This window comes from Sphingobacterium sp. MAE (assembly GCF_056711605.1).
This window is the reverse complement of record NZ_CM160044.1, coordinates 1,211,101-1,326,443: the sequence shown is the minus strand read 5'-3', so window position 1 is coordinate 1,326,443 and position 115,343 is coordinate 1,211,101. Positions and strand designations below refer to the sequence as shown.

Sequence of the window (115,343 nt, the reverse complement as noted above, 5' to 3'; positions counted from 1 at the left end):
AGGGTGAGCTATCCAACTTAATCTTATATATGGAAGCTGTGCAAGCTATTATAACTGCCTACGGCATGCCTGCCATAACGATTGGTCATTCTCTTGGAGCTATGGCCAATGTTGCGGCTTTAGCCAATATCAAACATAAGCCGAACTGGATCATTAGCCTTACTCCATTAGTAAACTTAAAAGCGAATTTTGCGGCCAGCATGGATTATGTAGGTATTCCCATACATGTTCAAGAGCACTTCTTCCAGAATTTTGAGGAAAAGTTCAATATGAAAATTGCTTACTTTCACTTAAATAGTCTATATACATTCGATAACACCCAACAACATTTGGTCCTGTATGACAAGGAAGATAAAATTGCTCCCTATGATTATCTGCATTCGTATTTGGATGATCATCCTCAAATAGAAGCTATCAACCTGAACGCTGTTGGTCATGAAAAAATATTAAGATCTCCTGAAGCTATAGCGCTAATCCTTGGAAAAGTGAACTCGTTACAATCAGAAAAATAAGATGGTGATGAATATTTAGAAATCATCTATCCTATTTCTTACAATCTTCGATTCCTCAATTTATAAAAAATTGAGATATAAAATGAACACGGGCTATTGACACTAATCTTCATTATGACATCCCTAGGGCAAAAAACATTTTTCTAATCATTAACTTTGTACTACAAACATTTACATAGTAGCATGATTAAAGCAGTTTTTTTTGATATCGACGGTACCCTTCTTAGTTTTGATACACACAAAGTACCAACTTCAACCGAAAAAGCCATTCAAAAGTTAAAATCAAAAGGTATAAAAGTCATTGTTTCCACGGGTAGATCTATTAATAGTTTAGATCACATCAAATACTTGGACTTTGATGGGTTTATTACTTTTAACGGTGGTTATTGTATTACGAAAGAAGGTGATGTACTATTTAGAAAGGGAATACATGCGACAGATATTAAATCTTTGATCGACCACGCTGAGCAACATGAAGTCAGCTTCTCACTGATGTCGGAGCACGAAATATCTATTTTTAAAGTTACGCCAGAGATCGCTTCCATGTATGAACTTCTAAACTTACCTGTCCCTCAACAAAGATCTTATGCTGACTTTGATATGGCATCGGTGCTGCAAACCAATATCTTTATTCAACCGGAAGAACAGGAAACATTTATGAACACTGTGATGCCTAATTCTGTGGCAAGCCGTTGGACACCGTTATTTGCTGATGTGAATCCTTTAGGACAAAGTAAACAGGTAGGAATCGATGTATTTATCGATCATTTTGATATCGACATAAAACAAACCATGTCATTTGGGGATGGTGGAAACGATATTACCATGCTAAAACATACGGCTTATGGAATTGCAATGGGGAATGCTAATCCTGAGGTGAAGGCTATCGCAGACTATATTACTGACGATGTCGACAATGATGGTATCTTTAATGCTTTAGCACATTTTGAGGTTATCTAAAATCTCAAAATAAGATTTGAACGAAATGTATGTGCATTACTATTCATGATCAACGTATGTTGATCATCAAATTCATACTGTAATCGTGCTTGGTAGTTTTCCATGATAGCATGATCTTTTTGATCGACAATATGGTGATTGACATGATTGATTACATCCAATGAAATGATTTTTTCAAATACTGAAACCTTGATTTTCATTGGATACTTTTTTGCGGCATGATATCCTTGCCACAAGGCATTCTGAACTAATGGGAGTAGGATAAACCGCGGTACTGATAAAGTAGGATATTCGATCTTTTTAGTCCACACAATGGAAAGGTCTACATCAGAAATCTGACTAAATAAAGAAACATACTGTTCCATAAACTCGATTTCTGCAATAACAGCATGTGTTTTATACGGTTGCAAAGCAATATCTTGATAATCTAAAAGTGCTCGTAAAATGGAAGGATCTGTGGGTTCACTCTTAATTCTGTCTAGGCAAATGCGTATAAGGTCGACATCCATCTGGCTATTTATAAAAGATAAGTCGGCCTTATCTTTCCATTGCCAGTGTACATTTTCGGGAACCTTACTACTCCACAAACGTTTCCATAATCGATCCATCAACTCCTATTTTAAAATTCTAATGACCTATTTAAGCTTTTTTAAGATCTCCGCAACTCTGTACTCCACCATCTTTACGATCAGTTCATAAGGAATCTGTTGCTTTAAAGGAAACTGTACAGAACCTTTACCTTGTTTATAAGGAGCAAGTTGGTCCTCAAATTGCTCATGACCAGTAGGTGTAGCATAAAATCCAATATGCTTCTGATAACCGCCAAAATAAACGAGTGGTTTTCCTTTTAACTTATACGCTGGCATACCGTAGGCAATACCCTCTGTTGCATCTGGAGCATGTGCCAAAATGGTTTTCCGTACTTGCGACAAAATCTGTTGCACGTCGTTTGGAAAAGAAGTGATATATTCGTCTACCGTTTTAAACTCAATCTTCATCGTTAATTATGATGTTAAAATACAAAATAAATGTAAACAAAAGGGAACCATTTTACCAATGATTCCCTTTTGTTTTTTATAAAAATTGTTTCTGTACCTTATTCCAAACCACTGACACCACCTGAAACAACAAGCTTCATCGCATCTGTAGCGGACATATCTAATTTTGTTACTAAGGAAGATTTCACGACAACAACTTGTCCAGCGAATGAGTAAGAATATGGAAAATAAACCACCACTTCGTCCGTCAAATTAATTTTTGATAGATCTGATTGTGTCAAGAAACCGATCTTACTCACGCCAATTTCATTCACTTTTACTAAAACAGGAACATTGAATTTTTTGGCATCGCCAACAAATGCTTCTGTAAAATCCTTAATCGATGAGTACAAAGTATTCAACAATGGAATACGATTAATCTGATTATTCAACCAGTGCTTAATAGGATCCGTGACAAAATTGGTAAAAACAATTCCTGCTATAACCAAGATTAAAATAACCGTTAAAATACCGATACCTGGAATATACAAAGGATGTCCAGTCTCATCCTCTAAAAACATGCCCGTAAGATTCAATGCCGAATCAACAGAAGCTACAATCCAGACAATCAAGAAAATAGCACCAGCTAAAGGAACGACAACTAAGGTTCCTTTTATAAGATAATTTAAAAAAGCTCTAATTAATTTTGATAACATACTACTTGTACCTATTGACGTTACAAAGATGCGAAATAAGCCTTGAATTACTCGTAAAAATAAACTCTTTTAACCCGTTGTGAGATATTCACCAACAATTCATAGGGAATGGTCCCAATTGCTAATGCGGCCTCTTTCAGATCTGGATAAACAATAACTTCATCTTCTTCATTGACATCAATATCGGTAACATCTAACATACACATATCCATACAGATATTACCAATTGTGCGGACTACTTGTCCATTGATAGACATCTTACCCACACCGTTTCCAAAACGGCGGTCGTAGCCATCGGCATAACCAATCTTAATGGTCGCAATACGGCTAGCGCGATTTAATACGCCTGCACGATTGTATCCGACTGTCTCGGTAGCAGCAAGGGATTTGATCTGCGTCACATTCGTTTTCAAAACACTGACTTCTCTAACGGGAAGATCATCACGATCCATATCAATTCCATAGAGACCGATCCCCAATCTGACCATGTCAAAATAAGCACTTGGCCATAGATCTATTCCCGATGTAGCAGCGATGTGCCGTATAAAGGAATAACCTAACTCCTGCTTAAGTTTGGTCGTAAATATATCCAAAAGATGAATTTGATTTTCTGTAAAGGCATGATCCATCTTATTTCCTGCTGATGCTAAGTGCGAAAAAACAGATTGTACTTTCATTGCCTCTTGATTTTTCAGGACAGCAAGCAGATCATCGATTTCATCAGGCATAAATCCCAATCGATGCATACCCGTATCAACTTTGATATGGACGGGAAAGTTTTTTAACTGATGCAGCTCCAAATAACGGAGAAATGAACCTAAAATTCTAAAACTATAGATTTCGGGTTCCAATTTATGCTGTACAATGGCATCAAAAGCATTTTCATCAGGACTCATGACCACTATTGGAAGTGTGATGCCTCCGTTTCGAAGATCAACACCTTCATCGGCAAAAGCTACTGTCAAATAATCTACATGGTTAAATTGCAGCAAATTAGCAATTTCAAAACTTCCACTACCATAAGAGAAGGCTTTGACCATAGCCATTAATTTTACTCCTGCAGGCAATAAGCCTCGGTATATATTAAGATTATGTTCCAGGGCGTTCAAATTGATTTCTAAAATGGTATCATGGGACTTCGCAACCAGTCGTTTACTGATCTGCTCAAAGTGGTAATCACGCGCTCCTTTGATCAAGATCGTGGCGTTACTATATTCAATATGCTTAAAATTTTCTATAAACGATGCTGTATCTGGATAACTGGTAACTGGTAATGAAAATTGAGCTGGCAACTGACTCAGTATCGGTCCAATAAAAATCAGATCGGTCAGATCACTAGCGTCAATCAATCGTTTCAATTTACTGATGCTTTTCTCATCATGCAACTCAACACCAGGAATATCGGAAAGAATCAATACTTTACGCGTATTTTGCTTCTGCTGTTTTAGAAAATCCAGCGCAATCTGCAATGCAACTAAATCATTACTATAGGAATCATCAATGATGGAACTATTATGCTTTCCTTTTTTCAGTTCAAGACGCATTTCCATCGGTTGCAATGTTGCAATTCTTTCTGCTATGGTTTTGAAATCATATCCAAATGTGATCATGACAGCAATACATGAAATGGCATTTTCAATAGATGCTTGATCGACAAAAGGAATTTTTACCGTGAAAAACTGTCTGGAGAAACATAAGCTGAGCAAAGTTGCTTGATCGTTCTCTTTTTTAACAGAATAGACCTCCAGTTGGCAGCTCTCATCTTCGCCCCATGCAAATTTATAGAGCTGAGAAGGCATATAAATATGTTCCAAATATTTTTTTGGATAGATCAATACTTCAGCATCTGTAAAGAGTTTCAGTTTTTCAGCAATTTTTTCCTCTTTAGAATCAAATCCTGCTTTGTGTGCCACACCAATATTGGTCAGTATTCCATGTGTAGGTCTGATCATATGTTGAAGTTTTGCCATCTCTCCTACTTCGCTGATCCCAGCTTCTATAATGGCAAAATTGTACTGATCATTTAACTCCCATAAGGATAAAGCAACTCCAAGCTGCGAGTTATAACTTTTAGGGCTGCGGTATATTTTATATTCAGGAGATAGTAATTGAAAAAGCCATTCTTTAACAATAGTCTTACCGTTGCTCCCTGTAATCCCTAAGACCGGGGATTTAAACTGCATCCGTTGATGACCAGCAATGGCCTGTAAGGCTAAGAAAGTATCGGCTACCCATAAAATATTAGCATCTTGCAATACCATTTCTTGTTGAAAATCATCTTGTAGCACAAAATTTCTAATTCCTTTGCTATAGGCATCCATAATAAACTCATGCCCATCCCGACGGTTGACTAAAGCAAAAAATAACCCTGTTTCTGCATTGACGATTTTGCGTGTATCGTATATCAAATTTTGAATGATACATTGACCATTAACTATAATTGATCTCTTAGGGCCTATAATCTCCGAAATATCCGCAATGCTGTACATGATTAAAAATTTTATTCAATCAAAGCTCCACATTTTTTCAGTAAGTTCAATATATTTTTGAAATTTGTAAAGATGTTTGACGAAGAGAAAAAAAGAAAAAAAATATACACACCTAAGCAGGCGTTGCTCAAAGCGGAGAGTTATTGTGCGTATCAAGAACGGGCGCAACAAGAAGTACGGGATAAATTATATGATTGGGGACTATACGAAGAAGATGTTGAACAAATCATCTCGCAATTGATATCAGAGAATTTCTTAAATGAAGAACGCTTTGCGATCGCTTATACCTTAGGTAAGCTCCGGATGAAGAGTTGGGGGAAAATAAAGATCAAACAGTCGTTAAAATTTAAACGAGTTTCAGAACCTTTAATTAAAATTGCATTTTCTAAAATTGATATGGATGAATATGAGGATAAGCTCAACGAGCTGATCGATAAAAAAAAGCTTTTAATAAAAGATAAAGATCCTTATATAATCAAGAATAAGCTATTTCAATATGCTTTATCCCGCGGTTTTGAAAGTGATATTATTTCTTCTGTCCTGAAAGAAAAGGGATTATAAAAAAAACAAAATAAAGCTGGTATGAAAATTTGTTTTTTTAATTATTAGCTCTATATTTGCATCACCAAAACAGAAAACAACTTGTTAGCTGTTAGTAATGCGAAAATAGCTCAGCTGGTAGAGCACAACCTTGCCAAGGTTGGGGTCGCGAGTTCGAATCTCGTTTTTCGCTCCACATTAAGATCACCTGCCTAGGTGGTGGAACTGGTAGACACGCAGGACTTAAAATCCTGTTTCCGTTAAGGAAGTGCGGGTTCGATTCCCGCCCTAGGTACAAGAAAGCTCATCCAAAAGATGAGCTTTTCTTGTTTTTAAACAATTGTTCTAAAGCTAATGTAATACACACCTCTGTATTCAGCATCGTTGACCAAAATCCGATTTCTTTTTGCATGTACTGAACTCCATCTGCTAAAAATTAAACTCCTGTTTTTCGTTAAGAATTTATAGATCCGATTCCCATTAATATATCTACAAAGGACAACTTTTTAGTGATTTTTCATTCTATTTTATTAAGCCAGCATACTGCATTCACACTTCGTAATTAATGAACAGCACCTTGTTAATTAGTAACTATATCATGGATATAATAAAGAGCTATTATAGAGGGTTTCTATAGGGTTCATATAGATAAATCTCTATAATACCTGTAGAAAATCACTATAAATTTTGTTGTATATCTGAAGTAATATAGAATCTAACCATCACCCCGTCTGAATCATTATACGCTCTTGCAAACATGATTGACGCTACCTAGAAAAAAATCCTTTAACTTTATTTACACTTCCTTAAGAAATACGGATGCGAGTTTATAAATTTATATACCTTTAGCATCTGATCCCTTATTCAAAAGTTGCACAAATACTAAGAGAAAAAAGAATTAAAAAAACCTTGCCTATGATAGCTAACATCAAGATCACAGAAAGCAAAATTTTATCCGATAATTGGTACATCCTAAGAAAAATAACCTACGAATATTTAAAAAAGGATGGTACAACGATGACCCAAAGTAGAGAGGCTTATGACAGAGGAAACGGCGCAACTATTTTATTGTACAACACAGAGCAGAAAACAGTGATTCTTACCCGACAATTTCGGCTTCCAACATTTATTAATGGAAATGAAACAGGCCTGATGATTGAAGCTTGCGCAGGTTTACTGGATAAAGATAATGCAGAAGATTGTATTAGAAGAGAGACGGAGGAAGAAACAGGCTATAAAATTACAGATGTAAGAAAGATTTTTGAAGCTTATATGTCTCCTGGATCCGTTACAGAAATTCTGCATTTTTTTATAGCCGAATATGCAAAAGAAATGAAAGTCAGTGAAGGTGGAGGACTGGACCATGAAGAAGAAAATATTGAGGTATTAGAATTGGATATCTCCGAAGCTATGCGGATGGTAGCGAGCGGTGAGGTCAAAGATGCTAAAACAATTATGTTGCTGCAATATATTAAATTACACGGTATTTTATAATTGCAAATAGCAATTTGTATTCCTTCTCCTTACTATAGCTGATTATATATGCCAATAACAAGAGCGGGTATATTGTTGTGTCACAAAACAATGGATAGACAAAAATAAATCTACCTCTTTTCTTTTATTCATATTTTTTTTCTAGTTTAGTGGAAACTTTAGGGGTGTCTGCAAGATTTGCAGGCTGAGATTTTACCCTTAGAACCTGATCCGGGTCATACTGGCGTAGGGAAAAGTAAGATGTCTTCATTGTGCATATACCTGCATAACTGTGGCCATTCCTAAAGTTTTTTATTTAAAAATTTTTAAAGGAATGGAACTTACGATCAATCACCAATCACGTTTTTTTGAACAGCCTCCCTCCTCTTTGGAAGGTTTGATGCTTTTGGAATTTCCAGAAAAAAGTAAAGGCATTGCTGTTGCCATTAATAACCAAGTCATACCCAAAACGGCTTGGGCAACAACCCCATTACGCCATCAAGATTCAATTCTCGTCATTTCTGCTACGCAAGGCGGATAATTCATTTACACCTATAATACACCATTATGTTAGAACAAACCATTACCCAAACCCCTTTCCCAAATTCGAAAAAAGTCTACATCCCTGGAAAACTCTTTCCAATTCAGGTAGCTATGCGTGAAATTACACTCAGTGCAACTAAATTGAGCAAAGGTGGTGTAGAAATCAATCCTCCTGTTACCATTTATGATACATCAGGTCCATATACCGATGATGATGCAAAGATCGATATCCGTAAGGGGCTACCTCGCACTCGAGAAAGTTGGATATTGGATAGACAAGATGTTGAAATTTTACCCCAGATCAGTTCGGATTATGGTCAAGAACGATTGGCAGATACGGATCTGGATGAACTTCGTTTTGAATACAGCCATAAACCTAAAAAAGCTTTAGCAGGTCATAACGTTAGTCAATTACATTATGCTAGAAAAGGGATCATCACTCCAGAAATGGAGTATGTGGCTATTCGTGAAAACCAACGTATCGAGCAAATAGAAGCGGCGACAATGGGTATGGAACATCAACATGCGGGACATAGTTTTGGTGCTCGAACACCCAAGAAACTGATCACAGCGGAATTTGTACGTGAAGAAATCGCAGCAGGTAGAGCCATCATCCCGAATAATATCAATCACCCAGAAAGTGAACCGATGATTATCGGACGTAATTTTTTAGTGAAAATAAATGCCAATATTGGCAATAGTGCAGTGACGTCCAGTATTGAAGAAGAGGTAGACAAAGCGGTATGGGCATGTCGCTGGGGTGCAGATACGATAATGGATCTTTCAACGGGTAAAAATATCCATGAAACACGTGAATGGATCATCCGTAATTCGCCCGTTCCAATCGGCACAGTACCGATATATCAAGCTTTGGAAAAAGTAAAAGGTGTAGCAGAAGATCTGACTTGGGAGATATTTAGAGACACCTTAATTGAACAAGCGGAACAAGGTGTTTCCTATTTCACGATTCATGCAGGAGTATTGTTGAGATATATTCATCTGACAGCAAAACGCGTAACGGGAATTGTATCTCGTGGTGGATCGATCATGGCAAAATGGTGTTTATTTCATCATAAGGAAAACTTTTTATATACGCACTTTGAAGATATCTGTCAGATCATGAAGCAATACGATGTGGCCTTTTCGCTAGGTGATGGTCTACGCCCTGGCTCTATTGCCGATGCGAACGATGCTGCACAGTTTGCTGAATTAGAGACTTTAGGTGAATTAACTAAAATTGCATGGAAGCATGATGTACAGGTTATGATTGAAGGGCCTGGTCATGTACCGATGCACATGATCAAGGAAAACATGGACAAACAGCTTGAAGTCTGTGATGAAGCACCTTTTTATACGTTGGGTCCATTGACAACAGATATTGCTCCGGGTTATGATCACATTACATCTGCAATTGGCGCGGCTATGATCGGATGGTTTGGATGTGCCATGCTTTGCTACGTTACTCCTAAAGAACATCTTGGATTGCCTAACCGAAAAGATGTGAAAGACGGGGTCATTACCTATAAATTGGCAGCACATGCTGCGGATCTAGCCAAAGGGCATCCTGGTGCACAATATCGCGATAATGCTTTGAGCAAGGCTAGGTTTGAGTTCCGTTGGGAAGATCAGTTTAATCTTTCATTGGATCCCGATACAGCGCGAGAATTTCACGATGAAACACTACCTGCTGATGGTGCAAAAGTGGCACACTTCTGTTCGATGTGCGGTCCCAAATTTTGTTCGATGAAGATTACCCAAGAGATACGCGATTCTGCAGAACAGGGAATGATGGATATGTCTAAAGAATTTATCGAGCAAGGTAAAGAGCTATATCTATGATCCTAGTTGTGACTGCTGAACAGGCTGTACCTCGTGAACTACAAGTGATCAATGATATACTAGATGCGGGATTGGAACTGTTACACATTCGGAAGTATAGCTTTTCTGATGATGAAATGTCTCAATTTATTAACGGAATAGCAACTCGTTATCGAAATCGCCTTGTCATGCATAGTCATCATCATCTGGCGGAATCGTTGAACATCGAGAGATTGCATTTTAATGAGCATGATCGAAAATTGGGGATACAAAATAAGTTCAGTCAACAGATCATCCGATCAACATCAGTACATAGCATCCACGATTTTAACAGCTTGGATCACAGATGGTCCTACGCTTTGCTTAGTCCAATGTTTTTAAGCATTTCAAAACTTAATCATGGGTCTAAACACACCGTAAAAAAAGAACTCATATACCGTGACAACCAGCAGGTTCATTTAATAGGACTTGCTGGCATCCACGCCGAAAACATCATCTCTTTATATCAGGATGGCGTTGATGGAGTAGCATTACTGGGAGCCATCTGGAAAAGCGAACAACCTTTGATCAGTTTTAATGAATGTCTACAGATAGACCTTTCTTACTCATCATAGTAGACCTTGATCCTAATGGTGGTACGGGTAGCAGTAAGCTTATAGGATATAACCATATTGAACTATGTCAATTATGAAAATCTATATCAGACAATTTTTAAACAGTTAAAACAATCTTATCGGCCAACATCATGTTTAGTAAAATTCAATATATATCACAGGGAAATACTGCTCTGGAACAGGAAACGAATATTAGAAACGCACTACAAGCTGGTGCAGATTGGATTCAATTACGTTGGAAAGAAGGCAATGAAGATCAGTTATTAACATTAGCCGACTGTATTAAACAACTGTGCTTTCAATATGGTGCAAAACTGATCATCAATGATCATGTTCACATTGCTAAAGCTGTTGATGCTACTGGTGTTCATCTGGGATTGACGGATAGCAGCATACGGGACGCACGATTATTACTGGGCTCAAAGAAGATTATTGGAGGTACAGCAAATAGTCTATCTGATGTACAGCAACGAATAGCAGAAAACTGCGATTACATTGGTCTAGGACCGCTACGTTTTACGTCTACTAAAGAAAAGCTAAGTCCTATATTAGGATTCACAGGATATCAGGAGATCATTCAAAATTTAAGAACAAAAGGAACTGACTATCCTCCTATTTTTGCTATCGGAGGAATCTTACTCGAAGATATTACCCTTCTTCAAGAAATGGGTATATATGGCGTAGCACTCTCAGGCCTGATCACAAAAAAACCTCAACTTATTCAAGAACTTAAAAATAAACTGCAATGGACACTTTAAAAATAGCAGATCGCATATTTCATTCTCGACTTTTCTTAGGAACAGGAAAGTTTGGTCACCTCAATCAAATGCAAGAATCCTTGGTTGCGTCGGGTTCTGAAATGGTTACCATGGCTTTAAAACGCTTGGATCATCAGTCTTCCTCAGATACATTTTTAGAAGCTTTGCAGATTCCATCAGTACATTTGTTGCCAAATACTTCGGGAGCGCGCAATGCTAAGGAAGCTATATTGGCGGCACAACTCGCTCGGGAGGCTTTGGAAACCGATTGGGTAAAATTGGAGATCCACCCTGATTCTCGTTATCTCATGCCTGATCCTATTGAAACGCTATTAGCTACTGAACAGTTGGCAAAACTAGGTTTTATTGTGCTACCCTATATACATGCCGACCCCGTGCTCTGTAAGCGTCTGGAGGACGTTGGAACGGCAGCGGTCATGCCATTAGCAGCGCCTATAGGGAGTAATAAGGGATTGCGTACCATAGATTTTTTAGAAATGATTATTGCGCAAAGCCAAGTGCCTGTGATCGTAGATGCTGGTATCGGCGCACCATCTGATGCTGCAAAAGCAATGGAAATTGGTGCCGATGCCGTACTGGTCAACACTGCAATCGCAACAGCAACTTATCCGGTACAAATGGCTGAAGCATTTAAAGAAGCCGTGATCGCAGGAAGAAAAGCCTATCATGCGGGCTTAGGCGGAGTGGAAAATCGAGCCATGGCATCTAGTCCTCTAACCTCATTTTTAATCGATTAAACTATCATGATGCATACGTTTCAACACTTATTTAGACAATACGACTGGCATGATATTAAGGGAAAAATATACCATAAAACAAGTGAGGATGTCAAAAAAAGTCTTCGGAAGCAAAAAAGAAATTTGGACGATTTTCTGGCCTTGATATCTCCTGCGGCAACTTCCGAATTGGAGGAAATGGCAAGACTGGCACAACAGGTCACACAGCGCAGATTTGGTAAAACAATCCAATTATATGCACCGTTATATCTGAGTAATGAATGTCAAAATATCTGTACGTATTGTGGATTTAGTATGGACAATAAAATCAAACGAAAAACGCTTTCCAATGGCGAATTAATGTTAGAAGCGATGGCACTAAAGTCGATGGGGGTTAATCATGTATTACTCGTGAGCGGAGAAGCAAATAAAACTGTCGAGATCAGCTATTTCAGGAATGCAATTCAGTTATTGAAGCCTTATTTTGCACAGATATCCATTGAAGTACAGCCTTTATTATTAGAGGAATATCGGATTTTACAGAAAGAAGGTGTCCATTCTGTACTTGTCTATCAAGAAACCTATCATCAAGAGGTCTATAAAACCTATCATCCAAAAGGTAAGAAATCCAACTTTGAATATCGTTTGGATACCCCAGATCGTATCGGTCAAGCAGATATTCATAAAATCGGTTTGGGCGTACTTTTGGGTCTTGAGGATTGGCGCGTGGATAGTTTTTTTAATGCCTTACATATTGACTATCTAGAGAAGGAATATTGGCGTACAAAATATTCGGTTTCATTTCCACGACTACGTCCTGCTGAAGGGGTATCAACGCCTAACTTTATCATGGAAGATCGGGATTTGCTTCAATTAATATGCGCATATCGTCTATGGAATGAAAATCTTGAAATTTCCATATCAACACGTGAGCGTGAAAAATTTAGGGATCATATCATTCCTATCGGTGTGACGAGCATGAGTGCGGCTTCCAAAACAAATCCTGGGGGCTATGTTGTCGATCCGCAATCGCTAGAACAATTTGAAATCAGCGATGAGCGAAGCATGGAAACGATCCAAAGTATCATTAGGAAAGCCGGTTATGATCCTGTTATGAAAGATTGGGACATAAGCTACTCGGGATAACAATTTAAATTCTCTATTATATGAAACAGCATAGTCCTTTTGATCGATACTCCCGCCAAATTTTTATTAATGAGATCGGTATCGAGGGGCAACAAAAAATCATGGCGGCAAAAGTATTGGTCATTGGTGCAGGTGGATTGGGTTCACCCGTACTTCAATATCTTGCGGCGGCTGGTATTGGAAATATAGGGATTGTTGATTTTGATCATGTCGAAATCCATAATCTCAATAGACAAGTTATTCACACCGAAAAAAGCATACATGTCGACAAAGTAAAAAGTGCATCTGCTTATATTGAAGAACTAAATTCTTCCATCAAGGTGACCAGCTTAATGACTAAAATTAGTACTGACAATGTAGATGGTATCATTGCGGCATATGATGTTGTTGTCGATGGTTCAGATAATTTTAACACTAGATATCTTGTCAATGATGCTTGCTCACGTGCTCAAAAGGCATTAGTTTATGGAAGTATCTTTGCTTTTGAAGGTCAGATGGCGGTTTTTAATTACAAAGGAAGTAAGCAACTGCGAGATCTATTTCCTGAGCCTCCCCATCCAGAAGATATACCTACCTGTGACCAATATGGTGTATTAGGTCCCCTTCCAGGTATTATTGGTAGTATGATGGCTATGCAGGTACTGAAAATCGTAACGGATCTTCCTGTCGATTTCAACAAGTTGACACTTGTCGATACGTACCATTGGCGATTCACAACAATCGAATTTTAAATTTTTGCACATTAGAAAAATAAGATGGCTATCATAGATTATAGACCGCAATGGGTATTTGATATTAAATTTGAGTCCAAAGGTCTCCTATTTTAAAAACGACTAAAATTTATCTCGCTTCATTTGAGGGAATTACGTTTTAGCTCTAAAAAAACATTTTGTAGTTTCTATAATCTGCCTATATTTGCATTATCAAAAGCGAAAATAGCTCAGCTGGTAGAGCACAACCTTGCCAAGGTTGGGGTCGCGAGTTCGAATCTCGTTTTTCGCTCCACTTAATACACCTTGCCTAGGTGGTGGAACTGGTAGACACGCAGGACTTAAAATCCTGTTTCCGTTAAGGAAGTGCGGGTTCGATTCCCGCCCTAGGTACAAGAAAAGCTCATCTTTTGGATGAGCTTTTCTTGTATATGACTCTTTTTTAGGATGGATCATTGGTAGTACTCCTGCTAATCATTGATTTTACTTAAAATGAGAGATGCTTGTCATGATATCTAAATCTATAGATCAAAATTTCCAAAATTAAGTAAAATCGACTATCTAATCTTGCGAACCTTTTCTTAAGATGTGCTCCTAAATGTCTACCATAATTATCCGTTGGGAGATTATATCCTCGAAAATCACGTTTATAGCTTGATACTTTACCTAATTTAATTTGACATTAAAAAATAATCTGCAATATTTGAGGCGATTACATATAATTATTAAAAAATGATGGTTTCAAATTTTGATATTAGGAAAATCGCCGTATATTTGCATCACCAAAACAGAAAACAACTTGTTGACTGTTAGCAATGCGAAAATAGCTCAGCTGGTAGAGCACAACCTTGCCAAGGTTGGGGTCGCGAGTTCGAATCTCGTTTTTCGCTCCACATTAATATCACCTGCCTAGGTGGTGGAACTGGTAGACACGCAGGACTTAAAATCCTGTTTCCGTTAAGGAAGTGCGGGTTCGATTCCCGCCCTAGGTACAAGAAAGCTCATCCAAAAGATGAGCTTTTCTTGTTTTAAAAACGATCCAATTGGCGACTTCAATTTTCAACTGAAATCCAGAAAATCCAATGTCTTTTTAGAAAATTGCTATATTCGAAGTAAAATAAAGTTAGTATGCTCAATTTTTATTATAGTTTATTATTTCTTGCATTCTTAGTTCTTTTGCTATTGACTGTATTTTTATATTGGAAAATCCGCATTTTGAAACGGCAAAATGAATTACTTACTAAACAGAATCGTGATGTAAATAATATCACTCTTCCAGATGAAACAACTATTTATAAGTTAGATCCACATTTACTAAAAAATGCATTAAACGCAATTCAATCGCATGCTTATCAAAGTTATCATGCCCTCGATAAGTTATCCAATGTACTGGATTATATTCTTTATGAGACAGATGGCACATTTGTTAAATTAAAGGATGAAATTGCTTTTGCTCAAAATCTGATTGAGATCAACAAACTTAAAATCAGTCCTTTATTTGATTTGCATATTCGTAAAAAAATTAGCCCCGAAGCTGGAGATATGCTGATCGCACCTTTTATGACCATCAATCCAATCGAAAATGCGTTTAAACATGCCGATGTCCAAAATGAAAATAGTTATATCTCTGTTGTTTTTGAAGTTGTTGAAGATTATTTTTATCTGACCGTATCTAATCGCATCCAGTCAAAACAACGTACAACGAATACTTTAGGTGGTTTAGGAAACAAAACATTTATACAACGATTAAAAAGTATTTATGGTGAAGATTATAGTTTAAACACAGAGCAAAAAGAAGATATTTACACCGTAACAGTAAAAATAAAACTGTATAAGAATGATTAAATGTATATTGTTGGATGATGAACTTCCTTCACTAAGCTATCTTCAGGCTTTATGTGGAAATTTTAAGGATGTAGAAATTATCAAAAGTTTTAATAATCCACAAAAATTTTTAGATCAGGTCGACAAGCTTGATTTTAACACATGTGTCATGGATATCCTCATGCCTAATCTTAATGGTCTCGATATTGCAAAACTCTTACCCAATAAGGCTATTATATTTTCGACCGCATATAAAGAGTTTGCGGCGGATGCATTTGATTTGCATGCTGTAGATTATTTACGTAAACCTTATCAAGCTGATCGCTTGCAAATTGCTTTTGATAAAGCGATGAAATGGATTATAGCAAATGCGGTATCCAGTGAAGATATCATTGAATTGAATAGTAATCAAGGGAAAACTCGAATTATTACTTCACAAATTGCGTACATCGAAGTTGCAGATCATGATAGAAGGGACAAGTATATAAAGATGACTGACGGACCTGATATTCTTGCAAAAAACATAAGTCTAGACGAAATCTTGATGTTCTTACCTACTGGAAAATTCTGTCGAATCAATAGGCGAAATGTGATTGCATTAGCGACGGTATCTTCGTATACTGCACAGTATGTGATTTGTAAAATAAAGGAGCCATCTGCGATGATAAAACTTACATTATCTGCACCCTACAGGGATCATTTTATTAACAGTCTGATTGTTTAGTACATTTTTTTTATTGTTCGGTACAAAAAATACGATTTAAGTTTGTTAAGAAACTTACAGCTATTATCTTGTTGTCTACAATAGGAAAATATATGTTAAATAGTAAATACCGATCTACGTTTTTTTACCTCATTATTTTAATAATTGGGATATCACTTGGCTATTTTATTATCCATCAAGGGACGCGATTTGAACATGAAACACATGGAAATATAAACGTTCCTGTACATTCTGCCTGGTCACATTTTTTAGATCACTTGCATGAAAATCTTTCCTACCCACTAGCAGTCCTTATACTACAGATCATAACCATTATTTTTGTAGCTCGAATTTTTGGTTTATTATTTAAAAAAATAGGTCAACCTTCTGTTATTGGAGAGATTGTAGCGGGTATAGCACTTGGTCCTTCTCTTTTAGGAAATTATTTTCCTGAGATATCTTCATTTCTTTTTCCAGTTAGTTCTTTAGGTAATTTGGGTGTACTTAGCCAAATCGGTCTCGTCCTTTTTATGTTTGTAGTGGGTATGGAACTTGACCTAAAAATCCTAAAAAATAAAGCTCATGATGCTATTGTGATTAGTCATGTCAGTATTATTTTTCCATTCTTGCTTGGAATGGGCTTGGCTTATGTGATCTTTCAATCGACAGCTCCCGATAACGTTTCTTTTTTGTCATATGCTTTATTTATTGGTATATCGATGAGTATTACAGCATTTCCGGTACTGGCCAGAATTGTTCAAGAAAGGGGTATGAACAAGACAAGATTGGGTTCCATGGCTATTACCTGTGCGGCGGCAGATGATATTACTGCATGGTGCCTTTTGGCAGCGGTCATAGCAGTCGTAAAAGCAGGATCTGTTATCAGTGCTGTTTACACCATTGCTTTTGCCATTGGCTACGTTTTCTTAATGGTACGATTTGTGAAACCTTTTCTGCAACGTATTGGAGATCTGCACACGACGAAGGAGCGTCTGGGAAAATCTATTGTAGGCATATTTTTCCTGACGTTACTCATTTCTTCCTGGACGACTGAAGTTATTGGTATCCACGCATTATTTGGGGCTTTTATGGCAGGTGTGATCATGCCCAATAACACGAGCTTTAGAAGTATATTTATTGAAAAAGTAGAGGATGTAGCACAAGTACTTCTTTTACCCTTATTTTTTGTATTTACGGGATTACGCACACAGATTGGATTGCTCAATGAAGCTGAACATTGGCACACATGTTTTTGGGTAGTCCTGATTGCTGTAGTGGGCAAATTTATTGGAAGTGCGCTTTCTGCAAGGTTTGTAGGACAAAATTGGCACAGTAGCCTCACCATTGGAGCTTTAATGAATACCAGAGGGTTGATGGAGTTAGTTGCGCTCAATATAGGTTATGATCTTGGCGTACTGACGGATGAAATGTTCGCCATATTGGTACTGATGGCCTTGATCACCACGTTTATGACTGGACCAGCATTAGATTTGATTAATAAATTTTTCAAACCCGAAATAGAAGATAATGCTACGCTGATATCGAAGAAAAATAAATACAACATTTTAATTTCATTTAGCAATCCAAATTCAGGTAAAATCCTACTTCGAATTGCCAATATGCTCACGAAAAAATCTAAAGAAAATAGTACCGTAACAGCGTTACACCTTTCTCTAGGGAATGAATTAAATACGTTTAATTCGATAGAATATGAAAGAGATAATTTTTCATTGTTAAACGATGAAAGTCAAAAATTAGATCAACCCTATACGCCTATTTTTAGAGGTACAGACAACATCAATGAAGATATTGCTAAAATGGCTAATGAAGAAGACTTTGACTTATTATTAACGGGAATTGGTCAATCCGTCTATGAAGGGTCTGTCCTTGGAAGTATCATTGGATTTACGAGTAAAGTGGTTAATCCTGAACGATTGTTAGGATCATTGACAGGAAAAGAAAGTCTGTTTAATCACAGTGGATTTGAAGATAAAACGACAGCACTTCTCAAATCTATTCATATTCCTTGTGGGATATTGGTCGATCGAGGTATTCCTGATGCGGTAAAAAATATACTGGTACCTATCAAAACTCTCAGTGATAGTTTCTTATTGATCTATATCCATAAACTAATCCAAAATAATGATGTAAAAGTAAGTTTCTTAGATGAAGATCAAGTGATTAAAACTTCTGTAGAACTTAAGGAAGCGATTCGATCGCTAGACTACGCAGCTCCTAATCATATCAATATCATAGATGAAGCAGATCGTAAAGATGTGGTATATTCTTCTTTTGATATTATACTGATTAGCTTCTTAGCATGGAAACAGATCTCCTTTGAAAAAGAACAATGGACAAAACAGCTACCAAGTACATTAATTTTAAAACCCTAATATTTATTGTTATGGAAAAATATATTTTTGAAACTATGCTTATCAATGATGATAAAATTCATCAATTAGAGGCGACTTTAAAGAATATCCCAAATATTGTTACCATTAATATTAAGCGACTCAGTAATGGGCTTATACTAAAATTAGAAGCTCTCAATATTCAAGCTTTTGAGATTGCATTTCAGCTCAAGCAAAATGGGTTTGCTGTTGAACGCTTGTATGAAGAATAAGAGTAGATCATCTGTTTTTACACCATAAAGGAAATTTTATGTTCTAGACTTTCCTTTATGGTTTGAGTCAATTATTTGATTAGCAATTAATGGATCCTATGATCACCTTAATAACATACCTCTGAATTGCTATTTTATTGTGTACCGGTCAGCTTTTCTCGATTATTTTTATATTTTTATCGAACAATAGATGACATATGCACACAGCTCTTTATATTTTTTCTTCCATTCTGATCATTATAAGTTTTGTTCCATTAATCAGGAACGATTATTGGACATTTCGTGTTTTTGAATATCCTAGACTACAAAAGCTGGTGCTCACGATTGTATCATTAGTTCTATTAGTGATTTTCTGCGAAAAAACAACTATTTTCTACATCTATATTACGCTGCTTTCTGGTACTATTATCTATTTAACAAAGCAGATTCTCCCCTTTACTCCAATTGGAAAAAAGCAAATTTTAAGAGCTAAAAAGGATATACCTGATCAATCGATCAGTATAATGATATCCAATGTATTTGAGGATAACACCAATTATCAGGGTTGTATTGCGGAGATTAAAAAGACGGGTGCAGATGTTGTTCTTTTGCTCGAAACCAGTCATAAGTGGATGGAAGAATTAAGAGAGGCTACGGATGCATATCCCTTTCGTATCGAAAAGCCAATCGACAATACCTATGGTATGCTTTTGTATTCTAAATTGGAACTAAAAGATAGTGAAGTCAAATTTTTAGTTGAAGATGATATTCCCTCAATCCACACAAAGGTAATTTTACCGAGTGGTGAGCTTGTCCAATTGTATGCAGTACACCCTACTCCACCTGTTCCAAACGAAAACCCGCGATCAACGGAAAGAGATAAAGAACTTTTAATGATTGCAGATGAAGCTGAAAAATCTGAACTACCGGTTATTGTTTGTGGGGATTTAAATGACGTTGCATGGAGCTATACGACTGAGCTATTCTTAAAAACAAGTCAATTGCTAGATCCTAGAAGGGGACGTTTCTTTCTCAACACCTTCCATGCGCATCATTTTTTTATGCGTTTTCCATTGGATCATATCTTTTGCAGCACGGATTTTAAATTGAAGCGGATGAAAAGGTTGTATAACTTCAATTCGGACCACTTCCCGATTTTAACAGAATTGCAATATGAGAGATCTGCTGATATCGAACAAGAAGAAAATACACTGGATGTAGATCAAGAAGATATAGCACTGGCTAAAGAGAAAAAAGAAAAGTGCTGATCGTACAGCACTTTTTCTTCTTTATTGCAAATTATAATATTTAATACTCTATTGCTAAAATTGATCTCAGTGGGATCAACACACCACTTTTAATTTGAAGATACTTATCTGTTAAAGACCAAACTGTTGTTTCCACTCTCTTGGGACCAGCCTCTGTTTGAAAAGCGATCGTTGTCTTGGACTTGAATTCATTACCTAATCGTAAAGCCCCTTTTAGTGTTTCTAAGAACGTCTGAGTTCTATCTTCATTCGCTGCAACAATTTTGAATGAAGAGATTTGTTCTTTTTCTATCAATTCTCCGATCATACTCCTAATAATTTATAATTGACAATTTGATTAAATAAGCCATTTCATTTATAACGTTCCTAATTGTTATAACATATACTTAACCTTACTTAAATGTAAGAATTCCTAAATAAAATACCAATAGTATTTTGTTTTTAACATTTATTTTACAAATCCAGATCATCACTCGTATAATTATCCCTAAATTTGTTGAAATTTATCAAAAATGGACAATTCAACATTTGAAAAAAACTGGGAGATCAATTTTACACAATGCTATTCAAATGCTAGAATTCGCTATTCTGATCTTTCTAACTTATTGCAATTGACAGCTGGTGAGCATGCTACTATCTCTGGCTTTGGTTTTAAAGAAATGGCGAAGAATAATCAAACCTGGGTTCTAAGCCGTATCCGATTTGAAATAAGTCGTTTGCCAAAGTGGATGGATAAAGTGACTATTAAAACTTGGATTCAACGACTAGAGGGGGCTAAATCTACCCGTAATTTTGAAGTTTATGTCAATAATCAACTGTATGTGGCAGCAAGCAGTTATTGGGCTGTAATCAATACGGTGAAAAGAGGACCTGAAGAATTGGCAATCGCTCTCGGAAATTTTAAAACTTTTCCTGATCGCTTTAGTACGCAAAAACCTTTTTCAAAATTGAATTTAGCTCAGGCAGTCAAATCAATAGAAAACTATACGGTTAAAATATCGGATCTAGATATTGTCAATCACGCAAACAATGTTAAATACTTGGATTGGTGCATGGACCGACTACCCATGGAACTGGTATTAACCAATCAAATAGCTGCTATAGAAATGAATTATTTGAGAGAACTTCGCTATAATGATACGGTGGAAATTAGTGGCAATTCAACTGAATTGGGCTATTTCATGACCGTTGCTAAGCAGGAACATATATCTTTTGCTCTAGAAATTGAAACAAAATAAAAGGGGCTGTATCAAATTTGATGATACAGCCCCTTTTTATATGATGATAAAGCAAATTAACCTGCAAAAGCTTTATCGCCTTTTTTATACGGATAATTTCCATCAAACTTTCCTGGGATCTTAACATAGCGTAATGCTTTTGTTAATCCAAGTTCTGAATTAAAGTAGCCCGTTAAGGTCAATTGTTTAAACATCGTGAACCAATGTGGTGGCTTACCAGCGACCTCTCGATATAATTCATTCTGCTTAACTGCATTCTTTTCACGTTCTTCTTTTGTTTCCTCATCCTGTTTTTTATTAAACTCATTTGCTTCTTTGTCTAATAAATTCACAAAACTTGTACGTTCTTCAGCAGAAAGATCCAAAAAGTTTTTCTTCATTAACTCTTGTGCTTTTTTATCTAGGTTGTTAATTCCATCCATAAAAACAGCTTGCTGTTCGTCAGTATAACAATCTCTAACCATTACAGGAATAAAACTTCCTACCCCAGCTTCTTTTGCTCCTGGAGTTGAGGTTTTTGGTAAAATAGCTTCTGCTAAGTCTCCCAATAGATCAGTAGTCTTAGGTTCAAATAAAACTTCTACTTGTTTAGTAGCAGAGCGTGAACAACCTTCAAGAAAAAGGCTCGAGCCGATGACCACGCCTCCCATCAACATGGCTACACGCTGAATTGCTTCTCTTCTATTCATAATCAATCTCTTTTTTAATACTTAAAATGTATAATTTACTTCCCAGCCTGGACGATAATTACGTTTTACGAACTGGTTTACTTCATCAAAATTAGTCACACGCATATTATTATTATCCCATAATAGGCGTAAATTTCTTCCTGGATACTTATTATCCACTTTCAAATCAGATCCACGAATGGCTAAATTAGCCATTAGCAAGGCTTCTGTTAATGGTCCAGCGATTTCAAAAGGTGAAGACATCTGCATATTACCGTAACCAGCAATACATCCTTCTACCCATTGCGCCCAGTGACCATCAGCACCACCTTTAACACGTGCATACTTTTGTTTTGGATTGGTATAAGAAGCAGATGTTGGCAGCAATCTTGGATTTGCGGCATAGGTATCAGCTAATATTTTACCTTTGGTACCGATAAATAAAATACCATTACCGCCGTCTCCAAAAGCTTCGTTTGGTCCTAATTCTTCTGGTCTTGGTGGTTGAATTCCGCCATCCATCCAGTGCAGTTTAACATCACCTGTTGTCTTGTCGGTCTTTGGAAAAGTCATAACCGCATAACTGGACGGTGGACAACTTTCTGGGAAATATCCTCGTTTGAATTCATCAACATATACCGAGCCTACAGTTGCCTGTACATCTTTTACATATTGTAGACCATAGATACTAAATGGTGCTTCCATGTTATGGCAGCCCATATCACCTAATGCACCAGTTCCATAATCCCACCAACCTCTCCAGTTAAAAGGAATTAATTTTTCAACGTAATCTTTATTTGGCGCAGTACCTAACCAAAGGTTCCAGTCCAGTTCTTTTGGCACTTCTGCTTTTTGAGTTGGCCATTGGATTCCTTGTGGCCATACTGGACGATCAGTCCAGCAATAAATTTCTTTCAGATCGCCGATCATACCTGCATCAACCCACTCTCTCATCTGTCTCACTCCATCACCTGATGCTCCTTGATTGCCCATTTGGGTTACAACTTTATACTTTTTGGCAGCATGTGTCAATGCACGGGCTTCCCACACATCATGTGCTAATGGTTTTTGCACGTACACGTGCTTGCCCAACTGCATCGCAGCCAAAGCTACGATTGCATGCTGATGGTCTGGTGTTGACACTGAAACAGCATCGATATGTTTATGCTCTTTATCGAGCATTTCACGATAATCTTTATAAAATTTTGCTTTTGGAAATTTCTTTACTGAGTCTGCGGCACGACGTGTATCTACATCACATAAATAAGCAATATTTGCTTTTCCGCTAGCGGCAAATCGTGAAACGTCTGATCCACCCATACCACCAACCCCTACAGATGCAACATTCAACATATCGCTTGGTGCTGTAAAACCAGTACCTCCTAAAACATGACGAGGTAAAATTGTTACTCCAGCTCCAAACAAGGCTGCTTTTTTTAGAAAGTCTCTTCTTGATGAATTATTTTTTTCCATAATTTAGATTTATTGATGATTATAGATTGCCTTTTTTCAGTTCACTTACAGCAAAATCAACCGCTCGGGCTGTTAATGCCATATACGTTAATGAAGGATTGACACAGCCTGCTGATGTCATCGCTGCACCATCTGTTACAAAAACATTTAACGCGTCCCAAACCTGATTGTTACCATTTAAAACAGATGTTTTAGGATCTCTACCCATACGAGCTGTTCCCATTTCGTGGATACCTTGACCAAAACCATACACATTATCGTAGGTATATGTGTCTTTAACACCAATTTTCTCCAACATCTCTTTCATCTCGTTTTGCATGTCACCGCGCATTTTCAACTCATTATCCTTGATTTCAACATCCATTGATAATACAGGAAGACCCCATTTATCTTTTTTAGTCTTGTCTAAGCTAATTTTGTTTTCATGGTATGGTAAAATCTCCCCGAAAGCAGTAAAACCTACGCTCCAATCACCAGCTTCAGTAATCGCATCTTTCCATGCGCCACCTACACTCATCTCTGCGACCTCTCCAGACCAGCGACCACGACCTGCAGCTCCTTGATAACCAAAACCACGTACATAATCACGTTTCTTTTCGTCACCGGCAACGTTCACAAAACGTGGCACATATAATCCTGTTGGTCTTCTACCAAAAACATAACTGTCTAAATATCCTTCAACTGTACCACCGGCACCACAACGGAAATGGTGATCCATTACGTTATGACCCAATTCGCCACTGCTACTTCCAAGTCCGCCTTCCCAAACATCAGTAGCCGAATTCATCAAGACCCAAGTTGAGTTAAATGCAGATGCATTTACAAAGATTACTTTAGCGAAAAATTCATAGGTTTGATTTGTTTCTGCATCAATAATCTCCACTCCTTTAGCTTTCTTTGTATTCTTATCATATATGATCTTCGTGACAATAGAAAAAGGACGTAATGTCAAATTACCTGTCTCTACCGCAGCTGGTAAAGTTGCCGACTGTGTACTGAAATAAGCGCCAAAGTTACAACCTAACCAACATTGATTTTGATATTGACAGTTGATACGATTGTGATGAGGAACAGTAATATTAGCTGTTCTTCCCATAATAAAATGGCGATTACCATTATATTCTTTCTTCAAACGAGCTGCTAAATCTTTTTCCACGATATTCATCGCCATTGCTGGCATGAAATCACCGTCAGGTAAAACATCTAGACCATCACGATTACCGCTGATACCTGCAAATTTCTCTGCATAGCTATACCAAGGTGCAATGTCTTTATAACGAATAGGCCAATCGACTCCGTGACCGTCTTTTAAATTTGCTTCGAAATCCAAATCACCAAGACGATAAGATTGTCTTCCCCACATCAATGAACGACCACCTACGTGATATCCTCTATACCAATCAAAACGTTTTGTCTCGGTATAAGGACTTTCTTGCTCATTCACCCAATAGTCTAAGTTTTTTTCATTTAAAGGATAATCTCTACTCAAAACAGGACGATCTTTGATCATTTGTTGTGTACGACCACCTGCGTGCGGAAAATCCCATGGATTTTTATTCGGCGACGGATAATCTTTCACGTGCTCAATATTACGACCACGCTCCAACATCAAGGTCTTTAAACCTTTTTCTGTCAATTCTTTTGCTGCCCATCCACCACTGATTCCTGAACCAATGACAATAGCATCATAAGTGTTATTTTCAGCCATTTTATATTTATGTTTAGTTTAGTTTTTTAATTAACTTTTATTCGGATATAACTTTATTTTCTACTTTCTCGTCTTTAAAAGCAACCAAGAAAATAATAAAAACTACGAATGCAATTCCTGCTGGAATAATCCATGTTTGTTTCCAGAAATCAGCAACATTAGCTTCTTGAAGATACGCATATTTTTCACCAATAAATCCTGCTACCCAGAATCCAATCAGCTGACCTACTCCATAAGTTGCTAATGTGATCAAACCTTGAGCTGCGCTTTTATATTTAATACCTGCCTTACTATCGGTATAAATTTGACCTGATACAAAGAAGAAATCATAACAAATACCATGTAAAGCAATACCTAATATCAACATGAAAGAAAGATCGCCGGCGTTGCCATATGCAAATAAGATATATCTTAGAGCCCAAGCAAGCATACCCACTAAAATTGTTTTCTTAAAACCAAATTTAGAAAAGAAAACAGGTAATGCTAATAAGAATAGGACTTCCGAAATTTGTCCAATAGTCATTTTGCCTGTCGGGTTTTCCATTCCAATTTGATCTAAAAACGGATTAGCATTTTGATAGTAAAATGCTAGAGGAATACAGATCAATATGGAAGAAATAAAGAAAATCAAGAAGTTACGATCTTTCAATAATTTGATTGCATCTAAACCAATAATGGATGCAAACGAAGGTTTTTGATCGGATTCAATTTTAACGGGAGGTGTTTTAGGTAAAGTGAATGAAAATAAACCTAATACTAATGATGCTACCGCTCCCATTAAAAAGGTATTTTTCAAAGCACCGGCAGAAGATGCTTCTGCTGCATCCCATTTAAATAGGTAACTGATCGATAAACCTGCCACGATCCAACCGATTGTACCCCAGATACGGATATTGGAAAATTGTTTTTCAGGATTGCTTAGTTGTCTGAAAGATACCGAATTTACCAATGATAGTGTTGGCATATACAATACCATGTAAGCCAATACATAAGGGTAAAATGATGATATTTCAGTAGCGTTATACATTTGATACATCAGAACAGCACCAACTACATGCAATACACCAAGTATACGCTCTGCATTAAAGTATCGATCGGCAATCATACCGATAATAAAAGGGGCGATAATAGCTCCTAATGATTGGGTAGAAAAGACATTCGCAATTTCAAGCGGTTGTGCTTGTAAATTTTTACTTAGGTAGGTACCCAATGTAACAAACCATGCGCCCCAGATAAAGAATTCCAGGAACATCATGAACGACAATTTAAATCTAATAGATGTAGACATTATATGTTTAGTTTATTTTAAAATAAGAGATTTTTATCAATAATTGGTTTTAATATGACAATCTAGCATAAAAAAAACAATTGTACAAATTACACTAAGAAATTATCTACTTCTCTGTATGCGTTAACCAAAGCTTCTTCTCCCACTTTGCCTCCTTTGGACATGCCGTGTTCCATGCCCACTACACCTTTAAAGCCCTTCTCATGAAGCCATTTAAAGACGTTTTTGTAGTTGATCTCACCTGTTGTAGGCTCTTTTCTACCAGGGTTATCTCCTACTTGGATATATGCGATCTCACTCCAACATTCATTCATTTTATGTATCAAGTTTCCTTCATTTTTTTGCATATGATAGGCATCATATAATAATTTACATGAAGGGCTTCCTACTCCTTTACAAATCTCGTACGTTTGATCCGAATATCTTAGGAATAGATCAGGAGTATCACTTAATGGCTCCAATACCATGGTAATACCATGAGGTTCGAATATCTCTGCTCCTCTTTTTAATGCTTCAATGACATTACCCGTCTGAACACCGATTGATAAATTGCGTTCATAGTCGCCAGGTACGACCGTTACCCATTTTGCATTTACACGTTTTGCAACTTCTACAGACTCTTTACAGCCTTTCAGAAAGATATCGATGTAATCTTGTTTTCCTGCTGCTAATGTATTGGCACCGTTCCCGCCTTTTGGAACAACAAACACACCCATACGCATACCCAAAGCCGCCAAGGTTTCACCTATTTTCTTTTGTTCGTCAATACTACGCCCCGTCATACCATTATCTTCGATACTTCGAAATCCCAACTCGTGCATATATTTGATCTCATCAACAAAACTTTTGCCTGCAGTAGCACTGAACATTCCTTGGTGGGGTGCATAATCCAAATTAAATGTGGCTCCAGCTTTATTTTTTTTCTGTTGCTGCTCTCCTGCTAAGGTGGTCAAGCTCACTGCTGAACCAGCTACCAGTAAGGTATTTTTTAAAAAATCAGATCTTTTCATAATTTCATTATGTTGCTTTTTGTAGAAAAAAATCAGAAAACCCTTTTGAGTATTTTTCTTCTATTTCTCCCCTTTCATTGTTAAATATAATATAAACTTCTAAATTCTTCCTCTTCTTTACAAAATCTAATATCTCGTCAGGTGTCAGTGCCATAAAATAATTATCTAAAGCATCGGCTTCCATAGCAGTTTTTGCATATACCGTCACACTCACTATGGGACTTGAAAACATATATCCAGTTAATGGGTTGACATGGTGGCTGATTTTCTGTTTGCCATTCATCATATATTTCTCAAAATTGCCGGCCGTGGTTAGCGCCCCAGATTTAATACATACTACCTCTGTTTGCAAATGATGATTTGAAGTTGGTCTTTCGATGCCAATTTTAAAAAAATCACCTTGCAAATTTTTGCCTTTGACACGCATTTCACCTCCCAATTCAACAATATAATTTTTGACACCTTTATTTTCAAGAAATTCAGCCAATACATCGACCGAATATCCTTGAGCGATACCATTTACATCAATACTAATGTTGGGTCTTGATTTTTTGAGATAGGGTGCTTCCCAGATCAATTTGTTCATCCCAACCGACGATAAAGTGGAAGTAATTTTATTGGAATCGGGAAAATGCTTGATTTGTGTAGTACCGAATCCCCATAACTGAACAAGAGGTGCTACAGTGATATCAAAAATACCTTTCGTGATCTGATGGTAGTAAAATGATGCTTCAACTACTTTTTGAAAGTGTCGATCCAGTTTGACAATATTTGTTTCCTGTTTATTAAACTGACTGATTGTCGACAATGGATTATAGATTGACATGGATAAATCGATCACTTTTAATATACTATCGACATCATTTTTTGAAACTTGTTCATATTGATCGAAATATGTTATGTGGTAAGAGGTGCCCTGTGCAGGCCCTGACAAGACAATTTTTTGGAGAGGTTGTACAAAATAAGAAGTTTGTTCAATTTGTGTAGCAGCGATGCCGCACAAACTGAACAAACTTATTGAGAGCAGTATCCATGATTTAAAATACATGAATGCATCCCCTTATTAAATGTATAAATTTGTATTCTGACCAGGTATTGCTACCGGATATGAACCATCTTCTTTTGGTAATACTTTTGGTAAAGCATCCCATGCGTAATTTGCTGGCATAATATCAATGTCCGATTTCAATGCCGCATCCCACTTGATGACTTTTCCTGTATAGCACGCAATACGACCAATAATACCTGTTAAAGTACTGTAAGCTCCATATTCGGCATTATCAAATTTGTATTCTCCTTTTGAAATTGCCTCGAACAATTCTTTATGTTCTTGTTGATAAGGATTTGAATTTCCTTTAGGATCATGACGATAGATTTCATTTCCTTTGGCATCCCAAAGTACAGCTTGGCCATTTGCAGATAGGTATGCTCGACCTTTTGTTGCCTGGAACTGCTCATCAACTCTGTTAGTGACACCTTCAAAGTGAGCACACTGACTGTACACAACCGAATTATCGGGATACGTTAGCTCCAATGCAAAATTATCATAGATCTCTCCATACTCTTTACCTGTTCTATGTGCACGGCTACCTGTACCTTGAATACGTACGGGATATGCACCTTTTACCCAATTGGCAATATCTATATTATGTACGTGTTGCTCTACGATATGATCTCCACACAACCAGTTAAAATAATACCAGTTACGCATTTGGTAATCCATTTCAGTTTGTCCTGGTTTGCGTGGTCTTACCCACACGCCACCGCTATTCCAGTACACTTGTCCTGCAACAACATCACCGATAGCACCATCATGTATTCTTTTGATCGCTTCTCGATAATTTGTTTGATATCTACGTTGAAGACCTACAACGACATTTAATTTTTTCTTTTTAGCAATTTCAGCTGCTGCTAAAACTTTACGGATGCCTGGGATATCAACAGCTACTGGCTTTTCCATGAATACATGTTTGCCCTGGCGAACTGCTTCTTCGAAATGCATCGGACGAAACCCAGGAGGAGTTGCTAAAATAACAACATCCGCTAACTTAATGGCTTCTTTGTAGGCATCAAATCCAACAAATTTATGTTGATCAGATACATCGATTTTATCTTGCCATTTATCTTTTAAAGTTTTATAAGTGCTATCCAAATTATCTTTGAAAGCATCAGCTAATGCTACAACTTTAATATTGAAACCAGAGCTTAAAGCATCAAAAGTTGCACCTGTACCGCGACCTCCACAACCGATTAATGCAACTTTAATCACATCACTTCCTGCTGCAAATGCTCCTACGATAGGCATGGAACTTAAAACTGTCCCACCTGCAATAGCTGCTGTCGTTTTTAAAAAATCACGACGTTCAAATTTTTCCATATTTTAGGTATTTAGGGTTATAATTGATATTTTAATAATCTTTAATTGGAGCTTTATCATAATAAGCCATGATCTCCTCATGTGAAGGTGGAGTAACTGGTCTTACCAACCTCATCCCCACAAATGGTGCCTCAGGAAACCACCAATTACTCTTAGGAATCTGTGGATCTAATTGCTTCCAAAAAGGATCTGATGCCAACCGAGCGGCACTTCTCAAATCCATAGGTTCGCTATCAAAAGAACCACCTCTTACACTATTTGGATATAATTTTGTAGGTACTGCAACTGGGTTGTCTGCTACTTTACCTTCAAATTGTTTATAATAATCTTCAATATATTGATCAAAAGTCCACTCAGAAACATTGCCATGCATATCGAATAAACCCCATGCATTTGGTGTCTTAGTTCCGACAAGATGTGTAGATCCATCACTATTTCCTTTATGCCAAGCATATTGATCTAATTGAGATGCATCATCGCCAAAACTAAATGCTTTGTCACTTCCTGCACGACACGCATATTCCCACTCTGCTTCAGTTGGAAGTCTATAAAAAACTCCTGTACGAACATACAACCATTTACAAAATTGAATGGCATTATAATGTGTCATAGCTAAGGCAGGATGCCCTTCTTTACCCATACCAAAAGTCATGTCCAAATAAGGCTTTGTAGGACGTGTAACTGCATCAACCTCTGGTGCTATCTTGCCGTCTAAACTTTGAGTTAGTTCGTAATCCTTATACAAGAAGGGTTCAAATAAATTCCAAGTTACTTCATACTTACCAATCCAGAAAGGTGCTATTTTCACTTCATGAATAGGTTTTTCATCTGCTTTTACATTTCCGCCTTGTTTATATACTCCAGCAGGAATTGCAACCATATCAAATTTCAATTTTGTACCCTTTATTTCTTGTACATAACTTTCCACCTTTTGCTGTGCAAACGACGTACTAGAAATTCCTAACAAGATAAGAGTAAGTAAACTTTTATGCATTTTATTTTTTTCTATAAATAATTGGTCATCACTCTCCCACTAATCCAGACGTATTATTTGTCTAAGATATTAATTTGATTGTGTATTATAAACAATAAGCCTCATAACTTTTTTATTACAAAAGTTAAAAATGATAAGTGCTTAAAAAAAATAAGGCTTGTAAAACAAAGTTTCACAAGCCTTAAATGTAGTACAGACGTATTTTATTACAATAAAATATTACGACTCACTTCTTTGTCTATTGTAATATAGCCCGGATAAAAAATTGACTTACCTGCAATATTGATGGAAGGTTTTATCTTAATTGTAAATAATCCCTTTTTTGTATTGGAATTAGATCCGATAAATCCTGCTAAATCACCGTTATTGATCAAGTCATAAATATTAGTATTCAATCGCACCGATGCTATTGTTGATTGTCCTGGATCTAACGATATCGACTGATTGACAATACCTTCTGCTAATTGTTTTTTCTCAAATAAGATAATATATTGAAATTGATTGATAGCAGCTTTCTTAAGAGTCGGATTCTGAATTTTCAATCGAACAACAGCATCTAACGGTATATTTTTACGCAACATCCCTAATGCTACACTTGGCAATGATGAAAGATCAATACCATCTGATTTAACAATCTTTTGAATAGAAGTACCTGCCACACGGATACTATCTACGGATTGTATATCGTATTTGCATTTGCCTAAATTTTCAATTTGGGCTTTTTGTCTGCTAACTCCACAGCTAGTCAAGATTGCGATACTCACAAATGCGAATAACCAATTCTTTTTCAACACGTTTATCATAATTTAATTTTTCCTTCCAAATTTATAAAGAATTCCTAAGCTATTGATAGGATGACCTGCTTTTAAATAATCATTACTCATCAATCCAAAATTCATTCCTGTCATATATTGTATCTGCCAGCCACGCCCCACTTCCATACGGGTATAAAATACAGGTTCAATCAATACATTACGTTCCTTATATGCATGTACCTGATCAATTTTAAAATCAGTCATATTCACATGGGATACTCTTAAAATTGTTCCATAATTTAATGCGCGATCTCCACCAAATAAATGTATCTTTTGTCTTTTTGTAGAAGAATAATTGACCTGAACAAATATCTTATCAAAATCCATATCTCTACTTTCAACGACAGCGGGGCCAGCGGTTGATGTTCTGGTATCCACTTCATTCACAGTTCCTATTCCATATCCAGCATATACTTCTAAAATACGATTGCGTCGCTGTCCAAAAGTAGTGAAATATCCGATGCCTAATTCGCCCATTTTTTGAGCAAAATCAGTTGGACTATCTTTTCGATCTATATAAGAACCATTTGCAATCACTCCAATATGATCTGAAACAGCGACCCCACCACTTGCAGAAACATTTCCTTTTAAATTGATATTTCCAGAAACATATACCTCACCTGCATCTTTGAACATAGGTGCTGCTGGGACATTGGGCATATACATCGAACTACAGGATGATAGTAGTAATAAGCTAACTGCTGGAATACCGTATGATAGACTTTTAAAAATCATGAACGTTTAATATTATCTATAAACTGCTTTTTACGTATAAAATTGTACCAAACTCTTATTATTGATACAAATAATTATGTTCAAGTATATTAACAAGCTCGTAATTAGGGTGAAAAACAAAAAAGGCGTTAAGTAAACTTAACGCCTTTTACAAATATTGTGTAGCAAAAACTTATGCTTGCTCTGTAGGGATTACAGAAACATAAGATTTATTGTTTGCTTTTTTGCGGAAAACTACTTTACCGTCAACTAAAGCGAACAACGTATGGTCTTTACCAATACCAACATTTAAGTCAGGATTGTGATTTGTACCACGTTGGCGAACAATAATGTTACCAGCGATAGCAGCTTGACCACCGAAGATTTTGATACCTAGACGTTTCGAATGTGACTCACGGCCGTTCTTGGAACTACCCGCACCTTTTTTATGTGCCATTTCTTATCTTAGATTAAGACTAATGTCTGATTAAAAATTCAATTATAATGTAATACCAGTGATCTGGATTTTAGTGAATTGTTGACGGTGACCGTTTTTCTTTTTGTAGCCTTTACGACGTTTTTTCTTGAAAACGATAACTTTATCACCTTTTAAATGAGACAAAATTTTAGCCGAAATTTTAGCACCAGCCACGTTCGGAGTACCGATTGTGAATTTACCACCATCTTCTGCTAACAATACATTGTCAAATTCAATACTAGCGCCTTCATCTCCTTGTAAGCGGTGCACAAAAAGAAATTGGTCTTTTGCAACCTTGAATTGCTGTCCTGCTATATTTACTATTGCGTACATTGTTAATAAATTAATTAAATGTGTTTATTGTTAATGAACGGCAAAATTAGCAATTATTATTCAATTTCTAAAATATATTACACTTTTTATTTCTCCCCCTACCAAACGGCAACACGCTTTTCTGGTGCCACATACATCTTGGCTGTTTTAGGAATCTGAAATGCTTGATAAAATGCTTCCATGTTATAGACTGGTCCATTGACTCTAAATTCTTCTGGACTATGCGGGTCTACTTTTAAGCGCATGTTCATTCTTTCATCGCTATTCTTGATGCGCCAAACTTGAGCAAAACTCAAAAAGAAACGTTGATCGGGTGTAAATCCATCTATTTTTGTTGATTCTTGACCTTGTTTTGTTTTTTTGAAAGCATCAAATGCAATGTTTAATCCTCCTATATCAGCCAGGTTTTCTCCTAATGTCAATTTTCCATTGACATGCTGATTGTCTAATAAGGTAAAACCATCATACAATGCTGCCACCTGATTGGCTTTTGTTGTGAACTTGGTCGCGTCTTCTGGAGTCCACCAATCTCTCAAATTTCCTTCTTTATCGTACTGACGACCTTGATCATCAAAACCGTGAGTCATCTCATGTCCAATCACTGCACCGATAGCACCATAGTTAATCGCATCATCTGCATTGGCATCAAAGAAAGGAAACTGTAGTATTCCTGCTGGAAATACAATTTCGTTATATGGAGGATTGTAATAGGCATTAACGGTTGGCGTTGTCATCAGCCATTCTGTTTTATCTACCGGTTTGCCCATCTTATCGATCATTTCTTTATAAGCGTGACGTGATGCTGATTGTAAATTTGCATAGTAGCTATCTTTATTGATTTCAACATCTGAATAATCTTTCCATTTATCTGGATATCCGATTTTCTTAGTAAAAGACTGCAGTTTATCAATGGCTTTTTTCTTAGTTTCAGGGGTCATCCAATCTAATTTTTCAATACGATCGCGATAAGAGATTTCAAGATTATTGACCAACTCAAGCATTCTTTTCTTGGCTTCAGGTTTAAAATATTCATCTGTAAACAATTTACCGATGACTTCACCTAAGCTTTCATCTACTGTACTCACCATTAATTTCCAACGTTCCTTTTGCTCTTTTTGACCTTGCAGGGTCTTGCCATATAATTCGAATTGAGCATTACGAAAGTCTTTGGTCAAAGCTTGAGCAGAGCTGTTCAAGAGGTCTGCTTTCAACTTCATTTTCCATGTATCCAATGACTCCGATTTCAACAAATTATTTAGAGCAACATAAAACTTAGGTTGTTGCACCAATAATGTGTCTGTTTTTATCGATAATCTTCCTAAAATATCATTCCAATTGAGGTTTGGAGTTTGCTTTTGAAATGTAGCCACAGCTACTTTATTATAATTTTTAATGGGATCTCGTAATTCAACAGGACTGATATGCGATTTAGCAATAGCAGTTTCTATTTTCAAAACAGACTCGGCATTCACTTTGGCTGTTGCCTGCTGACCTGCTAATGTAAATAACTTGGTGAGGTAACTCGTATATGCTTCACGGATCTTCTTAGCCTTATCATCTTGATCTAGGTAATAGCTAGCTTCAGGAAGATTAAGACCACCTTGAACAAAGGTAGCTGCATTTTTATTGCTCATACGCTCGTCTGCAGCAATATAGAAGGAAAATAGATCTCCATTTCCTTCTTTAAAACCATCAGCGCTGTAAGCAATAAGTTCATCAATAGATTTTAACCCATCAATTTTTTTCAATTGATCTTCAATAGGTTTAATGCCAAGCCTTTCAATCGTGATTGTATCCATGCCGCTGGTATAGAAATCTCCAACTTTCTGTTGATCAGTCCCTTTTTTACTATTAGACTTTGCCGCTTTTTCCAATATACCATGAAGCTTTTGTAGATTTTCATCGTTAAGGGTATAAAATGATCCCCAACCTGATTCTGAGGGTGGTATAACGGTCTTTTTTAACCATTGCCCGTTGGCATACATAAAGAAGTTATCGCCTGGATGTACTGTGGTGTCCATGCCTGATACATCTAAAAACACTGTTCGATCTGCTTGTTTTTGATCTGAACTTTTATTGGATTGGCAGCCAAATGCTAAAGCAGCAATTGGCAATATTGCCCATAATTTTTTATTGACCATAATTTTCTAATTTCAAACACCTTAAGTAAAGGTAGTTTTTTTATTAATGCGGAAATAACACTTTTTGCTGAAATTTGTTTTGGAAAATAGAATTATACTTCTATTTTTGCCAGTAGACTACGGAGAGGTGTCAGAGTGGTCGATCGAGCACGCTTGGAAAGCGTGTGTACTTAACGGTACCGCGGGTTCGAATCCCGCCCTCTCCGCATCCTAACAAGGAAAACGTATCAAAACCCTATAAATTTACGATTTGTAGGGTTTTTCTTTTATATACTCATATCGTTTTTTCAATACTTCTCATTTCCAGCGAGACCATAGTGAGCCCCTAAAAGATGGTTAGCTAGGGTCTCTCTAAAATGAATCGCTAGATGAAACCTCCCGATTAGGGATCGTGAAACCATATCTCCCTTTCCGCTATCAAAAAATAAACTCAACTATCTAGTTGGGGTTTTCTCAATTTATTATGTTTTGCAAGCTTAACTTACTAACGGCTAATTTTATATAAAATCCTGTTACTGGACTATCTTCGTGATTTTTTGACCAATATAATCTCTATCAAACTGATTTTTAGTATGTAATAAAGCGCGTAAATAATATGTTGAAGCCAATTGGTTCATCTTATTTTTTTCATAAAGATGAGCCAATGTAGTGTAAAAGGGAAATTTGAGGAACTCGTTTAGATCAGGTTCAAAATTTTTTATTTTTTCTATTAACCCTGCTATTGGTAAATAATTACTTTCAACAATGATTTTGTTGATTTCAACCGATATTGTGGGTTCTAATAATGTCAATTGTGTATATAGTTTTGAAAGCAATTGCCAATTTGTTTTTTCATATTGAACTGCAGATAAATGTACGGAGGCAATCAATGCTTCTAAATAATACTTATTTAGTCTGTTCTTCTTTAGATCTATTTGATTCAAATAAGCAAAACCTTCAGCAATTAAATTTTTATCCCATAATGTTCGGTCTTGATGCTCCATAGATATCCACATGTTATTATCCATTCGTGCTGGAAATCGAGCTATATGAAAGAAGAATAGAGCTAAAATCGCATTCAATTCGCAGTTTTCTTGTTGATAATTTTTGATTAAAACTGCTAATCGAATGGCTTCAAAACATAGATCATGATGTATGGAGCCATTTTTTCGGGATGATTTAAAACCCTCATTAAACATCAGGTATAAAACATGCAGTAGATAAGGCATTTCCTTATGCAAAACATTTAGGTCATAATCTTCGTATTGAATAGCAAAATCCTTAATCATGCTCTTACTACGGCCTATCATCTTTTTAATTGTTTCAAGGGGTAGCATCAATGCATGAGAGATTTCGATATATCCAAAACCACATAAATAAAACAATGCAATGATAACCTTATTTCGGTCAGAAAGATTAATTTTAGAAAAGTAAACCAAAAGTCTAATCAGACTATCTTCTGCTTCATCTGGATCTAACTGTAGATCTTCAGCATGAAATTGACATGTAATATGACGACCAATAGCTTCACGTTTGATTTTATTAATTAATTTGTTTTTAGAGACTTGAATCAACCAAGCAAAACTATGATTTGGAATTCCTTTGTATTTCCATTCATTTAATGCGACTTCAAAAGCCTCTTGTACCGCATCAACGATATTATCAATTTGTTGGTAACCAAATTTTGCAGACAATAAAGCGATCATCTTTCCATGGGATTCCCTGAAAAGATGATCTGTAAATTTGTTAATCGTATTATGATCACTGTTGTTCATCAGTATCGATAATTTCCCTTAACTCTAAAGTCGCGCCATTCTTAAGATCTGGACAGCTTTTCACTAATTCAGTCGCTTCTGCTAAACTGTTTGCTAATAGTTTGTAATAGCCACTTACACACTCTTTTGTTTCTATATATGGGCCGTCTGAAATGACATTTAGCTTTAAAGTAACTCCAGTAGATTCTAATGGATTTCCTTCTAAGAAATGTCCATTTGCGACTAATTCTTCGACCCAATTGATATGCTCCTGAATATCAACTTGCATATCTTCTACAGATAAATTTCCATAAGCAGCAGACTCACGGATTAGCATTAGGAATTCTTTCATTTTTAATTTTTTTAAGGTTAATGAATAAACTATTTACCCTAATGACAAATTAGATTAGCAATTCGGGACATTTTTTTAAAATTATATTTCTGCAAAATTTGATGCTACATGAAATAACGATCAAATGGTTATTTAATTTAGTAAAAAACGGAATACGATCCTAATATAATTTCTCTATCAGAACATTGATAGCCTAACATAAACTTTCATTTTGTCCAAATACTAAAACATTTATAAGCTAATTATCTCATTAGATATAATGAAGTAAGGGGCAATTCATCGAGTTGATAGGTTTCATGTTCCTTCGAAAACCCATTGTTTTCAAAAAGCTCCATCCAGGGACTTTGCATATATTCATGGATCCAGATTACTTCATATGATTTGCAAACACTTAAGCACTTTTGAAACAATACGTCGCAAACTACAGGTAAATCATATTGTTTTAATATTCCAAAATTGGCAATACGAATAGCTCTTTTCTCTTCTAAATAAGAGTTTCTCTTACCTTTTGAAGTAATTTGGGCATAGCCCACTGGTTGATCATCCACATATACCACTAGCCATTGATTTGACATGCTATTCAGTTCAACGACCAAAGCTTTTGTATTAAAATATTGGTTTATATAATTTTCCATGACTTGTGGATCAAGAAGCATGGAAAACTTTTCTATTGCTAGTTGACGTGTCAATTTGACAAGAATATCTAAGCTTTGCTCTGTTGCTACTGTAAATTTTGCTATTATGTTCATATTTGCTAAATAAATGTACATCTGCAAAACTAGAACTCTTTTCAAACAATAACCCGTACAGGTTATGAAACATACACCAGTACAGGGGTTACTTAAATAGCTGCCCAGCAAGTTTAATTCCTTCAATTTTTCGATCAGAAAATTTATCAGCAAATACCACTCGAAAATAGTGATCAAAAGCACCTGAAAATGAAAAAGTAAAGCCTGGAGTAAACCGAACTCCAATCTGCTCACATTTTTTATAAAAATAGTCCATATCTATATGATATGGCATCTTGACCCAAATATTATAACCGCCGGAAGGTATTAACACAGCTGTTTTTTGAGGGAAGTTATCCGAAATCAAATTAACCGTAAAATAAGCATTCTTGGCAAGCTGTGCCTTAAATGCTCTAATATGACGGTCATAACTGCTGCCAGTCAACAGCTTGTTGACCGTTTCTTGATAAATTGGTGAAACGGTACTACCCAAGGAGAATTTAATCTGTTCTGCTCGTTCCATAAATTTACCTGCTGCTAACCAACCTAACCGTATTCCTGGAGCTAAGGTTTTCGCATAAGATGAATAAGTAAGAACTAAACCGGTTTCATCGAAACTTCTTAATGTTGTAGGTCGTGTGCCGTGGAAATTTAGATCACCATAAATATCATTTTCGATAAGCGCTATATGATATTGATAAGCTATAGTTACCAAAGCCAATTTATGTTCATCAGACATTAATATTCCAGTTGGATTATGAAAATTAGGTGTTAAGATTGCGGCTTTGATCTTATTGTGATGACAAGCATTTCTGAAAAAGTCAATATCAAAACCGATATCGGGATCTATTGGAACTTCGATGACTTTCAAATTTAAAACTCTTATGACCTCCAATATCGAGAATACACAGGGACTTTCTACTGCTACGATATCTCCAGCCATACATGTAGAAGCTAAAGCTATATAAAGGGCTTGTAGGGCGCCGTCTGTAACCAATAATTCGTCTATATGGATAACGCTACGATGTGCAGCCGCACGTTTAATGATATTTTCCTTTAACTCGAGTGAACCATTTGATGGATAATAGCGTAGTAAGCCTGCCCCTTGCTCTCTCACCACTTGCTGCATAGTTCGTAAAACTAACTTCTGTGGGATCAGTAAGTCGCCTGGAGCTGCTACATTAAATTCTGAAAATTTACGACCAGAACGTAATGAGGTGGTCAGTTGAAGATGATTACTGAATATGGCATCTCTGACAGTTGGAATAAGATTGGATTTTAATTCCTTTTTAAAAGACTCAGGGCGGTAACAAACATAATAACCTGATTTTGGAACACTTTCTACCAAACCCTGGATCATCAAATACTCGTATCCATGTTGTATAGTACTAATACTTAATCTATATTCTTCTTTTAATTCGCGTACAGAAGGTAATTTATGGCCTGGTTTAAAAATACCAGTTCTTATATTCTTTTCAATAGTACTGGTAAATAGTTCAAATTTATACGCTTTCATATCTGTACTGCTAGTATTTACACATTCTGCATCTGTATCACAAATCTAAGTAATTTACCTTTGAGAAAAAAAGTACATGCTACAAAACCATCTCATCGATAGTCCAGTCGATCTACGAAATTTATCAATTCCATCTCTAGAGCAAGTTTGTGAAGATTTACGAGCTTTCCTTATCGATCATGTTTCTGAAAATGGTGGACATTTTAGTTCTAGTCTAGGGGTTGTCGAAATCACCGTTGCGTTACACTATATATTTAATACACCTGTAGATAAGTTGATCTGGGACGTTGGACATCAAGCCTATCCTCATAAATTACTTACTGGAAGGAGAAAAAAATTTTATAGCAATAGAATGTTAGGAGGTATCAGCGGTTTTCCAAACATAGATGAAAGCGAATTTGATGCATTTGGAACAGGACATTCCTCTACTTCTATTTCAGCAATCCTTGGGATGGCTATCGCTGCCAGATACCGAGGAGAGCACAACCGTCAACATATCGCCGTTATTGGAGATGGTGCAATGACCGCAGGATTGGCCTTTGAAGCCATGAATAATGCTGGATATGAGCAACCAAATATGCTAATAGTATTGAATGACAACAATATGTCAATTGATAACAATACCGGAGCATTGCAAAATCACCTCACGGATTTAACGAGCGAAAAGCATTATAATCATTTAAGGTTATACTTAAAAACTCTCCTTTCAGCAGCAAATCCATCTCAAAAATGGGCTATTAGCACCATTCGAAAATTAGAAAAAGCGATTAAAGCTGGAGCAATCCGTTACAGCAATCTATTTGAAACATTAGGTATTCGTTATTTTGGACCTGTTGATGGACATGATCTAAAAAAACTGATTAACTCATTTGAACGGCTCAAAAATATAACTGGCCCGAAATTATTGCACTGTATTACAGTCAAAGGAAAGGGGTTTGCACCTGCAATGACTGAACAATCTAAATGGCATGCACCAGGCACTTTCGACAAATATACAGGAGCAAAAATAAATAAAAGCAGTACTAAAAGCCTTAATACAACCTATCAGGAAGTATTTGGTGATACGTTAATCGCTCTTGCAAAAGATAATCCGCGTATCATAGCGATCACGCCGGCTATGCTTTCGGGTAGTGCATTAAATAAAATGAAGATAGAAATGCCTGAGCGTGTCTTTGATGTTGGTATCAGCGAACAGCATGCCGTCACTTTTTCGGCAGGATTTGCTGCTGACAACATGCTGCCATTCTGCACGATATACTCCACATTTCTACAACGCGCATACGATCAGATTATCCATGATATCGCCTTACAAAACCTACCTGTTATCTTCTGCATAGACCGAGCAGGAGTAGTTGGTGCAGATGGCCCTACACATCATGGTGCTTTTGACATTTGTTTTCTTCGTTGTATACCAAACATAACCGGAGCCTCACCAATGGATCTTGAAGATTTCAGAAATCTACTATTTACAGCACAGTCTAATACGATAAAAGGACCTCTCGCTATTCGTTATCCAAAAAGTTCAGGATCTGGAAATCCAAGAAGTAATTTTAAAAAGTTAGCAATCGGGAAAGGTAGAAGAATTAAGTCTGGAAAACATATTGCTATACTTTCCCTTGGACCCGTAGGGCAATATGTAATAGCAGCTTGTCAAGAATTGCTGTTAGAACAGATGGATATAGCGCATTACGACTTACGATTTTTTAAACCTCTTGACGAGGATCTTCTTCATGAAGTATTCAGCCAATTTTCAACAGTAATTACTGTTGAAGACGGCTCTATTTCCGGCGGTGTAGGATCCGCAATAATGGAATTTATGATAGAAAACTGCTATAATGCAACCTTAAAACGATTAGGTTTGCCCGATAAATTTGCAATACAAGGTACGCAAGAACAACTTCATAGATTATATGGATATGATCACAAGGCTATTGTAAAACTTGTATCATCACTTTACTCCACTACCATCCAAAACAGTGATAATAGGGATAACTTAAAAACCCACCGCAAAGAAAGATAAAGCCTTACAATTGTGTTTGGTGGATATTATTTGATAAGATTAAACCGATATGCACGGGTTTAATCTTATTCATCTCTTTCTCAATTCTTATGCAGGGTAATATTAGAGATATAAACTCTCTATTAAAGTCTATGTTTTGACTAACATCTAATATATGCGAAGCAAATCACAATCAAAAAGAAAACCCTCTTTTTTTAAATAATCCACACGAGTGATATAGTTATCACTCGGATAAGAAAAAACGATATGGACTAGTAATAAGAAGAGTTTAAGTTAAAATTTGATTTTTCAGCTTCTTCAATAATTTTAATATCTGTTAGCATCAAAGGAGCATTTTTTTTGATACATACATCTTGTTCAAAATGGACAGCTGGTTTTCTATCATTTGTTCGGATCGTCCAACCATCTTCTGCCCTATGATTGTAATGTGTACCCAAATTGACCATGGGTTCGATAGCAATCACTAAATTTTCTTTCAAGACTTTGCCCTTGCCACGCTGTCCATAATTAGGAATATCTGGCCCCTCGTGCAAGTTACGACCTAGTCCATGACCGACCAATTCCCTCACGATTCCATATCCATATGGTGCAATATGTGATTCAATTGCATAGCTAATATCTCCTACTCTATTTCCATGTACAGCTTGTTCAATACCCTTTAACAAGGATTCCTTAGTGACTTTCACCAACTGCAATACCTCTTGCTTGACTTCTCCAATGATAAAGGTATATGCTTGATCACCGTGAAATCCATTTTTATACGCCCCAGCATCAACAGAAACTATATCTCCCTCTTTTAAAATTTGATGATTGGGCATTCCATGCACAATAGCATCATTTACAGAAGTGCAGATATGGTATGGAAACCCACCAAATTGATAAAAAGAAGGTATTGCTCCATGATCCCGAATAAATTCATTAGCAAATTTATCGATCTCAACAGTTGTTATACCCGGTTTAATGATCGTTGCTATGGCTGCTAATGTTTCACTAGTCAATCTGGTACTAATGGTCATTAATGCTATTTCTTCTTCTGTTTTATAGATGATGGGATTCATAAAAATATTTCTTTTTTAGTCATGTCAGTTGGCTTTAAATCATGGAGCGACTTTCTTTTATATAAAGATAAGCCACACAGAATATTATAATCGTATAACCAATTGATTTTAAAATCATTTTAAACAAAAGTACTTTAATCAATTAGAGTCAGAAAGTAAAAATTGGACAATTATTTTGTAATAGAATTGACAATTATTTAAGTAATTTTGTAAAACTATGCCCATCAATTTTTTAGGAAATATTAAATTAGCAGAGTCTCTTAATGCAGAATTATTAGATCTTTTAAACATGCCGGATTTATTTTTTAAATCTGAACATATCTTAGGAGCTTATGTATTTTCATGTACAGATATACAACCAAGTCAACCCTTATTTAATGATGGAAATCCTTGTTTAATTTTTCTACCAAAGAAAACTGATGTTGTTCATCTTAAAAATGCCGAAGAACTCATTAAACTAAATGCGGCCTGGGTGTGTTGTGGTATTATACAAAATACATATTGGCAGTTACCGGTAGATTTATCACATATGATTGTAATACGTTTTAAACCGGCTTCTTTTTATAAAATTTTTAATATAGAACCCCATTTTTTTCTAAAAAAGCCTTTCTGTAGTTTTAGTGATATTATGAATAAAAACTGGACAGAAATTCTCAATCAATTATACCAAAAGGAAACACTTGCGGATCAAATGCAGTTATTAAAATCAATATTCAGCACTTATAAAATAGCTGAAAATCATCCTTATCTCTTACAATCTGCATTGGAAAAAATTGATAACAAAAAAGGTAATATTACAGTATCAGCTTTAATTCTTGAACTCGGAGGTAAAGTAAACCGCAAATGGTTGCAAAGAAGTTTTATGAAGTATTTGGGAATTTCACCTAAAAAATATATTTCTTTACAACGATTTATATTTATGTACGGTAAGTGTCAAAAAAATACTCCGCAAGATGTATTATCACATACTTTTACATCAGGGTACTATGACTACAATCATTTTCTTAAAGAATTCAAACAAATCATAGGTGTCTCTCCGACTCACTATAACTGGAAATAAGAAAACAAACAACCGAGAAAAATCACTAACTACCATGAAATATTCTAACTTAGTAAATCTTGGCTGAAGACTACTAATTTGAAGATTAATATATAATGGAGATTGCCACTTTAGAAAATTGTACAATTGCAGATATAGCAGATGTTTTAAATGCATCATTTTCAGATTATATAGTGCCCTTACACCTTAATATCGAGCAATTAGAGTATAAAATTGTTACCGAGAATATACACTTGGACTTATCAGTTGGAGTTTTTTCATCTGGTCAGTTAGTTGGTTTTATGCTTCATGCACTACAGATTGTTGATGGAAAATTATCAGCTTATAATGCTGCGACAGGTATTATTCCAGCATATCGCGGTCGAGGTTTAGTCGGTAAAATGTACCAATATTTATTACCAAAATTAAAAACACGTGCAGTAGTACAGATGCGTTTGGAAGTAATAATAGGTAACAATGCCGCGATACGAGCGTATGAAAAAATGGGGTATCAAGTTAATAGAACATTAGATTGTTTTAAAGGATCTGTGCAAACGGTTAAAAAATCCTGTGCATCAACAATTAGAGAATTACAGGATTTTCAATGGGATCAATTTGTTCGTTTTTGGACAATAAAACCTTCTTGGCAAAATGCTATTCCAACTTTAGAAAAAGCTGGACCACATCTCACGATATTAGGTGCCTTTATAGACGAAAAATTAATTGGTTATCTCATCTATAATGCTAACTCAAAAAAAATGCAACAAATAGCAATTTCTCCAGCACATAGACGCAAAGGTATAGCTACACAACTTGTAATGACGATGACTCAACAGATCAATTCTAAAGAAATATATGTATTAAATGTAGATCATATCTCTTTAGAAGCCATATCATTTTTCAAACAATTAGGACTTGTCGATTATTTAGCTCAGTTTGAGATGAAAAAAATTCTTTAAAGATTTAAAGTAAGATTTCATAAAAAACAGGTAAACATTAGTCCAAATTTTGAAGCTGATGTAAAATATTTTCTACAATTATTTTCGCATCCTCATTTACGCCATATACTAACCCTGATTTTTTCTTCCTTAGCCAAGGAAATCCTATACAATAAAGCCCTTCTATCATCATTTTACCTTCGATGTGTTTAGGTTTTCCAATTTTATCCAGCAAAGAACTGTTCAAATAACTAAAATCATATCCAAATCCTGTAGCCCAAAGTAGTGTAGTTATTCCACAATCATTGAAATTAATTATTTTAAGATCTGACGCTGATCGATAAGCATGATCCGGAACATCTGAAGGATCTTCATCAGTATTGGAGACAGCGATCTCAGGAGATTTCTTAAGATATTGATCAACATTCTTCTTAATCGCATCTGAAGTCTCATCTGCATATCGAATATGCTCTTTACAGTTATCTTCAAAATATAAATTTTCATGATCAGCACCTTTTAATCCTCCTAGAATAGTCACACCCATCCGATGCAAAGATTGATAACTTATAGTATGTCCCAACAAGCCCACACCAGAAACCTGAGGTTGGGTAGCATCCAAATTTGGGTTATCTGCTAATTCTATGGTCGATACATCCATTGTTCCTAACTGATCCATCCACTCCATAATATCTTTACCTCTGTAACGACGAGGAGCTCTAGCCACCTTGCTACCAGCTAGATATACTTTTCTATTGCCCAAAGTTAACTCTTGAGCTAGTTGGCAGCCAGATTGCCCTCCCCCAATAATCAGTACATTTCCTTCCGGTAGCTCCATAGGATTTTTATAATTGGCCGCATGGACTTGTAAAATATGCTCTGGAATCGAGTCTGATAAATTTGGGAATAAAATCTTATTCATAATACCTGATGCAACAACTATTGTTTTTGTCAAGATATTATGTTGCATTCCTTCCTCATCGATCGTTACTATAAAATTTTCGGATACTTTTTCAACAGCAACTACTTTATGCTTTTCTAAAACCGGTAGATCAAATTGTAAAACATACGTTTTCAAATAATCTACAAATTCGTCTTTGGTCATAAAATGATGTCTTTTTTGAGAATGTATCTCCCTGCCTGGTAGCAGATTCATCCAATTGGGTGTATTCATCTTAAAAGAATCCCAACGTTGTTTTTCCCACGAAGAAGCAATGCTATCTTGTTCTAAGACAACATGTATGATTTTATGCTGTTTTAAATAAAAACTAGTTGCAAGTCCAGCTTGTCCTGCACCAATAATGATAACATCAAATATTTCCATTTTTTAATTATTTATAAAATTCAGTTCTTATTCTATACCTGGATATCATAGTAAAATTTACACTTTCTAGGTCCAATTCATCTACCTGAGTGAGCCCCTGCAAACAGATCTTCAAATCTTATGAGTTGTTATAGCAGGACTATCATTTCCTAATGTGTTATTAATACTGTATGTCAAGATATCAACATCCGTAAAACCGCTTTTACTGAAGTATGCTTAATGCACACATACGTTCATTAAAATTTCAGATGTCTGTTTCACAAACTATTGACAGATTCTACTTTAATACTTATGTAGACTTAAGACAAATATTTATCCTTATTAATTAGTTTGAATATGATCATTTCGCTTCTCAAACACTAATTGTTTAGCTTTGTACAAAGGTCATTATTCTATACGTAGCGATGATAACGCAATCGTGATTAAAAGTAACGTAACAATGCAAAATCAGGAAAAGACAATTATTCACCGGTATAATTTACAAAGTGAAAACTTTGCACATTATTTAGAAAAAGAAAATCAGGTCGAAACAAAATCAGGAGGGGTATTTTTGTTTCATGAAACCATTTTTGATTCGTTACAGTTTATACAATGCGATTATTCTTTAAACCATAATGAACATATTCATATTGATATAGAAAAGGAAGTCTTAGAGATGCATTTTAGAGTCAGTGGAGCAAGCTGTATCCAACGCTCAGGAAAACCGATAGATTTAACCCATGGAAACAATATGCTCACTTATCAAAAAGATAATAAACAAGAAATCGTGATGTCTCCGGTAAAAGATGGAAGTTTTTTTGAGATCAGAATCGGTATATCCCATTTTGAAAAGTTGATGAATGAGTTTACGATGCATACTCCTAATATGTACCAAGGAGATGCAATGGCTATTACCCCGGCAATGTACAGTATCCTTGCGCAAATAGTAAATAATCCATATAGCTCAAAGATGAGAGCTTTATTCTTGGAAGCAAAAATGATGGAGCTTTTTCTATTGCAAATACAGCAAAATATAGATCATAAACAGCATACCTCTTTTTCATATGGACAGAGAGATCGAGATCGTATATATGAAACAAAACAGATCATAGATCAACATATCAATGAATTTTTAACCATTTCAAAATTGTCGCAACTTAGTGGTATGAACAGAAGAAAGCTTATGCAGGGGTTTAAAGAGCTCTTTGGAACTACTATTCATGTTTATATCACCGAAATGAAAATGCTAGAAGCCAGACGTCTCTTACTAGATGAAGATAAATATGTTAATGAAGTGGCTGATGATATCGGTTATAAAAATCCGCAACATTTTATTTCAGCATTTAAAAAGAAATTTGGCATTTCTCCTGGGAAATTAAAAAATCGTTTTGATTCATCATCAGGTTCGATGTGATACTAATGATACCTTTGACACGAAATATATAAAAGGTTTATGTAGAGAAGAAAAATCAATTAGCGATAAAGTCCTAATCAAAGAAGACTCATATTGTCATAAACTATAATCTGAAATTATCAACCTAAGTATTGAAAAATATTAAGATAATACTTTGGAAAGACAATTATCTCTATGCTCCTATTGCTCTACCTGCTGATATCAGATCTATAATAAAAAGCTTCATCTCTGCATTCAGAGATGAAGCTAACAACAATTATTAAACTCGCATAATTTTCAATTTACGTTTGAGCTATTTCAATATTTTAAAAGATTTACCTTGTTTCTTTACTTTGAGAAATGCGAACACGCATAATATTGAAATTGTAATAAAAAGTATATCAATAAAGAAAATATCATAAGACTTTGCCTGTAGCGTCTTCCATAGCCACAAGTTAGTGGTTACACCATTTGCTATTGGAACGCCTAGGCTTAAAATAGCTGATAATACGAGTGTATGCTTATTTACCTTGGTCAGATCTCGTAAAATCAATAAATAGATAATCATGACTAGCCAACTGTAGAAATAAAGATTGTAGATCAAACTTTGGTTAATAGTTGGAGAGAATTTTAGCATAATCAGCGTAAATGCAGTAACTGGAAGCATGCTTAACGAAATCGATACGAATAAATTTGCTGCCCAGAAATTAAACTTTCTTTTATAAGTTGGAATATTGGGTTTTTCCCTAGCAACTAACCAAATCATAATACCTGAAATAATCACAACACAGCCTAATAGGCCTAGTACAAAATAAACGATACGAAGCGTACGACCGCCATAATCGCCAAAATGCAAGTGATAAACCAAACTTTTCACCCAATCCACATAAGTCGCATCCGTTTTTGGAGATTTGACTTCTAATTGCTTTCCATCAAGAACTTGCATTCTAACATAACCAGACCCCGCAAAATTGGCATTAGACTTTGGTGTTGTTTCCAATGCAATCTGCATACTTTTATCTCCATAATTACGTATATAGAGTCTAGAAATATCTGATTCAGGCCACTCTTTCATCCAGTTGTTGACAAACGCATTTACATCAAAAGACTTGGACAAGGGTTGATAACTATAGGTTACTTCCATTTTACGATTATACTGCAGATCCTGATATAATTCTTCCTGATCACCATTATAAAGTAATTTGCTAAAAGGTCCAATTAGAGCAAAATTGACAATAAGAATAATTCCAGTAATAGCAAATACGAGTTGAAATGGAAACCCTATGACTCCAAGCACGGTATGCATATCAGTCCACACAGTTTTCCACTTACTCCAAGGTCTAAATAGAAAAAAATTGTTTTTGATTTTATCCCAATGTAAAAATAACCCAGTTATCAACGCAAATAAAAATAAGAATGAGACAATTCCAGCAATTAAATATCCAAAAGGTGTTCCCAATCGAATTGGAACTTGATTAAGCTGAGCCAAGAAATGTAATCGATACAAGAATTCACCTATATTATAACCCTCCTCATAAGAACTTTGAGATTTATCAGCAAATGAGTGTAAAAAATAGGCTGAATCTTCGTTTCTCAAACCTCTGCCTCGACGTCCTTTAGATTTTTCACTTTTTGCTTGTGGCTTACTAATGGTTGTATCTTGAGAGACACTCATATTAACATAAGTTTCTTGTCCACTTCTCAATATGTAGAAGTCAAAATTTCTACCCAGCAAATTATGTTTAGTACCCATCGAGTCCAGCACATAATTAAAATCAGCCTGAGATTGTACATGGCTATGTGATTTACCCTTTTGCCATGCGGTGATATCATCTTTAAAAAATGAAAATGAACCTGCAAAAAAGATGACAAAAAGCAATGCAGCAATGATAATACCACTGATTGTGTGCGTATGGAAATAAATATTGTATTTTCTCTGATCCATAATATTAATGATTGATTAGATAAGGCAAAGAAAACAGCAAAGTAAGACCGACGTATGTGAGGACTAAGCGAAGCAATTTAGATTCTAAAAATGCCCAAAACAATAAAAATGCCCAAAGCAAGTATCCTGTAAAAAATGCGGTAGCGATCACATTCTCTTTGGGGAAAAATTCGGTTAGCAAAACATGAAAACTGAGCATCACCGTATAACCACCAATGGTTCCCAATAAAATTCTACAAAGTCTTATCCAAGGAGATTTTGTTAAATATTTCTTATTAGCAGGCATATATTAATGAATAAGGATTTCAATTAGAAAGGAACATAAATAGAGACCTAAAACAGTTCTAATTCCGAAATAAGAAAATGGAAAGAATAATACAATTAGACATCCCATGCACATCAAAATAACAATAAAGGCAAACAAACCACAGGCAACCCCTATGGTATAAATTGACATAATTATTGCTACAGAAAATAATGCTATTGCCACTAATCGCGATTGCTTTTGACGCACAGACATATAGGTCAAAAGTTTAGATTTATCTTTCCAAGCAATGCGTTTGGAGGTATTCATCCATAACATAAAAGCTACAAATAAAATAAAGCAAACAGTACTCATCATGATTTTATAAAATAAATTATATTGAAAAACAGAACAGGGATATTAACATGTTCATAAGCGCCATTATAGCATACAACATTCAAATCTTGCGCTATCATAGTAGCGCAATTATAGCAATCTGTTGTAACTTACTTTACTTGAAAACTTGCCGTAAGACCTTGCCAATTTTTAGTATAAGATTTATCATTCCAGCTTCCCGATTGATCAGTCATGTGACTATGTTCGATCACATAAGTACCTGGCCAAATAACCTCTGCCTGAATCTTTCCTTGATTATTTGTTTTGTAGGTTTTACTCCAACCACTGGGAGACATCAATAAAATTTCTTCGTTTGCAATTGGATTACTCCCACGTAACAATTGAATTTCTACTAGATCTTTTACTTTCAGTACTTGATTAGTAAATACGAAGTGAGTGTCCAAAGGAATTGACGAATAGTTTAAGGCTTCGCCTACTTGAATACGATTCTGTGCGATAAATTCATAACGTGTAGTTCCGCCCAATTCTCTTGCAGGATGAGAAATGAAAACTTGGTAAATCCCATCTTCAACAGGAATAAAACTACTTTCCAAATACGTTCCTTTATCCGTCAAATGCAATTCAACTTGCTTATTTTTTGAATCTAACAAATTCAATTTCAATTGACTTAAATCCGAATACCAATCCTTCGTTTTTTCAATTTCTCCGCTTGCATATTCTCCATAATAAATACGGATGGTATGTGATTGATTCTTGCTGCCTATAGGATTGCTTTCGATCCATATAGCATGTGCCTTTACCATTTGATTACTTACAAAAAGCATCATTATAATGATTGACAAGTGTTTTAGGTATTTCATTCTTATTTAGATTAATTAAACATAGTGAGCAAATATACAAACAATACCCATATATACAAATCGATTTTTCTATTTCTACACCATTAATTTTTCATGAACTTATCTTGAGTTATCGATAAGAAATCGGATTAAAGTTTTATATATCGTAATGAAATAATTACTCATTTCTTTAATTCTTCATATTAAATTGGTTAGAGCATACTTGATAACAACGATTACTTAATCAACACTTTTTATTTTTTTCCACGAAGAACAATTGAAATCAATCTTATTAGAATAGTAAGCGGACCCTATAAATGAAAAAGTGCTATATCCTATGATGGTGCTAAAATTATTTAAATGGAGAGGGGATAGATTTTTTAAATTTCAACTGGGAAAATTTGAATGACTCTAAACGAGCCTGACAAGGGAGATTTCTATCAAAATAAATAAGCTAAAACAATGATCGAAACCATTGTCCCGATCATTATTTTAGCTTATTTAGGTTCTAAGATCTTTTTTAAGATCATACAACTAGTTTTATTTTTTCTGAAGCCTATCCGCTAAGATTTTCATATAAAAACCTCCTACGACACTACGAGCTTTGAAATTTTCACGAATACCGGTATTGGAATCATAAAAATCATTAAGAGGAACACGTGATTCAGTTTCAATAGCATGCCTATAAACAGGTTTTATCAAAGCATCAAATTGTTCACGGTTAGGCGCAAAAACTGCTGTCCATAAAATCCAATCATTTTTTGTATAAGCTTTTCTACTATCTAACGGTATTCCAAATTTATTTTGTTTAGTTAAATAGTATTTTATTTCAGTATCATATACCTGCTGTGGAAACAGGTTTAATCCCAACACTTTATCCCAAACTAAATTATATTTTTGACTCCAAGTATTTTTATTATCAAAAGTAAGCGCATAATGATCTCCAGCATCCGCAAGATCAATCCATTTGACAACCATATTTTCGGCGATGTTGCGATATTTTTTAGCGGTCTCAATTTCTCCTAATACTTCAGCCATTTGTGCGTAACAGGCAATACCTACGATAGCTTTTACTGAAAGGTTAGCATTGCGAGCAAGATGCCCAGCAAAGTCATCTGTACATAATTGGGTTTTGGGATCAAATCCTTCCTGAACAAGATAATTAACCCAAGTGGTAAGAGTTTTCCAATGTTTTTTAGCATAACGACCATCTTGTTGCACTTTAGTAATAGCCGCTGTCAAAATAATCATATTGCCAGATTCTTCTACTGGCATGGGCTCTCCATAAGTTTGACCATTGGCCAAAGGATAGGTCCCTAAATCATGTGCCGCCCAAGGATGTGGATACAAACCACTTTCACTGAAGTAAAAAATCCCATTCAACATGCCTTTCAATAATTCGGGATTATAGATTAAATAAAGCGGAGCTGATGGATAAGTGACATCCACGGTATTAATGAAACCACCGCTATTGTTTTCTTTTGAAAGCCATAAAAGTTCATTTGCTGGACTTTTAACCAATGTATGAGCTGCGATACTTTGACGATAAGCTAGGATACTAAGATGTGCATAGGCCTTTCCCCCAGATTTAATGGCATCTGTATAAACTTGTTTGTCAAATGCAGCACATTTGTCCATCACAGATTGATAATCTAACGCAGCTTTATTGAGTTGATCTTCTATCGTCTCTTTACCTGAATTATTCCACCAAGGTCTCAAATTGTTTTTAAAATATTGGATAGCATATATTTCATCATAGCCCAACTCAACAAAACGATTTACTTCATTATTGCCTACGCTACCAAAGGGTATGACTGTATTCAAAGCTAGTGATGTGCCATTTGATACGGTAGAAACTTTAGATCCTCTTCTGAAAGCATCAACTGCAGCACCAACAGGAGTGACAAATTGAACTGCACCTGTTTTTTTTAATGCAGCTACATAGAAATATCCCCAATCGATTCGCATATCATCCGCACCCTTTTGTAATATGGGCTGTTCCACAGTACCTGTTTTCAATATTGATAAGTGATCTGTACCATAATTTTGAGCACTTACTTCCTGCGATGGTTTATATACAGCAATATTTGATGAAGCACTTATAAGCACATCTACAGCGTGCGATTTACCATCGTTAGCCCTTACACTGTAAGTAATGTACGATATTGGTCTAGACAATAATGTCAGGTCATCCATAAGCAAAGGTGATGTAAAAGTAAGCTTAAGATTGACCTTTCCTGCTACAAAGTCATAGATGGTTTGAGTTGCAGTAATCTCCACATCTTTTTGTACCGCTATCTGCACATTTGGTCCGCTTTCTTTCAATTTATCAACCAAACCGAAATCAAGAAACCGCCCACCTGCAGTATTTGCTACATGAATAGCAAGCACATTTTTTCCTTTTTTCAAATCAGCTTTTCTAATTGGCTGATATTGAAAACTATTGGTCCATCCGTTTTTTTGATATACCTTTTTCCCATTCAAAAATACTTCGATATTGTCATCATGATTTATTTTTAAGTAGAGATCATTGATACTCGCAGGATCTGTAATATTAAATGTACGTCTTACCCAAATATGATCTGACTTCCAAAGTGTCTTCACATGTTTTTCATCATCACCAATCGCGGCCATACCTGACTTCCAATGACTCGTATCGTAGTCCGATAATATCCAATCCCCACCAGGTTTAACTTCTGTGTACTGCACGTCATAAGGCTTGGTATCAGACGCATTTAGTATCGTTTTATAATTTGGTTCTTCCTTTCCTAAAAAACGATAGATTTGACCATCTACATTGATTAATCCTAATAGCGAATGATCGGCATCAGTCCAATGTTTAGTCGTTGATTCATGCAGATTATCAGTAGTTGACCATATACTAAAATTCGGGTTGTGCGTAATTAGAGGATATGCAGGCGCTTTCCTATCTTGCCCCTGCACTTGACATATGGCCAAAAAAAAGGTCAAAAAATACCAAATATTTATTTTTTTCAATTCGTTCATCACAGTAATTAGGTTATAAAAAGGATTAAAACATATTATTAAATTCAAATAAGCTAATACCTCAAAAAATAAGTTATTCAAGGAGTATTATGATTCTAAAAAGTATAGCTTAATTTCATTAGTCAAATAACGCTTTAAAAATTCTAAATCAATCGCTACTTCGTATCAATATATGCTCAAATCTTATCATTTTGATATGCTCCAATTACTTGTCCTGAGCAAATATGATGTATTGTGTATATTTCCAACAAACTGTACTTGATAAATGCAATGCCCTTGTCTAAAGAGATCACAAAATAAGGATAAAAAAGAAAGCTGCCCCTCCTAATTGAGTAGACAGCTTTCCTAATCTTTTAAGTAGTATATTTATTAATGAAGATGCTTGCTAAAGAATCCCATCATGGCCTTATAAAATTCAATTTGGTTCTCCTCTTTACCAAATCCATGACCTTCATCATATTTAACCATATAAGGAACATCTACTCCTTTATCACGCAATGCTTTTACAATCTGATCTGCCTCGGCAATTTTGACACGTGGATCATTTGCTCCCTGAACTACAAATAAGGGTGATTTGATCGCATCAATATGGAAAATTGGAGAAACTTCTTTTGCTATAGCTGCTTCATCTTCTTTATCCAGATCATACCAGATCTCATACAACATTTCTTTATACGGTTTCCAATATTCAGGAATTGAGCTCATCAACGTAAAAATATTAGAAACTCCGACATAGTCTACGCCTGCTTTATATAGGTTAGGAGTTTTCGCCAGCCCACGTAACACGGCATATCCTCCATGACTTGCGCCATAAATCGCAACATTGCTTTTGTCAGCCCACCCTTGATCAATGACATATTGTATTCCATCTTCTACATCATCCATAGCTTTACGTCCAATCTGTTTAAAACCAGCTCGAAGAAAATCCTTTCCATAACCACCAGAAATACGGAAATTGACCTGAAGAGTAGCGTATCCACGACTTGCGAAAAGCTGAGTTTCAGGATTAAACCCCCAACTATCGCGTATACCTTGCGGTCCTCCATGAGGATTGACAATCAAAGGTACTCGCTTACCATCAAGAGCTGCTTTTGGCAAAGTAATGTATCCATGCAGTGTTAAACCATCGCGAGATTTAAACGTGATAGGACGCATCACCGCCATATCTTCCTCTTTCAATTGTGGCATCAAATCAACCAATAATGTTGCTTTTCCGCTCTTAGTGTCGTAATGGTAATAGCGTCCATATAATTTATCACTTTGAACAATTACAAGTAATTGATCTTCTTGATCTGTTTTTCCAGAGATAGAAAACTCATAACCTTTAAATTGATTATCTAAGTTACTATATATCTTTTTGAATGTTTCGCTTATGGGTTTGATTACAACTTTTTCACCTTCGTAACCGACAAAATCAATCTCCCAATTGCGTTTTCTTGATAACGAAATTAAATTCGCATCATACTCTTCATTGGAATAAATTTCCTTGATTATTTTCTTATTTTTAAGATCGTACAGCACAATTCTTGATTTATCAGAATCCAAATTGGTCAATACATAAGCTTCATCAAGATTTTTTGAAGCATAATTGAAAGAGACTACATTGAATGTCTCATCCCACTTGGTCGTATGAAACACTTCAAAACTTGTAGTTCCTTGTGGCTTATAGAAATATTGGGTATTGATACCATTAAGCATTTTGCTATATCCACGAAGATTACCATCTTTATCAAAATCATATCCGACAACAGCATTTGCAGGGTCTTCGTTTGTAAATAGTTTTTCTAAAGCTCCTGTATTGATATTTACTTTGTAAGGTTCAAATACTTGCTTATTATCTTTATTCATTTGGATAATAATATAGTCTTTTTGCTCTTTAAGCATATTCAAGATGGATGCTTGCACATTCTCAAAAGGAGTCAGATCTATATTATTACTTCCATCAATATTTATGGCATATAGATGATAGTTCTCATTACCACCTTGGTCCATAACATAGACCAAACGATCGTCATTGATCCATCCCATACCGCGAATAAGTTCATCTTTCTCTTCGATCGCACGAATTATTTTGCCAGTTTTGACTTCCTTAACCATCACGTGGCGTTTATTCTTGTCATCCTTTTCACGATAAGAGATATACTTGCCATTTGGTGACAATTGAAAAGATGAAAGTTTAGGTTTAGCAAAATAATCCGCTACTTGGTACTTATGATTCCCCTTATCTAAGGCGATAAGTTCTGCTAACTGAGTTTCGGTTGATACCAATGTGGTATCCCCAGGCTTAGTAATCACAGTTTTAGCTAAAACCAAAGGTAGTTTAATACCAGCTTGACTATATGTGCCAGTGATTTTACTATTCTCCAATGTGCCTTCATACTTGATTCCTGCCTGTTCGATATTCAACGCTAGCTGATTGTTTTCAAAAGTTACTGAAGTTAACGGAATACCGACAGCTCCCTGAAGAGGAACATCCATAGTACCTTGAACCACCCCATTCGTCTCTGTCAAATGAAAAATAATACCGACAGCGGTCCCCTGATAATCTAAAGTGCCTGTCCAATCACCTTTAATTTGTGCATTCGTGTTTGACATACTCAAAATTATTAATACAATTGTGTAAAAAATCTGCTTCATAATTAATTAAGTTTTTTTCATTGTTAGTCGCATGTTTTTATGTTATGTTACAATTTATTTTCAAAATATCTAAATTAGATTGCAACACCCATTTATAGCATTTAGATGTTCATTGAATCGTTAAAAATTAAATCACCCCATAAAAACGATGTACTACATCTTAATTGCTAAAAATAGATCATTAAATATAGTCATAATTATAAAAATTCATGGCTATTTTGGCAATTAGGATATAAGGACTGATGATTTTTACAACTATTTCAGTTAAAAATCTGCTATAATTAAAATAATAATGATTTAATAAAATAAACAGATGCGATCAACTATAAAGTATCAAAAGATGAAGTAATATTCGATTCTAAAAAAGCAGCTATGTAAAACTATTAATTTTTATAAATCGCAGATTAATAGGTTTACATAGCTCTCACAGTGATTAAATTTTCTCAGGCATTTGAGTGCTAATTGCGATACGATTCCAGCTATTGATGATTACCACTGCCATGATGATCTGTGCAATTACTTCTTCGGAAAAATACGACTTGGCTTGATTATAAGTTTTAGTCGTTAACCCATCGTTACTAATTAAAGTTATCTCCTCAGTCATTGCAAGCAGGGTTTTTTCTTCATCAGTAAAAAGATCTGTATCATGCCATGCATTAAGTAAAAAGATACGTTGAGTAGTTTCACCATTCTTTAAAGCATCCTTGGTATGCATATCAATACAAAAAGCACATCCATTAATTTGCGAAGCTCTGATTTTAATGAGTTGCAAATGTAATTTTGATAAGTCCGTATGAGTTAAATAATTTGATAAACCATACATTGCTTTCCATGCTGCAGGTTGTACGTCCTGAATTTTAATTCTATTTTCCATTTTTTTCAATTATTAATTGTGATCAATGATGATAAAACAAAATTCATGATTTCATTTTCTAAAAAACTTAAGCTGGTTTAAGAAAGTAATTAGGACCTAACTTTACTATTTTTTTTTCGCAATTCACTCAGGTATTCAGGGGTAAGACCTAAAAATGAAGCTAATAATTTTTGAGGCACACGTTGTAAAAAATCAGGATATTTAGAACAAAACAAATAATAGAAGTCCTCTTTTGATGATCTAGCATATTTCATACGGTAAAGCGAAGCGGAATATGCCCTTTCATAAATTATTCTAAAATATTTTTCCAAGCTTGGTTGATCACTGAGCAAAAAATCAAAATCAGTTTTATGAATCCCTATTAAAGTAGTTTTTTCTAGAGCTTGGATAGAGAATAAGGATTTTTTTCTCTTTATTAAAAGCATCAATATCAGTCATCCACCAATTTTCTAAAGCAAATTGTATTGTCTGTTCCACCCCTTTCTCATCAGCATAGAACATCCGTAAACATCCTTTCACTACAAAATATAGGTGGGTACACATTTCTCCCTCATTTAAAAGTAGTTCTCTTTTAGCTGTAGTTATGATATTAAAGGACTTACTTATATGCGTTAGCTGCTCATCATTTAATTCAACATATTTCTTTATATGGTTCAATAATAATTCCATTCTAGGATAACAATTATAAAAATAATGATAGTTCTATCATTAAAATATCATTCATCATGTAAACAACTTGGTTTTTATAAGGCATAAAAATAGTTGTTTTATTTATCCACAATATATGTAAAAATAAGTACAGGAAGATAAGGAAGTTACAAGCTGGTATTGCAAGAGCTGAGAAACGACTTCAAAAAACTAAAATATAAATACCAGCTGTATAGCATCGCAACTTCTTAAAATAAGTCGAGAGATCAGTACAACAAACAAAGTTGAAAATGTAGCTAAAGATAAAATCTAATTAATTAATCTACTAAGAACATGATATTGTGCATAAAACCTATACAGAAACAGGATCTTGGCGATGACGCTGTAAGTATTGTTTTTTAATGATATACAGTTTATAATAATCATAAAAACCAATAATAAGTAAAACAAAGCAAACAACATAAAACGTTTTATATGTTAAAAATGCAAAAGACAATCCACTAATCAGTCCACCAGCTACATAAGCTATAACAATGCTGAGAAGTAAATGAAACTTGTCCACCAATGCCTTGTTGTGCCGATTAGATTCTTTTGTAAACATCGATATCAATATCGCTAAATCTGTCGTAAGCCCTGTTAAATGAGTTGTTTTTACCACAAAATTGGAAATAGTGGCAGTTAGACCATTTTGCAACCCCATTGCAAAAAGCAATGCCCCTACCAATACTTCTGTTTCTTGCAAAGAGTCTTTATAAAAGAAATCTAAATAGATACCGACAAATAAAATACTGAATATTTCTAATCCTAACGGAATAGAGTGTGTTAAATAAGTACTAAAACGTCCCTTTCCATGGATGATGATCATATTTGAAAGCATACTACCAACAAGAAATAGTAGAATCCAAAACAAAACAACAGCGCCTTGATACCAATTACCTTTAGCGATTTCTTGCGCAAAAATCGCATAATAACCCGTCACATTTGAAGTGAACGAAAAGAATACAATGACCGATGCAACATTGACCATTCCCGCTGAAAAAGCAGTCAATGCACCCAACTTGATATTGTCCTGTATCGTACGATGATTACTATATTTTCTCAGCATAATTTACTCTCCCTCCTTTTTTCAATACTATACGTGCAATACCTTTAGCTTGAAGATCCAAATTAAGATACAGGATCAATTCATTTCTATTCAATTGATGGATAACAAAACTCTCAACAAGTTTATCGTCTTTCCTCAATTCAAGAATATGCCCTCTTCCCTTTAAAAACCAATTGTATCTTTTATCCTCATGATGAGCAACATAGTTATCATTTCCATTTCTTTCGAAATGCCACAAACCATCTTGAAGAGGTGGAAGATGCGCTATAGCCGCTGTTTTTATTTCATCATGTATAATAGCCTGTTTTTTAAATGATGGGTTATTTTCCACCTTTTCAAAATACCAACCCTGCTCTACCCACTCACCTTCCAGCATACGTTCTGGATTTTCATAAAACATGACCATCGTCGTCGCTACAAACAGAAGTAAGGCGAGAAAGATGAAATTAAATCTTGATAATATTTTTCTTTTAATAATTGACATCCCATTTTTTGTTAAAGAATAAATCTGACAAAACATTTCGCTCAATTTTCTGTATACCGGTCTTTTGGATGATCCCAACACGACCTCGATTACGTTCGTTTAAACGTAACAACGCCTTTCCAACATCAAAAAAATGTTTTGTTCTTTTTTCAAATGCATAATTTGATGGTACTCTGATTTCGTCAATCGCAGCACCTTTCAAATAGTTATGTAAGTAATTGGCATTCTCCGTACCGATGATATCGGTATATATATTGAGTTTACGATCTTCATACCGATGACAGATCATTTGACAAGCTTTAATGAAATCTTCAGAATGGAGTTCCTTTAAATGATCTTCGAGGGTAATTCCCAACAGTTCAGTAATTGAAGTACTGCTCCTGTTGCCATATACCAATATGATTTCCAATTCATTAGCTTTTGACTGTTCGATGCTCTGTATAACAAAAAATAGCGAATCTATCGTGAAATCACTTGGAATCAATATACGTTTATTCATGCCTTTTACTTTTAAAACAAAGTTAAAAGACAGAGATTGCAATGGAATGAACTTGAAGTTAGCTTTTAATTAGAATATCAAAGCTGATATTAAAATGAGATTAGAATCGTTATAAAGATTAAAATGAGATTAAAATTTAAGAAAAGTAGGCAATTCAATCTCAACAGTAGTGCCCTTATCCACAATAGAAGTTACCTTTAATGAACCTTCATGCAACTTTATGATATTTCGGGCTAATGGTAGTCCGATACCATACCCGTCAATCCCATCAGTGTTAGACGCTCGAAAATATGGATCATAAATATGTTGCAAATCCTCTGAAGGAATACCTATTCCCTCATCCTTTATTAGAATAAACACTTTTTTATCCAAAGCACCTAAAGCAATGTAGGCCGTTCGATTACTAGAATATTTACAGGCATTGCTGATGATATTAGACAACGCTAACTGAAGTAAAATTGCATTTCCACTAACTTTAAGACGCATACTATCATCCGGTAAAAGATTAAAATCGGTGATGATCTTAAACTTATCATTGATCGCTTTGACCATCAGTTCTGCATCCATTATGACCTGATCAATTCTGATAGGACCAAACGAAGATGAATTACTAACAAATCCAGTACGTGCCAGCAAAAGAAGAGCCTTTGTCTTTTTTTCTAAATGCTCTGCAGATTCAATAATTTTCAAAAGCGTTCTTTGATATTCTGCTTGACTTCGCTCTTTAGAAAGCGCTAAATCTGCCTGACCTATAATAGAAGTTAAAGGTGTATTAAGCTCATGTGATGCATTACTAATGAAGTTTTTTTGTGTTTCAAATGAGGTTTCCAATCGTGTAAGCATATTATTAAAAGTACGAGCTAAATCTTTAAGCTCGCCCTTATATTTAAACTCATCCAGTCTTTTATCCAGATTTTCAGAACCAATCTGTTGCACCTCCTTCATCATCGTAAGGATAGGCTTCAAAAACGATCTTTTCATAAAAAGAGACACGACCAAGATAAATAATATGCCCAGGATCAAGCTAATGATCAACAAATTTCTTAAGTATGCCAGATGATGGGTATAAAAATAATTTTCTGCAGATGCCCCGATGATAAAGTTTCGTTTATCCTTGGTGAAAAATTTAGTAGAATAAAATTGGTTGCCTTCCTTAAAATTATAAATTCCCTTTTTATTGATTTTACTCCATAGTTCAGGATTAAAGCCATGACTGTTCAATATCTTTTCATTTGCATCAAATTCAACAAGAAATTCATGTTGATTATTCAAATCTTCAATAAAATCTAAACTCCATTGATTACTGCGCAACGCATTATTGATATTCAGAAACTTCTCTGCAGCTATATTCCTCCTCAAATCCAATCTTTTATAAAAATCTGTAAAAGCAAAATTTGAAATAGAATAGAAAATAAAACCAACAAAACAACTGACATAAATAACCAATATGGCAATAAGATAAATGAGTTTTCTATTATAATTATGCATCAGCTTTTAGTCTTCTATTTTTAACACATAGCCCATACCGATCACAGTATGAATGGCTTTTTTAGAGGTTACTTTTTCAATTTTTTTACGCAAATAATTAACATAGACGTCCACAACATTAGATCCGATGTCAAAATTAATCCCCCATACTTTATCCAGAAGTAAACTACGCTCAAATACTTTTTTAGGACTTTGTATAAATAATAAAAGTAATCGATATTCGGTGCTTGTCAGATTCAATTCCTGATCGTCACAATAAGCGACCTTTTTATAATCATCTACTTTCAAAAACCCATATTTATACTCTTGAGAATGATCCTGATCCTTCTGAGTAGCCTGAATAATAGAATGTTTACGACGTATCAAAGATCGAATTCTGGCTTTCAATTCAATTAATTTAAATGGTTTAGATAAATAATCATCTGCACCATTATCCAGACCAAGTACAACATTTTCTGGAGTCCCTAAAGCAGTCAGCATCATCACAGGAAGATCAGTATATCCCCAAAATCGGATCTGCCTACAGATCTCCAATCCATTAGTACCTGGTAATAAAATATCCAAGAGAACAAGTGAGATATCGTGAGTTGAAAGTAGTACCTCTAATCCTTCCGAATTATTTAAATGTATGACTCGGTAACCATCCTCCTCCAAACCTTGAACAATCAGATCTGCTACACCTTGTTCATCTTCAACCAAGATAATTTTTTGCTGTTCTACACTCATTTACGCTATATTTTAATTAGCTCTGGAATTATTAAAACATAAAAATAAGCTTTTGATGGCTTTGACACAAATTTTAAAAGTATATCATAACCAACTAGATAATCATGCTTTATAAAACTTGATCTTATGAGAACAATAAATTTTAAAACTTTGATCAAGATACTTTAATAATATAGGTTGCATAATTAAAAATTTACGATAGATATAAAACTAAATTTTGAACAATTAATCATTAATAAAAACCTTTATAATTCTATATCCATAACTAATCCTCTTCTACTCGATTCCGCAGCCAAACTAAAGGTATTTCCAAACATTTTTCTATCCAAATTGTTGTTTTAACAATTGGAATACATCTTATGATGTGCCAACTAAAATAATATCTATTACACATACTCACATTTAAAAATGTGCGGTGCTTAAATCTTAATAAAATGGCAATAACAACCAATCGATTATCTCAGACACTTTGTCAAGCTTTAAATGATCAAATTACATTGGAAGCATATTCTGCTCAAGTATATCTCATGTTAGCCTGCTGGGCAGATGACAATAGATTAGATGGTATCAATTCATTCCTTATGAAACATTCCCAAGAAGAAAGAGTGCATATGGCTAAAATAATAGAATATATACAAGAAAGAGGTGGGTCTGTAAAAATTGATGCAATAAAAAAACCTGAACCCGAGCCTACCAATATTTTAGAGTGCTTTGAAATGGTATTGCAACAAGAAATAGAAAATACCGAATCAATTTATAAAATAGTAAATTTAAGCATGCAAGAAGGCGATTGGGCGACATGGAATTTCCTTCAATGGCTTGTTAATGAACAACGTGAAGAAGAAAAACTTGCATTGGACTTATTAGATAAAGCTAAGTTAGCTGGAGGCAGCGATATGACAGACAATGCTCGCTTTGAGTTAAATAAACTAATTGGTAATACTGGTCAGGAATTTCCAGTTGCAGATGAAATTAATCCACTAGCATAAAATAAAATATGTTAAAAAGGATAGCTAATTATACGTCAGCTATCCTTTTTTATTACTTTATAAATATCTATAGCGACCTCTTGGCCAATAAAGAGATATCCAAGGAATTATGATACAATTTCTCGACAAGCCCGAGCATTAGCTGCAATTGTTCTTTAATTAATAGCTCATCACTCTGATCGAGCACATGCGATCGAGAGACCGAGGACTTCAAAGGAAGAATTTCTAATAAGTCAGTCTCAAATAAAGCATATGTTTTTTTTAACTTTAAAAGAATTTTATTCATCAACCGTTCATGCTCATCATGAAAATTCGAAGTTGAGCGATGATCAATCATATGGGTAAATGCCATTGCATAAGAAATCAACTGATGTGTAAAAATTGAAAAATCATTTAATTCTTTAGTAAATGGGCGCTGATATATAGGTTCATTTAGAATTCTTTCATTTAAGGCATTCAACTCCGCCAAACTCAGATAAATTTCTTTGCGAGCGACTTTATAATCTGCAATATCAATATGATCGCCCGACAGTTTACGAAAGCAAATGGATAAGAAATGAACATTAGACTGTACGACATTTTTTAAATAACTCTTTACCGAATCACTTTCCCATGTCGGAAGAATAAGGTGAAAAGATAAAAAACACAGAACACAGCCAATGACAGTATCTAATAAACGTTCTTTCAATAGGAGAATTCCAAAATCATCTACTCCTGTAAAGAAATAGTAGGCAATAAGAAAAAAAGCAGTTAGAAAAAATGAACCATAAACATATTTACTCCTTAAAAAAGTAAATGTTAAAAGCATATAAACCAACATTAAGCCCAGCAGTACATAACTATTTGTAATCAAGAAAATACTTAAGAGACCCAAGAGGCCACCTAAAAATGATCCTTTTAGCCGATCAATACTCCGTTGCTTACTTAAACTAAAACCTGGACGTAAGATCACAATAATGGTAATATAAATCCAAAAACTATGCTTTGTTAAGGCAATGTAATCAGGAAAGAAAATCGGCAGCGCTTTGGTAATCACAAAAGCAATCAACATCACAATAGCCACACGAAGAGAATGTCTAAAAATTGGTGACTTTAAATTCAGATGCGCTTGCAGTATTGGCCATGAAAATGTCCTTTGCCTAAAGAAACGCTCTTTATGTGCGATCAGCTCAGAGTGATCATGAACTTCTTCAGATTTAGATAAAATACGATGGACCTCTCTTATTTTTTGCATCACGTACCTGATATTAACAAGTATCTTTTTCAACACAATTGTTGTCCCTCCTTCTTGCTTTTCAAGAGCAATAATTTCTGCATATGCATTATCCCATAGGCCTGTAAATTGAATGGCATTCTTTGGCGATTTCAGCAAACTTATTGGAGTGGTCAATCGCTCTAATTCTTGGGCACAACTAATCAATAATTCAGGAATGACTTGATACACCTTGGTATGTCCATATTTTTCACGAATCTCATAATAATCATGATGGGAAGCATTAATTCTCTCAAACAATTCCATCAATGTTGCGAAAATAAAGGTAAGCTGTTTATATTGATAACTTGCAAATTGCTTCTCGGTCGCTGCAGAAAACAAAACCTCACGGACATTTTCCTGACGTTGATTTAACACCATATTGATTTGAATAACTTGTTTATGCGTCTTTGCAATAGCAGTATTAGCATCAAAAAAATCAGCCTTAATACGAAGTAAGCTACCTATTTTGTAAGCACATTCTGCTAAAACTTGCTGGCTAACACGATATGGTCTCATGTATCGTAGGACTAATACAAAAATCATATACCAAATTGCACCAGCAGTGAGCAATAAAGCTTCTGTGATAGGATGACTACTTTCATGGGTCAACGTTAAGCTAAAAAATAGCGCTAATAAACAAGATGCACCAATGCCCATCGCCCTTATACCAAAAACAGTCAACATACAAGCCGCAAAAGAAAAGAAAGCCATAAATAGACCCAAGAAAAAATCTGAAAAAGGTAATATGCGTGTAAGCATACTCATTGCGAAAATAACGATAACATTGATAAACAAAGATTGACGGCGCTCACGATAGGGGCCGACCAAATCTGGAGTACTTGCTATAATGCTACCTATACCCAAGGTCACACCATGGTGCAGTTGACCAAAAAAAGTGAACATGAGAACTGGAATCAGGACAGCAATAGTTATTTTTAATCCCTCATGAAACGGTTGGCTATTAACAAAAAACCGTGTCTTTTGCCATACTTTTTCTATACGATCACGCAATATAAGTTATATTATTAAAGTGGAAATATGTCGATTAAAGATTATACTTATGCTCATCATTTAACTTTTGCAAAAGTACCAAATTTAATACTACAAAAAGAAATTTTCATCTACTATAAAGTTTACAAAACAACGCAAAACATATATAAAATATCGTTTTATACCGAAATCCGATATCTTATATTTCCTAGAAAATGGATATGTTTGTAGTAGAAATGAGAAATAGTCAAAAGAAAACAATAATTTTAGACAAAAAAATCATTAAAAGAATGAAAAAACTAACGCTACTTTTATTATTAGCAAGTTCAATGGCTTATGGTCAGCGCAACTTGAATATAGAAGAGACAGTCTTTGGCCCCCGTACATATGCACCTACAGCTCTTGTAAGCAGTAACTGGGTACCCAATAGCAATAACTTCAGTTATTTGGACAAAGGTTATCAAAATTTAGTTCAAAAAAATGCTCCGAATAATGGAGCGGAAGAGATCATACTAAGTAAAGTCGAATTACAAAGTGCTTTGCAAGCAAAACTTCCAAATGATCGGATTAATTTGCAGATCTTTCCCAGTGACTATAAATGGGAAAATGCCAATACAATCAGTTTTTCACTTCATACAAAACAAGCACAATATCAGATTGCTTTTGATATAAAAAACAAAAAGATAGTACATCTATTAGCATCAGATGCCACAGCAACAAATCAAGAATATGCAACAGATTATAGTAAGGTAGCCTATTTAATTGGTAATAATATTCAAATCAAAGATGCTGCTGGACGATTAACCAGTGTAACAATAGATACAATAGATGGTATTCTAAACGGCAGCGACTATACGCATAGACAAGAATTTGGCATCAAAAAAGGCATGTGGTGGAATCCTCAAAATGACAAACTATTGTACTACCGTAAAGATGAAACGATGGTGAGCAAATACCCTTTAATACAGTGGGATACTCGGGTAGCTTCTGTTAAGGATATTCGCTATCCCATGGCAGGCATGAAAAGCGAGGAAGTTACCTTGGTCATCTATGACACTCAAACAAATCAAAAAATTACATTAGCAACTGGAGAACCAAAAGAGCAATTTTTAACAGCCGTAACTTGGGACCCATCTGGACAATCCATTTACGTTGGAGTATTAAATAGGGAACAAAACCATCTAAAAATAAATCAATATAATACAAAAGACGGCCGTTTTATCAAAACACTGTTTGAAGAAACAGCGTCTACGTGGGTAGAACCTCAAAATGATTTATTGTTTTTACCCAATAACCCAAAACAATTTATCTATCAATCAGACAGAGAAGGTTTTAATCAGCTTTACCTGTACAACACTGATGGTAAGTTGATCAAAAAACTGGGACATCAAAATCTTATTGTACAACAATTAGGTGATTTTTCTCCCAAAGGAGATTTACTCTATTATACTGGAGTGACAAATGATGGATTAGATCGACAACTATTTTCAGTAGAGCTAAAAACTGGAAAAACAACACAGTTAACACAGGGTCCAGGTACGCACAACGCTAAAGTAAACAGTGATGGCACTTACATCTTAGATCAATTCAGTAATCTAACCACTCCTAATATTGTTCAAATAAAAGGAACAAAATCTGGTAAAGTAGATAAAATAGTCGAATCAACAAACCCCTTTTTAGGTAAGATCAATCCTCCAAAAATAGAATTTGTCACTTTAACCTCTGCAGATGGTGTAACACCATTGACAGGACGCATCATCTATCCTAATGATTTTGATGCAAATAAGAAGTATCCAGTCATGTATTATCTTTATGGAGGTTCTCACTCTCAATTAGTAACCAATAAATGGTTAGGTGGCGCAGGTTATTTTGATATGTATATGGCGCAACAAGGTTACATCGTATTCACCATGGATAATAGAGGTACGGACGCTCGCGGACGTGCATTTGCAACCGCAACACATCGTCAACTCGGACAGGCAGAAATGGCTGATCAAATGAAAGGCATAGAATATTTGAAATCCAAATCATTTGTTGATCAAAGCAAGATGGGTATATTCGGCTGGAGCTTTGGTGGATTCATGACAACATCATTTATGATACACCACAATGATATCTTTAAAGCAGCTGTTGCAGGAGGTCCAGTAATGGATTGGAAATACTATGAAGTCATGTATGGTGAGCGGTATATGGATATGCCTCAAGAAAATCCAGAAGGCTATAAGTTAACCTCACTCATTGACAAAGCAGATCAATTAAAAGGCGATTTATTGATTATTCATGGAGCTCAAGACCCTGTAGTAGTACAACAACATAGTATGGAGTTTGTAGAAGCTTGTATCAAAGCTGGAAAACAAGTTGATTATTTCCTATACCCTACTCATGAACACAATGTTTCAGGAAAAGACCGAATTCATATGTATGAAAAAATTGCAAGATACTTCGATCTTCATTTGAAGAAATAAAAAAATAAGTATAAAAAAATCCCCTTGATCATTGATCAAGGGGATTTTTTTATACTTATAACTATTTTTAACGGGCAAGAAGTGCCTCTATCCCCAGTCGATAACTGTCTAAACCAAAACCACAGATAACCCCTACACAATTTTTAGCTAAGTAAGAATGATGCCTAAATGTTTCTCTTGTATGTACATTAGATATATGCACCTCAATTACTGCCGTGTTAATTGCTGCAATCGCATCAGCGATAGCAACAGAAGTATGCGTGTAAGCCCCCGCATTGAGTACAATTCCGTCAAATTCAAAACCAACTTCATGTAATTTATCAATAATAAATCCTTCAGTGTTACTTTGAAAATAACTAAGCTCGACAACATCATACTTACTTTTTAATGTTGAAAAATAACTTTCAAAATCTTGCGCCCCATAAATGGATTTTTCACGCACGCCTAATAAGTTGAGATTAGGTCCATTAAGGATTAATATTTTTTTCATCAGGATAATTATTACTGAGCTCACTAGCCCTACTTTTTTTTCTTAAATTACGTTCATTTATGATGATAACATTATTTGAAATATGCCCAAATTCATTGAACAGAGATGCAGTTATCAACAATAGAGTGCTGATTAAAAATCGCTATATAAAGATCTTAAACTCGAACGAAGACCAATACTAAACACACCAGATTTATGCGTTAGCGGCGTATCATATTCAATCTTTTGATAGCGTTGTGAATATCCGATCTCAAACCTAAGATTATATTTAGGATTCAAGACATAAGCTGCTTTTGCATCTGCATATACAACTTGGCTTTTTATCCCCTGCCCGATATGGTTACCATATCGATTAGGAAAAGTTCGGTAGGATTGAAAAATATCTCCCCCCATATTCGTACCATCTTCAGGATCTAGACCCTTTTGATTATAATTGAGCTGTGCTGAAAAATCAAATCTCTTCCAAGCATAATTAGCAATACCAACGATCTCTCTAAAATTAGCACCTAAAGGATGAGCAAGAGGTTCAGCATTATTACTATAGTTCGAACCAGAATCAAAATGGGCATACGTATAGGGTCTAGCTGTATTATACTCGACTAAAAAGTTCAAATTTTTAACATCGAATATGTCAAAACCTCTTACACCAAATTGAGCACCCCACTTATTATGTACATATCCCTTTCCCGCAAAAAATTCTTTAGCCGTAAATTCACCTAACAGGAACTGTCCATAGGCTGTCACATTTTTTAGTACTTTATATTTTGAATTCAATCCTAGAAACATTTTGTCTGGAGAACTCGAATTATTGGATTCAACAGGACGTAAAAACATCACCGGATTTATATAAGTGAAATCAAACCCTCTTTTGCCTGCGGCATCTTGATTAGCCCATGTAATCGCTTGAAAGAAACCAATAGAAAATCTATTTGTAGCGTTGTAATCTATATATTGAAATACACCCCACTTCTTTCCATCTCCGTAGCGATCAGTAGCACCAAATTGATCTGACCTTTTATTGGTTGGATCATTCATATACGCCCACACTGAAGTATACTGAACATGACCAATGGTACCTGTAAATTTTAAATGTGTATAATTTGAGGAGAAATCAGACAATAAAAGAGAACGATATCCATCACCAATAAAATTCTTATCATAAGCTACAGTTGCTTGAAAATACTTACTAAAATCATAAGTCAAACTAGCTGTTGCATTCATCCAGTCCTTTTCATTACCAGAACCAAATTTCGTCGTACCCTGTCCAGTTACTACTCTTTTCTCATCAATATAATCACTCAGATATTGAGGAAATACGGCTTGATTTTCAGTAGCACTGGTATAAAATGTAAATTTTTCACCCAATGTTACGCCTGCTTGAAAACCTCTAGAGTTCATCCAAGTACGACGCTTATCTCCCATCATATCTTTTCCAATAGTCAAATCAGGTAAAAAATCGGCATAAAAAGTATAGTCTTCTTTTGAAACTTCAATTAGGTGTTCGTTAAACAACTTGCGCATAAACCAATTATCAGAAGCTACAGGTTGATTTGATTGAATAGAATCAAACTTGACCAATAATTCATCCTTAAAAAGAAATGGTTTTGATGATGTATGTAAGCGTGTTTGCGGCGAATACAAAACATCATTCATTTTTTGTGACAACTGGTAAGAATAAGGCTGATTTTTAATTTGTGCGCGGACTTCATTTTGACCTAGCATAGCGGTAGAAAATAACCCTGCTAATGCTATAAATTTTAATGAAACTTTTTCTTTCATGAGATTTTTTTAAACAACTATATGGAACAGCAAAATCTATTCCTAAAAACAAAATAACACTTTTTTTCGCACTTAAATGGTTTAACGGCAATAAAAAAAATATGCTAAAACGTATTTGCTTTCTGTTTTAACCTTTTTTTATTACCTTGCATTTGATAAAAACCAGTATGATAATATATAAACTTTTTGAGATTTAACAATGAAACGCAGGACATTCATTCAAAATTCAGCCGTATTGGGAGCTGGGTTATTTGCGAGCAAGGCATCTTTTGCTTCGATGCAGACTTCATTCCCGACGGTGCGTATTCCAGCAGATAAACGTCTTTTCTCCAGTAAAGCAATTGAAAATGCTATTGTAACATTTGGTAAAGCTACAAACAATAAAGAATTAGCTTGGCTTTTTGGCAACTGTCTTCCCAATACCCTAGACACGACTGTATTTCCATATGTTGAAAATAACCGTAATTACACCTATGTAATCACTGGAGATATTGATGCCATGTGGCTACGAGACAGTAGTGCTCAAGTATGGCCGTACTTAGCTTTTATGAAAGATGATAAAAATCTAAAAAATCTAATTTTAGGTTTAATTCACAAACAAAGTAAATGTATCAATATAGATCCATATGCTAATGCATTCTATAATGACCCAACAAAAAAAGGCGAATGGTTCAGTGATCACACAGACATGAAACCTGGAATTCACGAACGTAAATGGGAAATCGATTCCCTTTGTTATCCGATAAGACTCGCCTATCATTACTGGAAAGAAACAAACGATGCAACTCCTTTCAATGAAGAATGGGAATTAGCACAGGAGAAGATCTACAAAACATTTGTCGAGCAACAACGTAAAGAGAACTTAGGTCCATATAAATTTATGCGAACTACTCCGCGTGGATCAGATACGCTACAAGTTGATGGATACGGATACCCCGTTAAACCTGTCGGCTTAATTTGTTCTAGTTTCAGACCTTCAGATGATTCAACTATTTTTTCTTTCTTAATACCTTCTAACCTATTTGCAATAGTTAGTTTAAGACAGTCAGCAGAAATCTTAAGAAAAGTCAAAAATAACAACAACTTAGCGGCCAAAATGGAAGCTCTTGCTAATGAGGTAGAGTCTGCTGTTCAAAAACATGGAATAGTAGATCACCCACAGTTTGGAAAAGTTTATGCTTTTGAAGTTGACGGTTTCGGTTCATTCTTAATGATGGATGACGCCAATGTGCCAAGTCTACTTTCATTACCTTACTTAGATGCTGTAAAAGTCGAAGACCCGATCTATCAACGTACACGTCAATATATATTGTCAGAAAATAATCCATTTTTCTTCAAAGGCACAGCAGGAGAAGGAATTGGAGGACCACATATTGGTCGCGACTTCATTTGGCCAATGTCCATTATGATGCGTGCTTTTACATCCAATAATGATAAAGAAGTGGTAGAATGCGTAAAAATGTTAATTTCCACACATGGAGATACCGGTTTTATGCACGAATCATTTCACAAAGACGATCCTAAAAACTTCACGCGTAAATGGTTCGCTTGGCAGAACACTTTATTTGGAGAATTATTATGGAAAATTTATAAAGAAAAACCATCTTTGCTTAAACAAATATAGTTTTACCCTATCGTATTAAAAGTGCTGTAAGGTAACACTTATAGCACTTTTTTATGGAGCAAGAAAAAAAACAAATTGGTCCGATAGGGATTTTTGATTCTGGATACGGAGGTTTATCCGTATTTAAGGAGATCAAAAAAAAATTGCCTCAATATGATTATATCTACTTAGGCGACAATGCTCGTATTCCTTACGGCACCCGTTCATTCGAAACGGTTTATGAATTTACTAAACAATGTGTATTTAAATTATTTGATTTAGGATGCAATTTGGTCATTTTGGCCTGTAATACCGCCTCAGCAAAAGCATTGCGCTCTATCCAGCAAAATGATCTTCCTCCCGGAAAGAAAGTTTTAGGAGTGATACGCCCTACCACAGAAATTGTAAAACAATTTACAAAAACCAACAACGTAGGCATTTTAGCAACAACCGGCACAGTGAAATCCGAATCTTATAAAATTGAAATCAATAAATTCTATCCCGAAATTGAAGTTTTTCAACATGACTGTCCTTTTTGGGTTCCTTTAGTTGAAAATAATGAAATTGAGACAGACGGCGCGAAATACTTCGTAGAAAAGGATATCCATCAATTATTAAAACAATCATCAGATATCGATACGATCGTTCTGGCATGTACACACTATCCTTTATTATTACCTGTAATCAAACAATTTGTACCCGATCATATCAACATCATTTCTCAAGGACCGCTCGTCGCAAATAGCTTGAAAAGATATTTAGACGTACACTATGATATGGAACTCAAAAGTTCTAAAAATGGAACTATGCAATTTTATACAACTGATGATCCACTCGATTTTGAATCAAAAGCAGAGATATTTTTCGGTCAAAAGATAAATGCCAAACACATCAAAGTTACATAACCAAGACTCGTCTGAAGGAAACGATTCTTGGTTATGTGACCAATATTTAAATCCAACTAGTCTGTCAATACCACTTTTTTAGCATAACTATCATTATGCACTGCAGCAACAGCTCTTCCTGACGGATCATTTAAGTTTTGAAATGAAGCATCCCATAATAAAGCCTCTGGTGTACTACAAGCAACCGATTTAACCGAAGGTACTGTTCTCGCAGCCGCTTCAGAAGGAAAATGAGATTCAAATATTGTACGATATAAAAATTCTTCTTTATTCTTAGGCGTATTAATCGGAAACCTATCCGCAGCTTCAGCAAATACTGCATCACTGACTTTAGCCTCTGCCTGTTCTTTTAAAGTATCGATCCAACTATATCCTACTCCATCAGAAAATTGTTCTTTTTGGCGCCACGCAATACTTTCCGGAAGATAATCTTCAAATGCTTTGCGCAAAACCCACTTTTCCATACGGCCATCTTTAATCATCTTATCCTTAGGGTTGATCGTCATCGCCACATCCATAAACTCTTTATCCAAGAATGGAACACGTCCTTCTACTCCCCAAGCGGCTAAAGACTTATTAGCGCGTAAACAATCATACAGGTATAGTTTTTTCAATTTACGGACCGTTTCTTCATGAAATTCCTTTGCATCCGGTGCTTTATGAAAATACAAGTATCCTCCAAATAACTCGTCAGACCCCTCTCCTGAAAGGACCATTTTGATACCCATCGATTTAATGACACGCGATAATAAATACATCGGAGTCGAAGCCCGTATAGTAGTCACATCGTAGGTTTCCAAATGATAGATTACATCACGAATGGCATCAAGCCCCTCTTGAATAGTAAAATTGATCTCATGGTGTATAGTACCGATATGATCCGCTGCTTTTTGTGCAGCAATTAAATCTGGAGCTCCTTTCAAACCCACTGCAAAAGAATGTAACTGTGGATACCAAGCCTCTTCTTCGTCGCCTGATTCGATACGCTTTGAAGCAAACTTCTTCGTAACAGCAGCAATAACAGAAGAGTCTAAGCCTCCAGATAATAATACACCGTAAGGCACATCGGACATCAACTGACGATGTACAGCAGCCTCTAAAGCATCACGTAAGCGAACGATATCAGTTTCAGCATCTTTAACCGCTTCGTAAGACTCCCATTGTCTAGAATACCATCTTTTAGGTTCTTTACTTTCAACGCTATAAATATAGTGTCCCGGAGGAAATTGATCCATGGTATTGCAAAATCCTTCCAAAGATTTCAATTCTGATGAAACAAAAAACTGTCCATTCGGATCAGTCCCGTAATATAAAGGTATGATCCCCATATGATCACGGGCAACAAAAAATGAATCATTTCGTGCATCATATAAAGCGAAACCAAAAATCCCATTAAGCTCTTCTATAAATTGAGAACCTTTTTCTAAATATAAAGCAAGTACAACTTCAGAGTCAGATTGTGTAGTAAAAGCATAATTAGGTAAACTATCACGAAGTTCTTGATGATTATAGATCTCACCATTAACAGCCAATACCACTTGCCCATCAGGACTATATAAAGGTTGACTACCAGATTTTGGATCTACTATCGCTAATCGCTCATGAGCTAAGATGGCATGATCAGAACTATAAATACCCGACCAATCCGGTCCACGATGACGTATACGCTTCGACATTTCTAATACTTGAGGTCTGATTATTTCTACAGATTCCTTTAAATCAAATGCTCCTATGATACCACACATATTATAATTATTTTATTGTTTCTATCTACTACTTGAATTATTGATACAAAGTAAAACAAATAATAATGAAATTCATAATATTTTTAAAAATTTATTGAAAATTTAACATAAATATATTTATTTCTTTATCAATTACATATTAAAATGAAGAAATCGCTGTGCATATGAAAAATTTACATTATGGTTATAATATGATACCCTTACATTTTCTTGAAATAAATAGTTCCATATTTACTTTTCTATAGTGTTTTTGCATAAATTCATATTAAGAAAATTTACAGTAAATAGATAATTATGAATGCTTTACTTCATCATTACCAAAACTTGGCAGTTAATCAAAGTGACCTAGATAAAATTATGCTTGTGCACGAACTCGTTCATTTTTCTAAAAATGACTTTTTACTCCGGAAAGATGAAAAAGCTCACGAATATTATATCTTGGAAAGCGGACTGGTGCGTTCTTTCGTTTACGATTTCCAAGGAAATGAAATTACAACCGATTTTTTTGGAAACTATGATATTGTCATTGAAGTAACGTCGCTTTTTCTCCAATTTCCTTCTCCAGAAAATCTTCAATGCTTAACAGACTGTACAGCATGGAAAATTGATTTCAATACATTTCAAACCTTATATCATACCATTCCAGCATTTAATGAATGGGGACGCTCCTGGATGACCTATGCCCTGCATAGCAATAAAAAACGCTTTATTGATATGGTTTCACTCTCCGCCACCCAACGTTATCTAAATCTTATCAAACACAAACCACAAATAATCAAACAAGCAGCTTTAAAGTATATTGCCTCTTATCTTGGTATTACAGACACTTCTTTAAGTCGAATACGAAAAGAACAATAAATGTTTAGATCCTCCTGAAGATTACTTGTCATATGCGAAGTAAATTGGTCAGAATTTACCTTATTTTTAACATAAAAATGATAGCAACTTTTATTACTGAACGATAATATTAATATTTAATCCGATCTATAATTCGCCCTGATTTGAGCAATAAACATAGAGGGTGATATGAGCAAAATAAATTAATTCGTATTTATTACTGACATTCCGTTGTCAATACTACACCTAACTTTGATTAAACATAAATTAAAAAAAGAAAATTATGGCTATTTTACACGCTTATTTAAACTTTAATGGCAATTGCGAAGAGGCATTCGAATTTTATCAATCTGTTTTCAACACCACCTCTTTAGGTGTGTATCGCTTCAAAGATATGCCTGCAGATCCCAACTCCCCTTTACCTACTGAGGTCGCAGACAAAGTCATGCATACGGCAATAAAAATCAATGATTCGGTGATGTTAATGGGCTCCGACTGCATAGAAGGTTTTGGTCATAAAGCGACTGCAGGTACAAACGCTTATTTAATGTTAGACACCCAAACTGCTGAAGAGGCCAAAGATTTATACAATAAACTTACAGTGGCGGCACAAAATATTGAAATGCCTTTGGGAGAACAATTTTGGGCAGAACTGTATTCATCATTTCAAGACAAGTATGGTATTTCATGGATGATTCACTTTGAAGGCAATAAAAAAATGCAATAATGATAACAATCACTGCTATCATGCAAATCTTTAACAACACGACTTATATATAATAAATTCAAAGAATAATATTTTTAGATTTATAACATAGTATATTTTAAAGAGATCAGGATATATCAGCCTGATCTCTATTATTATTGACAAACAGTGAAAAATATAACCATAATTGTCATTACGAATTGTAAAATAAATTATTTTTCAATTGCTTGTGTAGCCTTCTCTAATATTTCAAAAGCCACTTCAGCCATTTTATTTCCCTTATGATCCAATAAAGGATTTATTTCTACCACTTCAAAGCAGACAACTTTTTTCAAACTTAATATCTCTTCCAGTAATTCAATAATCTCTGCTGGATAAAATCCTTTAGGAACAGGAGTACCCGTACCATCTGAGATGAGCTCGCTATCCATACTATCCACATCAAAAGAAACATAGATCAGATCACAATCCCCAAGCTTTTTTATGACTTCATGTACACAGGTTTTAACAGACAATCTACGTACCTCTTCTACAATATAGTTTTTAATTTCTAAATCATTAATTAAAATATCTTCAGCAGGTTCTGTATCCCGCACACCAAAATAAATGAGGTCCCTTGCTTTGATCTTTCCAGTGATGTCACCTAAAGTCTTTAACTTTTGCCAATAGTCCTTTGTTTCCTCATCAATTTTATTAATAGCACACAATAAATTATCTTCTGCCAATGTAGCCGCTAAAGGCATGCCGTGGAGATTTCCAGATGGCGTCGTATAAGGGGAATGAATATCAGCATGTGCATCGATCCAAATTACACCTAGATTCTTTTCAGGAAATGTAGATTTTATTCCTGAAATCGTCCCAATCGCTGAAGAATGATCGCCCGAAAATACTAGAGGAAAAAGATCGGCCTTCAATGTTTTCTCTACAGCTGAGGCAACCTCACCACATTGTGCCAAAACCTCTTTGATCCGTTTAGCAAACGGCGGCAGAGCCGGATCGTAAACGACATCATTTCGCGTCTTTAAATCAATAAATGGGTAATGGTGAAAATATTGACTTCCCTTATTTATAGCAGCAATTTCGATAGCATCTATCCCCAGATCAGATCCTCTAGTCCCCGCTCCAATATCTGATCTGTTCTTGATTATTTTTATAGATCTTTTCATATATCACATGTATATTCATTTATATTTCTGTATCAATTGCCTATAGGACTATAGTTGCGTTCAGAAGCCTTTCATCAAAAACAACCTCTAATAGATATTTAATCATAATCGTTGATATAAAGATAATTAATTTACAGCAATATATGGTTCAGAATATAGTAAGCCCATGAAAATAAAACAGGCTTAGAAATCACTTTCTAAGCCTGTTTTTAAGATGAAAATTTTTGAGATTAAAACTTAATCGTATTCAGATTTTTATCAACTAAAAATCCTTGAATAGCTTTCAATGTATATTTAACATCTCGCTTCGCTCGTAATTTCAACACAAATAAATCTTCATTTCCATAGAGAGCCTTCTGATCTCCAACATGTACAAAAGTGGGATATAATACTTTTTCACCACTCGTATGCAAGCGATCATTTGTTAGATTATCCATATCTTTAACGGCTAATGCCTGAACAGAAACAAATTCATAATCTTGTGATAGATAAGGTAATCCAAAACTAATGGCATTCACAGATTTAAGATCTTTACCTTTGACCATAATTTCGATGATCTCCCCTTTCTTATAATTTTGTTTTGCAGTTGATAAGCTAATTTGACCTGCCACTTTATCAACCTGAGCTTCTTTGATACCACCATCTAACTGAGTAGCAACAACAGAAATATCATAAGCATCTATTAAATCATTTTTATTAATATCGCCATTACTCACATAGCCTTCAAAATCAGCATCTCCTCTTTTTAGTCCGGTATAGTTTGTATAGGATGTCAGATCATTTCGATCAATCAAACGATCATTATTGATATCTCCTGGAAGATAACTTTCAGTACCAGGTACTTTAAAGATATAAAGTTCTCGACCTGAGCCAAAACCACCTACACCTTCTGTAATTGCTAATTTTACAAATCGAGCAGTAGGTTGACCAGCAAAATTGAAAGTTTTTACTTCATCATTATTTGCCCAATTAAAAACTCCCGATTCAGTCCAATTCTCCTTATCTGTACTATAATAAACTTTACCTTTCAATACAATCCCATTGCCGCGTCCTGTACGAGGTAAATATTGAAACTTATCCAATTGATTCACTGATTTCAAATCTAAGATCATATCAAATGGTATGGCTTTTTTACCCCAAGCAGTGTGCCACATATTTCCTTCGTCAAAATCTAACAACTTATCAATACCAGAACCATCCTGATTTTCAGCTGTAGTTTCCCCTTTAATATCGCGAATAGCAAACTCCAATGGATTTGCCTTCGTCTTAGCCTGAATTTCCGTCCAATCAGAGAAACCTTGTTTATTAACCGATCTCAATTTAAAAGTATATGTCGTTTCTGGGGCCAACCCCTCAAACAGCAGTGCATTATCTTTTATTGTCGAATAAAGCATATTATTAAATTCGATCTCATAATAGTCGGCATGGTCTACACTACCCCATGTAGGAGTCAATGAATATGCTGCTCTATGATCTTCAGTAACAAGTGCATGTTGAGGTGCGGTTAATAATCCTTGCGAAATTCGGAAGCGATTAACAGGCTCAAATTTGAAACCATCTAATAATAGATTGACCTCATTTTTAGTAATATCAGTATTGGCTAATTTAATATGTAAAACTGGATTTTTTACTATGATTTGTTTTTCGAACTCACTGCCCGTGGTGGCAAACTTATTCATATTAGGGGCAGCATCATAAAAATAAACATTTTCTTGGTTAATGAATTCGTTCATAGATTTCACTTCCACCAATTTAATTTTAGTTTTACCGATTGTAGCCTTTAACTTTTTAGGTATCTCTGTAACATTGATTCTAAATTCAGTTTGTTTATTTTTCACAAACCCCTCAAAATCACCAGTAGTGCGATTTACAGTTACTGAAAGCTTATCCTGCTCATCTAAAAGAGATTCAATTAATGTCGAAGCTCCCTTTCCCGATTTATATGCTTCTGAAATACCATCATCATCATACTCCGTAAATGAGCTTTTCCCTTTTGGATAGATTTCATAAATGCGAAGAGATTTATTAATTTCATGAACGTTATTATTTGGGTTTGCCATTGGAATAATAGAACCATTTTTAACGAATAGAGGTAATTTCCAAATCGGAGAATCAAAATTATTAAGAATGACATTTCCTTCAAATTTATCTCCGCTAAAGTAATCAATCCAACTTCCTTCAGGTAAATAAATACCGTTACGGATATCATTCCCTTTATCATCAGATTTTGTAGCTTGATAGATTGGGGCCACTAGAAACGATGGTCCATATAAATATTGGTACTGCGTGGCTGTCCCCTGTGTATAAGCATTTGGATAGCTTAAGAATAATGCTCTGATCATTGGCAATCCATCTACTGCTTCCTTAGCTATACTATACGTATAAGGAAGCAATTCTGATTTCAATTTCAGGTAGTTTCGATTGATTGAGGTTACTGGCTCCCCCAATGCGTGTGGATACTTTTCGTTAGAACCCCACCCATCCATATTCAATTCCATTGGAGTAAAAGTTTTCCACTGAAAGTCGCGAATATTGACCGCATTATTTTTACCTCCAAATATGCCATCCATATCTGAGGTAATATTTGGCTGCCCTGATAGTCCAGATCCCAGATAAGTGGGAATATGAAATCGAATATATTCCCAAACACCGCCTGTTTGATCTCCAGACCAAATACCAGCATAACGTTGAGTACCTGCCCAACCATCTAATGAAATAGTAAACGGCCTAGCTTCATTTCCGTAATAAGGAATGATATGACCGACATCTGCCACTCCATTCAATCCAAAGGAATAACCAGCTCCTACCCATGCCACATCAGTTTTAAGTACACGAACTCCCGCATCTCTTACTTCTTTAACAATATCACGCTGCAGCAAAGCACTAATTTCAGATTTTGGGTGCAGATCAGATTGTGTCCATAATCCAATTTCGACACCATTTTTACGAGCATAATCTCCTAAACTTTTTAAATTGGCAATATTACCATCTAATGTTTCTGTTTGTCCATAACCTGCTCCATAGCCATCATTAGGCAATAACCAACCGAATGGCATATCATGCTTCTTATAACGGTCAATAACAGCACGAGCCGAAAATTGATAATTATTCAATTCACCATTTAATGACTCCTTGATACCACCATTATCTTTTTGCCCCTCCTTATAGCGCTTTCCATCCTCAAATAGAATCCCCTTTTCATCTTCTTTCCAATAATCACGATTATAGGCATTCAGGTGCCCTTGATAAAAGCCAAATTTTGGAAGTAAAATTGGATTTCCGGTTAATTGATAAAAATCATTCAGTAAAGAAACTACCCCATCATTGATCATAAAGAAAACATCTAAATAATCGATATCATGTGTCAAATGAACATGTCCTTTTTCTTTTGATCCGAAATCATATTTTCCTGGTTTAAAAGTGTGCCACATAAAACCATACCCTTTTGACGACCAGTAATAAGGTGTAGGTGAAGCCACTCCTCCATCGGTCCAGCTATTTTGATTTTCAATGGAAATAACTTTTCCTTTGTGAGAAAAACGACCATTCTGAACGCCTCCACCATAAAAATATTCATCGGATTTCTCCTGAAGGCTTAAGGTAACTTTATTTTTTTCAAAGATAATAGGCTTCGTAAAAACAACCGCTTCACCTTTATTTTTCTCATTGATCACTTTCAACAAATTTGTGGTTTTATCAATCAGGATAGTAATCTCTCCTGTAGCAATTATTATTTGATTGTTGCTATCGCTAAGATTTAATTGTTGAATGGATTTTTTTGGGTTTGACACCAATATTTCAGCCGCAGGTTTAGCTTCAGGATTTCGAATGATCCCTCCTCCATTATCCTGAAATAATCGAAAAATATGATTACCATAAAAATCGAATGTCAATCGCTGATTATTAGAAAATAAAACCTCTACAGTCGTAGCATTTATTTTTTTTGCACTGACAATAGTTAACATTGGGTTAGTTTGCTGCTGAATCGGCATTGTTTTAAAATGAGCCTCTGTCGGAGCAACACTTACCATTAAAGGAAATGCCAAAGCGAACATCACCTTTCTGTGTTTTTTATACATTATATTACAATTTTGTGTTTTCTAATTTTATTTATAGCTGTTTAGACGTTAAATAATAGATGTTTTAAAATTGTATTTTAGGTATGTAAATGTAGGAAACAGATTTGAAAATAATAGATTGTATCTATTAAAATACAAATTCTTTATCCAAACAGGAGCTATACCTAGTTCTTTTATTAATGTTAATTACGTTGTTTTACTCCACTTTGTGATCTTATTACTATTATTTTGCTGGAGTTATATTGATTTAAAAACAAAAGCTCTGCACGATGTGTTGTCATGCAGAGCTTTCATTTCTGTATTTATTTTTCAACTATTTAGTCGGTGTAACAATGCTAAAGAATTTCAATTCCTCTTTTTTAAATCGATTATTCAATTCAATCAATACATCATTTTTAAAATCTCCACCATTGGCCGGATTATCGATCCAACAACCTATACTCAAATAAATCATCTCTTCACTGATATCCTGAACACTAATACCTACCCCCAACTCAGGTTTACTATGGCTACTATGCCCAACAGCTTCTTTAATCCACAATTTCATTGTTTCCAAATCAGCTGAGCGGTCTACCTGAACGACAAAACTCGTCCTAGCATCATCGTTTGATAACGTCCAATTGACTACCCGGCCAGATAGTAGATCACCATTAGGGATGATCACTTCTGCTCCATCCCCCGTATTCAAAATACTTGCACGAATACCAATTTCCTTTACGCGCCCTTTTTTATCAGCCAATTCAATACGATCACCTACCCGAAAAGGTTTATCAAAAGCTAAAATGATTCCAGACACAAAATTATTAATGATATTTTGCATCCCTAAACCGATACCAACACTTAAAGCCCCTACAATGACTGTTAGCTTATCCAAACTAACACCTAGAGCAGATATCGCTATAAAAAATCCAATAACGATGATGATCAACCTAAATAAAGGAAAAAGCGTCATTTTATGATCGTAATCTTTGCTTAAAGCGCCATTCTCTCCCCCGATCAAAAGTAAATTCAAGTTCTTCTGAAACCAATTAGCAGCAGCTAATATAAAGAAGGCCAGCACTAGATTACCAAAATTAAAATTGATACCTCCGAGTTGGTGATTATTACTTAAAAACTTAGAAACAGATGTTGCCAATGAAGCTGCAAATTGCAAGTTATTTGCCAGTACAATAATCGCTAATAGAAGACACAAAAATTTCAGGGCATCGCCTGTAGCTTTCAATGCTCGTTCTTCATTGAATCGCAACCAAAAACCTTTTTTCACTCGATTTCTGGCGAATTGATTTTTGACATCGTCCTTGATCATATGGATAAAAAACGTCAACGTAAAAGACTGGGCAAGCCCAACAGCGCCAGCAATACTAAAACTGCGAGAATGATCGACATATCCTAAAATATTCAAAAAGATAGCACCACCATTTAAAATAGCAAATATGATAAAAACAGGTAATTGAATATATCCAGCTGCAGCAGGATCTTTAATGTGTTTCTTTAAATAAAAACCAATATAAAGAGCCACGATATTAAATATAATACAGACAATCCGCATGATAAGATCTTCACTTACAACAGAATTTACAAATACATCACAGATGTAAAACAACAATAGAAAACCAACAATTTTACCGTGTTTTAGCGTAAAGTTTTTCCGAAGTAAAATCCCAAAAAATACCATTAGCAGCAGCTGTGTTGCCTGAATGACTAATGTTGGGGTTACGATCGAGACAATGGGTAATAAGGTCAAAAATAAAATAATAGCTTTGCCAATAAGAGACCATATATTAAATGGTAGCTTTACCTCCCTCTTACTATTATTATCTTTATTTAAAACAAAGGCCGTAGATGTGATCCAATATAAATATGCTATAACCAAAATAATCAATAAAATCCTACTTGTCCATGCAGTTTTATTGACATAAGTATCTATTGACCTACTCTTTCTGTAGTTATTTTTTAAATTGTTTAAAATTTTCTCTTTTGTTACTGTTGTATTACCGGCTTTCCACAAAGAACTTTTTACAGTAGCTGAATCCGAAGGCTCTTTATTGATTTGTTTAGTAACAATTTCCTTTACACGGTGAGATAAACTATAATAAGCTTTCAAATTTTCATTCGTAATATCAACAGAAACTTTTAGCGAATCAATTTTACTTTGAACTTCCTGCTCGGCAGTTGTCAGATAATTATTCAATCTTATACTCGTTTCACTTTGACTATACTTTGATCTAAAATCTTTCAATTGACTTAAAGTCAGGTGGAGACTTCGATTATAACTATCCAAACTTCCCTGAAAAGTATTCAGATCTGCGATCTGACTTCTAGCATGCACGGTCCACCTCTCTACAGAATCTGGAGGTAAAGTTCCCACAAAAGCATTGACCTTTTCAATAAATTGTGTCCGAAGATCACGCTTGTGTATAGCCTCATTTTCTAATGCGGCCGCACGGATATTCGTAATATATTTAACATTTATTTTTGACAGGTCCATTCGCAAACTATCGATAGCTGGATCCGACTGGACAATTGAACTATCAACGTGACTACGTCGCGCTCGACTTTCTCGACGACTTAAATCTTTACGATTTCGAGAATTACCTGTAATAGAAGAACTTTTCTTTGCATTACTAGTATCAACAACAATTTGTGTAAATCCAATTTCTCCAAAAAAAAGTAATAAAAATAATACTAAGATATATTTTGATTGTTTCATTTAATATGTAATATAAATTATAACAAGGGTAAAGGTCGGTGATTTTGGTAAAAACACTCTTAATCAACATTAAAATCAAAGTAAGTTTTTTGATAAGGTTCATTAATCAAAGTGAAATGCCACCATTCCTTAGCATAACCTTTAAAACCATATTTAGACATGATATTTTTCAACAATGTGCGATTCTGTTTTTGGACACCATTGATCTCTTGACTATCAAAATGTGAAATAGAACCAAAAAAATCAAAAGGACTACCCATATCTATTTCCTGACGATCATGGATTGTAATTATTGTGAGATCAACCGTACTACCACGGCTATGTCCAGACTTACCTGCTATAAAACCTAATTTAAATAAATTTCGTTTATCTAACTGAGGATAAAATTCCTTTTTACCCAAGGTATCATTAACATTTGTAGCCCATTTTTTAAAATGATCAACTGCTTTTTGAGGACGATAAGCATCAAAAATTTTCAAAGCCATACCTTTTTTATTTAATTCTTTCTCCACCTTTTCCAAAGCTTGAGCAGCAGCCGTAGTTAGAATAAGAACAGGTGATTTATATCCATCAATTTTTTTACCAACAAAATTATGTGAACCATAATAGCGTAAGTCAAAATTGATATCTGGTATAATATCTTGTACATAACTAAAGCCTTTTGGTAACTTTTGTTGGGCAAAGATAGAAGCATGACCAATGATCAAGATAAAAACAAGACAAAAGTATATTTTCATTAGATTCTTTAGCTAAAGTTAACAAAAAATAAAAGATAATGTTTAGTGTATATGCGAGTAGAAAGTTTTGAAAAAACAAAAGCCAGTACATATTGTACTGGCTTTGGGTAAATGATGGGGCTCGAACCCACGACCCTCGGTACCACAAACCGATGCTCTAACCAACTGAGCTACATCTACCGTGTTTGTGCTACAAAAGTAGAACAATTATTGGTATTTAAAAACTGTTTCTAATATTTTTTAACAATAAATTTTTACATCGTTCATAATTAATATTTTAAATTTCACTTATATTGATTCCGTTCAAAAATCAAGAGTGATTTCCCCACTATTTCACACCAATTATATTGGATTAATTGGTATGTATAGCCATTTAACCTCAAGCAAACTCTAATCATTGATTGCTATTTATTGATCAGCATTCGAGATCTGATAAGCCTACATGAACAATCATATTATTAAAATTGAAAGCACCAATTGTCTTTTCATAATTAAACTTCATACTAAGATTACAAAGAACATTAAATTAAAATAATGATGATCCTTTTGTCAATAGCCTGATGCAGATCGCAGATTTTATTTTTTGATTGTATAACGCATTAATTTTTCAATCGGTCACACTGTGATAAAGTTGATCATATTCATATTTATATTTTTGCAAAATCATTTTCCGTTTTAATTTGAGCGTCGGCGTGAGTTCACCTCCATCAATAGTAAATTCCTGAGCAATAATGATCGGCCTCTTGATCTGCTCCCAATTACCAAAATGCTGATTTGCGATCCTTACTTCTTGATTTATTTTTTTTATAACTTTATCCGCCTTTAGAAAATCAGTCTTAGACAATTGCAATAAACTGGGATCTTCTGATTTAAACCAATCGACCAAATGTCCATAATCCGGGACGATAAAAGCAGATGCAAATTTCATCCCCTCGCCCACCACCATAGCCTGTTCAATAAACTTTGATTCCACCAATTTCTTTTCAATAGGTTGTGGAGTCACGTACTTACCCCCGGATATTTTAAAAAGTTCCTTCTTTCGATCGATAATCTTCAAAAATATCCCATCCTCCCAAACACCGATATCTCCAGTATACAGCCATCCATCAATAATGGTTTTATTCGTTTCCTCTGGATTTTTATAATACCCCATCATCACATTCGGTCCTTTGACTAAGATTTCACCGTCGCTCGCCAATTTAATCTGCACATCCTTCACTGCGGGACCAACAGTTCCAACACGAATACCCTTTATATAGTGATTAACAGCAATAAGAGGACTTGCCTCCGTCATACCATATCCTTCATAAATCGGAATTCCTGCAGCTAAAAATACACGTATCAATTTACTCTGTAAAGATGCGCTGCCAGACGCAACTGTTTGTAATGAACCTCCAAGACCTTCATACCATTTATTCAATACAAGTTTTCTCGCTAAATTTAATTTCAGGTCATATAGAAAACTTCTATTTTCAGGAACAGGATCATATTTTTCTCCAACCGATACGGCCCAGTCAAATATCTTGCGTTTTATTCCATTCAGATCATGACCTTTTTTAATGATCTTTTCATATACCTTCTCCAAAATCCGAGGTACTGCAGTCATAATATTAGGTCTTATTTCCATTAAATTTTGACCGATCTTGTCAAATGACTCAGCGATATAAACAGTAATACCGAGATAAAAATAAGTGTAGATAACCATTCTTTCATAGGCATGGCAGGGTGGTAAAAATGTCAACCCTCTATCATATGCTTTACATGGTGTGATCTCAGTTGCAGACCTTACATTTGCAATAATATTATCATGTGATAACATCACTCCCTTAGGTTTACCTGTTGTGCCTGAAGTATAAATCAATGTCACGAGGTCTGTAGATCTGATTTGATCTTTCAGACTTTGGACTTCACGATCCTCTATATGTCGGCCAATTTGAACAATTTCACTCCAATTTCTGATTTGATCGTGTTCTTCAATACAAAAAATATATTTTAATGTATAGATAGAGTCTTTAAGATTGACAATCCTTTGATACAGGCTTTTAGTACTCACAATAGTTACCCGAATTTCTGCATCATTAAATATATATTGATAATCGGCATCAGTTATATTGGGATATATAGCGACTACAACTGCACCTATTTGTTGAATAGCAAAATCCACAATATGCCAGTGTATACCACTTTCTGCAATTAAACCAACTTTTTCATTAGGCTTGACTCCTAGTTCAATTAATCCTTTTGAAATAGCATTGACTTTACTTACAAATTCTGAAGTAGTTAAAGCATTCCAATCTCCATCTGTTTTACTAGAAAACATGGCTAAATTTGGATATAATTCCAATTGACGATCTGCCAAATCAAATATTCTCAATTTTTGTTCCATTCCAATCTATCATAAATAGTGCTCGCCTTTACCGACAAGAATATCTCTTTAACAAAATATGAAGAGAATAAGTTCGCAAAACTAACTAAATTGTCGGTATAAAATAATAAGGATGTTATTATCCATAAAAAGATATTAAGCTTTAATACGATAAACGATCTTTATCTAAACAAAAAAGGCTTTAGAATAAAATCCTAAAGCCTTTACATATTCACTGAACAATTATTTTTTAGCCCAAGTTCTAAAAAATTCCATTACCTTATCTTTATTATAACTTTTGCCATCCTCCAGTGCACCACTTTCTTGAATTTTGAGCACCTTTCCTTCGCTATCTAAAACAATAAAAAAAGGATAACCTAATTTTAATGAATCTGGAACATATTTATTAAACACGTTCTCATTTTTATTCTCTTTAGAATAATTGAGATGATAATATAAATAATTGTTTTGTAGATAATGATTTATATCTGCTGTCTTATGAATATAATCATTGAATCTCAAACACCAGATACACCAATTACCACCTGCTTGAATAATGATATGCTTAGATTCTTTAGCTGCCTCATGAATCAATTGATCTAACTCCTCTTCTGCATTCGCTTCTGGATGATATGGAAATGACAACGTATCTTTCTCTACAGTTGACTTTGTTTGCGCAGTAGCTTGTTGAAAGCTGATACAAACAAAGCATATCACAATGACTCTTACAATCTTTTGCATACAACAACGACCCGACTTAAATATGAAATCAAATTTAAAGAAAGGAGATGTAAATAAAGAACATCAATCACCTATTTTTTTAAGCATTTAACGCAGATTCAAGTTCCATACTATAAAAATATTCTACCTGCTCCACCATTTTTTTACTGCCAATCACTATGGGAACACGCTGATGTAATTCTGTAGGTTGGATATCTAAGATACGATCACTACCAGTCGTAGCCTTTCCTCCCGCTTGTTCGATAATAAAAGCCATCGGGTTGCACTCATACATCAAGCGTAACTTTCCTTTAGGAAAGGATAACGTCTCAGGATAAATAAAAACTCCACCACGAATCAAATTACGGTGAATGTCAGCAACCATAGAACCTATATAGCGCGAAGTATAAGGTCGATTGGTACCAGAGTCTTCGATTTGACAATATTTGATATAATTCTTGATCGCTTGCGGAAATTTGATGTAATTACCTTCATTAATCGAATAAATCTGTCCATGTTCCGGAATTTTCATATTGGGATGAGATAAACAAAACTCACCTATTGAAGGATCTAAAGTAAATCCATTCACGCCATTGCCCGTTGTATAAACGAGCATCGTTGATGAGCCATAAATTATATATCCAGCTGCCACTTGTTTTTTTCCTTGCTGTAGCAATTCATCTGCCATGGTTACTTGATCTGCACCTGCTCTTCTATAAATAGAAAAGATGGTCCCCACTGAAACATTCACATCTATATTTGATGATCCATCTAAGGGATCTATACAGACCATATATTTCGCATTTTTAGAAACATAATCATTGGATAGATCAATGCCTAACTCATGTTCCTCCGAAGCTAAATAACAGCACTCTCCCCCTCTTTGCAGCGCTGATATAAATTGAACATCGGCGTATACATCTAACTTTTGCTGTACCTCACCCTGTATATTCATATCGCCATGAGCGCCAAGTAAATCAGCTAACCCAGCTTTGTTCACTTCTCGATTAACCAACTTTGCTGCAATAGCGATATCGCGAAGTAATCGAGATAGCTCTCCTTTTGCAAATGGAAAATCTGCCTGCTTTTCAATAATAAATTGACCTAACGTTTTCATATATCAATTATTGATTTAAAATCACCTCTATATTAAACCGTTGTAAAGTAGGTATCTTGATACTTTTTAAAGTTATTTTCAAAAAGTGATTTGAGTGCCTTTGCCTGTTCGTCATAAGCCTCATCATTGTTCCACAGTTGTTTAGCCCCTAAAACCTGCTGTGGCACATCTTGACAAAATGTAGGGTATTTTAATCCAAATATGGGATGTACTTCCATTGGATACTCTTCCAGTTCGCCAGACAATGCTGCTTGAATCAAACTGCGTGTATAAGATAATTTGATTCTCCGACCGATACCATAAGGACCTCCAATCCACCCCGTATTCACCAACCAAACTTTTGTATCAGGATTTTTTTTCAATCGATCTCGCAGTAGTTCGGCATATTCCATAGGATGCAAAGGCATAAATGCTTGTCCAAAACAAGCTGAAAACGTCGCCGTTGGCTTTGAGACACCCATTTCCGTACCTGCCACCTTAGCCGTATAGCCATTAATAAAATAATACATCGCTTGTTCTACTGTCAGCTTTGAGATAGGAGGCAATACACCAAATGCATCCGCTGACAGAAAGAAAATATTATTAGGAGCATCAACCAATCTAACTTCCCTATAAGAGGAGATATAAGACAATGGGTATGAAACACGCATATTTTCAGTAATGCTATCATCCTGAAAATTAGGTATAGTCGTACCTTCATAAAATTTAATATTTTCTAAGAGTGAACCTGACTTAATTGCACCACAAATTTCTGGTTCATGCTTAGGGTCCAATCCTAAACATTTTGCGTAACAACCTCCTTCAAAATTAAATACACCACGGTCCGACCAACCGTGTTCGTCATCCCCTACCAAATAACGGTTTACATCTGCCGATAAAGTTGTCTTACCCGTACCACTTAAACCAAAAAATAAAGCGGTGTCACCATCTTTTCCTACATTAGCAGAACAGTGCATCGATAAAACTTCATCTTCAACTGGTAAAATAAAATTGAGAACTGAAAAAATACTCTTTTTAATTTCACCGGTGTAACCAGTACCAATAACCAAAACAACGTGACGGGTAAAATCAATAGCAACACAATTAGCAGCATGAAGTCCCAATTCCTGATGATTTGAAATTTGAAGATCAGAGGCGACTAGCACTGTCCAATCCACTTCCCTATTTTCAATATCAGGGTTTTCGATAAACATATTAGCAGCAAAAAGATCCTGAGTAGCTTTTGTGGATACAACCAGAATGTGTTTTGCTAGATCCTCACTCGATACAACTTGACAGTCTCTAACATAAAGTTCCTTAGCCGACAAATATTCGGTAGTCAAATCATACAATTCGTTAAAGGTTCCTTGAGTAATTGCTTGGTTAACTTCATTCCAAAAAACTCTGTTTTCAGTGATTTCATCTTTTACGATATATCGATCTTTTGGCGATCTTCCCGTAAATTTCCCAGTCAAAATATTCAAAGCTCCATTTTCGGCAAGAGAAGCTTCTCCTTTTTGGATAGCATGCGCAATAAGAGCAGTTCTATCCAATTGACAAAATACTTCCTTAGGTTGGTGGATTCCTAAAGTAGCTAACTGTTTAATCTTTGATAAAGTCATACTTTTGTTTTAAAATATTGTCCAAATCTAGCTAAATTTAATAGATAGATACAAACAAAATTTAGCTTATTGTTTAAATTACACAGATATAACTAAATGAAAAACAACAGTTTACAAATGCAAATAAAATTTAAATAATTTTAAAAGCTAAATTAAAACAAAAAATAAAAATTAAATAATGCTAAAATAAATTAGAATTTACAAGCCAAAACAGAGCCCTTGAAAATTATCTTAACAAGGGCTCATCAAAAACAGTAAATTTAAGTATTAACTTTGATTCATTAGTATTTGTTTCCTAAACAACTTATATTGTAATATTTCGTCCGATAGTTTGGCAACTGCATAACCAATAATAGTTATATCATCTACCCATCCCAAAACAGGAATTACATCTGGAATGGCATCTAATGGCGATATTACATATACAATAGTAGCAACAATGACAGATAAGTTCCACTTATTCATTTTATATTTACCTGCAAATGTATCTTTACACATAGCAATTAAAATTTGAAAGTCTTCTTTTCGAACATCTAATTTTTTTGCTTTTAACTCAGCAGCTTCTAAATCTGCTGTTGTAATTTTATGTTTTCTGAATCCTTCAAATAAAGCCAATGCTTTACCTAGAAATTGTTTCTTCATTTGTTTAAAATTATAAAAATCCACTAACTATGACTTTGACAGTGGATTAAAGTTTAATCTCAATACTCCAATAGGAAGTACGAAGTACATTATTTATTTTCAACAACGTACAAAAGTCTTATTATATTATTAAAATGTGCTAATATTGGCATAATCTTATTTATTATCAGTAGCTTTAGTAAGAAATGTTATTATTCACTTAAACATAACTGTTATGGCAAAAGAACAAAATGCAGTAAAGAATGATAAAAAGAAAGCTGAAAAGACGCTAAAAGAAAAACGAGCTGAAAAGAAAACAAAAAAAGCTAGTAAAAGCAAATCTGAATAAAATTAAAGTCCCTTCGCTTATTAAAGAAAAGGGACTTTAATTTTTATTTTAAACTTTAATTCAGATATTTTTTCATAGCTAATCTCAATCTATCATCATATCCATAAATATCTGGAAACTGCTCAATTTTATTATTTTCATCTAACCAAGTAGTATAGTAAGACAAGAAAACTGGGATACCTGTTTTCATTTTGACCCATCTGGAGTTGTTAATAGAGTCTTTTATTTCAGTTGCAATTTTAGCTGCTTCTTTTTCATTATTAACTAAAAAAGAGGCTAAGCTAGCTGGATCTTCTACACGAACACAACCATGACTTAGTGCACGGTTACTAGCTTTAAATTTTTGTTTAGCAGGTGTATCATGTAAATAAATGGCATAAGGATTTGCAAAAATAAACTTGATGTTTCCCAGTGAATTATCAAAACCGGGATTTTGTTTAAATTTAAAATTCTCGACGGAGTCAGCTTGCCAATTAATCGTATATGGATCTACAATTTGTCCTTTTAAATTGTAGACAACCATATTTCGACTTTCCAAATATCCTGGATTAGCCCGAACACTATTTAGTAATTCCTTCTTTACAATACTTTTAGGAATATTCCATACTGGATTTACTTGCATCCGATCTAGCGTGCCACTCATCATCGGTGTTTCATGATTTTGTCCTGTTTTAGAGAAGGCTTTATTTTCAGTTTCCCCTACGCAAACATTCATAATTTGCTTTATAGCACCATCTTCAATCATTCGCAATTTCATTTCTGGAATATTGACGAATACATATTTATCCGGAAAATCTTGTCCCATCCAGCGTAAACGTTCCATACTCATCAGCACATCAGTACGATTTTCCTTACTCAAATTTCCTGCTATCAAGAGTTGTTGAAACTTTTTGTAAAAACCATTTTTAGGTTGGGCTTCTCGAGCGATCTGAGCAACATTTAACGTACTGTCCAACACCTGTTTTGCTTTCTTTAAAGTGTAACGATTATGCCCAACAAAATATCTTCCATAGAGTTTCTTAGGATTTACGAGTCCATTTTCGAGTATATTAAGATAGGCTACTAAAGCATCAGAAGAGAGAAGCTCTATTTTGGCCAATATCGTATAAGCTTCATTCAACTCTGTAATTTCCTTGCTTTGAAGACGATTAAGTGCCTTGCGAATTTCTTCTGTATGAAAAATTGAAGGATTAACACCATGTTCATCAGATTTTTCTAGATAATGCAACAATGTATCTGTACCACCAGTAAGTAATTGATTGTGAATCCATGTAAAACCCCGAGATGAATCAGCAATTTCACTCATCCATCTCGGATTAAATAAATGGGAATTTTTATTTTTCAATTCAATTTGAATGGCATTGAAGTAGGCAATACTATCAAAATCTTTAAATAGCTTTTGATCTAATGATGTCGCTAAAAGATCTCCAAAAGTAGGGGCCTTAGTTTGACAAGAGGTGAATGATAGTATAAATAAAAAATATACAAGCACTAAATTTCGCATAATATAATTAAGAAATTGCTTAAAAAGTCAAAGATAACCATGTTTCAAATGATATTACAATTAGTTAGTACAAGCCTAATTATTGTCAAATTCTCGCTACAACCATTCAAAAATAACAAAGCCTAAAATAGAATTATTTCAGGCTTTGTTAAACTTAAAAATAAACTTAAACCGTTTGCAAGTATTGTGCGTAGCAATATCCTTCTTCATTATCTTTAGTACGCACCAGCCACCACTGGTCATTTGCTTTACTAATCAACGTTATAATTTCGTCTTTAGCTGCTTTTCCTACAATAGGCTGATCCGTGCCAGGTCCTTTACGAATATTCAGATTTGAATTATCCGTAATAACCTTTACTTGGCTACCAGGGACCTCCGTAGCAACATTGACATCCATAACGACATCTCCAGCTGCAAAATTAGGATCTATATTTCCATATACTTCCCATAATTTATTTTTCACATCAGCAGATGGTGCTGTTCCTCTAATTTGAAGAACACCATCCTGTTCAGCAAAATTTAAATCCGTAGTGCCCAATGATCTTGCAGTATCTAATAATACTTTATATTTTTCTTGTAAAGCCATGATATTCGAGTTTGAAATAATTATTTAGTTACAACTGCACTAAGGTCCACTTTCTTAGGATGTAAATTGTCCAAAGCCTGTTTTAACGTTACTAATTTTGCTTTTTCAATAGTTCCTGTCACGGTGATGACACCATCTTTCACGGTTGCTTGTACCGTCGGAAAATCTTTTGTCGCATCAACAATACCTTTCGCTAAAGATTCATCAACAGTATTAACAGATATTGCTGCTGGAGCCGTAACTTGCACTATAATATTATTAACAACAGATTTGATTGATTTATCAGCTGCTTTAACATCAGCCTCAATCTGTATTTTTTCAGCTTCTGAAGAAGCGAAACCTTCCAAAGTAACAACTCCATCTTTAACAGAAGTTGTGATACCTTGATGACCATTAATTACTGTTTCTACCTTTGCTTTCAAATCAGCATCAGAAACTTTAGATTTACAAGAAGGCATTGCAGCAACTAAAGTGCCCGCCATCATTAACATTGGGAATACTCTTTTTAACTTCATAATCACAGTTTTTATTATTTTTTAAAAGCCTAAATTATCCTATATAGATACTTAAAGTTAACAATTAAAAGAGTAAATGGTTTCGATTTAAATACTAATTTATAGAAAGTAGATGTTGTTCTACATGATTAAAGACAAATGACTCTCCGACCTTCTTTCTTAATAACAACTTTCCAATAGGAGATTGATTTGAGATAACGAATACCTTCTTATCATCGATCTTGACAACACCAATACTAATCGCAATAAAATAAATACCCAAATTAGTCTTCACAATACTGCCATTTTGAACAAAATCAGTATGGTTTGGTTCAACAAGATTATTTAATATTAACTCATCCTTTTTTGCCTCAGCAAGTTGCATCTGACATCTGGCAATGTCCTGTTGCATCATTTCACGCGTGGTCTCATATTTATCTCCTGCACTACTTTTGGTATCATCAGTACTTGCTTCATGAGCCGATTTTAAAGCCAATTCCAAATTTGCAATCCGATCTTCAACATGCATTTTACATGATTCCATTAGTGATGATCGTAGTAAAGTATAATCCTTCTCCATGATTGCAAACTAGGGATAAAGATTTAAAGAAAAAAATCAAAATTAAACTAACTAAAAAACAACAACATACAATTTAAATGAGCTCAAAAGGCCTTGAAATGCAAAAATAAATTTGGTTGCAACCTTAAAATTTGTACTTTTGTCGCGGAGAGCTGGCAGAGTGGTCGAATGCGGCAGTCTTGAAAACTGTTGACTGTCATAGGTCCGGGGGTTCGAATCCCTCGCTCTCCGCCAATAAAAAATAAAGCCCAAAGGAATTTGGGCTTTTGTTGTTAATAGACTTTTGGGAGCTTGCTCCAACAATAAGACATAAACAACAAAGTAAATGAACAAAGCGAATGGCTTTATTTTATGATGAAGCCTCCCCCCCCTTTAAGGGATCATGTAATAATCCCGAGCGCTTCGCATCCTAACAAGGAAAAAGTATTAAAACCCTACAAATTGTACAATTTGTAGGGTTTTTCTTTTGTTATCACACTATCAAATTGCTAGACAATTGCATAAATATTTAAATTAGCGATTGACAATGAAAAAAGAAGGAAGGAATTTCAGTACAAACTTTAAGTCAAAGGTTAACATAGAAGCTACTAATGAGCAACAGATTATTGAGTAGTTAGCGATTAAATATGAATTGTACCCAACGCAGATCAAAACCTTGAAACGGAAATGTTCTAGGTAATGCGGAATCCGCTTTTACTTCAGAGAAATCTTCCGTTCTTGATAATTCTAAGGAAAAGGAGCTCTATTCCAAGATTGGGGAGTTATAGATACAGGTGGATTTCAACCAATATCTCTTATTATTGGAATGGATTTCACTTGAAGCGCATGAAGTTGGATCTCGTCATCTCACCACAAAACGAACGATGGAAAGCCTTGCTGCACAACTATTAAAATCATTTTTCGCAAGTTTTACATAACGAAAATCTATAACAACTATATGATAGATTATAAAAACAAAAAAATTGTTTCAATTACACTATCGATAGAGTATCTCAGCACTTGGGGTGAATCCAAATAAATTTACTTTCTATTATAATTTTCAATCATTTTATATAGGACCAAGGTATCGCTTTCAATTTGACGAACCTTTCCGTTTATATCATATTCTATCCGTTTATCTCCAATTTGACGAACTCTACCATTGATATCGTATTCAACCCGCTCATCACCTATTTGACGAACTCTACCATTGATATCGTATTCAACCCGCTCATCACCTATTTGACGAACTCTACCATTGATATCATAATCAATCTGTTTATCTCCAATTTGGCGAACCCGATTGTGAATATCATAATCAATCCGCCTCTCTCCAATTTGGCGAACTCTATCATTGATATCATATTCAACCCGCTTATCACCGATTTGACGAACCCTATTGTGAATATCATATTCTATCCGTTTATCACCAATTTGTCTAACCCTGTCTTGGATATCGTATTCAACCCGCTCATCACCAATTTGCCTTACCCTGTCTTGGATATCGTATTCAACCCGCTCATCACCAATTTGCCTTACCCTGTCTTGAATATCATACTCTATTCGTTTATCCCCAATGCGGCTAATTCGATTGTGAATATCATACTCTATTCGATTATTATCAATTTTATTACCTCGTGAAAAAAGAAGCTCCATTAAAAACTTATTTTCATTACTATTCAATCGGTCTATCAATTGTGCTTGGACATTAATCGAAAAAAACAAAACAGAAAACAAAAACAACAACTTCTTCATCGTTAATAATTAAACATGTAATTTACTCTAATATCTCTCATCCTAAAAAGCTGACTCATACACTTTTCCTTTACTCATATCCTCTCAAAAAATACATCACAACGCCTTTCGTTACCGTGCAAGGTAACGAAATAAATAGAAAAATGTTAACTTATAGCAACCTTAAAGACATCTTTACTTTGATAAATAATTTAAGACGGCTTAAATTTCACTGCTTAAATTTTAGAATTTGTATGTATCGCCATTTTTTCACGTTTTTAGAACAGTACTGATCTTTCTTATTTCGTTTTTTCATATGCTAATAAAAAACCTTATATTTAGTTAACAATTACAACCTATTATATAAAACGACCTTTATTCTAATGACAAAACTAATTATTCTCCTTTCAGGCTTATTCATCAGTAATATGCTATCTGCTCAATCTTTAAAAGAGAATTTTAAACCAGCAACAACTAATCAACCAGGACAACTCTTCCCACAGGTTAACTCGCAGGGGTACGCCAGATTTAAAATACACGCACCAAAAGCAGACAGTGTACGGGTAAGCTTAGGTTTAGGCGGAGGAAGTGGCACAGTCCTACAAAAACAAAATGATGGATTCTTTACAGGCACTACAGAAGGTCCAATGGATGAAGGATTCCATTACTATAACATTACGGTAGATGGAGGAAAATTCAACGATCCAGGATCGATGAATTACTATGGATCTGTACGCTGGGAAAGTGGGATAGAAATTCCAGCACCTGATGAAGATTTTTATGCAGTCAAAGATGTGCCGCATGGACAGGTATCTCAAATATTATTCCCCTCCCCTAGTACAAACACTTCTCGTAGAGCATTTGTCTATACACCGCCAAGCTATAGTAAAGACATCAATAAGCGGTATCCCGTTTTATATCTACAACACGGTTGGGGTGAAGATGAAACGGCGTGGTCTAATCAAGGAAAAGCAAATCTAATCATGGATAATATGATTGCCGAAGGAAAAATAAAACCATTCATCATTGTCATGACCTATGGTATGACTAATGAAGTGAAATGGGGAAAAATCAATGAATTTAAAATCGAAGAATTCGAAACCGTTTTAATTAAAGAACTAATACCTTATGTCGATGCTAACTTTAGAACATTAACGGATAAGACAAACCGTGCCATGGCGGGATTATCAATGGGTGGAATGGAGACAAAAATGATCACACTACGTAATCCAAAAGTCTTCGCACACTACGCATTATTAAGTGGAGGTACATACGCCGCATCCGATTTAGCTCATAAACCGGATGTAAAACTGATATTTCTCAGTTCTGGCAGTAGAGAAAATCCAGATAGAGTAAAACAAGCGGTTGATGAACTAAAAAAAGCTGGCGTTAACGCCGTGTCTTACGTATCACCAAATACTGGACATGAATTTCAGACTTGGCGCCGTAGCTTGCGCGAACTAGCACCGCTGTTATTTAAATAACATCATTTGATGGGTAATGGCGATCTGCCCATATTCTCCCTGATAGAATATGAGCAGATTTCAAACTTTATTTGAAATAAAGAAACATGAACTAAAAAAATACAAATCGTGATATTAGAAGTCGCCATATTAAAGGTAAAATCTGGAAGATCCAAACAATTTGAACTGGATTTTCAAATAGCAGAACAATACATATCTTCCATTAAGGGATACATAAAACATTCACTGATGAAATGTTTAGAAGTAGATAATCAATATATCTTATTGGTTGAATGGGTTTCCGTCGAAGCGCATGAAATCGGATTCCGTCAGTCATCACAATACCAAAAATGGAAAACCTTATTGCATGACTATTACGATCCTTTTCCGCAAGTTTTGCACTATGAAGATTTAAATAGAAAAATATAGTAGATTTTAACAACAGCAACCGTTCATCTGGCCAATCTATTACAGAAGAAATATAAATAGTGTATGCGAAACATCATTTTAAATAAATACTGGGAGGAATTTCAGCATGAAATGCCGGAATATAAAAAGTTAGAAATTCCACAGTCTTATTACTTTTGTGACAATGCAAAGGATGCACACGAATGTGCCGAACTTGTACGAAAAGGTATTAAACGAGCTACAACACATTCCTTATCTGGGTTGGAAATAAATAAAGAGAAACTACCTGCTATCGGAGACCTGTCTATCGTCACCGATTGGCATGGAATGCCCAAAGCAATCACCAAAACCGTTAAAGTAGAGATTGTAAAATATAAAGATATCATAGCTGAATATGCTTTCATTGAAGGTGAAGGAGACAGAAGTTTAAGCTATTGGCAAAGGGTTCATTGGGATTATTACACAAGAGAACTGAGTGATCTCGGCTTAAAACCTTTTCAGGACATGAAACTTGTCTGCGAATACTTTGAGACAATTTGGCAAAAAAAATAAAACCCAAAGCAATTTGGGCTTTTGTTGTTTATAGCGTCCCCTCCTGAACTTGATCAAACAAAAAAACATTCACAACAGAAGAAATAAGCAAAGCGGATAGCTTTGGTTAATGATTTTTAACCTCCCCCCTTTACAGGATCATGTACTTATCCCTAACACTCCGCAGAAACCTTGATCCGTTCGACTAAGATTTTTTGCCATATCTTTTCATTTACTATTCCGAACGATAAATAGCAATTCCATATTCGCAAGAAAAATTTGGACGCTCTTCTTAGACTACCGTGTATGACTATGGTCTTTTACAGGCAATAAATAATTCTATTAATGCGATCACCTTAATAAGCTAATATCATATTGGAGCCATATTCTTATCAAAACCAGTATTTATTATATTATTCTACGGGAATAATAGAGGTTATATAGAGTTTTACCTATATCAACCCTATAGGAACCCTCTATAATTACACTATTATAACTTTATGATTGATCAATATGATGCAGCCTTAATGCTGAGTAATACTACACAATATCACTGTCGTATTGGACCTCTCAATCTTAAATAATAGACAAATCAACACGTCTAAGCAAATGGCATAATATCCATTAAAAAATATAAGATCACAGGTCTGTAATAGAGTAATTACGGAAGACTTTGAGGTGAATATGGGAAATAGAATAAAAATATTCGTTGACTTGACGATTATGGATAACAAATTAAAAAGATGTAAAAACAAGTGTTATTGCGACTGAAGTTTTAATCGATAATCATAACAAGGATAAATATAATAAAAACACCCATTTGTAACAATGAAGCACAAATGGGTGTTTTTTATTAAAAAGAATCTTAATCCTTAAGATTACTCAGCGCTTTTATACTTTTTTTGGAGGAAGGTCGAAAGCGATCGCTTCATGTTCAAAATGTCCATTATGAGCACCATCGCAAAAAGGTTTATTCTTGGATAATCCACAACGACAGATGGAGAGCACTGTTCTGCCCTGTAAACCATAAGCATCTCCATTTCTATCAACGATTTCGAAATCACCTTCTATTTTTACCGAACCATTATTATTGATCGTAAGTTTTGTCTTTGACATAGCTATTTTATAAATATTTTCCTATACAAACCTAGGAATAATCAAATGACTTTTTGCAATTTACTAGCTATTTAGAAGCGTTCCTTTTAATCTAATTAAATTAGGGTCTGTAATGATATAACTGACACCTGATTTATTAAACTCTTATATGATCCCATATAATGAGCCGCCTTTTGCCCCTAAATTATCCACTCTTTTCTCTACTGCAGGATCCTTAATCAAATCTGGCGCATGGTGTGGTTTACGTCTAGCATCAATAATAAGAGGTCCGTGACAACCCCAATGTTTGTATTTGGTAAAACTATTGACACCGTAAATATCATATGCTGGGTTTGATCTAGTAAAAGTGACCCAAACAAAATTATTCTCATTTGCTGCCGTAAAGTCTGCATCATCAGCCAAGACAATCATCTGAATTCCTGAAAATTCTTCATCTTTCATAGCATCACACCAGTTTTTTAAGATCGTTTCTTCCTGTTCATAAGATGTAAATGCTGCTCCATCGACTACAACAATTCCCGGCATAGCCATTTTAACATTGTTAAATGGCCTTGGGATCGCTAAACCAGCCGGAATCTCCTTACTTAACGATCTTTTCTTTGAACCTGCGGCCGCAAAAACAACCTTTGATCCAGCATTGAGTCCATCTCCAGAATAATCTAGAGTATCTATGGTTGTATTGGTATGAAAGTGCAAATCTCGCGTTAAATCAATTCTTTCCAACATATGCATAAAAAATCCTGCAACATTATAAATATCCAATGATGGATCATCTTCAATTGCTGCTATAAATAAATACTTTGCCAAACTCAGCTGATTTTTACCTAAAGCTTGACTTGCGATAGTCAAAATTTCTTGCGGACGATCTACTTTTTGATAAGGTGTATAACTTTCTCGACCTATCGCAAAAAGCAATGGATGTACTCCTGCAGCATCTACAGCATGGACCGCTTGCAAACCATTGATCTCTTTAGGGATAGCTGCTCCTGTAATTTCATGGATCAAATTACCAAAACTAGTGTCCTCCTGAGGAGGCCTTCCGACAACTGTAAATGACCAGATAGGATCCTTCTTGTGATAGACGTTATGAACCTTCATCAATGGAAAAGGATGTGTCAAACTATAATAACCGATATGATCACCAAATGGTCCCTCAGGTTTCGTTTCATTCGGATAAACAGTACCCGTTATAACAAAGTCAGCATCTGAAGAGACACAAAAACCTTCCTTATCATAGAAATAACGAAATCTACGATTACCTAAAGCTCCGGCAAAAATCATTTCAGATAATCCCTCAGGCAAAGGCATAACTGCTGAAAGCGGATGTGACGGTGGACCACCAATGAAAATACTGACTTTTAGAGGTTTTCCTAATTGATTTGCTTTCTGCTGATGAATACCAATCCCCCGATGCAATTGGTAATGTAGACCAATTTCCTTATCTTGAATATAATCATTACCCGAAAGCTGTATACGATACATACCAAGATTAGCCTGCATAATACCCGGTTTCGTAATATCCTCGGTATAAACCTGAGGCATAGTCACAAAAGCTCCGCCATCCATAGGCCAGTTAATTATCTGAGGAAGCTTGCTAATTGCTGTTTTTCCATATAAAATGGGAGCATTAGTTTTCTTTTTCCAGGGCAACGCTCCTAGTGCAACAGCGGAAGAACTTAAATATTTGAATGGATTTTTTAAGACCGATGTAGGATCCATTTTGACATCGACCAATTTTTTTATATGGTCAAGTGTATCTCTAAACATAAATTTAGAGCGATTCAAAGTGCCAAATAGATTTGAAACAGCAGGAAAATCAGAACCTTTTATATTTTCAAAATATAAAGCTGGACCCTCGACGTCATATACACGCATATGTATTGACGCCATCTCAAGATAAGGATCTACCTCCTCCTTGATACGAATTAGATGTCCATGCTGCTCTAAGTCGGCAACACACTCTGCTAAACTTTTATACCCCATAACGCCCTCTTTTTTATTATTCTACTACAAAAATAACAGAATAATTGGCAGGATAAAGTTTAAATGACACCTTCAGTAATATTATTTATCAATCAAAAAATTACGATGCATACTTGTAAAAGTAAAATGAACTTTGCTAGACCAACTTGTATTGTCAACGTCAGACTCATACTTCATAATCCGTCGAAATTCATCAAAATTTTCTTTATGGATATTGTAAAAACGGGTATAAAATAATTTAACCATCCACTTGCTAATAGAGACCGTTCGGTACGTTCCACCTGGATGATTTACTTGCATATAACGCGAGAAAAGTTGCTTATAATCTAAACACTCGTCCCCACCTAAATAAATAACTTCACTAATAAAATCATGCTTCCACGGCATTACCCTAATCCAACGGTAAACATCCAATAAGGATATGGGGCTAAATTTGAGACTACCGATATGGTTCCAGTAAGGAATATATCTACTCTTAGCCAATTTGCTAAAAATATCACTTAAAATTGTACCCTTTCCAATTGCACTACTTTTCAATACCACCGTATATTTGACCCTAAATTCTTCAAATAATGTTTGAATAGCATCTATATAAGAAGAATCCATCAATTGAGCCATGTATACAATTCGATCACAAGAATTTTGCTTACACACTTCAATAAAATTACGGAGTGAAATAAGTTCCATCTGCATATTCAATGGATCGTTCAATCCTGGGACCTGAGTAAAGTATATTCCTAATTGCAGATCTTCTAGATAAAAATCTTTGGGTAGCGTGTTAGTCTTAAATAAATCAATTTCAAATAAATCTGCGGTCACAGATTCATCCAATCTTTTGTTAAAAATTTTCAAATTCCGCACTAGCCCCGTAACCTTAAATTCATCACTATGTAGATGGCTAACAGCTCGTCTTCCCAAATACGTATTTAAACCTGTAATTAATACATCCATCAATGAATTATTAAAATTTCTTTTATCACAAATTAAACAAATAAAATACAGTAAGGTTTAATTGAAACCGTTTTTTTACATTTTTAGTTATTGTCCTTTTATTGTCAATATGTCAATAATGTCAATAAAACAAACAATAACCTTATATATTTGTACATCCTATATGCTTTCTTGGGGGAAATAGTACAACAAAATTATATCTGTATGGAAAAAAGGGCTGCGTTGATTTGGTTTAGAAATGATTTAAGGCTTCATGACAATGAAGTATTCTTAGAAGCATCCTCAAAAAGTACCTTTATCATACCTGTATTTTGTTTCGACCCTAGATATTACGCTAAAAATCAATATGATTTTCTAAATACCAATGTAATAAGAGCTGCATTTCAGTTAGAAACAGTAAAAGCACTGAAAGAAAAATTACAATCTCTTGGTAGTGATTTAATCACTTTTGTCGGATATCCAGAAGATATCATTCCGCGTATTGCTCAAAAATATGAAGTAGATGAAGTGTATCATCATCGTGAGGTTGCTCATAGAGAAACAACAATTTCTGAAAAAGTTGAGGAAGAACTCTGGAAAAGTAGAATTAATTTAAAACATATTATTGGTCATACATTATATCACAAAGAGGATCTACCTTTTCCGATCCGTGATATTCCAAATTCTTTTGCAACATTCAAAAAGAAAATAGAACGTGAAAGTTTTGTGCGAAATACCGCAGACTATCCAACTAATTTCATGACTGCTCCACATCTCGAAAAAACAGCCCTTCCCACTTTAGAAGAATTAGGCTATAGCCCTGAGGAAATTGTTCTTGTCAGTAATAAATTAATCGAAGGTGGAGAAGATTTAGGTCTGGAGACGATGCAAATGATATTAGATGATCCACGAGGTTCAGAACATGATTACACATTGTTATCACCTTTTATAGCTTTAGGATCATTATCGCCAATTAAATTATACCATGAAATCAAAAAAAGAGAAAATGGCAAGAAAAGCAAGCGTTTTGATAAAATCATAGATATGTTGCTCTGGAGAGATTATTTTAGATTCATGCTAAAAAAATATCCAAATGTATTCTTTAAAGAAAAAGGATTTAAGAAAGAGCAGATTATGAGTAAGAACGATCAATTGCTTTTTGACAAATGGCGATTTGGAGAAACAGAAAATGAATTTGTTAACCAAAGCATGCAACTACTTCAAAAAACAGGATATTTACCTTACTTCGCCCGAATTATTGTTTCTAGCTATTTGGTACAAGAATACAATATCAATTGGTTGAAGGGCGCGTATTGGTTTGAACAAAATATATTTGATTATTCGCCAGCCACTAATTACGGCAACTGGTCACATATAGCAGGCGTAGGCACAAGCGAGAAAGATAATATGCCGATAGATTGGCAAAAACTCATTAACACCCATTACCCAAAAGGCATTCAAGTTCCAGAAGATTATTTGGGACAAATAAATTAATGTCCTTTTTGAATAAATAAAAGATTATCGATGATTTATCGTCATAATTCTAATCTTTATTAAAACGACATTAAAATTTATATTCCTCGCTAAAATAATCAATTACAGTACCTAAAACTCTATTTTTATTCCTAACTTTGACACATTCATATTTTTTCAAATAGATGGACAAACTTACATATTTGAGTAACGCCGATTCGAGCTATATCGACGGGTTATATCAAGCGTACAAACAAGATCCAGAATCCGTAGATTTTGGCTGGCAAAAATTTTTCGAAGGTTTTGACTTTGGTCAAAACGCAGGTGAAAGTGTTGGTGTTTCAGCAGATGCAACACCAGATCATGTTTTAAAGGAAATAAATGTATTGAACATGATTAATGGCTACAGAGATCGTGGTCATTTATTTACACAAACAAATCCGGTACGTGAGCGTCGCAAATATTACCCTGGAAAAGAATTAGAAACATTTGGTCTTTCTGAAGCAGACATGGACACCATTTTTAATGCTGGTGTTGAAGTTGGCCTAGGTCCAGCCAAATTGAAAGATATCAGACAACTCATCGAGGACACTTACTGTCGTTCGATTGGTGCAGAATTCAAATACATCCGTAACCCTGAAAAAATTAAGTGGTTACAAGATCGTATGGAAGCTGACCGCAACAAACCAACGTATTCTTTAGACATCAAAAAAAGAATCTTAGATAAATTAAATCATGCAGTTGCTTTTGAGAGTTTCTTAGGAACAAAGTTCTTAGGTCAAAAACGTTTCTCATTAGAAGGTGCAGAAAGTTTAATTCCTGCTTTAGATGCCGTTATTGAAAAAGGTTCAGAATTAGGTATCCAAGAATTTGTTATTGGAATGGCCCATCGCGGTCGTTTAAATGTTTTGACGAATATCATGGGTAAACCTTACAAAACTGTTTTCTCAGAATTTGAAGGTAAAACTTATGCTGAAGATCCCGAAGTAAACTTTGGTGGTGATGTTAAATATCACTTAGGTTATTCGACAGATGTTAAAACCGATGATGGTAAAACAATACACTTAAGTTTAGCACCCAATCCGTCACACTTGGAAACAGTAGATCCGATTGTTGAAGGTTTGGTCCGTTCAAAGATTGACATGAAGTATGAGGGAGATTCTTCAAAAATCGCTCCTATTGCTATTCATGGTGATGCTGCTATTGCAGGACAAGGTGTGGTGTACGAAGTAACACAAATGTCTAAATTAGATGGTTACAAAACTGGTGGTACTATCCATATTGTTATCAACAACCAAATTGGTTTTACAACAAACTATAAAGACGCAAGATCAGGAACTTACTGTACTGATGTAGCAAAAATAACTTCTTCTCCTGTATTTCACGTAAATGGTGATGATGCTGAAGCATTAGTATATGCAATTAAATTAGCGGTAGAATATCGTCAAAAATACAAAACTGACGTTTTCATTGACTTGCTATGTTACAGAAGATTTGGTCATAATGAGGCTGATGAACCGAAGTTCACACAACCATTATTATATAAACTCATCGAAAAGCATCCTAATCCAAAAGAGGTTTATGCTAAAAAATTAATTGATGAGGGAAGCATAGACGAATCTTACTCTAAAAAAATTGAGAAAGAATTCAAAGCTGTTTTACAAGAAAAACTAGAGGAATCTAAGGAAGTTGTTAACTTAACAGAAGAAACTCCAATGTTTTCCGGCGCTTGGAAAGGTTTACGTCCTGCTAAAAAAGGAGAATCTTTTGCATCTGTCAAAACTCATGTTTCTGATGAGACATTTTTGCAATTGGCGAAAGAGATTACAACACTTCCAACTGATAAAACGTTCTTCCGTAAAATTTCACGCTTGTTCGAAGATCGTGCTAAGATGATTGAAAAAGATTCTTACGATTGGGCAATGGGTGAATTAATGGCTTACGCTACATTATTAAATGAAGGAAGTCGTGTTCGTATTTCTGGTCAAGACGTGCAACGTGGTACATTCTCCCACAGACATGCAGTATTGACATTGGAAAACTCGGAAGAGACTTATACACCTTTGGCAAATATCACTGGTGGAGACAAATTCTCAATCTACAACTCTCTTCTTTCTGAATATGCAGTATTAGGTTTTGAATATGGTTATGCTTCTGCTAATCCGCATGCATTAACAATATGGGAAGCTCAATTTGGAGATTTCTATAATGGTGCACAGATCATCGTGGATCAATATTTATCATCTGCTGAAACCAAATGGAAGCGTTCAAATGGGTTAGTGATGTTATTACCTCACGGTATGGAAGGACAAGGCCCAGAGCACTCTTCTGCTCGTATCGAAAGATTCTTAGAGCTTTGTGCTAATGAAAACTTAATCCTAGCAAATTGTACTACACCAGCTAACTACTTCCACTTATTACGTCGTCAACAAGTTCGCGAATTCCGTAAACCATTAGTAGCATTTACACCAAAATCTTTATTACGTCACCCTAAAGTAGTATCACCATTAAAAGATTTTACTTCAAATACATTCCAAGAAGTAATTGATGATACTAATGTAAACGCAAAAGATGTAAAACGAGTATTGTTCTGTTCTGGTAAAGTATATTATGATTTATTAGAGAAACAAGAAGTTGACAAACGTAAAGATATTGCCATTGTGAGATTGGAACAACTATTCCCTATTCCTGAGGAACAATTGAAGGCAATTCGCAAAAAATATAATAAAGCAACTCAATTTGTGTGGGTTCAGGAAGAAAACGAAAATATGGGAGCTTGGTCTTACTATTGTCGTAAACTAATGAATACCGAAATTGCTTTCACTGGTTTTGTTGCACGTAAAGAAAGTGGAAGTACAGCAACAGGCTACATGAAACAACACGTAGCACAACAAGCTGAAATTTTAAATAAATCATTCGAATAAAAACTATTTTTATCCAATTGCGTCTTTTATCAAAAAGACGCAATTGTCTGTAAAGAACATTATATATGAGCTTAGAAATTAAAGTACCAACCGTAGGTGAATCCATTACTGAGGTAACCTTGTCACAGTGGTTGAAACAAGATGGCGATTACGTTGAAATGGACGAAAACATCGCGGAATTGGAATCTGACAAAGCAACTTTCGAATTACCAGCTGAAAAAGCAGGTATCTTAAGAATCATTGCTCAAGAAGGAGATACTTTAGAAATTGGTGCTGTAGTATGTACTATCGAAGAAGGTGGTGCTCCTACTGGTGATGCAAAACCTGCTGCTGCTGAAGAAAAAGCGAGTGCACCTGCCGCAACAGCTAATGTTGCCGATGAGAACCCTGATTCTTATGCCGCTGGAACTGCTTCTCCTGCTGCTGCAAAAATTTTAAGAGAAAAAGGAATTGATCCTGCTACAATTAAAGGCACAGGTAAAGAAGGACGTATTACAAAAGAAGATGCTGAAAAAGCGCAAGTAGCTCCTAAAGCTGCTGCTCCTGCTAAAGAAGCTCCGAAAGCTGCTGCTCCGGTTGCTGTGGCTGGCTCTCGTAATGAACGTCGTGAAAAAATGACTTCTCTACGCAAAACAATTGCTAAACGTTTAGTTTCTGTAAAAAATGAAACGGCTATGTTAACGACTTTCAATGAGGTCAATATGCAACCGATCATGGATTTACGCGCTAAATACAAAGATACTTTCAAAGAGAAACATGGTGTAGGTCTTGGATTTATGTCATTTTTCACTAAAGCAGTGACAACTGCTTTAAAAGAATGGCCTGCTGTAAATGCTAGAATTGAAGAAAACGAATTGGTATATTCTGATTTTGCAGATATTTCAATTGCAGTTTCTGCTCCTAAAGGATTAGTAGTACCTGTACTTAGAAATGCAGAATCAATGTCATTACATGAAATCGAAAAAGGAATTGGCGCATTAGCTGTAAAAGCACGTGACAATAAATTAACGATTGATGAAATGACTGGTGGTACATTTACCATCACAAATGGTGGTGTATTTGGTTCAATGATGTCGACGCCGATTATCAATGCTCCTCAATCTGCTATCCTAGGTATGCACAATATCATTCAACGTCCAGTTGCTGAGAATGGTCAAGTGGTCATCCGTCCAATGATGTATATCGCTCTTTCTTATGATCACCGTGTTATTGATGGTCGTGAGTCAGTAAGCTTCTTAGTACGTGTAAAACAACTATTAGAAGATCCTGCTCGTTTATTATTAGAAGTGTAATAAAGTATCTTATACATAAAAAAATCCCGATGTGAACAATTCACATCGGGATTTTTTTATGTATTCAATCGTTAATGTTCAAAGATATTTTTATCCCCTCGCCTGTAAAGCCAAAGCGTACAATTTCATTTGTTTCACCATCGATAGCAATCCATTAGCACGAGTGGGTGAAAGGTGTTCATTTAGACCTATCTGATCAATAAAGTATAAATCAGCATCCACAATTTCTTTTGCTGTATGACCAGATAGCACCTTTACCATCAAACTCACCAGTCCTTTTGTAATGATAGCATCACTATCGGCAGTGAAATACACTTTTCCATCTTTTACTTCGGGAAAAAGCCACACTTTTGACTGGCATCCTTTGATGATGTAATCATCTTTTTTATGTTCTTCGCTGATTAATGGAACCTCTTTTCCCAATTGAATGATATATTCATATTTTTCCATCCAATCGGTAAAAAAAGAAAAATCATCAATTAATTCATCTTGTATTTCGTTAATAGTCATGACTATTTATATTTTTTAAACTAACATATTAGCTGCTCTTTTTAGACCAGCAACTAAAGCATCTACTTCTTCTTTTGTATTATAAAATGCAAAAGAAGCACGAATCGTACCTGGAATTTCAAACCGATCCATTACAGGTTGCGCACAATGGTGACCTGTACGTACTGCAATACCCAATTTATCCAAGATCACACCCACATCATAAGGGTGAGTACCATCTATCAGGAAAGAAATAACCGAACTTTTATGTGCTGCAGTACCAATAAAACGAATTCCCGGTACAGTTTCCAATTGCTCTTGTGCGTAAGATAATAACTCCTCCTCATAAGCAGCAATCTCGTCGATCCCAATAGCGTTAATATATTCAATAGCAGCATTTAAACATATACCTGCTTCGATATTGGGAGTTCCAGCCTCAAACTTAAATGGTAATTCATTATAAGTTGTTTTTTCAAATGTAACTTCTTTAATCATATCTCCTCCACCTTGATATGGCGGAATTGCATTTAAAGCATCTTCTTTACCGTATAACACGCCTATACCAGTCGGTCCATACATCTTATGTCCAGAGAAAGCAAGAAAATCAACATCTAAATCTTGAACATCAATTTTTACATGCTGGATTGCTTGAGCCGCATCTAATAAAACAGGAACATGATGTTCATGTGCTATTGCGATCATTTCCTTTACAGGGTTGATTGTTCCGAGAGAATTTGAAACATAAGTAAAAGAAGCAATTTTGGTTTTTTCTGAAAAAAGTTTTTTATAGGCCTCGATATCCAGCTCGCCAGCATCATTCATAGGAATCACTTTCAATAGAGCTCCTTTATCTTCGCATAGCATCTGCCAAGGAACAATATTAGAATGATGCTCCATGGCAGAAATAATGATTTCATCTCCAGCAGCAATATTTACTTTACCAAAACAAGTAGCAATAATATTAATACTATGCGTAGTACCTGTAGTGATAATGATTTCATGCTCATGCTTGGCATTAATAAAAGCCTGAATACTCCTTCTGGTCACTTCAAAAGCATCTGTAGAAATTTGACTTAAATAATGAACACCTCTATGTACATTACTATTCATATCTGAATAATAGTGTGTAATTGCATCAATAACAGATTGCGATTTTTGAGTAGTCGCTCCATTATCCAAATAAACTAAAGGCTTTCCATTGACCTCCCTTTTTAAAATGGGAAAATCTGCCCGAACTTTATCTATATCGAAATCTTTCAATTGTTTTTGTTCCATGATATGAACAAAGTTAAGAGTATTTTAGCATAAAAATGTCTTCATTATCTACTTTTTAAATATAGATTAGTATTTAATCCTTACCTATCCATCGAGATAGATTGCTGTTTTTTTTACAATATAAATGTATAAATCTTTCTTTTTATACAATTTTTATTGAAGCTATTTAATTATCTTTGTATTGATATGCAAGAATTACCTCTAAATTTACCCGAAGGCTCAAGAAAAGAAGTGATGAGCTACTTGGAACCGTTCATGCTGAATGAGATGAGCGAGTATTTAAAGCCTGTAGACGAAATGTGGCAACCAGCAGATTTTCTACCGGATGCTTCTAGAGATACATTTTTTGATGAAATTAGAGATTTGCAAGAGAGTGCGAGAGAACTTCCCTATGATTTGGTTGCTGTTTTAGTTGGTGACACCATTACAGAAGAAGCATTACCGACCTATGAATCCTGGTTAACCATGGTAGAAGATGTGGAGAAAAATGAACAAGGTGGTTGGATGAGATGGGTACGTGCTTGGACTGCAGAAGAAAATCGTCATGGAGACCTTTTAAATAAGTATCTTTATTTATCAGGAAGAATTGACATGCGTCAATTCGAGATATCAACCCAGTATTTAATAAAAGATGGTTTTGACATTGGTACAGGTGCCGATCCTTATCGTAACTTTATCTACACTTCTTTTCAAGAATTAGCAACCAACGTTTCTCATAGACGTGTAGCTGGGCTATCTAAGAAAAATGGGGATAAGTTATTAGCAAAGATGTGCGGTGTAATTGCTGCAGATGAAGCACGTCATGCTAAAGCATATATGTCTTTTGTATCTCATGCGTTGGTCGTTGATCCGAGTGAGGTGATGATTGCTTTTGAAGACATGATGCGCAAGAAAATTGTAATGCCAGCTCAATTTTTAAGAGAATCTGGAGAACCACAAGGCGAAGCATTTGCACACTTCTCTGATGCGGCTCAACGTCTTAATATCTATACTGCGATTGATTATGTTGACATTTTAAAAGAGCTTAATGCAGATTGGAAAATAGATCAAGTGAGCGGCTTAAACGAAAAAGGAGAAAAAGCACGGGATTATTTAATGAGACTTCCTGATCGTTTATTACGACTGGCAGATAGAATGAAAATCCCAGAAAAAGAATATAAATTTAAATGGATCTACGATCAGAAATAAAAAAAAGCTCGATATTAAGTATCGAGCTTTTTTTTATCAAAAAATTATCAGTAGAGGATTATTTCACTCCGCTCATCAGTTTCTTCACGATTGGCGATAAAGCAATTAAAACAATCCCTGCAATCAACGAATAGACACCCAATTGTTTGTAGCTATCTGTATAAGTGATCAATTTATCTGCTAAAGAATCTCCTTCTCGAGCTTCTGCCATGCTTGCACCGATTAAACCTGCAACATACTGTCCGTAAGCACTGGCCAAAAACCACATCCCCATCATAATGCCCTGCAGCTTCGCAGGAGATAGCTTCGTCATAATAGATAGACCAATTGGTGATAAACATAACTCTCCCACAGTGATCACCAAAAGTGCTAAGGTGAATACATCTAAAGAGGCAATACCATCCTGTGCAAAAAACTTGGTTCCAAATAGCACATAATAACCTAGCCCAAGAAATATAAATCCTAATCCAAATTTAATAATGGTATTGGGTTCCATTTTTCTTTTCGATAGCCAAATCCATAAAAGACCAAAAATTGGCGCTAAAATAATAATAAAAAATGCTCCTCCAGAGTTGTTTACACCATTTGGATCTAAATGAAATAGACCTCCTAATATGGAATCGTTCAGATTCTTTGCGGCAAAAATACTTAATGAACCACCACTTTGTTCGTAAATACCCCAAAAAATGATAGAAAACAAGATGAAAACTAAAGCTGCAATCAATTTGTTTCTTTCTACCTTATTCAATTTTGTCATTTCATAAAATAGGTAGATTAGTGTCAATGGACCGATCAGATACATAAATATATCCGTATATTCCGTTTTAGAAACCATAACCTGTACCAGTGGAATTAATAATAAGGTACCTATATATACCGCATATTCAGCCCATTTTGGCAATTCCTTGACTTTAACAATCGCATCTGGATGACCGGGTTTCAAACCAATAGGTCCCAAGTGAAACTTAGTAAAATGAAAATTGATAAGACTAATAAGCATACCAACAGCTGCTAAACCAAAGGCTACATTCCAACGATGCGCTTCATCAATAACGGAAGCTAACATATATCCTTTTCCAATAGCTACACAGATATAACCTCCGAGGAATGCTCCTAAATTGATACCTGCATAAAATAAGGAGAATCCTGCATCACGGCGATTATCATCAGATCGATATAGTTCGCCGACCATCGTCGAAATATTAGGTTTGAAGAAACCAGTACCAATAATGATAAAGGCTAGTCCAAAAAAGAAAAATTGATGAGGATCTGTTGCTAATAAGGCACTACCAACAATCATCAAAGTCCCACCCCAGAAAAGGGACTTCCTAAATCCTAAGATCTTATCAGCAAATAATCCACCGATAAATGTAAATGCATATACAAATGCTTGTGTGGCACCGTACTGTAAATTTGCTTCCTTTTCTGCAAAATTAAGCTGAGTGATCATAAAGAAAACTAGCATTCCACGCATTCCGTAGAAGCAAAAACGTTCCCACATTTCGGAGAAAAATAAACTCCAAATCTGCTTTGGATACTTTCCTTTAAATTGTTGAACCTGTTCTAATGTTTGTTGTCCCTGTTTTGACATTTCGATTATTATTAAAAAAGCTTCCTAAAAAGGAAGCTTTATCACATTTTATTATTTAATACCAGGCATTAATTTTTTAATGATGGGATTGAGTATCATTACCAATAAACCTGCTGCTGCTGGAATAGCAGTAAACAAAAAGAAGAAATGACTTAACGAATACTCCTGTTGAATGGTTTCCACTTGCCCACCTAAGACTGCGGCAACTTTTTGCGCAATCGCTATGGCTAAATACCAGATTCCGAACATAAATGCTAACATCCGCGCTGGAACGAGTTTCGAAACATAAGAAAGACCAACTGGTGAAATGAATAACTCTCCTAACGTATGAAACAAATAGGTTAATACTAGAAAAACCATAGATATTTTAACTCCTTCTGCTATTCCCCAAGATCCCAATCCAATAATGAAGTAACCAATAGCTACTAATATCAATCCATAGCCATATTTCATCGCTGCAGAAGGATTGTATTTTGATTCCCATAATTTAGAAACCGTAGAAGCCAGTGCTATAATAAAGAATGAATTCAATGTTGAAAACCAGGATACCTTAATCTCAGAGACTTCTTTTGAAAACTCATTTTTCAGCATCCAGATTGCTGCTCCCCATATCAAAACAAAACAAATAATAAGGATGATATTTGATAAAGCAATTTTGCTCCAGGTAGCTTTTGCCAATTTCACCAATACCCAAGATATCAGTGCTAAAGGAACAACAGTCAACAAGGCATTCAAAATATTAAAAATTTGAAGCGCACCACCAGATAAACTCCGATCTATATTATCACGTGCAACAAGTACCAGAGATGTTGCTCCCTGCTCAAAGCTCATAAAGAAGAAGATCAAAAAGAATGCTAAGAAAACAACTGCGATCATGCGATCACGCACGATTTTATCGTATCTTTTAATACGCGATGATATCAGATAGATAAAAAGAATCAGAGCAAGAATGATCATCAGATATTGACCTCTCAAAAATGGCAGATCCAGTGCACTAAACATATCAATAATGCCATTTTTGGACAAAGGATCATTAAAAGCATAAAGGAAACCAACGACCGATATAATAGCAATTAAAATATAATCTAGAGTAGTAAATGGATTTCTCTTATCTGCATCAGCTAATAATTGATCTTCCTTATTCATTTCTTTAGACTGGTCTAAGACACCTAAATTGCCCATCAACGGTTTTGCAAATACAAACTGCAATGTACCTAAAAGCATAAAAATACCTGCTAAACCAAAACCCCAGTGCCAACCCTGTGTTTCTGCAACATAACCACATAACATCATGCCAAAGAATGCACCTGCATTGACTCCCATATAAAAGATCGTGTAAGCGCCATCTTTCTTTTCTGGTAAGTCTTTATACATTTCTCCTAAAATTGACGGCATATTGGGTTTAAAAAAGCCTGTACCGATAACTAAACATGCTAAACCAATAAAGAACATGACCTGCGTATCAAAAGCCATAGCAGCGTGACCAATCGTCATGATGATAGAACCAATAATAACGGCCTTTCGCGATCCAATATATTTATCAGCAATAATACCTCCTAATATTGGTGTTAGGTAAAGCATCATCGCGTATGTACCATACAACGCTCCAGCTTGTTCTGCGCTCCAAGCCCATCCGCCTTGTATGACGGTAGCAGTTAAAAATTGGATAAGTAATACCCGCATGCCGTAGAACGAAAAACGTTCCCACATCTCGGTAAAGAAGAGGACAAATAACCCTGACCGTTGTCCTAGAACATTTGATTTATAAAAATCAGAAGTAGTCCCTTCTGAAAATGAAGCCTTAGATGCTTGACCCATATCTATAATTTAAATCTAATTAAGCGTATTGAAAATTTTAATAATAGTCTACAAAGAAACAAAAAACAATCGCATTTTTTACTGAATAATTGTATTATCTCTATTATAAGAGCTCATTTTTGAAACAAAAAGAGACGTTTCAAATGAAACGTCTCTTAAAATAATATATAATGAGCATGGGATTAATTTATACCGTGCAT

The 115,343-nt window shown here is 35.1% G+C and carries 97 protein-coding genes, 9 tRNA genes and 1 riboswitch (2 of these 107 only partly in view); of the genes, 42 read left to right on the top strand and 64 right to left on the bottom strand.

The window, feature by feature from the left end; translation table 11 throughout:
- On the top strand, positions 1 to 512 hold the 3' portion of the coding sequence (locus AC06G9_RS05695; RefSeq protein WP_480957661.1) for an alpha/beta fold hydrolase. It extends 358 nt beyond the left edge of the window; only the last 512 of its 870 coding nucleotides appear in the window; the start codon falls outside the window, past its left edge; the stop codon is at positions 510 to 512.
- 183 nt (positions 513 to 695) lie between these two features.
- Complete coding sequence (locus AC06G9_RS05690) at positions 696 to 1,472, top strand: Cof-type HAD-IIB family hydrolase (RefSeq protein WP_248754444.1); 777 nt, start codon at positions 696 to 698, stop codon at positions 1,470 to 1,472.
- Here the strand turns inward: AC06G9_RS05690 and AC06G9_RS05685 are convergent.
- The 4 genes from AC06G9_RS05685 to AC06G9_RS05670 all read right to left on the bottom strand — a co-directional run bounded on the left by AC06G9_RS05685 (position 1,469) and on the right by AC06G9_RS05670 (position 5,654).
- Positions 1,469 to 2,080, bottom strand: coding sequence for a hypothetical protein (locus tag AC06G9_RS05685; RefSeq protein ID WP_346570384.1), 612 nt, complete (start codon positions 2,078 to 2,080; stop codon positions 1,469 to 1,471). The genes AC06G9_RS05690 and AC06G9_RS05685 overlap by 4 nt on opposite strands.
- A 27-nt stretch (positions 2,081 to 2,107) precedes the next feature.
- Positions 2,108 to 2,470, bottom strand: a complete 363-nt coding sequence (locus AC06G9_RS05680) for an iron chaperone (RefSeq protein ID WP_045755850.1) — start codon at positions 2,468 to 2,470, stop codon at positions 2,108 to 2,110.
- Between the two features lie 98 nt (positions 2,471 to 2,568).
- Entirely contained in the window at positions 2,569 to 3,165 is a 597-nt protein-coding gene (locus AC06G9_RS05675; protein ID WP_045755849.1) for a DUF502 domain-containing protein, read from the bottom strand.
- A gap of 47 nt (positions 3,166 to 3,212) precedes the next feature.
- The gene (locus AC06G9_RS05670) at positions 3,213 to 5,654 is read right to left on the bottom strand and encodes a bifunctional UDP-N-acetylmuramoyl-tripeptide:D-alanyl-D-alanine ligase/alanine racemase (RefSeq protein ID WP_480957660.1); all 2,442 of its coding nucleotides are present in this window, start codon (positions 5,652 to 5,654) and stop codon (positions 3,213 to 3,215) included.
- Positions 5,655 to 5,726: 72 nt separating this feature from the next.
- On the opposite strand from AC06G9_RS05670, the gene AC06G9_RS05665 reads away from it, so the two are divergent.
- From AC06G9_RS05665 to AC06G9_RS05570, 20 genes are all read left to right on the top strand, one after another.
- Positions 5,727 to 6,215 carry a regulatory protein RecX gene (locus AC06G9_RS05665; protein ID WP_480957659.1) on the top strand — a complete coding sequence of 163 codons (489 nt, stop codon included), beginning with the start codon at positions 5,727 to 5,729 and terminating at the stop codon, positions 6,213 to 6,215.
- Between the two features lie 99 nt (positions 6,216 to 6,314).
- Positions 6,315 to 6,390: transfer RNA gene (locus AC06G9_RS05660), tRNA-Gly, on the top strand.
- A gap of 14 nt (positions 6,391 to 6,404) precedes the next feature.
- Positions 6,405 to 6,489, top strand: a tRNA-Leu gene (locus AC06G9_RS05655).
- A gap of 620 nt (positions 6,490 to 7,109) precedes the next feature.
- Positions 7,110 to 7,688 carry a GDP-mannose pyrophosphatase NudK gene (gene nudK, locus AC06G9_RS05650; RefSeq protein WP_346570379.1) on the top strand — a complete coding sequence of 193 codons (579 nt, stop codon included), beginning with the start codon at positions 7,110 to 7,112 and terminating at the stop codon, positions 7,686 to 7,688.
- Between the two features lie 150 nt (positions 7,689 to 7,838).
- Positions 7,839 to 7,937, top strand: a riboswitch (TPP riboswitch).
- Positions 7,938 to 8,001: 64 nt separating this feature from the next.
- Positions 8,002 to 8,208 carry a sulfur carrier protein ThiS gene (thiS, locus tag AC06G9_RS05645; protein ID WP_045755299.1) on the top strand — a complete coding sequence of 69 codons (207 nt, stop codon included), beginning with the start codon at positions 8,002 to 8,004 and terminating at the stop codon, positions 8,206 to 8,208.
- 26 nt (positions 8,209 to 8,234) lie between these two features.
- Positions 8,235 to 10,049, top strand: coding sequence for a phosphomethylpyrimidine synthase ThiC (gene thiC, locus AC06G9_RS05640; protein ID WP_045752868.1), 1,815 nt, complete (start codon positions 8,235 to 8,237; stop codon positions 10,047 to 10,049).
- Positions 10,046 to 10,642 (top strand): thiamine phosphate synthase, encoded by a 597-nt coding sequence (locus AC06G9_RS05635; protein ID WP_248754450.1) that lies wholly within the window; start codon positions 10,046 to 10,048, stop codon positions 10,640 to 10,642. Before thiC ends, AC06G9_RS05635 begins: the two co-directional genes overlap by 4 nt.
- A gap of 131 nt (positions 10,643 to 10,773) precedes the next feature.
- Positions 10,774 to 11,400 carry a thiamine phosphate synthase gene (gene thiE / locus AC06G9_RS05630; protein WP_480957658.1) on the top strand — a complete coding sequence of 209 codons (627 nt, stop codon included), beginning with the start codon at positions 10,774 to 10,776 and terminating at the stop codon, positions 11,398 to 11,400.
- Complete coding sequence (locus AC06G9_RS05625) at positions 11,388 to 12,158, top strand: thiazole synthase (protein ID WP_293928076.1); 771 nt, start codon at positions 11,388 to 11,390, stop codon at positions 12,156 to 12,158. Before thiE ends, AC06G9_RS05625 begins: the two co-directional genes overlap by 13 nt.
- A 6-nt stretch (positions 12,159 to 12,164) precedes the next feature.
- Positions 12,165 to 13,283: a 2-iminoacetate synthase ThiH gene (gene thiH, locus AC06G9_RS05620; protein WP_480957657.1), complete on the top strand. Its 1,119-nt coding sequence runs from the start codon at positions 12,165 to 12,167 to the stop codon at positions 13,281 to 13,283.
- A gap of 20 nt (positions 13,284 to 13,303) precedes the next feature.
- Entirely contained in the window at positions 13,304 to 14,014 is a 711-nt protein-coding gene (locus AC06G9_RS05615; protein ID WP_480957656.1) for a HesA/MoeB/ThiF family protein, read from the top strand.
- Positions 14,015 to 14,212: 198 nt separating this feature from the next.
- Positions 14,213 to 14,288: transfer RNA gene (locus tag AC06G9_RS05610), tRNA-Gly, on the top strand.
- A 13-nt stretch (positions 14,289 to 14,301) separates the two neighbouring features.
- A tRNA-Leu gene (locus tag AC06G9_RS05605) sits at positions 14,302 to 14,386 on the top strand.
- A gap of 424 nt (positions 14,387 to 14,810) precedes the next feature.
- Positions 14,811 to 14,886, top strand: a tRNA-Gly gene (locus AC06G9_RS05600).
- A gap of 14 nt (positions 14,887 to 14,900) precedes the next feature.
- Positions 14,901 to 14,985 (top strand) — tRNA-Leu (locus AC06G9_RS05595).
- Positions 14,986 to 15,121: 136 nt separating this feature from the next.
- Positions 15,122 to 15,838: a sensor histidine kinase gene (locus AC06G9_RS05590; protein ID WP_480957655.1), complete on the top strand. Its 717-nt coding sequence runs from the start codon at positions 15,122 to 15,124 to the stop codon at positions 15,836 to 15,838.
- Entirely contained in the window at positions 15,831 to 16,541 is a 711-nt protein-coding gene (locus AC06G9_RS05585) for a LytR/AlgR family response regulator transcription factor (protein WP_480957654.1), read from the top strand. Before AC06G9_RS05590 ends, AC06G9_RS05585 begins: the two co-directional genes overlap by 8 nt.
- 92 nt (positions 16,542 to 16,633) lie before the next feature.
- On the top strand, positions 16,634 to 18,913 hold the full coding sequence (locus tag AC06G9_RS05580) for a cation:proton antiporter (RefSeq protein WP_480957653.1): 2,280 nt from the start codon (positions 16,634 to 16,636) through the stop codon (positions 18,911 to 18,913).
- A gap of 11 nt (positions 18,914 to 18,924) precedes the next feature.
- Positions 18,925 to 19,143, top strand: coding sequence for a hypothetical protein (locus AC06G9_RS05575; RefSeq protein WP_248754529.1), 219 nt, complete (start codon positions 18,925 to 18,927; stop codon positions 19,141 to 19,143).
- Positions 19,144 to 19,340: 197 nt separating this feature from the next.
- Positions 19,341 to 20,390, top strand: coding sequence for an endonuclease/exonuclease/phosphatase family protein (locus AC06G9_RS05570; protein ID WP_346570372.1), 1,050 nt, complete (start codon positions 19,341 to 19,343; stop codon positions 20,388 to 20,390).
- Between the two features lie 40 nt (positions 20,391 to 20,430).
- Here AC06G9_RS05570 and AC06G9_RS05565 read toward each other — a convergent pair whose 3' ends face one another.
- The gene (locus AC06G9_RS05565) at positions 20,431 to 20,697 is read right to left on the bottom strand and encodes a hypothetical protein (protein ID WP_045753487.1); all 267 of its coding nucleotides are present in this window, start codon (positions 20,695 to 20,697) and stop codon (positions 20,431 to 20,433) included.
- A 205-nt stretch (positions 20,698 to 20,902) separates the two neighbouring features.
- Between AC06G9_RS05565 and AC06G9_RS05560 the strand changes: the two genes are divergently transcribed.
- Positions 20,903 to 21,628 carry an acyl-[acyl-carrier-protein] thioesterase gene (locus tag AC06G9_RS05560; protein ID WP_045753486.1) on the top strand — a complete coding sequence of 242 codons (726 nt, stop codon included), beginning with the start codon at positions 20,903 to 20,905 and terminating at the stop codon, positions 21,626 to 21,628.
- Positions 21,629 to 21,684: 56 nt separating this feature from the next.
- On the opposite strand, the gene AC06G9_RS05555 is transcribed toward AC06G9_RS05560, so the two are convergent.
- From AC06G9_RS05555 to AC06G9_RS05495, 13 genes are all read right to left on the bottom strand, one after another.
- Positions 21,685 to 22,317: a gluconate 2-dehydrogenase subunit 3 family protein gene (locus AC06G9_RS05555; protein WP_094772787.1), complete on the bottom strand. Its 633-nt coding sequence runs from the start codon at positions 22,315 to 22,317 to the stop codon at positions 21,685 to 21,687.
- Between the two features lie 21 nt (positions 22,318 to 22,338).
- Positions 22,339 to 23,769: a Gfo/Idh/MocA family protein gene (locus AC06G9_RS05550; RefSeq protein WP_045753484.1), complete on the bottom strand. Its 1,431-nt coding sequence runs from the start codon at positions 23,767 to 23,769 to the stop codon at positions 22,339 to 22,341.
- A gap of 19 nt (positions 23,770 to 23,788) precedes the next feature.
- Positions 23,789 to 25,477, bottom strand: coding sequence for a GMC oxidoreductase (locus AC06G9_RS05545; protein WP_480957652.1), 1,689 nt, complete (start codon positions 25,475 to 25,477; stop codon positions 23,789 to 23,791).
- Positions 25,478 to 25,514: 37 nt separating this feature from the next.
- Complete coding sequence (locus tag AC06G9_RS05540) at positions 25,515 to 26,765, bottom strand: nucleoside permease (protein WP_045753482.1); 1,251 nt, start codon at positions 26,763 to 26,765, stop codon at positions 25,515 to 25,517.
- Between the two features lie 89 nt (positions 26,766 to 26,854).
- Positions 26,855 to 27,775: a hydroxypyruvate isomerase family protein gene (locus tag AC06G9_RS05535; protein WP_248754531.1), complete on the bottom strand. Its 921-nt coding sequence runs from the start codon at positions 27,773 to 27,775 to the stop codon at positions 26,855 to 26,857.
- 7 nt (positions 27,776 to 27,782) lie between these two features.
- Positions 27,783 to 28,823: an FAD:protein FMN transferase gene (locus AC06G9_RS05530; RefSeq protein ID WP_248754532.1), complete on the bottom strand. Its 1,041-nt coding sequence runs from the start codon at positions 28,821 to 28,823 to the stop codon at positions 27,783 to 27,785.
- Positions 28,824 to 28,838: 15 nt separating this feature from the next.
- Positions 28,839 to 30,152: a Gfo/Idh/MocA family oxidoreductase gene (locus AC06G9_RS05525; RefSeq protein ID WP_480957651.1), complete on the bottom strand. Its 1,314-nt coding sequence runs from the start codon at positions 30,150 to 30,152 to the stop codon at positions 28,839 to 28,841.
- Between the two features lie 31 nt (positions 30,153 to 30,183).
- The gene (locus tag AC06G9_RS05520) at positions 30,184 to 31,146 is read right to left on the bottom strand and encodes a formylglycine-generating enzyme family protein (RefSeq protein ID WP_480957650.1); all 963 of its coding nucleotides are present in this window, start codon (positions 31,144 to 31,146) and stop codon (positions 30,184 to 30,186) included.
- A gap of 206 nt (positions 31,147 to 31,352) precedes the next feature.
- A complete protein-coding gene (locus tag AC06G9_RS05515; RefSeq protein WP_480957649.1) occupies positions 31,353 to 31,949 on the bottom strand; it encodes a hypothetical protein in 597 nt (198 codons plus the stop codon).
- 3 nt (positions 31,950 to 31,952) lie between these two features.
- Positions 31,953 to 32,696 carry a hypothetical protein gene (locus AC06G9_RS05510; RefSeq protein ID WP_434441351.1) on the bottom strand — a complete coding sequence of 248 codons (744 nt, stop codon included), beginning with the start codon at positions 32,694 to 32,696 and terminating at the stop codon, positions 31,953 to 31,955.
- A 172-nt stretch (positions 32,697 to 32,868) separates the two neighbouring features.
- Positions 32,869 to 33,132, bottom strand: a complete 264-nt coding sequence (gene rpmA, locus AC06G9_RS05505) for a 50S ribosomal protein L27 (RefSeq protein ID WP_045753477.1) — start codon at positions 33,130 to 33,132, stop codon at positions 32,869 to 32,871.
- Positions 33,133 to 33,174: 42 nt separating this feature from the next.
- Positions 33,175 to 33,486 (bottom strand): 50S ribosomal protein L21, encoded by a 312-nt coding sequence (rplU, locus tag AC06G9_RS05500; protein ID WP_045753476.1) that lies wholly within the window; start codon positions 33,484 to 33,486, stop codon positions 33,175 to 33,177.
- A 98-nt stretch (positions 33,487 to 33,584) separates the two neighbouring features.
- On the bottom strand, positions 33,585 to 35,627 hold the full coding sequence (locus tag AC06G9_RS05495) for a M13 family metallopeptidase (RefSeq protein ID WP_480957648.1): 2,043 nt from the start codon (positions 35,625 to 35,627) through the stop codon (positions 33,585 to 33,587).
- 121 nt (positions 35,628 to 35,748) lie between these two features.
- Between AC06G9_RS05495 and AC06G9_RS05490 the strand changes: the two genes are divergently transcribed.
- Positions 35,749 to 35,833, top strand: a tRNA-Ser gene (locus tag AC06G9_RS05490).
- A gap of 306 nt (positions 35,834 to 36,139) precedes the next feature.
- Here AC06G9_RS05490 and AC06G9_RS05485 read toward each other — a convergent pair.
- The 4 genes from AC06G9_RS05485 to AC06G9_RS05470 form a co-directional block, all read right to left on the bottom strand.
- The gene (locus AC06G9_RS05485) at positions 36,140 to 37,381 is read right to left on the bottom strand and encodes an RNA polymerase sigma factor (RefSeq protein WP_346570367.1); all 1,242 of its coding nucleotides are present in this window, start codon (positions 37,379 to 37,381) and stop codon (positions 36,140 to 36,142) included.
- Positions 37,368 to 37,712 (bottom strand): YciI family protein, encoded by a 345-nt coding sequence (locus tag AC06G9_RS05480; protein ID WP_045753473.1) that lies wholly within the window; start codon positions 37,710 to 37,712, stop codon positions 37,368 to 37,370. The genes AC06G9_RS05485 and AC06G9_RS05480 overlap by 14 nt, the downstream gene beginning before the upstream one ends.
- Before the next feature lie 242 nt (positions 37,713 to 37,954).
- Complete coding sequence (locus AC06G9_RS05475) at positions 37,955 to 38,461, bottom strand: hypothetical protein (RefSeq protein WP_045755393.1); 507 nt, start codon at positions 38,459 to 38,461, stop codon at positions 37,955 to 37,957.
- Between the two features lie 88 nt (positions 38,462 to 38,549).
- The gene (locus tag AC06G9_RS05470) at positions 38,550 to 39,956 is read right to left on the bottom strand and encodes an aminotransferase-like domain-containing protein (RefSeq protein ID WP_480957647.1); all 1,407 of its coding nucleotides are present in this window, start codon (positions 39,954 to 39,956) and stop codon (positions 38,550 to 38,552) included.
- A 76-nt stretch (positions 39,957 to 40,032) separates the two neighbouring features.
- Between AC06G9_RS05470 and dxs the strand changes: the two genes are divergently transcribed.
- The gene (gene dxs / locus AC06G9_RS05465; protein ID WP_293928127.1) at positions 40,033 to 41,976 is read left to right on the top strand and encodes a 1-deoxy-D-xylulose-5-phosphate synthase; all 1,944 of its coding nucleotides are present in this window, start codon (positions 40,033 to 40,035) and stop codon (positions 41,974 to 41,976) included.
- Between the two features lie 251 nt (positions 41,977 to 42,227).
- Here the strand turns inward: dxs and map are convergent, their stop codons facing one another.
- Positions 42,228 to 43,034 carry a type I methionyl aminopeptidase gene (gene map, locus AC06G9_RS05460; RefSeq protein ID WP_346572626.1) on the bottom strand — a complete coding sequence of 269 codons (807 nt, stop codon included), beginning with the start codon at positions 43,032 to 43,034 and terminating at the stop codon, positions 42,228 to 42,230.
- Positions 43,035 to 43,251: 217 nt separating this feature from the next.
- On the opposite strand from map, the gene AC06G9_RS05455 reads away from it, so the two are divergent.
- Complete coding sequence (locus AC06G9_RS05455) at positions 43,252 to 44,094, top strand: helix-turn-helix domain-containing protein (protein ID WP_480957646.1); 843 nt, start codon at positions 43,252 to 43,254, stop codon at positions 44,092 to 44,094.
- Between the two features lie 95 nt (positions 44,095 to 44,189).
- Positions 44,190 to 45,032, top strand: a complete 843-nt coding sequence (locus AC06G9_RS05450) for a GNAT family N-acetyltransferase (protein ID WP_480957645.1) — start codon at positions 44,190 to 44,192, stop codon at positions 45,030 to 45,032.
- A 37-nt stretch (positions 45,033 to 45,069) separates the two neighbouring features.
- On the opposite strand, the gene AC06G9_RS05445 is transcribed toward AC06G9_RS05450, so the two are convergent.
- Positions 45,070 to 46,332 carry an NAD(P)-binding domain-containing protein gene (locus tag AC06G9_RS05445; protein ID WP_480957644.1) on the bottom strand — a complete coding sequence of 421 codons (1,263 nt, stop codon included), beginning with the start codon at positions 46,330 to 46,332 and terminating at the stop codon, positions 45,070 to 45,072.
- A gap of 439 nt (positions 46,333 to 46,771) precedes the next feature.
- Between AC06G9_RS05445 and AC06G9_RS05440 the strand changes: the two genes are divergently transcribed.
- On the top strand, positions 46,772 to 47,725 hold the full coding sequence (locus AC06G9_RS05440) for a helix-turn-helix transcriptional regulator (protein ID WP_480957643.1): 954 nt from the start codon (positions 46,772 to 46,774) through the stop codon (positions 47,723 to 47,725).
- A gap of 292 nt (positions 47,726 to 48,017) precedes the next feature.
- Here AC06G9_RS05440 and AC06G9_RS05435 read toward each other — a convergent pair whose 3' ends face one another.
- The 13 genes from AC06G9_RS05435 to AC06G9_RS05375 form a co-directional block, all read right to left on the bottom strand.
- Positions 48,018 to 49,649, bottom strand: a complete 1,632-nt coding sequence (locus AC06G9_RS05435; protein WP_346570360.1) for a PepSY-associated TM helix domain-containing protein — start codon at positions 49,647 to 49,649, stop codon at positions 48,018 to 48,020.
- 4 nt (positions 49,650 to 49,653) lie between these two features.
- Positions 49,654 to 49,935, bottom strand: a complete 282-nt coding sequence (locus AC06G9_RS05430; protein WP_346570359.1) for a hypothetical protein — start codon at positions 49,933 to 49,935, stop codon at positions 49,654 to 49,656.
- A 3-nt stretch (positions 49,936 to 49,938) separates the two neighbouring features.
- Entirely contained in the window at positions 49,939 to 50,271 is a 333-nt protein-coding gene (locus tag AC06G9_RS05425) for a hypothetical protein (RefSeq protein WP_248754543.1), read from the bottom strand.
- Between the two features lie 128 nt (positions 50,272 to 50,399).
- Entirely contained in the window at positions 50,400 to 51,110 is a 711-nt protein-coding gene (locus tag AC06G9_RS05420) for a hypothetical protein (RefSeq protein WP_346570357.1), read from the bottom strand.
- Between the two features lie 519 nt (positions 51,111 to 51,629).
- Positions 51,630 to 54,095 (bottom strand): glutaminase domain-containing protein, encoded by a 2,466-nt coding sequence (locus tag AC06G9_RS05415; RefSeq protein ID WP_346570356.1) that lies wholly within the window; start codon positions 54,093 to 54,095, stop codon positions 51,630 to 51,632.
- A gap of 369 nt (positions 54,096 to 54,464) precedes the next feature.
- Entirely contained in the window at positions 54,465 to 56,690 is a 2,226-nt protein-coding gene (locus tag AC06G9_RS05410; RefSeq protein WP_248754545.1) for an alpha/beta hydrolase family protein, read from the bottom strand.
- 475 nt (positions 56,691 to 57,165) lie between these two features.
- The gene (locus AC06G9_RS05405; RefSeq protein WP_480957642.1) at positions 57,166 to 57,606 is read right to left on the bottom strand and encodes a carboxymuconolactone decarboxylase family protein; all 441 of its coding nucleotides are present in this window, start codon (positions 57,604 to 57,606) and stop codon (positions 57,166 to 57,168) included.
- A 348-nt stretch (positions 57,607 to 57,954) separates the two neighbouring features.
- Positions 57,955 to 58,275: a Crp/Fnr family transcriptional regulator gene (locus tag AC06G9_RS05400; protein ID WP_480957641.1), complete on the bottom strand. Its 321-nt coding sequence runs from the start codon at positions 58,273 to 58,275 to the stop codon at positions 57,955 to 57,957.
- 331 nt (positions 58,276 to 58,606) lie between these two features.
- Positions 58,607 to 59,359, bottom strand: a complete 753-nt coding sequence (locus tag AC06G9_RS05395; protein ID WP_045754831.1) for a YoaK family protein — start codon at positions 59,357 to 59,359, stop codon at positions 58,607 to 58,609.
- Positions 59,343 to 59,843: a hypothetical protein gene (locus tag AC06G9_RS05390; protein ID WP_045754830.1), complete on the bottom strand. Its 501-nt coding sequence runs from the start codon at positions 59,841 to 59,843 to the stop codon at positions 59,343 to 59,345. The genes AC06G9_RS05395 and AC06G9_RS05390 overlap by 17 nt, the downstream gene beginning before the upstream one ends.
- Positions 59,830 to 60,342, bottom strand: coding sequence for a hypothetical protein (locus AC06G9_RS05385; RefSeq protein WP_045754829.1), 513 nt, complete (start codon positions 60,340 to 60,342; stop codon positions 59,830 to 59,832). Before AC06G9_RS05385 ends, AC06G9_RS05390 begins: the two co-directional genes overlap by 14 nt.
- 129 nt (positions 60,343 to 60,471) lie before the next feature.
- On the bottom strand, positions 60,472 to 61,830 hold the full coding sequence (locus tag AC06G9_RS05380; protein WP_480957640.1) for a HAMP domain-containing sensor histidine kinase: 1,359 nt from the start codon (positions 61,828 to 61,830) through the stop codon (positions 60,472 to 60,474).
- Between the two features lie 6 nt (positions 61,831 to 61,836).
- Complete coding sequence (locus tag AC06G9_RS05375) at positions 61,837 to 62,556, bottom strand: response regulator transcription factor (protein WP_045754827.1); 720 nt, start codon at positions 62,554 to 62,556, stop codon at positions 61,837 to 61,839.
- Positions 62,557 to 62,990: 434 nt separating this feature from the next.
- On the opposite strand from AC06G9_RS05375, the gene AC06G9_RS05370 reads away from it, so the two are divergent.
- Complete coding sequence (locus AC06G9_RS05370; protein WP_248754548.1) at positions 62,991 to 63,545, top strand: ferritin; 555 nt, start codon at positions 62,991 to 62,993, stop codon at positions 63,543 to 63,545.
- 67 nt (positions 63,546 to 63,612) lie between these two features.
- Here the strand turns inward: AC06G9_RS05370 and AC06G9_RS05365 are convergent, their stop codons facing one another.
- A complete protein-coding gene (locus tag AC06G9_RS05365; RefSeq protein WP_480957639.1) occupies positions 63,613 to 65,811 on the bottom strand; it encodes an FUSC family membrane protein in 2,199 nt (732 codons plus the stop codon).
- Positions 65,812 to 66,080: 269 nt separating this feature from the next.
- Here AC06G9_RS05365 and AC06G9_RS05360 point away from each other — a divergent pair, with 269 nt between their 5' ends.
- On the top strand, positions 66,081 to 68,255 hold the full coding sequence (locus AC06G9_RS05360) for a S9 family peptidase (RefSeq protein ID WP_480957638.1): 2,175 nt from the start codon (positions 66,081 to 66,083) through the stop codon (positions 68,253 to 68,255).
- Positions 68,256 to 68,322: 67 nt separating this feature from the next.
- Here AC06G9_RS05360 and aroQ read toward each other — a convergent pair whose 3' ends face one another.
- Positions 68,323 to 68,745: a type II 3-dehydroquinate dehydratase gene (gene aroQ / locus AC06G9_RS05355; RefSeq protein ID WP_045754825.1), complete on the bottom strand. Its 423-nt coding sequence runs from the start codon at positions 68,743 to 68,745 to the stop codon at positions 68,323 to 68,325.
- A 132-nt stretch (positions 68,746 to 68,877) separates the two neighbouring features.
- Complete coding sequence (locus AC06G9_RS05350) at positions 68,878 to 70,524, bottom strand: gliding motility protein RemB (protein ID WP_248754551.1); 1,647 nt, start codon at positions 70,522 to 70,524, stop codon at positions 68,878 to 68,880.
- 199 nt (positions 70,525 to 70,723) lie between these two features.
- Between AC06G9_RS05350 and AC06G9_RS05345 the strand changes: the two genes are divergently transcribed.
- Together AC06G9_RS05345 and murI are read left to right on the top strand one after the other, a co-directional pair.
- Positions 70,724 to 72,148: a glycoside hydrolase family 125 protein gene (locus tag AC06G9_RS05345; protein WP_248754552.1), complete on the top strand. Its 1,425-nt coding sequence runs from the start codon at positions 70,724 to 70,726 to the stop codon at positions 72,146 to 72,148.
- Positions 72,149 to 72,201: 53 nt separating this feature from the next.
- Positions 72,202 to 73,032: a glutamate racemase gene (gene murI / locus AC06G9_RS05340; protein WP_480957637.1), complete on the top strand. Its 831-nt coding sequence runs from the start codon at positions 72,202 to 72,204 to the stop codon at positions 73,030 to 73,032.
- 56 nt (positions 73,033 to 73,088) lie between these two features.
- Here the strand turns inward: murI and asnB are convergent, their stop codons facing one another.
- Positions 73,089 to 74,777 (bottom strand): asparagine synthase B, encoded by a 1,689-nt coding sequence (asnB, locus tag AC06G9_RS05335; RefSeq protein ID WP_480957636.1) that lies wholly within the window; start codon positions 74,775 to 74,777, stop codon positions 73,089 to 73,091.
- 294 nt (positions 74,778 to 75,071) lie between these two features.
- Here asnB and AC06G9_RS05330 point away from each other — a divergent pair, with 294 nt between their 5' ends.
- Both AC06G9_RS05330 and AC06G9_RS05325 read left to right on the top strand, forming a co-directional pair.
- Positions 75,072 to 75,635, top strand: a complete 564-nt coding sequence (locus tag AC06G9_RS05330) for a Crp/Fnr family transcriptional regulator (RefSeq protein ID WP_480957635.1) — start codon at positions 75,072 to 75,074, stop codon at positions 75,633 to 75,635.
- Between the two features lie 262 nt (positions 75,636 to 75,897).
- The gene (locus AC06G9_RS05325; protein WP_108157741.1) at positions 75,898 to 76,341 is read left to right on the top strand and encodes a VOC family protein; all 444 of its coding nucleotides are present in this window, start codon (positions 75,898 to 75,900) and stop codon (positions 76,339 to 76,341) included.
- Positions 76,342 to 76,532: 191 nt separating this feature from the next.
- Here the strand turns inward: AC06G9_RS05325 and AC06G9_RS05320 are convergent, their stop codons facing one another.
- The 14 genes from AC06G9_RS05320 to AC06G9_RS05255 form a co-directional block, all read right to left on the bottom strand.
- The gene (locus tag AC06G9_RS05320) at positions 76,533 to 77,486 is read right to left on the bottom strand and encodes an arginase (RefSeq protein WP_293928187.1); all 954 of its coding nucleotides are present in this window, start codon (positions 77,484 to 77,486) and stop codon (positions 76,533 to 76,535) included.
- Between the two features lie 230 nt (positions 77,487 to 77,716).
- Positions 77,717 to 81,565 (bottom strand): TIM-barrel domain-containing protein, encoded by a 3,849-nt coding sequence (locus AC06G9_RS05315; RefSeq protein WP_480957634.1) that lies wholly within the window; start codon positions 81,563 to 81,565, stop codon positions 77,717 to 77,719.
- A gap of 313 nt (positions 81,566 to 81,878) precedes the next feature.
- The gene (locus tag AC06G9_RS05310) at positions 81,879 to 84,275 is read right to left on the bottom strand and encodes a mechanosensitive ion channel family protein (RefSeq protein ID WP_293923533.1); all 2,397 of its coding nucleotides are present in this window, start codon (positions 84,273 to 84,275) and stop codon (positions 81,879 to 81,881) included.
- 59 nt (positions 84,276 to 84,334) lie between these two features.
- Complete coding sequence (locus AC06G9_RS05305; RefSeq protein ID WP_248754555.1) at positions 84,335 to 85,012, bottom strand: M15 family metallopeptidase; 678 nt, start codon at positions 85,010 to 85,012, stop codon at positions 84,335 to 84,337.
- A 106-nt stretch (positions 85,013 to 85,118) separates the two neighbouring features.
- Positions 85,119 to 85,192 (bottom strand) — tRNA-His (locus tag AC06G9_RS05300).
- Between the two features lie 427 nt (positions 85,193 to 85,619).
- On the bottom strand, positions 85,620 to 87,398 hold the full coding sequence (locus AC06G9_RS05295) for an AMP-dependent synthetase/ligase (protein ID WP_045755136.1): 1,779 nt from the start codon (positions 87,396 to 87,398) through the stop codon (positions 85,620 to 85,622).
- 222 nt (positions 87,399 to 87,620) lie between these two features.
- Positions 87,621 to 88,118 carry a thioredoxin family protein gene (locus AC06G9_RS05290; RefSeq protein WP_045755135.1) on the bottom strand — a complete coding sequence of 166 codons (498 nt, stop codon included), beginning with the start codon at positions 88,116 to 88,118 and terminating at the stop codon, positions 87,621 to 87,623.
- 79 nt (positions 88,119 to 88,197) lie between these two features.
- On the bottom strand, positions 88,198 to 89,214 hold the full coding sequence (gene fbp, locus AC06G9_RS05285; protein WP_045755134.1) for a class 1 fructose-bisphosphatase: 1,017 nt from the start codon (positions 89,212 to 89,214) through the stop codon (positions 88,198 to 88,200).
- A gap of 32 nt (positions 89,215 to 89,246) precedes the next feature.
- Positions 89,247 to 90,815, bottom strand: a complete 1,569-nt coding sequence (gene pckA, locus AC06G9_RS05280; RefSeq protein ID WP_293923529.1) for a phosphoenolpyruvate carboxykinase (ATP) — start codon at positions 90,813 to 90,815, stop codon at positions 89,247 to 89,249.
- Positions 90,816 to 91,082: 267 nt separating this feature from the next.
- On the bottom strand, positions 91,083 to 91,457 hold the full coding sequence (locus AC06G9_RS05275) for a YkvA family protein (RefSeq protein ID WP_045755133.1): 375 nt from the start codon (positions 91,455 to 91,457) through the stop codon (positions 91,083 to 91,085).
- Positions 91,458 to 91,840: 383 nt separating this feature from the next.
- A complete protein-coding gene (locus AC06G9_RS05270) occupies positions 91,841 to 93,289 on the bottom strand; it encodes a L,D-transpeptidase family protein (RefSeq protein WP_434441438.1) in 1,449 nt (482 codons plus the stop codon).
- 166 nt (positions 93,290 to 93,455) lie between these two features.
- Positions 93,456 to 93,875 carry an SH3 domain-containing protein gene (locus AC06G9_RS05265; protein ID WP_045755131.1) on the bottom strand — a complete coding sequence of 140 codons (420 nt, stop codon included), beginning with the start codon at positions 93,873 to 93,875 and terminating at the stop codon, positions 93,456 to 93,458.
- Positions 93,876 to 93,895: 20 nt separating this feature from the next.
- Positions 93,896 to 94,390: a BON domain-containing protein gene (locus tag AC06G9_RS05260; protein ID WP_045755130.1), complete on the bottom strand. Its 495-nt coding sequence runs from the start codon at positions 94,388 to 94,390 to the stop codon at positions 93,896 to 93,898.
- A gap of 94 nt (positions 94,391 to 94,484) precedes the next feature.
- Positions 94,485 to 94,913 carry a GreA/GreB family elongation factor gene (locus AC06G9_RS05255; protein ID WP_052627761.1) on the bottom strand — a complete coding sequence of 143 codons (429 nt, stop codon included), beginning with the start codon at positions 94,911 to 94,913 and terminating at the stop codon, positions 94,485 to 94,487.
- Between the two features lie 182 nt (positions 94,914 to 95,095).
- On the opposite strand from AC06G9_RS05255, the gene AC06G9_RS05250 reads away from it, so the two are divergent.
- Positions 95,096 to 95,183, top strand: a tRNA-Ser gene (locus tag AC06G9_RS05250).
- A 786-nt stretch (positions 95,184 to 95,969) separates the two neighbouring features.
- Here the strand turns inward: AC06G9_RS05250 and AC06G9_RS05245 are convergent.
- A complete protein-coding gene (locus AC06G9_RS05245; protein WP_293923522.1) occupies positions 95,970 to 96,683 on the bottom strand; it encodes a hypothetical protein in 714 nt (237 codons plus the stop codon).
- Positions 96,684 to 97,045: 362 nt separating this feature from the next.
- On the opposite strand from AC06G9_RS05245, the gene AC06G9_RS05240 reads away from it, so the two are divergent.
- The 3 genes from AC06G9_RS05240 to AC06G9_RS05230 all read left to right on the top strand — a co-directional run bounded on the left by AC06G9_RS05240 (position 97,046) and on the right by AC06G9_RS05230 (position 99,085).
- A complete protein-coding gene (locus tag AC06G9_RS05240) occupies positions 97,046 to 98,146 on the top strand; it encodes an alpha/beta hydrolase-fold protein (RefSeq protein ID WP_293923520.1) in 1,101 nt (366 codons plus the stop codon).
- 108 nt (positions 98,147 to 98,254) lie between these two features.
- Positions 98,255 to 98,554, top strand: coding sequence for an antibiotic biosynthesis monooxygenase family protein (locus AC06G9_RS05235; protein WP_045754147.1), 300 nt, complete (start codon positions 98,255 to 98,257; stop codon positions 98,552 to 98,554).
- Between the two features lie 63 nt (positions 98,555 to 98,617).
- On the top strand, positions 98,618 to 99,085 hold the full coding sequence (locus AC06G9_RS05230; protein ID WP_094772827.1) for an ASCH domain-containing protein: 468 nt from the start codon (positions 98,618 to 98,620) through the stop codon (positions 99,083 to 99,085).
- A gap of 870 nt (positions 99,086 to 99,955) precedes the next feature.
- On the opposite strand, the gene AC06G9_RS05225 is transcribed toward AC06G9_RS05230, so the two are convergent.
- The 3 genes from AC06G9_RS05225 to AC06G9_RS05215 all read right to left on the bottom strand — a co-directional run bounded on the left by AC06G9_RS05225 (position 99,956) and on the right by AC06G9_RS05215 (position 103,114).
- Entirely contained in the window at positions 99,956 to 100,180 is a 225-nt protein-coding gene (locus tag AC06G9_RS05225; RefSeq protein ID WP_038696638.1) for a CDGSH iron-sulfur domain-containing protein, read from the bottom strand.
- Between the two features lie 144 nt (positions 100,181 to 100,324).
- Complete coding sequence (locus AC06G9_RS05220) at positions 100,325 to 102,163, bottom strand: UbiD family decarboxylase (protein WP_094772828.1); 1,839 nt, start codon at positions 102,161 to 102,163, stop codon at positions 100,325 to 100,327.
- An 81-nt stretch (positions 102,164 to 102,244) separates the two neighbouring features.
- A complete protein-coding gene (locus tag AC06G9_RS05215; protein ID WP_248754565.1) occupies positions 102,245 to 103,114 on the bottom strand; it encodes a Rossmann-fold NAD(P)-binding domain-containing protein in 870 nt (289 codons plus the stop codon).
- Between the two features lie 204 nt (positions 103,115 to 103,318).
- On the opposite strand from AC06G9_RS05215, the gene AC06G9_RS05210 reads away from it, so the two are divergent.
- From AC06G9_RS05210 to odhB, 3 genes are all read left to right on the top strand, one after another.
- Entirely contained in the window at positions 103,319 to 104,587 is a 1,269-nt protein-coding gene (locus AC06G9_RS05210; RefSeq protein WP_045755350.1) for a deoxyribodipyrimidine photo-lyase, read from the top strand.
- Between the two features lie 164 nt (positions 104,588 to 104,751).
- Entirely contained in the window at positions 104,752 to 107,490 is a 2,739-nt protein-coding gene (locus tag AC06G9_RS05205; RefSeq protein WP_480957633.1) for a 2-oxoglutarate dehydrogenase E1 component, read from the top strand.
- A 65-nt stretch (positions 107,491 to 107,555) separates the two neighbouring features.
- Positions 107,556 to 108,782 (top strand): 2-oxoglutarate dehydrogenase complex dihydrolipoyllysine-residue succinyltransferase, encoded by a 1,227-nt coding sequence (gene odhB / locus AC06G9_RS05200; RefSeq protein WP_480957632.1) that lies wholly within the window; start codon positions 107,556 to 107,558, stop codon positions 108,780 to 108,782.
- A gap of 90 nt (positions 108,783 to 108,872) precedes the next feature.
- Here the strand turns inward: odhB and AC06G9_RS05195 are convergent, their stop codons facing one another.
- Together AC06G9_RS05195 and AC06G9_RS05190 are read right to left on the bottom strand one after the other, a co-directional pair.
- Complete coding sequence (locus tag AC06G9_RS05195) at positions 108,873 to 109,292, bottom strand: SufE family protein (RefSeq protein WP_045753214.1); 420 nt, start codon at positions 109,290 to 109,292, stop codon at positions 108,873 to 108,875.
- Between the two features lie 15 nt (positions 109,293 to 109,307).
- On the bottom strand, positions 109,308 to 110,546 hold the full coding sequence (locus AC06G9_RS05190) for a cysteine desulfurase (RefSeq protein WP_260946542.1): 1,239 nt from the start codon (positions 110,544 to 110,546) through the stop codon (positions 109,308 to 109,310).
- Positions 110,547 to 110,732: 186 nt separating this feature from the next.
- Here AC06G9_RS05190 and AC06G9_RS05185 point away from each other — a divergent pair, with 186 nt between their 5' ends.
- On the top strand, positions 110,733 to 111,734 hold the full coding sequence (locus AC06G9_RS05185) for an acyl-ACP desaturase (protein WP_045753215.1): 1,002 nt from the start codon (positions 110,733 to 110,735) through the stop codon (positions 111,732 to 111,734).
- Between the two features lie 58 nt (positions 111,735 to 111,792).
- On the opposite strand, the gene AC06G9_RS05180 is transcribed toward AC06G9_RS05185, so the two are convergent.
- The 3 genes from AC06G9_RS05180 to AC06G9_RS05170 all read right to left on the bottom strand — a co-directional run.
- Positions 111,793 to 113,325 carry a peptide MFS transporter gene (locus tag AC06G9_RS05180; protein WP_045753216.1) on the bottom strand — a complete coding sequence of 511 codons (1,533 nt, stop codon included), beginning with the start codon at positions 113,323 to 113,325 and terminating at the stop codon, positions 111,793 to 111,795.
- Between the two features lie 51 nt (positions 113,326 to 113,376).
- A complete protein-coding gene (locus tag AC06G9_RS05175) occupies positions 113,377 to 115,143 on the bottom strand; it encodes a peptide MFS transporter (RefSeq protein WP_045753217.1) in 1,767 nt (588 codons plus the stop codon).
- A 182-nt stretch (positions 115,144 to 115,325) separates the two neighbouring features.
- Positions 115,326 to 115,343 carry the end of a peptide MFS transporter gene (locus tag AC06G9_RS05170; protein WP_045753218.1) on the bottom strand. 1,575 nt of this gene lie beyond the right edge of the window, so the window shows 18 of its 1,593 coding nt (coding positions 1,576-1,593); its start codon lies off the right edge, out of view — the gene reads right to left on this strand; its stop codon occupies positions 115,326 to 115,328.

What these genes read in the sequence shown, in the direction of transcription:
- AC06G9_RS05570 (WP_346570372.1), top strand. Translation starts at nt 19,341, where the DNA reads ATGCACACAGCTCTTTATATTTTTTCTTCCATTCTGATCATTATAAGT.
- rplU (WP_045753476.1), bottom strand. Translation starts at nt 33,486, where the DNA reads ATGTACGCAATAGTAAATATAGCAGGACAGCAATTCAAGGTTGCAAAA.
- fbp (WP_045755134.1), bottom strand. Translation starts at nt 89,214, where the DNA reads ATGAAAACGTTAGGTCAATTTATTATTGAAAAGCAGGCAGATTTTCCA.
- AC06G9_RS05510 (WP_434441351.1), bottom strand. Translation starts at nt 32,696, where the DNA reads ATGATTTTTAAAAGTCTATCATACGGTATTCCAGCAGTTAGCTTATTA.
- pckA (WP_293923529.1), bottom strand. Translation starts at nt 90,815, where the DNA reads ATGACTTTATCAAAGATTAAACAGTTAGCTACTTTAGGAATCCACCAA.
- AC06G9_RS05210 (WP_045755350.1), top strand. Translation starts at nt 103,319, where the DNA reads ATGGAAAAAAGGGCTGCGTTGATTTGGTTTAGAAATGATTTAAGGCTT.
- map (WP_346572626.1), bottom strand. Translation starts at nt 43,034, where the DNA reads ATGAATCCCATCATCTATAAAACAGAAGAAGAAATAGCATTAATGACC.
- AC06G9_RS05410 (WP_248754545.1), bottom strand. Translation starts at nt 56,690, where the DNA reads ATGTCAAACACGAATGCACAAATTAAAGGTGATTGGACAGGCACTTTA.
- AC06G9_RS05565 (WP_045753487.1), bottom strand. Translation starts at nt 20,697, where the DNA reads ATGATCGGAGAATTGATAGAAAAAGAACAAATCTCTTCATTCAAAATT.
- AC06G9_RS05185 (WP_045753215.1), top strand. Translation starts at nt 110,733, where the DNA reads ATGCAAGAATTACCTCTAAATTTACCCGAAGGCTCAAGAAAAGAAGTG.
- AC06G9_RS05215 (WP_248754565.1), bottom strand. Translation starts at nt 103,114, where the DNA reads ATGGATGTATTAATTACAGGTTTAAATACGTATTTGGGAAGACGAGCT.
- AC06G9_RS05550 (WP_045753484.1), bottom strand. Translation starts at nt 23,769, where the DNA reads ATGGAAAAAAATAATTCATCAAGAAGAGACTTTCTAAAAAAAGCAGCC.
- AC06G9_RS05475 (WP_045755393.1), bottom strand. Translation starts at nt 38,461, where the DNA reads ATGAACATAATAGCAAAATTTACAGTAGCAACAGAGCAAAGCTTAGAT.
- AC06G9_RS05690 (WP_248754444.1), top strand. Translation starts at nt 696, where the DNA reads ATGATTAAAGCAGTTTTTTTTGATATCGACGGTACCCTTCTTAGTTTT.
- AC06G9_RS05290 (WP_045755135.1), bottom strand. Translation starts at nt 88,118, where the DNA reads ATGCAAAAGATTGTAAGAGTCATTGTGATATGCTTTGTTTGTATCAGC.
- AC06G9_RS05560 (WP_045753486.1), top strand. Translation starts at nt 20,903, where the DNA reads ATGGACAATTCAACATTTGAAAAAAACTGGGAGATCAATTTTACACAA.
- AC06G9_RS05425 (WP_248754543.1), bottom strand. Translation starts at nt 50,271, where the DNA reads ATGATGAGTACTGTTTGCTTTATTTTATTTGTAGCTTTTATGTTATGG.
- AC06G9_RS05190 (WP_260946542.1), bottom strand. Translation starts at nt 110,546, where the DNA reads ATGGAACAAAAACAATTGAAAGATTTCGATATAGATAAAGTTCGGGCA.
- AC06G9_RS05360 (WP_480957638.1), top strand. Translation starts at nt 66,081, where the DNA reads ATGAAAAAACTAACGCTACTTTTATTATTAGCAAGTTCAATGGCTTAT.
- AC06G9_RS05680 (WP_045755850.1), bottom strand. Translation starts at nt 2,470, where the DNA reads ATGAAGATTGAGTTTAAAACGGTAGACGAATATATCACTTCTTTTCCA.
- murI (WP_480957637.1), top strand. Translation starts at nt 72,202, where the DNA reads ATGGAGCAAGAAAAAAAACAAATTGGTCCGATAGGGATTTTTGATTCT.
- thiH (WP_480957657.1), top strand. Translation starts at nt 12,165, where the DNA reads ATGATGCATACGTTTCAACACTTATTTAGACAATACGACTGGCATGAT.
- AC06G9_RS05240 (WP_293923520.1), top strand. Translation starts at nt 97,046, where the DNA reads ATGACAAAACTAATTATTCTCCTTTCAGGCTTATTCATCAGTAATATG.
- AC06G9_RS05295 (WP_045755136.1), bottom strand. Translation starts at nt 87,398, where the DNA reads ATGGAACAAAAATTGAGAATATTTGATTTGGCAGATCGTCAATTGGAA.
- AC06G9_RS05405 (WP_480957642.1), bottom strand. Translation starts at nt 57,606, where the DNA reads ATGGAAAATAGAATTAAAATTCAGGACGTACAACCTGCAGCATGGAAA.
- AC06G9_RS05205 (WP_480957633.1), top strand. Translation starts at nt 104,752, where the DNA reads ATGGACAAACTTACATATTTGAGTAACGCCGATTCGAGCTATATCGAC.
- AC06G9_RS05515 (WP_480957649.1), bottom strand. Translation starts at nt 31,949, where the DNA reads ATGATAAACGTGTTGAAAAAGAATTGGTTATTCGCATTTGTGAGTATC.
- aroQ (WP_045754825.1), bottom strand. Translation starts at nt 68,745, where the DNA reads ATGAAAAAAATATTAATCCTTAATGGACCTAATCTCAACTTATTAGGC.
- AC06G9_RS05545 (WP_480957652.1), bottom strand. Translation starts at nt 25,477, where the DNA reads ATGGCTGAAAATAACACTTATGATGCTATTGTCATTGGTTCAGGAATC.
- AC06G9_RS05350 (WP_248754551.1), bottom strand. Translation starts at nt 70,524, where the DNA reads ATGAAAGAAAAAGTTTCATTAAAATTTATAGCATTAGCAGGGTTATTT.
- AC06G9_RS05225 (WP_038696638.1), bottom strand. Translation starts at nt 100,180, where the DNA reads ATGTCAAAGACAAAACTTACGATCAATAATAATGGTTCGGTAAAAATA.
- AC06G9_RS05345 (WP_248754552.1), top strand. Translation starts at nt 70,724, where the DNA reads ATGAAACGCAGGACATTCATTCAAAATTCAGCCGTATTGGGAGCTGGG.
- AC06G9_RS05385 (WP_045754829.1), bottom strand. Translation starts at nt 60,342, where the DNA reads ATGAATAAACGTATATTGATTCCAAGTGATTTCACGATAGATTCGCTA.
- AC06G9_RS05525 (WP_480957651.1), bottom strand. Translation starts at nt 30,152, where the DNA reads ATGGAAAAATTTGAACGTCGTGATTTTTTAAAAACGACAGCAGCTATT.
- thiC (WP_045752868.1), top strand. Translation starts at nt 8,235, where the DNA reads ATGTTAGAACAAACCATTACCCAAACCCCTTTCCCAAATTCGAAAAAA.
- AC06G9_RS05430 (WP_346570359.1), bottom strand. Translation starts at nt 49,935, where the DNA reads ATGCCTGCTAATAAGAAATATTTAACAAAATCTCCTTGGATAAGACTT.
- AC06G9_RS05390 (WP_045754830.1), bottom strand. Translation starts at nt 59,843, where the DNA reads ATGTCAATTATTAAAAGAAAAATATTATCAAGATTTAATTTCATCTTT.
- AC06G9_RS05270 (WP_434441438.1), bottom strand. Translation starts at nt 93,289, where the DNA reads ATGCGAAATTTAGTGCTTGTATATTTTTTATTTATACTATCATTCACC.
- thiS (WP_045755299.1), top strand. Translation starts at nt 8,002, where the DNA reads ATGGAACTTACGATCAATCACCAATCACGTTTTTTTGAACAGCCTCCC.
- AC06G9_RS05175 (WP_045753217.1), bottom strand. Translation starts at nt 115,143, where the DNA reads ATGGGTCAAGCATCTAAGGCTTCATTTTCAGAAGGGACTACTTCTGAT.
- AC06G9_RS05220 (WP_094772828.1), bottom strand. Translation starts at nt 102,163, where the DNA reads ATGGGGTATAAAAGTTTAGCAGAGTGTGTTGCCGACTTAGAGCAGCAT.
- AC06G9_RS05665 (WP_480957659.1), top strand. Translation starts at nt 5,727, where the DNA reads ATGTTTGACGAAGAGAAAAAAAGAAAAAAAATATACACACCTAAGCAG.
- AC06G9_RS05455 (WP_480957646.1), top strand. Translation starts at nt 43,252, where the DNA reads ATGCCCATCAATTTTTTAGGAAATATTAAATTAGCAGAGTCTCTTAAT.
- AC06G9_RS05575 (WP_248754529.1), top strand. Translation starts at nt 18,925, where the DNA reads ATGGAAAAATATATTTTTGAAACTATGCTTATCAATGATGATAAAATT.
- AC06G9_RS05675 (WP_045755849.1), bottom strand. Translation starts at nt 3,165, where the DNA reads ATGTTATCAAAATTAATTAGAGCTTTTTTAAATTATCTTATAAAAGGA.
- AC06G9_RS05480 (WP_045753473.1), bottom strand. Translation starts at nt 37,712, where the DNA reads ATGAAAGAATTCCTAATGCTAATCCGTGAGTCTGCTGCTTATGGAAAT.
- AC06G9_RS05400 (WP_480957641.1), bottom strand. Translation starts at nt 58,275, where the DNA reads ATGGAATTATTATTGAACCATATAAAGAAATATGTTGAATTAAATGAT.
- AC06G9_RS05380 (WP_480957640.1), bottom strand. Translation starts at nt 61,830, where the DNA reads ATGCATAATTATAATAGAAAACTCATTTATCTTATTGCCATATTGGTT.
- AC06G9_RS05530 (WP_248754532.1), bottom strand. Translation starts at nt 28,823, where the DNA reads ATGTATTTTAAATCATGGATACTGCTCTCAATAAGTTTGTTCAGTTTG.
- thiE (WP_480957658.1), top strand. Translation starts at nt 10,774, where the DNA reads ATGTTTAGTAAAATTCAATATATATCACAGGGAAATACTGCTCTGGAA.
- AC06G9_RS05315 (WP_480957634.1), bottom strand. Translation starts at nt 81,565, where the DNA reads ATGTATAAAAAACACAGAAAGGTGATGTTCGCTTTGGCATTTCCTTTA.
- AC06G9_RS05625 (WP_293928076.1), top strand. Translation starts at nt 11,388, where the DNA reads ATGGACACTTTAAAAATAGCAGATCGCATATTTCATTCTCGACTTTTC.
- AC06G9_RS05495 (WP_480957648.1), bottom strand. Translation starts at nt 35,627, where the DNA reads ATGGTCAATAAAAAATTATGGGCAATATTGCCAATTGCTGCTTTAGCA.
- AC06G9_RS05195 (WP_045753214.1), bottom strand. Translation starts at nt 109,292, where the DNA reads ATGACTATTAACGAAATACAAGATGAATTAATTGATGATTTTTCTTTT.
- AC06G9_RS05180 (WP_045753216.1), bottom strand. Translation starts at nt 113,325, where the DNA reads ATGTCAAAACAGGGACAACAAACATTAGAACAGGTTCAACAATTTAAA.
- AC06G9_RS05310 (WP_293923533.1), bottom strand. Translation starts at nt 84,275, where the DNA reads ATGAAACAATCAAAATATATCTTAGTATTATTTTTATTACTTTTTTTT.
- AC06G9_RS05685 (WP_346570384.1), bottom strand. Translation starts at nt 2,080, where the DNA reads ATGGATCGATTATGGAAACGTTTGTGGAGTAGTAAGGTTCCCGAAAAT.
- dxs (WP_293928127.1), top strand. Translation starts at nt 40,033, where the DNA reads ATGCTACAAAACCATCTCATCGATAGTCCAGTCGATCTACGAAATTTA.
- AC06G9_RS05255 (WP_052627761.1), bottom strand. Translation starts at nt 94,913, where the DNA reads ATGGAATCATGTAAAATGCATGTTGAAGATCGGATTGCAAATTTGGAA.
- AC06G9_RS05245 (WP_293923522.1), bottom strand. Translation starts at nt 96,683, where the DNA reads ATGAAGAAGTTGTTGTTTTTGTTTTCTGTTTTGTTTTTTTCGATTAAT.
- AC06G9_RS05420 (WP_346570357.1), bottom strand. Translation starts at nt 51,110, where the DNA reads ATGAAATACCTAAAACACTTGTCAATCATTATAATGATGCTTTTTGTA.
- AC06G9_RS05520 (WP_480957650.1), bottom strand. Translation starts at nt 31,146, where the DNA reads ATGCATAAAAGTTTACTTACTCTTATCTTGTTAGGAATTTCTAGTACG.
- AC06G9_RS05230 (WP_094772827.1), top strand. Translation starts at nt 98,618, where the DNA reads ATGCGAAACATCATTTTAAATAAATACTGGGAGGAATTTCAGCATGAA.
- AC06G9_RS05535 (WP_248754531.1), bottom strand. Translation starts at nt 27,775, where the DNA reads ATGAAAAGATCTGATTTTTTAAAAAATACCTTACTGGTAGCTGGTTCA.
- AC06G9_RS05540 (WP_045753482.1), bottom strand. Translation starts at nt 26,765, where the DNA reads ATGTCTACATCTATTAGATTTAAATTGTCGTTCATGATGTTCCTGGAA.
- AC06G9_RS05265 (WP_045755131.1), bottom strand. Translation starts at nt 93,875, where the DNA reads ATGGCTTTACAAGAAAAATATAAAGTATTATTAGATACTGCAAGATCA.
- AC06G9_RS05450 (WP_480957645.1), top strand. Translation starts at nt 44,190, where the DNA reads ATGGAGATTGCCACTTTAGAAAATTGTACAATTGCAGATATAGCAGAT.
- AC06G9_RS05435 (WP_346570360.1), bottom strand. Translation starts at nt 49,649, where the DNA reads ATGGATCAGAGAAAATACAATATTTATTTCCATACGCACACAATCAGT.
- odhB (WP_480957632.1), top strand. Translation starts at nt 107,556, where the DNA reads ATGAGCTTAGAAATTAAAGTACCAACCGTAGGTGAATCCATTACTGAG.
- AC06G9_RS05635 (WP_248754450.1), top strand. Translation starts at nt 10,046, where the DNA reads ATGATCCTAGTTGTGACTGCTGAACAGGCTGTACCTCGTGAACTACAA.
- AC06G9_RS05325 (WP_108157741.1), top strand. Translation starts at nt 75,898, where the DNA reads ATGGCTATTTTACACGCTTATTTAAACTTTAATGGCAATTGCGAAGAG.
- AC06G9_RS05590 (WP_480957655.1), top strand. Translation starts at nt 15,122, where the DNA reads ATGCTCAATTTTTATTATAGTTTATTATTTCTTGCATTCTTAGTTCTT.
- AC06G9_RS05445 (WP_480957644.1), bottom strand. Translation starts at nt 46,332, where the DNA reads ATGGAAATATTTGATGTTATCATTATTGGTGCAGGACAAGCTGGACTT.
- AC06G9_RS05440 (WP_480957643.1), top strand. Translation starts at nt 46,772, where the DNA reads ATGCAAAATCAGGAAAAGACAATTATTCACCGGTATAATTTACAAAGT.
- AC06G9_RS05305 (WP_248754555.1), bottom strand. Translation starts at nt 85,012, where the DNA reads ATGAAAATATACTTTTGTCTTGTTTTTATCTTGATCATTGGTCATGCT.
- AC06G9_RS05370 (WP_248754548.1), top strand. Translation starts at nt 62,991, where the DNA reads ATGGCAATAACAACCAATCGATTATCTCAGACACTTTGTCAAGCTTTA.
- asnB (WP_480957636.1), bottom strand. Translation starts at nt 74,777, where the DNA reads ATGTGTGGTATCATAGGAGCATTTGATTTAAAGGAATCTGTAGAAATA.
- AC06G9_RS05395 (WP_045754831.1), bottom strand. Translation starts at nt 59,359, where the DNA reads ATGCTGAGAAAATATAGTAATCATCGTACGATACAGGACAATATCAAG.
- AC06G9_RS05615 (WP_480957656.1), top strand. Translation starts at nt 13,304, where the DNA reads ATGAAACAGCATAGTCCTTTTGATCGATACTCCCGCCAAATTTTTATT.
- AC06G9_RS05580 (WP_480957653.1), top strand. Translation starts at nt 16,634, where the DNA reads ATGTTAAATAGTAAATACCGATCTACGTTTTTTTACCTCATTATTTTA.
- AC06G9_RS05485 (WP_346570367.1), bottom strand. Translation starts at nt 37,381, where the DNA reads ATGAACAACAGTGATCATAATACGATTAACAAATTTACAGATCATCTT.
- AC06G9_RS05260 (WP_045755130.1), bottom strand. Translation starts at nt 94,390, where the DNA reads ATGAAGTTAAAAAGAGTATTCCCAATGTTAATGATGGCGGGCACTTTA.
- AC06G9_RS05330 (WP_480957635.1), top strand. Translation starts at nt 75,072, where the DNA reads ATGAATGCTTTACTTCATCATTACCAAAACTTGGCAGTTAATCAAAGT.
- AC06G9_RS05375 (WP_045754827.1), bottom strand. Translation starts at nt 62,556, where the DNA reads ATGAGTGTAGAACAGCAAAAAATTATCTTGGTTGAAGATGAACAAGGT.
- AC06G9_RS05555 (WP_094772787.1), bottom strand. Translation starts at nt 22,317, where the DNA reads ATGAATAGAAGAGAAGCAATTCAGCGTGTAGCCATGTTGATGGGAGGC.
- AC06G9_RS05470 (WP_480957647.1), bottom strand. Translation starts at nt 39,956, where the DNA reads ATGAAAGCGTATAAATTTGAACTATTTACCAGTACTATTGAAAAGAAT.
- rpmA (WP_045753477.1), bottom strand. Translation starts at nt 33,132, where the DNA reads ATGGCACATAAAAAAGGTGCGGGTAGTTCCAAGAACGGCCGTGAGTCA.
- AC06G9_RS05415 (WP_346570356.1), bottom strand. Translation starts at nt 54,095, where the DNA reads ATGAACGAATTGAAAAAAATAAATATTTGGTATTTTTTGACCTTTTTT.
- nudK (WP_346570379.1), top strand. Translation starts at nt 7,110, where the DNA reads ATGATAGCTAACATCAAGATCACAGAAAGCAAAATTTTATCCGATAAT.
- AC06G9_RS05585 (WP_480957654.1), top strand. Translation starts at nt 15,831, where the DNA reads ATGATTAAATGTATATTGTTGGATGATGAACTTCCTTCACTAAGCTAT.
- AC06G9_RS05320 (WP_293928187.1), bottom strand. Translation starts at nt 77,486, where the DNA reads ATGAAAAGATCTATAAAAATAATCAAGAACAGATCAGATATTGGAGCG.
- AC06G9_RS05670 (WP_480957660.1), bottom strand. Translation starts at nt 5,654, where the DNA reads ATGTACAGCATTGCGGATATTTCGGAGATTATAGGCCCTAAGAGATCA.
- AC06G9_RS05275 (WP_045755133.1), bottom strand. Translation starts at nt 91,457, where the DNA reads ATGAAGAAACAATTTCTAGGTAAAGCATTGGCTTTATTTGAAGGATTC.